Origin of the sequence: Limnobacter parvus (genome assembly GCF_024623725.1) — a bacterium.
Taxonomy (GTDB): domain Bacteria; phylum Pseudomonadota; class Gammaproteobacteria; order Burkholderiales; family Burkholderiaceae_B; genus Limnobacter; species Limnobacter parvus.
In genome coordinates, this window is record NZ_JANKHG010000014.1 from 403700 (window position 1) to 519042 (window position 115343).

Below are 115343 nucleotides of genomic sequence, written 5' to 3' on the forward strand. Positions count from 1 at the left end.
AACACGTACACCAGCGAAGTGTCTTGGAACAAAATGATGGTTTGGGTCAACAACACTGGCAACATATTGCGGAATGCCTGCGGCAACACAATTTTCGCCATGGTCAGTCGATAGTTCAGCCCCAAAGCCTGCGCTGCGGCCACTTGGCCACGAGGAATACTTTGAATACCCGCCCGCATGATTTCACAGAAAAATGCTGCTTCAAACATGATGAAGGTAATGTAGGCCGAACGGTCTGGCCCAATCTGGGGCGGCCTTTCGTAGCCCATCACAGATTGCAAAACAATCGGAACCAGAAAGTAAAACCAGAAAATCACCAGAATCAAGGGGATCGACCGCATCAGGTTCACATAACCAGCTGCAATCATCGCGAGAGGCTTGATGCTCGACAAGCGGGCCAAGGCCAGCAAAGTGCCGAAGAAAATACCGCCCAAACAAGCAACAACCGTCAGTTGAACGGTGTAACCAAGACCCTGCATCAAATAGGGCAAGGAGTCGGCAATTGCACTGAAGTCAAAGTCGTTCATTATTTACCCCCCGAAATATAACCGGGTACTGCGGTGCGTCGCTCAATCAAGGCCATCACCCTGTTCACAGTCATGGCCACAATCACATACAGCACGGTGGCAGCAATGTAAGCCTCAAAAAAGGCAAAGGTGACTTCGCCCATTTCACGGGTGCGGAATGTTAACTCGGTCAAACCGATGGTCAGGGCCACAGAGGTGTTCTTGATCAGGTTCATTGCTTCCGAGGTCATCGGTGGAATGATGATTCGATACGCCATGGGCAGCAGCACAAACCTGTAGGTTTGGGTTTCATTCAAACCCAAGGCATACCCTGCTGCACGCTGACCGCGAGACAAAGACAACACGCCCGACTTCACCTGTTCTGCAACACGTGACGCGGTGAACAATCCCAGACACACCACAGAAGCCAGAAACTGAACAAACGTAGGATCCTGCTCAATCGACCATTCTTTCAATGCGGGGATAAATTCTGGCACAACAAAATACCAGATAAAAAACTGAACAATCAGCGGGATGTTGCGAAACAGTTCCACATACGCATTGCCCAAGAAGGCCAATGGTTTGTTGGATGCAGTGCGCAAGACACCCATTAAAGAACCCACAGTGAAGGCGATTACGCCCGCAACTGCAGCAGTGGCCAGGGTCCACAGCAGGCCGGAAATCAGCATTTCCCACCACACCAAGGTTTCACCTTCCACGATCGGCTGAAAAAACAACAGCCAATTCAGGTCGCTATTCATTTTTGGACACTCCCGAGTCAATATTCTCGGCCAATACAAGGAAAAGGCCGGCTTACGTCAATTAACGCTTCGCCGGCCTGAGACTGACTAAGACGTTTTACTTAACGCCCTTGTCGTTTGGATTCGCAAATGCTTCCTTCAACAGCGGAGACATTGGGAAATTCAGGTTCACGTTCTTGGGAGGAATGTTGCTCATGAACCACTTGGTGTAAAGCTTCTCGGCTTCACCTGACTTGATCATCGCATTCACAGACTCATCCAGCAAAGCTTTGAACTGGGGATCGTCTTTGCGCAGCATGATGCCATAAGGTTCTGTACGCAGAATTTCGGGCAGGAACATGTACTCATCAGGATTTTTGCTTTGCGCGACCAAACCAGCGATCAGAATGTCGTCCATCACAAACGCTTTGGCACGGTCGTTGGCAACCAGCAAGAAACTTTCAGCGTGGTCTTTGCCGTAGATTTCCTTGAAGTTGATGTTCGTGCCTTTTTCGTTCTGCTTGATCAACTGAACAGAGGTAGTGCCTGAAGTTGTCGCGATGGGCTGACCATCCAAATCGGCCAGTGTCTTGATGCCGCTGTCTTTCTTCACGACAACTTTTACGCTGGTGATGAAAGTGCTGTTGGCGAATGAAACCTGTTCCTGACGTGCAACGGAGTTAGTTGTTGAACCACACTCCATATCAATCGTGCCGTTTTGCAACAATGGAATGCGGTTGGCGGAAGTGACTGGCTGTAGCTCAACTTTCAAATTGGGCATTTTCAATTTGGTTTTAACTGATTCCACAATCTTGTTACACATGTCCATGTGGTAACCGATTGGCTTCTGGTTGTTGTCCAGGTATGAAAATGGAACAGATGACTCACGGAAACCAACAACAATTGTCTTGGTGTCGGAGATTTTCTTCAAAGTGCCCGTGAGATCTTGGGCAACTGCGGGCTGTACAGCGGCTACACTGGCCACGGCCAACGCTGCTGCGAATAAATTCCTTTTCATTTTTGCTCCTTGAATGAAAAAATTAAGCACAAATTGTGCGTACACCCTCCGAAACGCTGAACCAAGCGAAGCGGCATTAAAGTTTTATTCTCCGGGGTCGGGTGAGAACCTCGGGCCTGAGAATTTCGTTCAACTGCTGCTCTGACAGTAAGCCTTTTTCGAGAACCAGATCAGAAACTTTTCGACCGGTTTTCAGTGCAGTTTTCGCGATCTCAGATGCTTGATCATAGCCTATGTAAGGGTTGAGTGAGGTGGCCAAACTGGCTGATTCCTCGACCCTTTGACGCAAAAGTGACTCATTTGCGGTAATCCCTAATACGCAATTCTTGGTCAAAGTTTTGCAGGCTGCTGTTAAGTGGTAAATACTTTTGAAAAGGCTCCATGCAATGATGGGTTCAAACGCATTTAATTGTAGTTGGCCGGCTTCGGCGGCCATCGTCACCGTGACATCATTGCCGATCACTTCAAATGCAACCTGGTTGACCACTTCTGGAATAACCGGATTTACCTTGCCCGGCATGATGGATGAACCTGCAGCGCGCGGCGGCAGATTAATTTCATTCAGACCAGCCTGTGGGCCAGAAGACAACAAGCGCAGGTCATTGCACATTTTTGATAATTTCACCGCAACGCGCTTGAGCACGCCGGAAAGCTGAACGAATGAGCCTGTATCCTGAGTGGCCTCGATTAAATCGGCTGCTGTAACCAAGCCCAACTGCGTAATTTCTTCCAGATAATGGCGGGCGCGCGCCGCGTATTCAGGGTCGGTGTTGATACCGGTGCCAATCGCAGTGGCACCGAGGTTAATTTCGGAAATCAGGCTGGTGGCTTCGCGCAAGCGCGCCATGTCCTCGCCGATCATGACTGAGAAAGTTGCGAACTCCTGGCCCAAGGTCATGGGTACAGCGTCTTGCAATTGCGTGCGCCCAATCTTCAGGATTTTCCTGAACTCAAAAGCCTTTTCGCCAAAAGCTTCTTTCAATTCTTCCATGGCCACCAGCAAGCCGGTGATCGCATTGATCAAACCGATTTTCACTGCTGTGGGGTAAACATCGTTGGTGCTTTGCGATGCATTCACATGCTCAATGGGGTGCACCACTTTGTAATCGCCTTTTTTACCACCCAGGATTTCGATGGCGCGATTGGCAATGACTTCATTGGCATTCATGTTCGTGGATGTACCCGCACCGCCTTGAATCACATCAACCACGAATTGATCATGAAGTTTACCCGTGCGGATTTCTTTGCAAGCTTGGGTAATGGCTTTGGCGACATCAAGCGGAATGGTGTCAAGATCGGCATTCGCTTTAGTAGCCGCCCACTTGACCGCAGCCAGGGCATTAATCAATTCGGGGGCATTGTGCAGCGGGAAACCGGTGATTTGGTAGTTGTCTAGCGCGCGGCTGGTATGGACCCCCCAATAAGCCTCGACGGGAATCTTCTTTTCACCCAGAAGGTCTTTTTCCACGCGATGCTCTGAGTGCTGCTTAACCATGCCATCCCCTGACTAATTTTGAATGAAGGCCATGCTAAATCGTTAGTGACTGGCGTTCCAATACTTAATCAGCATTAAACCATGCAAATCGCGCATATCCAAACAAACCCTAATAAGGGTTATCCACACGGGTGAAAGGGGTTCACCCCTCCTTGGATGATTTTAGTCGGGCCAGTAGTGCCAAACCAAATCGACATGATCCTGGGCGGCAGCATGATCACGGCCACGGTGAGCTCGACGGTAAAGGCGAATTTCCATGTCGGTGGAATACGGGCCTGAAATTCGACACAAATTATTTGCCGGCAAAACTGCACTTTCCGGCAACCAGGCCACGCCCAAACCAGCTTCACACATTGACTTCAAGCTTTCGGACATGTCTGTTTCAAACAAAGACTTTTTCAGGAAAAGTGGACCGGACTCAATGGCGAGGTCAGTCATTTTCGACAGATAGGCATGCTTGGAATAGGACAAGTACGGCACAGGTAGCGGCGCTAGCGGATCGAGTGAATAAAGCGCCTGCCCCGATTCATTTAAAGCGCTGTAGGGTGAAAATCGCTCGGTGCCCAGCACACGCACTTCAAATTTTGCCGGGTCAAGTTCGATGGGTTCACGGCTGTGGTGGTAGCACACCAGAAAATCGCTGGCACCGTCGGTGAAGTACAGTACAGCATCGTGTACGTTGCTGGCGGTTAGCTGAAAACTCAGGTCGGGCAAACGATCAGCCAGCTTGGTTTTTAAACTGCTTACCCAATGGGGCGCTTTGCTGCACGCCAGCGTATGCGGCACAACAAGCCGCACGGGTTGGCGGCTCTGCAGGCTGCCGCCCCGAACAATGGTTCGGGCCTGCCGAATTTGTTCAAGCATGGTGAGCGCTTGCTCGTAGAATACCTCGCCTTGAGCGCTCAACCGAGTGGGATAAGACCCGCGGTCGATCAATTCACACCCCAGCCAGCCCTCCAGGGACTGGATTCGACGCGAGAATGCGGGTTGAGTAACACACCTTAGATTGGCGGCTTTGGAGAAGTTTTTCGTTTGCGCCAGGGTGATAAAGTCTTCAAGCCATTTGGTTTCCATCGGTAGACGCGTTCGGTTGACTGTGCTGTTGAATCAGCCACATTCGTGCGTATTCACCATTTTTGTCAAGTAGTGATTCATGGCTGCCGCTTTCAACCACCTCACCATGATTAATCACTAAAATTTGATTCGCATGAACCACTGTGCTTAAACGGTGGGCAATGATCAAGGTGGTTCTATTGCGGGAAAGCATTTGCAGCTCTTGTTGAATGGCCCGCTCTGACCTTGAGTCGAGCGCCGAAGTGGCTTCATCAAAAATCAGAATCGCCGGGTTTTTCAGGATGGTTCGGGCTATTGCCACGCGTTGTTTTTCGCCGCCAGAAAGCTTTAAGCCACGCTCACCCACCTGGGTTTTGTAACCATCGGGCTGGTTCACAATGAACTCGTGAATATGCGCCGCTTTCGCTGCTGATTCGATTTCCGCCTGCGTGGCATCAGGCCGGCCATAGGCAATGTTGTAAGCAATGGTGTCGTTAAACAACACGGTGTCTTGCGGCACAATGCCAATGTTTTTGCGAAGCGAAGTTTGGGCCACGTCGCGAATGTCTTGCCCGTCGATTAATATCGCGCCATCCGTGACTTCATAAAACCGATACAACAACCGCGACAAAGTTGATTTGCCTGCCCCGCTGTGACCCACCACGGCCACGGTGTGCCCTGCAGGCACGCTGAACGACATGTTCTTCAACACCATGCGGCGTTCATCGTAGGCAAAGTTCACGTTGCGAAACTCGATGGCGCCGCCGTCGACCAGCAAAGCGGGCGCATCGGGTTTGTCTTTGACCTCAAGGTCTTCGTCCATCAAACCAAACATGCGTTCAATGTCAGCCAGGCTTTGTTTGATTTCACGGTAAATAACCCCCAAAAAATTCAGAGGAATGTACAGCTGAATCATGAAGGCGTTCACCAACACCAAATCACCCAGGGTCATGGAGCCATCGAGCACCCCGGCTGTGGCACGCCACAGAACCAAGGTGACTGCAATCGCAATGATTGCGCTTTGCCCGGTATTCAGTAGCGTGAGCGACTTTTGCGAACGAATGGCCGCTTCTTGCCAGGCAGCCATGCTTTTGTTGTAACGCTGCGACTCGAAAGTTTCGTTGCCAAAGTACTTTACCGTTTCGTAGTTGATCAGCGAATCGACTGCACGCACATTGGCTTTGGAATCCAGGTCGTTCATGGTGCGGCGAAAGTGCAGTCGCCACTCCGTAATTTTTACAGTGAAGAAGATGTACAAGGTCAGTGCCACCGCCGTGATGGCCGAAAACCAGATGTCGTAATTGATGAACAGGTAACCCACCACCAACACGATTTCGATCAGCGTGGGCAAAATGCTGTACAGGGTGTAGCTGACCAGGCTTGAAATAGAGCGCGAACCGCGCTCTATGTCACGAGTAACCCCACCGGTTTGGCGGTTCAGGTGGAAGCGAAGCGACAAGGCGTGCAAGTAATCAAACACTTGAATGGCAATAGCGCGAACCGCATTTTGGGTAACGCGGGCGAACAGGAATTCACGAAGCTCAGTAAATACAGTGGTCGAAAGCCGCAAGGCACCATAGGCCACCAGCAAGGCGATTGGCATGGAAGCGGCTGCCAGCAGTGCGTTGCTTTGCAACAGCGGCGTAAGATCGTCGATGATTTCCTTGAGCACCAAGGGCACGCCCATATTGGCCACTTTGGCCAACACCAGGCAGGCAATGGCAAACATCACCCGCCATTTGTATTCCCACAAATACGGCAAGAGTTGGGCAATGGTGCCCCAGTCGCTTCGTTTTCGGGGTCTTGGCGGAGCGGATTCCACCGGTACTGTTCTGCGCATGCGATACTTCTCGGTACAAAAAAAGAGGCGATGGGCAATGCTACCACCCGCCTTGTCATACAAGTTGCACACCAAGCAGGAGACAAAAGCAAATGACAAGTATTCAAAATAAAGTGATTGTAATCACGGGTTCATCCGAAGGGATTGGCGCAGCATTGGCCATTAAGCTGGCACCCGGTAACAAATTGGTGCTAGCTGCACGCCGCATTGAAAAACTGCAGGAAGTGGCCAAACAAGTGGAAGCTGCGGGCGGCAAGGCCCATTGCGTAGCCTGCGACGTAATGGACCAAGCGCAATGCGAAAACCTGGTTGAGGAATCGGTAAAAGCCTTCGGTGGCATCGACATGATTGTCAACAACGCTGGCGTTTCAATGCACGCCTGGTTTGAAGACATCACCGACCTGGGCACTTTCGAGCGCCTGTTCCGCGTGAACGTGATGAGCATGGTCTGGATTACCCACAAGGCGCTGCCCCACATCAAAAAAGCAAAAGGATTGATCGTTGGGGTTTCCAGCCTGGCAGGCAAAACCGGTGTGCCTGCACGCACCACCTACTGCACCAGCAAATTCGCGATGAGCGGTTTTATGGAAGCCTTGCGCATTGAACTGATGGGCACGGGTGTGGATGTGTGCGCCATCTTCCCTGGTGTGGTGGATACCGAAATTCGCCGCAACGGATTGAACCCCAACGGGGAGCGGGCTGGTTTTTCCGGACTACGCGAAAAAGGCGCAATGACTGTTGAACAGTGTGTGAATGAAATTGTGGACGCCATGACCGAGCGCAAGCGTGAATGGGTGATGACCGCCAAAGGTCGTTTGGGCTTAAAGCTGAAACCGTTTGTACCGGCTGTGATCGACAAAATGGCCAAAGACGCGCTGGATGACGAACACGGCGGTAAAAAAAGCTGAACGAAGCTTGATCGGAACCTTCATGCTCACTGAAACAACTCAATGAAAATTACTGTTGCAAAGTGAGCATGACCTACGAACGGCTTGAATTCAGGATAGATGCCACAGATGTTGGAATTTTGCGCCGCCTGCGCAGGGTTACGGCCTGGGTGCAGAATGAACAGGAACATCAATTCTGGTGCAGCAACGAATTTCCGCTGGGGCATCATTTCATCAGCTTCGGCAATGTGATGAAACCGGTTGAATGCCACACGCTCTACGCCGAAGGCGTGGCAGCCGCCTACTTTGAACTTCACTTCAATTCCGAGGGTTGGGTACTTGCCAGAAACATTGTTCACCCCGCGTACCGAGGGCAAGGCCTGAGTGCAGCCATCATGCAGTTCAGCCTTGAACAAGCGTTCAAAAGAACACACACAATCAACCTATTTCGGTCTGAAAACAACAAGATTGCGGAAAGGCTGCACCATAAATTCGGGTTTCAAACGGTGACGACATATCCCGATTTGAAATTGCTGAAATGCACCCTAAGCAAAGAAGCATATGTCGGCATGCAAACGCCTCAGGCATTAAACAACACCACAGCCTGAACGATTGCTCCGATCACAAGCAAAGCAACCACGACACCCAGCACGGTGACCGCCTTGCGATTGGCTTCGATTTGCGCGACCAATTGAGCGTTTTGACTGGCCAGTTCTTTGATCACTTCGGCGGACTGAACCACCTGTGTTTGTAAGTCATCAATGCGGGCTTGAGCCTCCTGCAATTGATGCTCGAACTGGCCGAACACATTGCCATCACCAGGCAAAACAACGCCACTTATTTCGTTGCCAGCGCCATCCAACGATTTCTTTTTTGAAACAGAGTTCCACAACTTGACCGCACCGTCAGCCACTTTGGGCGCATTTTTAATCACCTCGCCCCAAGGTACCATTTGCAAGACTGCAACCCAACCTACCGCCATAACGACCTCGCTTTGTGTGTCCGTTGATTTGCCATTATCGCCCTTTTCAAGCCTGAGCATTGGTGGCAGGTATCTAGAATGAAATGCGGACTCTAGAGGGTCAGCGTTACAATCGGGTTTCAAACAATAAAATCCTCACTAATCCATGACCACCACAAAACCTATACTTTTGCCTGTTGACCGCGAACCTGTCATTCGAGTGATCCCCATGCCACGCGACTCCAACGCATCGGGCGACGTGTTTGGCGGCTGGATTATGGCGCAGGTTGACCTGGCGGGTTCGGTACCTGCCACAGCCCATGCGAAAGGCCGGATTGTCACTGTGGCGGTCAACGAATTTGTTTTCAAAGAACCCGTATTTGTGGGCGACCTGTGCAGCTTTTATGCTGAGGTGGTGAAGGTGGGTCGAACTTCCATGCAAATTTATGTGGAAGTGTTTGCCCAACGTCGATTGAAGCCTGATGATGTGGCCAAGGTGACAGAGGCTTATATCACCTATGTGGCCGTGGACGAGAACCGCAATTCCCGCCCGGTCGAACCTTTGAAATAACTGGCTATGCGTTAGAAATGAGTCATGTCTTGTTGATGCATTTCAAACGCAAACTCGACCTCATTCACATGCTGCCAGGAACTTTGCCCTTTGGCCTGCTTGCGAGACAACTCAATTCTGTAGTCGTATCGATCGGGCCGGTAGAGACCTTTCAAGACCTGAACAGGCCTGCCATTTTCATCGTACGCTACGCGGGAAATGGCCAACAATGGTGCACCCACTGGCACGCCCAAGGCATATGCCACTGAAGCATCCGCCAATCGCGCAGAGATGGTTTGGCGGGCCTTGGCCACTTTCACGCCTGCTTCTTCAAGCAACACTAGAATAGGAAATTCACGCAAGCGGCGCCGGCAAATTCTTCCAGACAAGTCTTGAGGAATGAAGCTGGTCAAATGGGCCACGGGCTGACCATCCAACTGACGAATTCTAATGAGTTTTTCAACAATGGCATCGCTTGGCAAATGCAGCAGGGTTGCGATGTCAGGCGGAGGAAGAATACGCTTGGAGGTGATCAACTGCAGATCCGAGGAATCGCCACTGGCTTGAAGGCGCATGGCCGATGCACTCAGTAACTGACTTTGCCCCAACGATGAATTGCGTGATTCGGTGCGCGGTTTTACAAAAGTACCCTTTCCACGGCCACGCGCCACCAGACCCTCTTTGACCAGATCTTGCAAAGCACGGCGCATGGTAACGCGTGACACATTGAACTGTTCGGCCAACACCAGTTCACCGGGAAGGGGCTTGGTGTCGTAATGGCCCTCAATGATGCGTTCACGCAAAATCAGGTAAATTTGATGGTAAAGGGGAACCACCTGATTCGGGTCTAACTTGCTATCACCGAAGTTGGTGTCGTTTTGCGATGTGGAGGAAAACTGACTGTCCATGCCTACTGTCCATTTGCTGCTGAGCTACTTCCCGAATAATACAACACAATGCAACACAATTCATACCGAATAAGAGACGCCAAAATAAAGGGCCACTGAAGCGCTTGCTCCAGTGGCCCAAATTGAATACCAAGCTGCTTTTATTCTTCCTGGAATGCCTCTTCACGTTTTTTGCGAATCGACGGCAGGAAAACCACGATCAGGGCCAATACCGCAATAGCCAACATGGTTGCGCTGATGGGTCTTGTCAAGAACACTGTTGCATCGCCACGTGAAAGCAGCAGCGCCCTACGCAGATACTCTTCCATCATTGGACCAAGAATGAAGCCAAGCAACAAGGGCGCTGGTTCACACTTCAGTTTTGCAAAAATGTAGCCAAGCACGCCGAAACCTGCGAGCAAATAGATATCAAACACTTTGTTGGACAAACTGAAAGCGCCGATACAGCAGAACACCAGGATCGCTGGATACAGGAAATGATAGGGCACGGAGATCATTTTTACCCAGATCCCGATCAATGGCAGATTCAGCACAATCAGGAACAGGTTACCGATCCACATGGACACGATAATGCCCCAGAACAAGGCGGGCTGTTCGGTCATGACAGCTGGGCCAGGTGTAATACCCTGAATAATCATGGCGCCGATCATCAAGGCCATAACCGGATTCGAAGGAATACCCAAGGTAAGCAATGGAATGAACGAGGTTTGCGCACCGGCATTGTTTGCGGACTCGGGTCCGGCAACGCCTTCGATGGCACCCTTGCCAAAAGCGTCAGGTGTCTTTGAGATTTTTTTCTCAATGGAGTAAGACGCAAATGATGCCAGCATGGCACCGCCACCGGGCAAAATACCTAGAACCGAACCCAAGCCTGTGCCCCGAACGATTGGCCAAGCCATTCGCTTGAAATCTTCTTTGGAAGGCATCAAACCCTGCACTTTGGCCACCATGGCAGAGCGCAAGTGTTCTTCTTCAAGATTTTTGATGATTTCGCCCAAACCAAACATACCCATAGCGAGGATCACGAAGTTGATACCCTCGGCCATGTACGGAGTCTCGAATGTGTAACGCTCCAGGCCGGAATTCACATCGGTGCCCGCCATGCCCAGAAGCAAACCCAGCACAATCATCCCGAAGGCCTGAAGAAGTGAACCGCTGGCCAGCACCACGGACGCCACCAAACCCACCACCATTAGCGAAAAGTATTCGGCGGCACCGAACTGCAGTGCGATATCGGCCAAAGGTGGCGCGAACAAAGCCAGCAAGACAGTTGCAAAAGTACCTGCAACGAAAGACCCAATCGCAGCGGTGGCAAGTGCCTTGCCCGCCTTGCCCTGCTTGGCCATTTGATAACCATCCAAGGCGGTTACCACTGACGAAGATTCGCCAGGCAAGTTCACCAAAATCGCCGTAGTTGACCCCCCATATTGCGCACCATAATAAATACCGGACAACATGATGAGCGAAGACACTGGTGGCAAGCCAAAAGTGATGGGCAACAACATCGCGATGGTTGCTGTTGGCCCCAAGCCAGGCAACACACCAATGGCGGTACCTAGAAATACACCAACCAAGCAAAACAGCAGATTATTAATCGTGAATGCTGTTTCAAGCCCGATGGATAAATTAGCAAGAAGTTCCATGTTTACATTCCAAACCAAGACCCAAAGATGGGCAACGGAACACCCAAACCTTTAACAAACAACAGGCTGCAGAAAATTGCAGATCCAAATGCGATACCCAGGGTGAACTTCCAGTTAAAAAATTTGCTGGCTGCCGCGGAAATAATAAATACGAGCATCACAGCGATTGCAAACCCAGCGCCTTCAACCACCAATGCGAACACCACAATCGAAATTGTGACGTACAAAATTTTCGAAAATGCAAATCCCTGCAAAGGCTCGCCATGCACAATGAATGACCGAATCAATGAAACAGCGCCAATAAAAATCAATAAGCTGCTCAATACTTTGGGGAAATAACCGGGACCCATGCTGACGGCGGTACCCATTTCATAATCTGCGGCCATGTACAAAGCTGCTGCACCGATAGTCAGGTACAGCAGCCCGGCCCAAAAGTCTCTTAAATCTTTTGGCATTTTTTATCTCGGTTTTCGATTAATCAGCGTACTGACCAGCTTTGTCGATAATTGGCTTCCAGCGAGCAATTTCGGAATCCAGGTGCTTGCGGTGTGCAGCTGGCGTGGCCAATTCAGCTGAAACAGGTTCTGTACCCAGCTCTGCAAAACGTGCAATCACGGATGGGTCTTTCAACGCCACATTCAGCGCCTTGTTCAAGCGGTCGATGATTGGCTTGGGTGTACCTTTGGGGGCGTACAAACCGTGCCAAACACCGACTTCGAAACCTGGCAGACCAGCCTTGTCCAGAGTTGGCAAGTCTGGCAATGAGCCCACAGGCTTCTTGGTTGTTACAGCGTAGCCCTTGATTTTCCCGCCTTTGATCTGGCTGGTGGTGTTGGTGGTCTGGTCACACATGAAGTCAACTTGTCCACCCAACAGGTCATTCATCGCAGGGCCAGTACCTTTGTAAGGCACAGTGATCAGGTCGATGCCCACTGCTGTCTGGAACAACATGCCACACAGGTGGGATGCTGAACCCACACCGGCATTGGCGTAAGTAACCTTGTCTTTGTTGGCTTTGATGTAGGCCAGGAATTCCTGCATGTTCTTGGCGGGCATGTTGCCACGTGCAACGATGGTCATCGGAACGTCGGTGACCAAACCGATTGTTTCGAAATCGGAAGATGCATTGTAGGACAACTTGCGATACAGGGAAGGCGCTGTAGATTGGCCAATGTGGTGCAAGAAAATGTTGTAACCGTCTGGGGTTGCGCGAGCTGCCTTGGCCGCGGCCAAAGTACCACCTGCACCACCCAGGTTTTCAACAATCACTTGCTGACCGAGTTCTTTGGTCATGGACTGGGCAATCAAACGACCAACTGTGTCGGTGGGGCCACCTGCTGCAAATGGAATCAGCATTGTCACTACTTTGGATGGATAGGCATCATTGGCCTGCGCTGCACCCATTAAGCCCAACAGGGCCACTGCCAAAACGGATTTAATCGATTTCTTCACGGAATTCTCCTTGCGATTGGTATCGGATTGCCTATTGCGAATGCTGTTCTTTTTATTGCATTTTCCACACAAAACTGAGTGGGTGAACGGAGTATCAGCATGAGGCGAATGAGCAGCAATTGTGGTTTTCCATATACGCAGAAACCGCAGCCACGAAGAATCTTTACCGAATTCGCACTAAAAACCGCGAGTTAAAAAACAAGACTCACTCAACTAATTTATATAAAGAAACGATTAATCTACCAAACCTCGAATTCAAGAGATCTTTCTATTTAATTAGTTAATTTATCGATATCAAATAAATAACTATTTCTCAAGAAAAAAAAATCGCTCGACAGAGTATGCGCAACCAGGCTGCAACATGAAATACCTGCAATTAATATTCAATCTGGAGTTTTATTTGTTTGTCGATTGAGTGTCTAACCAATCGGACAACGCCACGGCAACCATTTGATTGATCCCGCCGTCATGATTCATCGCGTGATCACGCAAGCGGTTTACCAACTCTGCAGGCAAGCGATAATTGACCGGCACCAGTTTACTGGCAGGAATTTCAGCTGCGCGTTCGCGTTTGCTTGAAGTGGATTTGGAAGATTGACCAAATCGGTCAGGAAGACTTTCAGACTTTAGCGAGCCGTCAAGTTTTTTGGCCATGTTTTTGGCCATGTCTGTGGATTTGAGCGCCATGGAATTCCTTTGGGAGGGTGCGGTTCGGGAGCGAAGTATAGCGCCAAACAGCGCCCCCGAGTAAACAGACTTAACGTAGGATAATCAAGCCCGTTTAATAAACCGCAGCAGCACCAAAAGCACAATCGCACCGATGGTCGCCACAATAATACTGCCTAATAGGCCACCGCCGCTGGACACGCCCATGGAAGAAAACAGGAAACCTCCAATGAAAGCACCAATTACGCCAACCACCAGGTCACCGATGAGACCGTAGCCACCACCTTTAACCAACATGCCAGCCAACCAGCCAGCAATCAAACCCACAATCAGAAATACCAATAAACTCATACCTTTCTCCTAAGTGGAATGGACTTGCCATTCCGTTGATGCTGATTCGCATTGTTTATCGTCTTCTTTTTCATATTCCGCAACCAGAGCCGAAGCTTCGTCGAAATCTTCTTGCGCAACAAACACATTGGCAAAACCGGTGGGGCAGAGGTCGCCCACTGCACCTTGAAGGAAGTGGCCACCTACGTAGGTTTGAATGTTACAGGCATTCAACATGCCGGCGACGATGTGCGCCTCGATAATATTCCCCGCCTTAAACACAATGTTCATCAGCCCCCCCCCCTTTTTGGCAGACTAGCCGAAAGACTGTGATGCCGACAAGAACTTCTTAACGGCCACTAACCCGACTTGGTGCGATCTTGCATTTCCTGACCTAGTCCATGAAGGTTTATCTTGGACGCATTCACTTTGGGAAACATGTCAGATTCTGACTTCGCAATGTGTTTGCCGATGCTTGTGGACAATTGCTTGACCTGCTCATCAAATAGCAAATCAGTGCCATTCATGGCCTTGAGCTGCTTGAGCAAAAAGCGCAATCGAATGTGTTCAACGATTCCCTGGTTCATGATGCCCACCAACCCCTTGATGTGTGCCTTAACTTCCGGGTAGAAGATTTTTTCTTCCATCTCCATGTGCGTGGACAAGTCAATCGACATTTGATCGATTAACTGTTTCTTCTTTTGGTGTTCAACCATTGAAAGCGCACTGTATATCGCAAGCTGGGTTTCAAAATTGCGGTGGTCTTTGCGCAACATGGTCACAGCATCTTGCGGATTAAAAGAGTCTGAATTTGGCACGGTGTTCTCCCCTTGTAGTTTGAATTCAAAGAATCACCGCATGATTGCCCACTTCGACAAATTTGTTCTGTACGTTTACGCACAGACCCGATAGGCAATCCCCGTGAAGCTTGGAGACTCTAACAAGCCATTATCAGGAAGGTATACCCCGTGAAAAGCAAAACCTACTCAATCAAGAAAGCCACTACGCTGTTGCGAACATCCCTTGTCCTAGCGACTGCCGGATTTGTCACAATTGGCCTGTCCGCCTGCGACAACAACGATGCGATTAGCGACAATCAATCCAGAATGGAGGAACCCATAATCAATTCTCAAAACAACACAGCCAACTCAAACCCCGGCTCCATGCCCAATAACACAAGCAATGCCGCATCCGACACATCATCAGACACCTGGATTACTGCAAAAGTGAAAACCGAATTGCTGGCAGACGACATTAGCAAAGGTTTTGACATTGAAGTAACCACGTTAGACGGAGTCGTTTCACTGGATGGCAAAGTTAAGGATTCAGAATCGATAATGCATGTGCAGCAAATCGCCAGCAGCGTTGAAGGTGTATTGCGGGTAGATTCATCGGGATTGATGTTAGAGGAAGCGAGAGCTTACTAAAAATACAGGGCACAGCAACCTTCCACTTTCGGAAGGTTGCCTGTGTCAGCAGAGGTCAACACATTACCTATTGCGTGACAAACGCCTTGCATTTGACACTGCTTGACGGTGCACTGGCTCGATGCCTGCAGACATAATCTTGTTCACCTCGTTCGACATGGCTGAAATTGCCGATGTAACACAAGGGCTTTTGCCTGCCACAGCGGCAGCAGTGAAGGTGGACACCATAACTTGTGCAAGGGCAAACTGCGACTTGAACATTTGAACCCAAATCGCATTCCACGACTGATAAAAAGCCGTGACTTTTTCGTCGCTCATCTGCTTGAATTCTTTTTGGTCCTGAGCCGACATATTGGGCCCGGCAAAAGCCATTCTTGTGAGTCGTTGCGCGACAACCTGCGGGGTCGCGATCGATAGTTCGAGGGCTTGTTGGGAAAGGCGTTTGCTTGAAGCTGGGTAAGATGATGTTTTCATCTACCCACCTTAGCACAGTTGATTGTGCAGTACAGCATTTCTTTCAAAAGCAACTTGCTTCACTGCCCCCGATGTGATGACACCTTACTTTGGCGAAACCCGAAGCACTTTTCCGTCTGTGTTGTCGGTTAGCAGATAGATTGCACCTTCGGGCCCGGTGCGAATGTCTCGAATACGCTCACCCAGGTCTTTAAAAAGCACTTCTTCCTCGGTGGCCTTGTTGCCATTGAGCACAACTCGACTTACAGAGCGCGCTTTCAATGCGCCAACAAGGAAGCTGCCTTTCCACTTGGGAAACAGGTCACCGTTGTAAACAGTCATGCCAGAAGGCGCAATGGAAGGTACCCAGTAAATGGCGGGCTGTTGTGTGCCCTCATATTCTTTGTAAGGCGATATGGTGGCACCGGAATAATCAATGCCGTAAGTAGCTTTAGGCCAGCCATAATTGGTCCCGGGGGTGACAACGTTCACCTCATCGCCACCGCGCGGACCATGTTCATGCGCCACAAGGCGCTTGTTGGCTTCGTCGTAAACAAGACCTTGTACGTTGCGATGACCATAACTGTAAATCTCTGGTTTTGCGCCCTGCGTGCCCACAAAGGGATTGTCTTTGGGCACCGAACCATCGGCATTGATGCGCACAATCTTGCCAAGGTGATTCGACAGGTTCTGTGCTTCTTCACGGTAGCTGTAACCATCGCCAAGCGTCAAAATCAGCGTGTTATCAGGCAACCAAGCCATGCGACCGCCATAGTGCGCACTGCCTGATTTCGCCATTTGTGAACGGAATATTTCCTTCACATTCTCGAGACCGTTGGCGCCTAACTTTGCGCTGGAGACACAGGCGTGGTTTGCACTGCGCGTACCACAGGCATAGCTTAAAAATATTTGCTGGCTTTGCGCAAAATCAGTTGCGGGCAATACATCGAACAACCCTGCCTGGCCGCTGTACAGAACCTGCGGCACACCGCCAACAGGCTTGGCTTGCAGTTTTCCATCGGCATTCACAATACGCAGGCGACCAGGCTTTTCTGTAATCAGTGCCCGACCATCTGGCAAAAAGGCCATGGACCACGGATTTTCCAAACCGTCGGCAAAGGTTTCAACTTTGTAGGGCTTGTTCGACTGCGCCTGCACATCGGCTGATGGAAGCGCCAAACCGGCAGCAAGCAAGATCGCCATGGCAGGCGCTGCTGCCACTTTGCCAAGCTTGGACAATTTCGCGAATAAAGCGCCTGAAAGCGCAGCACTGGCAACCATCGAGAACATTCCACCGGCAGTGCGGGTGGAGGCAATTAGAATTGGCATTGGTGCAATCATGTCGACCACTTTAAAAGTCACCCACAGGCCCAAGGCAGCGCCAAAGGCACACCAGAAGGTTCGTAGCGAGGCGCCTGTGAATCGGGTTAATAGCAATGCAGCGAGTTGAGATACTAAAAAGCTGCTCCCAAAGATGACCGCATAAACCAGCGAGAAGTTCCCGAGGTCGTGCATCCAGGTGCTTAGACGGGTTTCAAACGGAATGCCGACACCCAGTTTTTGCAGGGCAAGCATATTGATTTGAGACTCAACAAGCGTACCTGCCACCGCGCCGAAAACAAAGGCGATCAGGAAGCAAATTGCCACAGCACTTTTACTCTTGCTTTCAATTTTACGTTCAACCATATACAGCCACCACTTGGTAACCCAGTGAAGCCAACTCGCCACCGGGGGTCCACAGCTTCGCGCTTTGATTCACGTAGCCATCCGCACCGGCCTTGGTTTCCATGTCAATTTGGAACCAGCCGTCGCTGTCGATGTTGGCAGGCAATGGGGGGAGTTCCAGTGACCAGCTGACCGAGCTTGCCATAACCGGTCCTTTGAAATGACTTAAGCAAGGCGTGGGCGGGCCGTCGCTCAACATCACAATTAGCACTTCTGGGCTCAGGTTTTTATCAATGGCTCGAATGTAAATGCCACTTTCCCAGAACGGAGTGCCCATGTAGGGAATACTGCCCAGGGCCCAGCGCATTTCAACGTGCTGCAAGAAGTTGGGGGTAATTTTCGGGATGAACGGCAAGGCCGGAACTTCATTCACAGTTTTGGGCAATGGTTTGTGCTGGGGTGTAAGCACAGGCAAAGCGGTTTCGCGTGGTGCACCAAACACACCCACCACCAAACCGGCCAGCGTTTCATCGCTGTAAATTTCGCACTGCACCTGGCTGACACTTTTGCCCTGCCGCAGCAGGCGGGTGCGGTACACCACATCGCCCGCAGGCACTGGCCCCACAAAGTTGGTTTGTAGCGCACGCAGTGGCATGTCGATGCCCAAGGTGTCGCGCATGGCCACCACCGCCAAAGCAGACAGGAAACCACCAAACATGGTGCGGCCTTGTGTCCAGTCATCGGTGGCATGGAACGTTACCGTGTCGCCACTCAGGCGACGATTGGACAAAATTTCGGAGAGTGCGACAGTCATACTGAACCTATGGGGTGTTACTTGTTGATGCTTATTGATGCGTGTGGGCGCTTGCCGATACTCAAGCTTCGAATTGTTTAAAGTTGGGCGCGCGTTTCTCACCAAAAGCCTTGAATGCTTCTTGAGCGGGCGCCTGTGGAATCATGGCCATGAACAAGTGACCTTCTTCGGCCATTTTCTCTGAGATTGCAGACTTGTTCACCGACTTCATCAAACGCTTGGTGGTCACCAGGCTGGCAAGCGGTAGATCCAGCAGCTTCTTGACCTGTGCCTGCACATGCGCTTCGAGTTGCTCGGGTTCAAGCACGTCAGAAACAATGCCGGTGTCGTAGGCTTTCAACGCAGTGAACAAATCGCCCAGCAGCAACAATTCAGCCGCTTTTTGATAGCCAGCAGAAATAGGCAAAAGCAGGCTGGATGCTGCTTCAGGACAAAGACCCAACTTCACAAAGGGCATGGAAAATTTGGATGTGCTGGCGGCATACACCAAATCGCAATGCAGCAACACGGTGGTGCCTATGCCGATGGCCAAGCCCTGAACCTGCGCCACAACTGGTTTGGGGAACATGGCAATCATGCGCAGAAAACGGAACACAGGTGCATCAAGACTGGTGGGTGGATTGTTTAAAAAATCGCCCAAGTCGTTACCGGCCGAAAAGCAGCCTTCATGGCCTTTCAGTAACACCACTTTCACACCACTGCTGTGCGTGGCATCGCGAAAAGCATCGGCCAGCGCGGTGTACATGGCATTGGTAAATGAGTTTTTGCGTTCTGGCCGGTTGATGGTGATGGTCATCAGCCCGCTGTTGATGTCTGTTTGAATGTCCACTGCCGTGTTCCCTGTTTATTTTATTGTTAGGTGAATCAAAAAAAACGGGTGAAGGTTTGCACCCACACCCGCTTTTGTTCGCGCTGAAATTACACGCGTTCGAAGATGCCTGCTGCACCCATGCCGGTGCCGATACACATGGTCACCATACCGTATTTCAGGTTGTGCCTGCGCAGTGCATGCACCACAGTGGCTGCACGAATGGCACCTGTTGCACCCAGCGGGTGGCCCAGGGCGATTGCGCCGCCCATCGGGTTCACTTTGGCGGGGTCCAGTTCCAGGTCTTTCATCACGGCCAGCGACTGCGCAGCAAAGGCTTCGTTTAGCTCAAACCAGTCGATGTCGCTGGTTTTCAAGCCCGCGGTTTTCAACACGGCAGGAATGGCTTCCTTGGGACCAATGCCCATGATTTCCGGTGGCACACCGCGCACTGCAAAACCGCGCCACTTGGCCAGAGGCGTCAAGTTATAGCGCTTCACTGCTTCTTCAGAAGCCAGAATCAGCGCGCCTGCGCCATCGCTCATCTGTGAGCTGTTACCTGCGGTTACAGAACCTTTGGCCGCAAAAACAGGGCGCAGTTTGGTGAGGCCTTCAATGGATGAATCGGCACGGGGACCTTCGTCCAGCGTCACTTCCTTGTTGCTGGTTTTGATTTCGCCAGTGGACAAATCGGGCGTGGCTTTCACAACTGTGAACGGTGTGATTTCATCGTTGAACTCGCCAGCCTGTTGAGCCGCAATTGCCTTTTTGTGGCTGTTCAGTGCGAACTCGTCTTGCGCATCGCGGCTAATGCCCCACTGCTGGGCCACTTTTTCAGCAGTCATGCCCATGCCGTAGGCAATCCCCAGGTTTTCGTCTTTCTGGAAAATCGCGTTGTTGAAGCTGGGCTTGTTGCCGCTCATGGGCACCATACTCATGCTTTCTGCGCCGGCCGCAATCATCACTTCGGCTTCGCCCATGGCGATTGCATTTGCAGCCATCGACACAGCTGTAATACCCGAGGCGCAGAAGCGGTTGATGGTGACGCCACCCACGGTGTTGGGCAGGCCTGCCAGCAGCACGGCGATACGCGCCATGTTCATGCCCTGCTCGCCTTCGGGGAATGCGCAACCCACGATTGCATCGTTGATTGAAGCAGGGTCCAAATTGGGCACCTGGGCCATGGCGCTGGCAATCGCATGCACCAGCAGGTCATCGGGGCGGGTGTCTTTGAACACGCCACGCGGGGCCTTGCCAATTGGGGTGCGCGTTGCTGCGACAATGTAAACGTCTTTACAAGTTTGAGCCATGTTTGCTCTCCTTTATTAGTTACGAACAGGTTTGCCGGTTTGCAGCATGCCCATGATTCGTTCTTGTGTTTTGGGGTTGTCGAGCAACTTCACGAAGTGCTTGCGTTCCAGATTCAGGAACCACTCTTCATCCACCAAAGAGCCAGTATCAATTTCGCCACCGCACACCACTTCGGCGATTACGCAACCCAAATGGAAGTCATAAGCAGAAATGAAACCACCGTCGCGCATGTTCACCAACTGCGCCTTGATTGTGGCGTAGCCAGATTTTCCAGCAGCGGGCACACCCTTGATTTTGTGGGGTGGGCGATAGCCGCCATCGAACATGGCGCGAGCGCGTGAAATGGCGACATACAGCAGTTCATGGCTGTTGAAGACAATGGTGTCGGATTCCTTGATGAAGCCCAGCTCGCGACATTCCATGGCCGATGTGCCCACCTTGGCGGTAGCAGCGGTCATGAAGCCGTCTTTTAGAAAAGCCAATACATCGGCTGAACCCGCTTTTTGAGCAGCCAGGCCAGCATTGACAGCGATTTCTTTCAAGCCACCGCCGCCAGGAATCAGACCCACGCCCACTTCCACCAAGCCCATATAGCTTTCCAGGGTTGCAACACGCGCAGCACAGTGAATTGCAAATTCACAACCACCACCCAAAGCCAAGCCAGTTACGGCGGCCACGGTGGGAACTTGTGCGTATTTCAATGCAGCTGTGCCTTTCTGGAATTCTGCAACCATGGGTTCGATGGCCTTGCCACCGCCTTGCATGAATGCAGGCAACATGGCTTGCAAATCAGCACCTGCACTGAAAGGCTCATCGGGGCTCCACAGCACCAAGCCTTTGTAGCTTTTCTCGGCCAGGGCAATGGCTTCGTGGGTGCCAGTGATCACATCGGGACCAATCGCATGCATTTTGGTTTTGATGGACAAAACAAGAACGTCATCATGGCCCGGTGCAGTCCAGATTCGAACTGCATCGTTTTCTTTGATGGTGGTGCCACCGTTGTGGCCCGTCACGGTTGTTTCGCCCAATACTTTGGCGCGGAAAATCTGGCGCTGGTACACCGGCAAATCTTTGCGTGGCACGAATGCGTTGGTCGCTGGGCCGAATGCGCCCGCTGTGCTGTACACGCCGCCGTTGTCGGCCACAGGACCTTCAAATACCCAGGCGGGCAGCGGTGCATTGCACAGGGCCTCGCCTGCTTCGATGTCGGCTTTCACCCACTCGGCAACCTGCTTCCAACCTGCGGCTTGCCAGGTTTCAAATGGACCTTCTGTCCAGCCGTAACCCCAGCGCAAACTGAAATCAACTTCACGTGCAGTGTCTGCAATCTCGTTCAAATGGAATGCAATGTAGTGGAATGCGTCACGGAAAATCGCCCACAGGAATTTGGCTTGCGGATGATCGGAAGCGCGCAGCGCGGCCATGCGTTCAGCCACGTTGCGATTCTTCAGAATTTTCAAAACGCCTTCATCGGCTTTGCCTTCGGAGGGCACGTAGCTGCTGGAGTTCGCATCGAACACCATGATCTGCTTGCCTTCTTTCTTGAAAAAGCCACCTTTGGTTTTCTGACCCAAGGCGCCTTTTTCTACCAGTGTTTTCAACACGGCCGGTGTTGCATAGCTGGGTGCAAACGGATCGTTGGGCAAGGTGTTTTGCATGGTTGCAATCACGTGACCCATGGTGTCCAGACCCACCACATCGGCGGTGCGGAATGTGGCTGATTTTGCACGGCCCAGTTTGGAACCGGTCAGCTGGTCAACGATGTCGAATGGAATGCCGTACTTTTGCGCTTCAGCCATGGTGGCCAGCATGCCGGCGACACCCACGCGGTTGGCCACGAAGTTGGGCGTGTCTTTGGCGGTAATAATGCCTTTGCCCAAGGTGGTGGTCAGGAAGGTTTCCAGATTGTCCAAGATGTCCTGGCGTGTGGTCGGCAGCGGAATCAGTTCGCACAGGTGCATGTAGCGCGGTGGATTGAAGAAGTGAACACCACAGAAGCGGCTTTTCAATTCAGATTCAAACCCTTCGCTGAGCTTGGCGATCGACAAGCCTGAAGTGTTGGTCGCAAAAATTGCATTCGCATTGATGTGCGGTGCCACTTTTTTGTACAAGTCGTGTTTCCAGTCCATGCGTTCGGCAATGGCCTCAATCACCAGGTCGCAGCCTTGCAGCAGTTCAAGGTGCTCTTCGTAGTTGGCGGCTTGCACGTATTGTGCAACGTCTTTCGCGCCAAACGGTGCGGGTTTCAGCTTGGTCAGGTTCAGAATGGCTTTGTCGACGATGCCATTCTTGGGGCCTTCTTTGGCGGGCAGATCAAACAGCACCACAGGCACTTTGGCATTGGCACAGTGGGCTGCAATTTGTGCACCCATCACGCCAGCGCCAAGCACGGCGACTTTGCGAACGATGAAATTGGACACGCGTGTCTCCTTCAGGTTAATTGGTTTCAACGCCCGCAGCCGCTGTTGGGCCGCGGGGTACTACAGAACGGATTTCTTAGAACAGGTCTGCTTCCATTTCCATCAAAGTGGCTGAACCCGCGCGTGCCTTGCGAATCAGCATGGCAGTTTCAGGCAGCATTTTCTGGAAGTAGAAGCGGGCTGTGTGCAGCTTGGCGGTGTAGAACTTGTCGCCGCTGGCTTGTTTTTCCAGCGCGATTTTTGCAGCTTTCGCGAAGAAGTAGGCATAGAACAAGTGGCCCACTACACGCAGGTAATCCACGGCAGCAGCGCCCACTTCATCGGGGTTCTGCATGGCCTTGCCACCAATTTCCATAGTCAGCTTGCTGACCTTGTCGCCCAAATCAGCCAAGGGTTCAATGAACTCTTTCATGGCCGGGTTGTTGGCTTCTGCTTCACACAATACACGCACCATTTTGCCGAACTTCATTAACTTGGCACCACCGTCGCCCAGCACTTTGCGACCCAACAGGTCGAGTGACTGAATGGTGTTGGTGCCTTCGTAGATCATGTTAATACGGCTGTCGCGAACGTACTGTTCCATACCCCACTCAGCGATATAACCATGACCACCATACACCTGCATGCAGTGCGAAGTGGCTTCCCAAGCGTTGTCGGTAATGAAAGCCTTAACGATCGGTGTGGCCAGGGCAACCATTTCTGAAGCTTCCTTGCGAACTGCTTCATCGGGGTGGCTCAATTCTTTGTCCAGTTCCAGCGCGGTCCACATGCACAGTGCGCGGCCACCTTCGGCATACGCACGGGTGGTCAGCAACATTTTGCGCACATCGGGGTGAACCAGAATGGAATCAGCAGGTTTGTCTGCTGACTTTGGGCCTGTCAGTGAACGGCCCTGAATTCGGTCTTTGGCGTACACCACTGCGTTTTGATACGCCACCTCTGTCAGACCCAGTGACTGCATGCCCACGCCCAAACGGGCTGCGTTCATCATCACAAACATGGCCGCCAAACCTCGGTGGGGTTGACCAATCAGCCAGCCGCTTGCGCCGTCCAGGTTGATTTGGCAAGTTGCATTGCCGTGAATGCCCATTTTGTGTTCAATTGCACCGCAGAAAATCGGGTTGCGCGCGCCCAGTGAACCATCGGCATTGGGAATGAACTTTGGAACCAGGAACAGGGAAATACCCTTGGTGCCAACGGGTGCGTCGGGCAGGCGGGCCAACACCAGGTGAATGATGTTTTCGGCCATGTCGTGTTCACCACTGCTGATGAAAATTTTCGCGCCGGTAATTTTGTAGCTGCCATCGGCCTGTGGCTCTGCCTTGCTGCGCAACATGCCCAAATCAGTACCGCAATGGGGTTCGGTCAGGCACATGGTGCCGGTCCACTCGCCGCTGGTCAGCTTGGGAAGGTAGAGGTCTTTCTGTTCCTGGCTGCCGTGTTCGTGCAGGCAATCGTAAGCGCCGTGGGTCAGGCCGGGGTACATGGTCCAGGCCTGGTTGGCGCTGTTCATCATTTCGTAAAAAGCCTGATTGACCGTCACTGGTAGGCCTTGGCCACCGTAGTTGGGGTCGCAGCTTAGCGACGCCCAGCCGGCTTCCACAAACTGCTGATAGGCCTCTTTAAAACCTGTGGGTGTTTTCAGGGAATGGTCGGCCTTGTTCAGGGTACAACCTTCCGAATCGCCAATGGCATTGAGCGGCTGAAGCACTTCTGAACAGAACTTGCCACCCTCTTCCATGATTTGGTTCATGGTATCGGCGTCAATTTCATTAAAAGCTGGAATGCTTTTGAAGATGGATTCTGCATTGAACATTTCATGCAACACGAATTGCATGTCGCGGATTGGGGGCGTGTATTGGCTCATTTAAGGTCTCCTGGTACTACTGGCTCAGAATTTCTGATTGGGTTTGCTGGTAATGCTGAATCATGCGTTCGAAGCCTTGGCTGGCTCGCTTCACAGACATGGAGTCGCCCATCAGGCGGCCTTGCTGGTGCGCTGCCAGAATCAGGCCAACCATCTCGAAAACGAGTTGATCCGCATGCGCCTGATTGGCTGGTAAATGATTTTCTTCGATGGCCTGTGCCGTGGCACGGTGCATTTCTTTTTGCCAGTCGCGATGCATTTTCACCAGGACATCGCGAACCGCCCCTGGTCTGTCATCGTATTCTGTCGCGCCTGAAATATAGATGCAACCACTGTCGATTTCCTTGCCGATTCGATCCAGCCAACGCATGAAAATTGCGCGCAAGCGCGGCAAGCCACGAGGCTCTTTCAAACAAGGGAACAACACAGCATTAATAAATTGGGTCTCGTACTCTTGAAGTACGGCAATTTGAAGTTCTTCCCGCGAACCAAAGTGGGCGAACACGCCACTTTTGCTCATGGTCATTTTTTCAGCGATAGAGCCAATGGTTAAACCCTCGAGCCCTTGAGTGGACGCGATTTCTAGCGCCGCCTCTAAAATGGCGGCTCGGGTTTGTTCACCTTTGCGCATATAAAAATAGACCGAACGTTCGTTTTTTTATGAGTGTACGCTATTTCTTCTTGAATATGGGAACAGGCGGGGTTAGAGATTTTCCTCTAGGCGCAAACAGGTACATGGATTCAATAAGAAATTCGTTCCAGCAAAAATCTAATTCAAATAATTTGAACTAGAAATCCAAAAAGTACTGCTCGATTATCGTCGAATTGGCACGCAATATTCACTCATCGACTCGGTGAGTCGCAAACCCAATACGGAGAATTGAAATGACTACAGCACACAATTTGCAAACAAGCAGTAACTTCATTGACAACGCCTTCAACAGTTCTGCCTCCACAATCGCCTTGATCGGACGAGTGCTGCTTGCAGCCATGTTCGTTCTGGCTGGAATAGAAAAGATCAGCGGCTTCGAAGGCACAGCGGGTTACATCGCTTCGGTGGGCCTGCCCTTTTCTGAAGTGCTGACCGTATTAACCATTGCAGTTGAAATTGGCGCTGGCCTTGCTCTGATTGTTGGCTTCCAAGCACGAATTGCTGCGTTGCTGCTGGCGGGCTTTACTTTGGCTGCTTCTGTGCTGTTTCACAATTACTGGGCCATGCCTGCGGAACAAGCCTATGTGCAGCAATTGATGTTCATGAAAAACATCAGCGTGGCGGGTGGTCTGTTGATGATTGTGGCCTTGGGCGGAGGCTCGTTTTCTCTGGGTCGTAAAAATTGAAGATTGCGGGATTGATAACCGGGTTAAAACTCAGTGGTTCATTACCTTGAAATAGTTCACCCTAACGAAGCACGCGCAAGGAACTTCTTTTCATGTTTGGCAGGCGCACGATATTGATGGTGATGTTTGAACAACATCAGGAGATTAAACATGCCGTCAATATCTGCCGCTGCGGCACACTCAGCACACTTCATAGACACCGAAGCACAAACCACGCAGATCACATCAAGTGAAAGTCGGAGCAAAAAAGGGGGGTATTTGAGACGCGCTGTATTTGCCGCTTGCGCGCTTGGCATTGCTGGAGGACTGGCGCAGGCGTTTCGCACCCAAAACACTCAACCGTATTACCCAGCAAACCGGCAGTTGCAAAGCAACAATGATACGGCGACTGCGATACCTGAGCCGCAAGCGGAACCAGGCGCCAACAATACGACACCGATCCCCACGCCTGAACCTACACTTGAGCCATGCCCTAAGGGCACATACAGGGATGACCAAAAGACCAAAAACAGGGACATGAGAAATCTGAAAATAACACTTGCCGCAAGTGGCGGAACAGCGCTAGCGGGCATCATGATTCCATCCTTATTGTGTTGCATACCACTGTATCGAACTACTGGATCTGATAGAAACGCAATCGTTAGTTGTGGGGGGCTTCTGGGCATCTTGGGCGCTCCAGTGTTCTTTTTTACGAGCATCATTACAATGTTCATTGCAAGTGCGAAACCAGACGGACTGTGTCATAGACCGCCGCCTCATTCTGGAGCAGTAGCGGGTTGAGCGTCAGAAAGGAGCAAAGATGAATCCAATTTCAATGCCAAGCAGGCTAAATTCCATCCCTAATGACCTAGAAACGCAGCATTTGACACCCGCACAGTATCAACGAAGTTCCGCAAAAAATACGGCTTTAAAGGTTGGTGCAACCGTGCTGTGTGGTACGGCGCTTGCTGCGGCCATGATAATGGCGCTTAAACACCAACCAGTTCATGACGGTGATTTTCAGCCAATGCGAATGCTGGCTAGTAATGAGACCGACCCGTGTGCTGAATTAAATAAAAATGGTGGTAGGTACACCCCAATAGACAGACCCAAATCACTGCGGGACGCAACGATCGGATTAATCTTCTTTGGAAGCCTTACTGCACCTTGCATACTTGGTGGAATAGTCGGTGAGATACAACGTAGGCTGGGAAATGAAGAAGATGGAGCTATAAGGACTTCGTGCTGTTGTTGCGCGGCATTCCCCATGATTGGATTTGTTGTGGCAATCAACCTATATACGAAGTTTAAGGGCATGACAGATGGGCAATGTTGGGACAGTTCAGATGGGTGGGAAGGTAGCCGCGGATAAAACATGAAGCGCCATCTCTAAGCATAGGTGAGCGCTCAGCGTTTGTACTGAAAACTTCGTTCCTGTTACACGACTGGAAAAACCTGCTCGCCCGTTACGGGCCGCACTTGATACCCACCGGTAAAATCGCCGAAAGAAGGCAGAATAAGTTTGTCAGTTTGCAAGTAAAAACAGGGCAACCTTGCTCTGCTTCTACCCTTTCCGTTTAACACCACAACCGGGTGTTCATGCCCAGCCAGCACAAACGCACCGGGTACGTTTTGCGGGTGATGACACAGCGCAAAACCTCCCACGCTGAAGGGTTCATTCACCATTGAAATATTTAGGCTACCGGGTGGGTCGCCGGCTTTGCTGTCGTGGTTGCCACGAATCAATGTCATTTCAATACTTGCATGTGCTGCGCGCCAATTCTGCAATTTGCCCAGCAAATCCGGATTGTGTGCGGCCTTGGCATGCAGCAAATCGCCAAGAAAAAAAATAGACCTGGGTTGAAAATGGTCGATCGCAGCGGTAAGCCGATCCAGATTGCTTTGCGTTGTGCCTGCAGGCACAGGCACGCCAAGGCTGCGAAACGTGGCTGCTTTGCCCAAGTGAATGTCTGCCACAAACAGTGCTTGGTGCAGCGGGTCGAAAATAACCTTGTGACTGCACAACACCAAACTGCCGCCTGGCGTTTGAATCGAATGAACGGGCGAAGCGCCTGAAAGTAAAACCACAATAAGCTTCAGAAATACAGACAGGCGCCAAGCTTAATACACGGTCAAATTAGCTGCAATCGAATCAACCAAAACTGGGCAACAAGTTGCTGGCGCGAGAACTGGATGAACCATTCAATTCTCTATCAGCGTTGTCGATGTTTGTCACTGCATTCGACACCTTGTCCATGTGATCACGTTTCAAGATGGCCAAATTTGCGCACACCTCACTGGCGCTATCCATCATTGCAACGGTCATGTCAGTTCCGCTCAAATTTAACTGCCGCTGACCTCGAGGCATCGAAAACTGCTCGGTAATACGCAACATGGTGATCATCCGCTGGTCAAGGTCTTCGTCCACCTCACGCCCATCGCGCTCATAGTTACCAAGGTCGTTAATCGCCTGCTGCAAAGATCGACCTGTGTAACTACTTGCGCCCTGCACAGCGAATGCTTGTGCGGAGAGGCCTGAAGCGCGACGCTTTTGCCCCGCGACGAATTCATTTGCAGCATTCAAGGTGTTTTTGGATTCCTGAAATGACATTAATACCGCCGCCATGCCCACTGTGTTGCCAGCCCGATTCACCGTCAATTTGTTACTAAACCATCCCATGCCTGCACCTCTTACTTTTCGTTGAAAACGCTAGGTGACAGGCATGAAAAAGGTGGTTCCACCAACAGGTCGGTTCTGCGTGAAGTTGTTCAACTCTGAAGCCAATTTACTTCAATTGAGCCGGGCAAGTCGGGTAACAAATGAATTGCGCTTGTACACAATGGGCCATTGAGCTCAAAATCTGTAAGGTCAATGCGGGTTACAGCCGCCGACACACCCGACATGTGCTCAATTTTTAACTCACTCAAAGCACCCATAATCTCTGCTGCACTTTCAATCACAGAATCGGCCATGTCACTTTCCCGCATACTCATAATTCGCTGGCCTGGCGGCAGTGCATATTGCTTGATGATCAATTCCAGGGTCACAAGGCGTTGACTAAAATTGTCGTTCACCGAGCGACTGTCTCTTTCGAAATGAGCGAGATCATCGATTGCATGCTGCAAAGATTGACCTGTGGAGTTGCTTGCACTATCAATCGCAGAGAATTGAACCGCAAGTTGCTCTGCCCGATTCTTTTGACCCATCACAAACTTGTTTGCCTCAGTCAGCGTGCACTTGAATTCCTTTAACGAAACCATCACTGCTTTCATTCTTTCCGCGTCAGTAGCGCGATTGGCAGTTGTTCTAGTGTTGAACCAATCCATTGCAGTACCCTCTACTTTTTATTGAAAGCGCTAGGTGGGGTAGTTAAAAACGGTGGTTCCAACAATGCCTTAGGCCTGCGCCGCCTTCTCCAGTTCTGCGACCATTCTGGCTACACGGTCACTAAGTTTTTCAGTGCTCACTGTTTCGCGCAGGCGCTCAATCATCAACGGAAAAGCAAATGGCGTTGGCTTTTTGATTGGCATGAAGGCGAGTGTTTTAGATTGAATCGATTCCAAGGCCTGTTCCATTCGGCTGAGTTCAAGTTCCTGCTCCAAAGCCTCACGTTGCGCTTGGCCCAACAGCAAATTGTGCTGGTCGTGTTTTTTAAACACCTCGAAAAACAAGCCACTGGAAGCCTGCAATTGCTTTGCACTTTTGCCTGCCCCCGGAAAACCTTGAAACACCAAACCTGCAATGCGCGCAATTTCACGAAATCGTCGCTGCGCAAGTTCAGATGCATTCAAACAATCAAGCACATCCTGAAACAACTTTTCTGTGGTGAACAAGGGTGATTTTGAAAGGTCGTTTGCAATCCATTCTTGCCAGTTCACGGGTTCGGCACTGAGCAACTCAAAACCGTAATCATTCATGGCAATTGAAAACGTACCGGGCTTGTGGCGCGATGCACGCCACGCCAGCAAACTTGCCAAGCCAATGTGCACGGTGCGCCCTTCGAACGGGTACACAAACAAGTGATGCCCTTCTTTGCTGTGTAGTTCTTCAATCAACAAATTGGTGGTGTTGGGCAGGGCACTCCATCGCATTTGCAAGGCCAGTAAACTTTCAAGTGCACGCAGTTCGGGCAGTGCTGGTTTTTTGCCTTTCGAAATGGCTTGGTGTGCCAGCTCCAGCATTTGCAGCGAAGCATGCGCAAGCTCGCTGCTCAAGGGCATTTTACCGCCTTGCCATTGCGGCACGGTGGCATTTTTGCGGCTGCCCTTTCGCACGTAGGCTGTCATGTCGCGCACTTTCACCAGTTCCAGCACGCGGCCTGCGAAACTGAAGCAGTCGCCAGGTTTCAGGCGGGCAATGAAGCCCTCTTCAATGGTACCCAAGCGGCCACCTGTCATCCACGCCACATTCATGGCGGCATCGGAAACAATGGTGCCCACAGACATGGCATGTCGTCGCGCAATGTCGCGGCGCGGTACCCGGTAAGTGCCTTCATCGTCGGCGGCTACACGTTGGTAATCGGGGTAAGCGGCCAAACTTTCGCCACCTTTTTCTACAAACGCCAATGCCCAATTGAAATGCGCGCGTGACAAATTTTGATAAGCAAAGGTGGTGCACACTTCTGCAAACAGTTCGTCGGGTTTAAAGCCGGTGCCCATGGCCACAGTAACCAGGTGTTGAACCAGCACATCGAGTGGTGCTTGCGGGCTGAAACGCGATTCAATTTGGCGCTTTTCAGCAGCATGCCTGGCGGCTGCTGCCTCAACCAATTCAAGTGCGTTGGTGGGCACCACGGTAATTCGCGACGGCCTGCCCGGTGCATGGCCCGAGCGCCCTGCGCGTTGAAGCAAACGTGCAACGCCCTTGGGCGAACCAATTTGGATGACGCGTTCTACAGGTAAAAAGTCCACGCCCAAATCCAGAGAAGACGTGCAAACCACAGCCTTCAACAAGCCGGTTTTCAAGCCCTGTTCCACCCAGTCGCGCACAGATTTGTCCAGCGATCCATGGTGCAAGGCCAACGCACCTGCATAGTCCGGGCGCGCTTCAAGCAGGGCTTGATACCAAATTTCAGCCTGCGAGCGGGTGTTGGTGAATATCAGGCTGGAAGCCGACTGATCAATTTCACGCGCAACAAATTCAAGTTGATTCAAACCCAAGTGGCCGCCCCAAGGGAAGCGCTCAAAGGTGTCGGGAATCAGGCTATCGATAATCAGCTGTTTGGGCAATTTGCCTTGCACCAAAGTTGACTTGTTGGCAGCTTTAACCGGGTGCAACAGCACGTCTTTTGCAGCCTGCAAATTACCCAGCGTGGCGCTTAAGCCCCACACCTGCAAACCGGGGTTCATCTGTGCAAGTCTTGCAATCGCCAGCTGCAGTTGTACACCTCGCTTGTTGCCGAGTAACTCGTGCCATTCGTCAACCACCAGTATTTGTAATTTGCTTAAATTGGGCTGACTGCTGGCGCGCGTGAACATCAAAGTAAGGCTTTCAGGCGTGGTAACCAGTGCAAATGGCGGTTTGCGCAATATGGCCGCGCGCGCTGCAGAATCAGTGTCGCCAGTTTGCATGGCCACATCGCAATCGCCAACCAACGCAGTCAGCGACTTTTGCAAGGCCTTGGTGCTGTCTGCTGCCAATGCCCGCATCGGCGTAATCCACGTAATGCGCGTGGCAGCACCACGAGTTTTGGGGCCTTTGGAATAAAGCTGCGCCATGCGCAACAGGGCACCCAACCACACTGCTAGGGTTTTACCTGCACCTGTGGTGGCGTGCAACAAACCACTGTGGCCTTTTTGAAAAGCGCGCCACACCTGCTGCTGGTATTCAAACGGTGCCCAGCCTTGGGTCGCGAACCAGGCTTCGATGTCTGATTGTTTTAATTCAGCCAAGGATGGGCGCGCAATAGTGTAGGTCGCCTCGGTATTTTCAGGTTGGGAAACTGCCGCTTTTTCAAGCTGTTCAGCCTGCTCAGCCTTCTGCGCCGCTTTTTGTTTGCGGCGCAGGGCTTTTAACTGCGTGCCCACATTGGGGCCAGGCGGAATGCCTCGAAATTCAGACATGGGGGTGCTGCATGAAACAATCAGATTTCGATTGTGCCACGAGAAGCCAGGGCAAAATCAGTTACGGTCGTGCCACACCAAACTGCATGGTTTGCACGCTGCGTTCCTGTTGCAGGCAAGCCGACAGCGCCAAGGCCAACACTTGTCGTGTGTCGCGGGGGTCGATCACGCCATCGTCCAGCAACAAACCGCTGGTGTACAAAGCGCTGGTTTGCGATTCAAACGTGTCAACAATCTGTTTTTTCATGTTCTCAAGCATGAATTCTGGCACTTCAATGCCTTTGCGTGCGGCACTGGCCTGCATCACCGTGGCCATGGTGCCAGCAGCCTGCTCAGCACCCATTACTGCGGTTTTGCTATTGGGCCAGGCAAATACAAAACGCGGACCAAATGCGCGACCACACATGCCGTAATTTCCCGCACCAAAACTGGCGCCACACAGCACCGTAATTTGCGGCACGGTGGCGTTGCTCACCGCCTGAATCATTTTCGATCCATGCTTGATAATCCCACCCTGCTCGGCTTCCTTGCCCACCATGTAGCCTGTGGTGTTTTGAAGATAAATTATTGGGGTTTTGGTTTGGCAACAACTTTGGATGAAGTGCGTGGCTTTGGTTGCACCGGCAGTGTCAATTGGCCCCAGGTTACTTATGATGCCAACGCTGACACCCATCAACCTGGCGTAACCACACAGTGTGGCAGAACCATAGCTGGCCTTGAATTCCAGAAAATCTGAATTGTCGACAATACGGGCAATCACTTCACGCATGTCCACGGGTGTTTTAATGTCTGCGGGCATCACACCCATTAATTCTTCTGCCGGGTAGCGGGGGGCTGGTGCGTGGTTGTTCAACGCAGGCAATGTGTTGCGGTTGCTTGAATTCCAGTCGATTTTTGCCATCACTTCGCGCGCCAAAGCAATCGCGTGCCGGTCGTCGTCGGCCAAATAATCCCCCAGCCCTGAAACTGAACAATGCATGTCGGCACCACCCAGTTCTTCGTCGCTGGCAATTTCGCCAGTGGCTGCTTTCAACAAAGGCGGCCCGGCCAGGAAAGCACGAGCGCGTTCACGAACCATAATCACCACATCACTTAAACCGGGAATGTAGGCACCGCCCGCTGTAGATGAACCATGCAGTACATTGATAACCGGCAAACCGGCGGCACTTAGTTTGGCCAGCCTGTAAAAGTTGCCGCCGCCCAAAATGAAATGCTCAACTTTGTATTTCAATAAGTTGGCACCCGCCGATTCACCCAGATTAATAAATGGCAAACGGTTTTCCAAAGCAATGTCTTGTGCGCGCTGCATTTTCTCAATGCCCATGGCTTGCAAGGCACCGGCCTCAATGCCGGAATCGCTGGCCACCACCATGCACAAGGTGTTGGACACATAGCCCAGCCCGGCAATAATTCCCCCGCCCGGTATGCTTTTCTCTGCCTTTTGGCCGTCTTGCATGTATCCGGCCAGGGTGCTGAGCTCCAGAAATGGTGAACCCGCATCCAGAAGCAGGGCCACGCGATCTCGGGGCAACAGTTGCCCCCGCTTTGCGAATGAAGGCGCTGCCTTTGCAGATGCATTTCGGGTTCTTTCTTCAAGTCCGCGAAGCTCGGCCAAGGCTGTGGCCATGGCTTGCGCGTTGGTTTGATAACTGGCTGAGCCTGAAGCCACAGCGGTTTCTAGAATAGGCATGTTATTTTTTTCCTGCGCGTTCGGCGTCGCGGCGTTGTATCACTTCAGGCACACCACCCAGGTGGAAACTATTGAACACCGGGTTTTGCTTGCCCGTACCCACAGGCCAGATTCGGCGCGCATTAGGCGCGGCGCCATCTACGCGAATACAGCTGCCAGAAATGAACGATGCAGCGGGACTGCACAGGAATGCAAGCACCCCTGACACTTCCGCTTCCAAACCCAAACGCTGCAATGGAATTGTTTTGTCCAGCTGCATGATGGTTTGCTTCATCGGCTCGGGATAGGTGTCCATCCCGCTGGATGCAATGAAGCCTGGCGCCACTGCATTCACGCGTACGGGTGCCCATTCCAGCGATGCAGTTTCCGAAAAATTCAACATGCCGGCACGTGCTGCGCCTGAATGACCCATGCCGGGCATGCCGTTCCACATGTCCGCAATAATATTGGTAATCGACATGTCGGTTTTGCCCAGGTTCTTCACCATGTACTGGTTGAACACTTCGCGGGCCATTAAAAAGCCACCTGTTAAATTGTTGCGCACCACGGTTTCCCAACCTTTGGCATTGATTGAACTGAGCGGAGACGGAAACTGCCCACCCGCGTTGTTGATCAAGTGATCAATTTTTCCGTGCTCAGCCAAAATCTCTGCCACAGTGGCGGTCACCTTTTCTTCCTCGCGAATGTCGCAACTGTGGATACTCACCTTCACGCCACAGGTTTGCGCGATTTCCGCCTTCACGGTTTCAAGCTTTTCAATTTTTCGGCCCACCAAGGCCAAATCAGCACCGAGGCTGGCAAGTTCATGCGCTGTGCAGCGCCCAATGCCTGAACCACCACCAGTGACTACAATGGTTTGACCCTGAAACAAGTCGGAGCGAAATACGGATTGGAATGAATTCAAAATTGGGTCCTGTTATTCAAGCGAACGTTTGATTGATGAATTCTCGCGTGCCTGACAAGCGGTGTCAACCGATGAAAGACCAAATTCAAACGAACGTTTGATTATTTTACAAACGCTTTGTTATGATGAACTTTCTGCAAAACAGCCAAACCAGATCAACCATGAACCAGCCAAACAAGAACAACATCAGAATCGGCGGCGCCTGCGGCTTTTGGGGCGACAGCAGCCTAGGCACTGAACAATTGTTGCAAGTGCCTGGCATGCAATACATTACCTACGATTATTTGGCCGAGCTTACCCTGGCCATCATGGCTGGCATGCGAATGAAAAACCCCGAGCATGGCTATGCGCTCGACTTCATTGAGTTGATGAAGAAGGCATTGCCTGTGGCCAAATCCAGGGGCATTAAAATTATTGCGAATGCAGGTGGCTTAAACCCGGCCAGCTGCGCGGCAGCCCTGCAAAAAACCATGGACGAGATGGGACAAACAGTGCGCATTGGCGTGGTTAGCGGCGACGACGCCACGTTGACACTTGGCCAATTGCGCAAAGAGGGTGTTGAACTCAAAGACCAACATTCAAACCTGCCGGCACCCCCTTTCTTTCTGACAGCCAACGCTTACCTTGGGGCGTTTCCGATTGCCGCTGCGCTTGATGCTGGGGCTGACATTGTGATTACTGGCCGCGTGGTAGACAGCGCCATGGTGCTGGGCGCACTGGTGCATGAATACAAATGGCAACCCACCGACCTGGACCAACTGGCCCAGGGCAGCCTGGCTGGCCACATTGTGGAATGCGGTGCGCAGGCCACTGGCGGTTTGTTCACTGATTGGCAAAGCGTCCCCGATTGGGCCAACATCGGTTACCCAGTTATTGATGTGGCCGCCGATGGCAGTTTTGAGTTAAGCAAACCTGAGGGCACTGGTGGCTTGGTCAACAAAGCTGTGGCCACCGAACAACTGCTGTATGAAATTCACGACCCGGCCAACTATGCCCTGCCCGATGTGGTGTGCGACTTCACCACCGTATACATCGAAGAAACTGCGCCCAACCGCGTAAAAATTCACGGCGCCAAAGGCAAAGCACCCAGCGACCAGTACAAAGTGTGTGCAACCTACCCGGAAGGATTCCGCTGCATTGGCATGTTGTCGATTGTAGGCTTTGATGCGCAAGCCAAAGCACAGCGCACCGCTGAGGCCATTCTGGAACGCACCCGCGCCATGTTCAAGCGGCAAGGCTTGAGTGATTACACTCGAACATCGATAGAAATAATTGGCAGTGAGACCGACCTGGGACCGCATGCCAAAGTGCAACTGGGCCATGAAGCCATGATGCGGATTGCCATTACTCATGCCGACAAAAAAGCCGCCTCCATTTTCTCTCGGGAAATTGCGCCAGCGGGCACCAGCTACGCACCGGGTACCAGCGGCAATTTTGGCATGGGCCGGCCCAATGTAACGCCCTTGGTAAAAATGTTCAGTTGCTTCGTGCCCAAGCACCTGCACACCCCGAAGGTGCAAGTGGCTGGCTTGAACCTTGACTATCAAGAGCCAGAACACCCTGTCAGCGCGCCGGAGAACACCGCAACTGCAATTCAAAGTGCAAAGCCCATTTCGATTCCTGCTGAACTGCTGGGCAAGTCGCTAATCGAGATTGCCCATGGCCGAAGTGGCGACAAGGGCGACACCAGCAATGTGGGCATTGTCGCCAGAAAACCGGAATACTGGCCCCTGTTGCAGCATTTGCTGCAACCCGCGAAAGTGAAAAACTTCCTTGCCCATTTGGTGAAGGGCGAAGTTCACACTTTCGAGTTACCTCATGTTCAGGCGTTTAATCTCGTTATGAAAGAAGCGCTCGATGGCGGTGGCATGACGTCGATGCGCAATGACCCATTGGGCAAGGGCATGGCGCAAATACTGCTTAGCATGACAATTAAGGAATAATCTTCACCTGTTTGAAGGGGTACACCTCCATGAGCGGCCCCCCTAGCTAGTTATCTTTTTCCTACACGGTGTCTCCGTTAGTGGAATTGTGAGGCGATTTTCAATTCGCCTACAACACCCAATACACAGGAGAAACACCATGCAAATCAAACAGATCGCAATCGTAGCCGCCATCGCATCCACCTTCGCCGCAATGCCTCTAAGCGTACAAGCTTCCGACATCGCCACACTGAACGGCTGGGGCGCACTGTTCGCAGCAGCGCACTCGGGCCAGCAAGCCACCGCACAAGGTCAGGCCCAGGGTGAAATCAAGGTCAGCCTGTTCCAGCGCCAGCAACCACCTGCAGCACAGCCTGCGCCCGAGGCAACACCAGAACCCATGCCAGTTACAGAACCAGCTCCTACTGCAGAAGCACCTGCGATGGATCAACCTGACGCGGGCGGCCAAGCCGCATCCACAGGTGATGCAGTGGGTGAGTCGGCCGAAGCAGGTAAGGAAAACATGGGGCAAGCCATGACCAGCGCCAACGCCAGCTTAAGCGCCGCTGTGACTGTAAGCGGTGAGCAACTGGGCCAAGTATTGAACACAGTGGATGGTGTTTATCAAACAGCAGGCACGGTGGTTGAAGGCTTGACAGGCGGCGTACTGGGCACTGTACAAAATGTGGCCAATATGACCTCGGGTGGTTCACTGGCTGCAGACATGGCCAGCACCGGTTCATTGAATATTGCAGGCTTGGCCTCAGCGAATGTTGCTGGTAGCCTTGGCGCCACCGCCAGCATGATGAATGCCGGTCAATTAAGCGCGATTACCGCAGTCACTTCAAGTCTGATTCAGAACGTAATTGCTGCACGCCCAGCGTCTTTGACAGGTTTGCTGCGTTAATTGCAAACGTAGAAGTAAAAAGCCCTTGCCGTTACAGCCAAGGGCTTTTTCTATTTCAGCAAACTTTCAAGCATGTTGCGTCAGAAAAAACGCCACCACCTTTTCGGCCAAGGTGTCCAAAGTGTCGCCTTTCTTCGGCTTGTACCAGGTCACCATGAAGTTCATGGCACCCAGAACCATCAAACGGGCAAACTTGGTATCGCCCCCCAGAAAACCAGCCAGGTGCAAACCGTTCACCGCTTCTTGCCAAATCGCGTCGTATTCGTCTTTGGTGGCAATCAACCGGCGCTGGTGCACTTCATCCAGACAGCGCCAGTTGTAGAGCATCACCGGAATAAAGTCGTTGCCGTCTTCCAGAATAATGCCAAGGTGAACCCGAACCAACGCCCGAAACTGCACATCTGCGGCCAGACCCGGCTTCACCACGGCGCGTGTTTTCTCCAAACCTTGGCGCAAACCCTCTTCGACCACCGCCACCAAAATGTCTTGCTTGCTGGCAAAATGGTAAAAGGGGCTACCACACTGCATGCCCACTGCATTGGCAATGGCACGCATGCTGGCACCGTCATAGCCCTTGTCGCGAAACAGTTTGGCGGCTGCGCGCACAATGTCGCCACGCCGACCATCGTCGTGTTTTTGTTCTTTCAATACTCTAGCCACAACCCAGTCCTTTTTTATATTGTCAGGCTTAGCACCATCCATTGATGTGCAATACCCACTTCCTCGTGGGGTTCACCCTCGGGTGCAAAACCATGTCGACTGTAAAATCCAATTGCCTGCTGCTGCGCGCTTAGACGCACCAGTGGCAAGTTTTGTTTTTCCGCCACGGCCAGCAAGGCCAGCAACATGGCGCTACCAATTCCCTGGCTTCTGAATTCAGGGAGCACAGCCATTCGTCCAATTTTCCCTTCGTGCAACAAGCGAGCAGTGCCAACGGGTTTGTCCCGCCACCACGCCAAGGCGTGAACAGAATTCGAGTCGTGTTCATCCCACTCCTCGGACTCATCAATGCCCTGTTCCACAATAAAAACAGAACGGCGAATGGAACTGGCCCACTCGCCGTTAATCAACCAACTGGAACAGTCGATTCGAACCAAGGAATCGATCAGCCCAAGGCGGCAAATTCAGCGTCAACGGCTTCCAGCATTTCCGGTGTTATCAAACCACCGGAAAAATTCGCTACAACAGCCAATGGGAAACCTTTGCCCATACCGATCTGCGGATGCGTGGAAATGCCGGGCATGTGTTTTTCCAGAATTGCTGCGGTTTGTGGGTTGTCCAGCAAATCGCCCAATTTGGATTGTGTAGAGAAAGCCATGTAAATCGTCTCCTAGAATTTTAAATGAATCCACAATTCAAACAAACGCTTGAATTATCGCCTCATTCTAGACCAAGAATTGATCAGCTGTAACGCTTTTTCAACGAAGCAACAGCACCTGTGTACTTCTGATCGATTTCAGCCCGACTGGAAATCGATATTTGCAGATTTCGCACAATGCCGTCTTTGAGGCTATAAAGCCACCCGTGCACGGTCAAAGTCTGCCCACGGTCCCATGCATCCTCAATCAGGGTGCTCTCACACAAGTGTTTCACCTGCTCGATCACATTCAATTCACACAACTGGTCCAGATAACTTTGCTCATGGTCAATGTCGCAAGTCACCAAGCCGTGGCGGCGCGCCAGTTGGTGAATTGGTCGAACCCAAGCATCGGCCAAACCCACACGGTCACCACGCATGGCCATGCGAACACCCGAACAGCCATAGTGACCGCACACAATAATGTGTTTCACTTTCAAAATCTCTACAGCAAACTGGGTGGCCGACTGCCCATTCAAGTCACCATGAAACACCTGATTGGCCACATTGCGATGCACAAACACTTCACCGGGTTGCAAATTTACAATCGTGTTGGCTGGCACGCGGCTGTCTGAACAACCAATCCAGAAATATTCCGGTGATTGCTGATTCTCGAGTCGTTTAAAAAACTCAGGGTCTTTGTCAACTTGGGCTGCGGCCCAGGCGCGATTGGCATCAAGCAGATTGGAAAGATTGTCAGACACGGTGTTGGCCTTTAGAAGTCAAGGCGCCTATGGTATCGCAGCGCAACATGGTGCGCCACTGGAGTGAACCCAGGGAAGCGCTGGCTTCACCCGGGCTTTCCCTGAACTTACCCTGTTTTATTCCACTTGAGACACGTAGCTGATCGACACCACATCATCGGGGCTTGAAGTGCTTTGCCCTTTGGTAAATCCAAACTGCAGTGCTGAAGTGGTGTCAAGTGCATACACTGCTGAAATTGCGCGTTCTTTGCGTTTTTCAGTTCCCGCCAGTAATTCGTCGCGCTGCGAAGTGTTCAAGTTGATGAACAAGGAATTCCCCAGGGGAAAATTCACGCCGACTGTGCTGTAATTGCCGTTCAACAAAGGCAGTGTCGGAGTGTCGCCATAGTACTGGCGACCTAAAACGGCGGTCACACCAAACCCATTGTTAAACCGGTAAGCCAAGTCGGTCTGAATACCATAATCGGTTTTGCCCGTACCAAGTCCTTTGTCTTCATTGCCGGTCGCAATTTTCACCAAACCCGTGGCCGACATCGCGAAACCTTTGCTTTGAATGCTGCCGACAAGGTCTTTGGTGTAGGTGGCTACCATGTCGCCCAAGCCCTGCTCACTTCGGCGCGCATTTCCTCCTGCACCTGCCACTGTCCCGGCCACCAAAGTACCCGGACCTTCTAGTGAAATGTAGGGCACAAAGAGAGAGGCCCGATAACCCTCGCCCAGCAAAGTGGCGCCCAGGGTAAATGAGCGCGCCTTGATTTCTTGTGGCTGACCAAACTTGCCCGACAAACTGTCAAAGCTGTAAGTCATCAACAAGCCGGGAGGTGCTGCGAAAATTGGCGTGCTGGCAATCACCAAGCTGCACGCCAGAACGTTGCGAACAAAAGAATGCCCCATGTACTGTCTCCTTTTTTGAAAACAGTATAGGGGCAAATGCGCTGCTTCTGGAATACTTCAAAAGGTGGTTGGGAAAGTACCTACAAAATAGAGGTATTACATTGCCTTGCTGGAATCGGCAGCCTTGTTCTTGTAACGCTCTTTCATTTTCTCTTTCCACTCAGCGCGAATTACCTTGGCCTTCTCGCGTTGCTCAGGCGTTAGTACCTTGTAGATTTCATGCTGAGTACGCAGCATGCCCACCTTGGCAGCACGTTCCTTGTCCTGCTGCTGAGCAATCAATCGCTCTGCTTTGGCAGCATCGAAGGTGTCTTGTTCAACAAGCGATTTCATTTCATCACGGTGCGCCCTGCGGTCGCCCATGGCGGCCTTCATTTCGGCTTTTTGCTTGCTCATGATTTCTTTCACCTGTGCTTGCTGGGCTTCAGTCAGATCAAGCTTCTTCAAAACGCCCATACCACCATGCTTGTGGTAATGACGCATTTCGGAATGCTGCTTTTTACCACCTTCACTGTGACCACCAGCGTAGGCGCCCAAGGGAATTGCCACTGCCATCGCGGCCACTGCAATCATTTTCTGAACACTTCCACGGGATACATTCATCTGTCTACTCCTTCTTGTGTTGACAACTGCATTGTGCAAAAACGGCTTGTTAACGTGGATGCTGCCTGTGTAAAGATGGGTAAAGCAAATCAAGGTAAATCAGCAAACTCGGCAGCAGCCGAGTAATATTCACACATGACAAAAATTCTTCACATTGACGACGACATTGAGCTTGGCGAAATGCTGTGCCAATACCTGCGCGGCGAAGGCTTTGAAGCCGAGCACTGCGCCAACCCAATTGACGGCCTGAAAAAGCTGGCTGACGAGCCCTATCAACTTGTGGTGCTCGACGTGATGATGCCACAGCAAAGCGGCTTGGAAACTCTGAAAAAAATTCGTTTGAAGTACAACACCCCCGTGCTGATGCTGACGGCACGTGGCGACAACATAGACCGAATTGTGGGGCTTGAACTGGGCGCAGACGACTATGTCCCCAAGCCTTGCCTTCCGCGTGAAATTGTGGCGCGCGTGCGCGCAATTTTACGCCGCGCCAGCGACAACAGTAACGCCCCAAAACAGGCCTTGCAACTCGGCCCGCTGGAAGTACAACCCGCCAAGCGCAAAGTACTTTTGAATGGGCAGGAAATTGAATTGACCAGCGCGGAATTTAATTTGCTGGAAGTACTGGTTGCACAAGCCGGCCAAGTCGTTAGTAAAGCCGTGTTGAGTGAACAAGGACTGGGCCGGCCACTTGAGCGGTTCGACCGCAGCATTGATGTGCACTTGAGCAGCTTGCGCAACAAGCTCGACCTGAACAATGAAAACCTGCCACTGACCCTGCACACCATTCGCGGGCAAGGCTACCAACTCAGCCTGGACTAAGCAGTCATTCACTTGGAAAACATGTTGTGGGTAAACTGTTCTGGAAGTTTTTTTTCGGCTTTTGGCTTTGCCTGATTGCAGCGGCTGTGGCCACAGGCACCGCACTGTATTTGATGCGAGAAAAGCCGGCAAGCAGCGACATTGCTGAAGGCCCGCGCGCGCAGTTCATGCTGGAAACCATCCAAGAAGTGCTGGAAGGCAAAGGCCCCGATTCACTGCGCGAATTGCTTGATAGAAACCGCCAGCGGACTGGCAATGCGGTGCCCGTATTTGCGGTGTCAAGTCAAGGCAAAGAAATTTTGAACCGGGATGTGCCAGAGAATATTCAACAGCGCATCAACGATTTGTTCGCTGGGCTCGAGCAACCCGAACAAGGTATTTTGATGGTGACGGCACTCGATCAATCGCAGTGGATGCTGTTCATTCCTCGAAATCGCCGGGCTCCTGAGACTGCCGCAGACCACACCGATGAAAACAACGCTCCCTCAGAAAGGCGCCGATCGCGCGAAAGCATGGATTCTGCATTGCCCACTATTCCGGGTGCAGGTTTCTTTGCCGCATTCCTGGCCAGCCTTTTGTTCGCGGGCGTGTTGGCCTACACCTTCAGCCGCCCTTTGAACACATTAAAAAACGCGTTTCGGGAAGCTGGCAAAGGCCGCTTGGGCGTACGTATTTCAGGCAAAGGTAAGGCGAACAAAAAACGCAACGATGAAATAGGCGAATTACTCAGCGGCTTTGACCACATGGCAGAGGAAATTGAGACCCGCATTGAACAACAAAAGGTATTGCTGCACGACGTGTCGCATGAACTGCGCTCGCCTTTGGCGCGCCTGAACCTGGCTGTGGGACTGGCTCGGCAGAACCCGGCACAGCTAGACAGCAGTCTGAGCCGAATTGAAACCGAGGCAGAACGGCTCGATAATTTGATTGGGCAACTTTTGAATTTGTCACGACTCGACGCACAACAGAACTCGGGAAGCATTCAAGAATACAATGTGATTGAACTGTTGCTGGCCGTGGTGGAAGACGCGCAGTTTGAAGCCGAGCAACAAGGCAGGCAAGTTGAATTCAATTGCACTGCAAAGCAATGGAAGATACGTTGCGATGCGGAAAGTTTACAGGGTGCATTCGACAACATTATCCGCAATGCCATTAAACACACGCCTGAAAACACAGCTGTTAATGTGAAGTGCAGTATCCGAAACAACACCCTTGTGATTCAGATTGAAGACCAAGGCCCTGGTGTTCCCGCTGAGCTGTTGCCAAAGTTATTCACGCCGTTTTTTAAACATGGCGAACATTCCGGCCACGGCCTGGGGTTGGCCATTGCGAAAAAGTCGGTACAGCGTTCCAACGGAAAATTAACGGCGCAAAATGGCGCGCAAAGCGGGCTTCTTGTTCAAATTGAATTACCCAGATAAAGCCAGTTTTTTGACTATACAGTTGGTGGAACACCAGCAATCCAGCCTTCCACCGGGTCGATCAGTTTGGGCAATCCGAAATTGGAATCAGCCCGCTTGGCCGCCCAGCCTGCCACCAGGCAACACAACACCGCATCCAGGTGATCGGCTTTCACATCATCCAGCAAACGCGCGCGCAAGTAAGGGCGTACCTGAACCTTGATACCGAACAACATGCCCTCTTCCAATGCGCACAACAATTCGGAACGTGCCATACGCCGGTCGGCGGTGTCTTTCTTGGGGTCGTCGCTTTTGTAACTGGCGCGGTTCAACACTTTTCGCGCCAAATAGCCTGGGTATGCTTCCAGCGCCACGCGGGTTTTGTCGCCGCGCTGCATGCCCGGTATATGCACTCCGGTTTTCATCAACAACTGCGCACCCGAGTGCAGCATATACGCCACTGGCGGGTTCACCCACTTCATGGAAGGCGAGGAGCCGGCCGGGCCATCGCAATCGCGGTGTGCAAACTTGTGGCCCGCCGGGCGTGCATCGCACCAAGCCTTAAAAGTAGCGCGAATTTGTTCACGACTTAATGCGCTGTAGTAGTTGATCAGGTTTTCCCAGGCTTTGAAGTCGGTTCGCCCTGCACCCGGCCACTTCAAACCTTCCACCAGTTTGCGCGACAAACCAAACGGCATGTCGATGGCGGCCACAAAACCCAGTTGCTCCAATGGGCCAGCCGCACGCTCAAATTTTCCGAATGCTTGCGGGCCTTCCTTCAACAGGGTTTCGAATTCAGCCAGTGTGGTCAGCGACAACAAATCGTCCACTGCCAGCACCGCGCCTTGCCATTGGCCCACGGCCACTGCAATCGGTTTTTTCTTGCTTGGACTGCTGGAAAAATCAATGCCCAACAGGCGGCTGTTATCGGGATTCAAACTGCATTCTCCGGGGGCAACAAAGCTTCCAGGGCGGCAAGGTGGTCGGCTTCGTGTAAGGGTTTGTCATGGCGAATGCGAAGCATACGTGGAAAGCGCACGGCCACTCCGCATTTGTGCCGGTTTGAACGGGAAATTGCCTCGAACCCCAGTTCGAAAACCAGTACTGGCTTTACGGTGCGAACGGGGCCGAATTTGTCCACGGTGTGTTTGCGAATCACGCGGTCCACTTCCTTGAATTCCTCATCGGTCAAACCTGAATAAGCCTTCGCAAACGGCACAAGGCGCGGCAGGCCACGCGCCACGGTTTGTTCCACTTTCTCGCCGTTGGCAATGGCCTGTGCCACCTCCTGGGCCTGCGCTGCACTGGCGGGCGGGGTTTCCCACACCGCAAAGGTGTAATCGGTGTACAGGCTGGCACGGCGGCCATGCCCACGCTGCGCATACACCAGCACGCAATCCACAGTCATTGGGTCTACTTTCCATTTCCACCACAGCCCATCCGCCTTGGTGCGCCCCACGCCATAGCGTGAATCCAGGTGCTTCAGCATAAAGCCTTCTACACCCCGTGCACGGCTTTCTTCGCGCAGTATTTTCAGTTCATTCCAACTGCCTGCCATCACTCTTTCAGACAACAAAAAACGCGGCATGCCATTCACTTCGCTTTGCCCGGCATTCGCTACATAAAATGCTTCCAGCATGGCGCGGCGTTCGCGTTGCGGGCTATTCACGGTGTTGTTCCCGCCCAGGCGCAACAAGTCATAGGCCAGAAAAACAACTGGCGAATCGGCCATCAATTTTTTGCCAACCACCTTGCGGTTCAGGCGCCCCTGCAAGGCATTGAAACCCGCGGGCGAATCGCCTTGCCACACCAGAATTTCGCCGTCCAGAATGCTGCCTTCCGGCCAATGCGCAAAGGCCGTCTGCAACTCTGGAAACTGCTCGCTCACCAATTCTTCACCGCGCGACCACACCCACACTTGCCCACAGTCTTTCACCACCTGCGCGCGAATACCGTCAAATTTCCACTCCACCAACCAGTCGCTTAAGTGACCTAAAACTTCGGGCTCTTCTTGCAAAGGGTTAGCCAGAAAAAAGGGCAAAGGCTGACCTGTTCGGCCCGATTCCGCGCCACCGTCACTGGCAGAATCAGCAGCAAGCAAGGCATTAAATTGCTCAGCACTGGGCTGGTTGCTGCCATCGGCATAGCCCATCATTCGCGTGGCAATTACCTTGGCATCCAAACCGGAAACTTGCGCCAGTGCACGTGTAACCAGCAACTTTGATACACCCACCCGAAAGCCACCGCCCACCAACTTCACGAATAAAAATCGCTCTGCCGCATTCAGTTCATTCCAGCAAATCTGTACGGCTTGAATTCGTTCTTCGTCTGGCAAACTGCGCAAAGGCAAAATTCGCTGCTGCATCCACCAGGCCAATCCGTGCGTGTTGTTGGTGGTGTTGCTGGCCATGGGCAGCACATGGGCAATGGTTTCAGCCAAGTCACCCACGGCCTGGTAGCTTTCTTCAAACAACCAATCGGGGAGGCCGCTGACTTGCAGCGCCACTTCCCGCAAAGTGCGGGTGGGCACGGTGCGTTTGGGTTTACCACCCGATAAAAAATACACCGCCCATGCTGCGTCTTCCGCAGAGGCATTTTCGAAATAAGCTCGCAAAGCCTGCACTTTGTGCAAGGTTGAAGTGGAGCCGTCCAGCTCGGCAAACAATTCTGCAAACTGCCTCATTCAACAACGTCCGTGCTTGCGGCTTTTTCGTCCGCTTTGCTGTCGGCCTCGCCTTCGCCTTCGCCGCCGTATTCCGTCTCGAACGCACGCGCACTCAAACCCTGTTCTTGCAGCCAGCGCACCATGACCGGCACATAGCCATGGGTCACAATCACCTGCTCTGCACCAGTGGCGCCAATCGCACGCATCAAGCCGGGCCAGTCGGCGTGGTCAGACATCACAAAGCCACGGTCAACATTTCGACGCCTTCGGCCACCACGCAACTGCATCCAGCCCGAAGCAAAAGCATCGGAATACGCATTGCCAAACCGCTTCATCCAGGCGGCACCCTGCGCGGCAGGTGGAGCTATCGCCAGGCAGTTTTTGAAAACGGATTTGTCCAATACTTCACTCACCGTGGCGGTGTCGGGCAACTTCACACCCGCCTCCCTGTAGGCTTTGTTCAGGCCTTCACAGGCGCTGTGGCACACAATCGGGCCAATGCTGGGGTCAACGCCAGCCAGTATTCGCTGCGCTTTCCCAAAGGAATAACCGTACAAAACACTGGCCTTGCCTTCGGCTGCATTGGCTGCCCACCAAGCGTTGATTTCCGCATAAATTTCAGCGTCACTGCGCCAGCGGTAAATCGGCAAGCCAAATGTGGATTCGGTAATGAAGGTGTTGCACCGCACGGGCTCAAAAGCGTCGCAGGTTAAATCGGGGGCCACTTTGTAATCGCCACTGGCCACCCACACCTCGCCTTGGTACTCCAGCCGAATTTGGCAAGACCCCAACACATGCCCTGCCGGGTGCAGTGAAATTTTTACGCCCTTGTGAGTAGTGCTTGCGCCGTAAGGCAAGGTATCCAGGGAAATATTGCCAAGCCGGGTGCGCAACACACCTTCGCCGGGGGCGGCACACAGGTAATGGTTGTGCCCCACGCGGGCGTGGTCTGCATGCGCATGGGTAATGATGGCGCGGTCTACTTTGCGCCAGGGGTCAATGTAAAAATCGCCTTGTGGGCAATACAAACCTTCGGGTCGACTTACCACCAAATCCATGCTGCACAACCTTGTTCAACTCACGCGTCAATTCAAATGCTAGTACCGGCTTCCAAAACCACCCAGAAACACCGCCAACAACATTAATTTATAGCACACCCAACTGTAGACCCTTTCCTTGACAGATCGCTCTGCATGTTCATGTGGCTGAATTTGACGGCTGTCGTTTTCAATGGCGTTTACCAGTTCATCGCGAAGCTGGACCGCAAATTCGCGGTTGTACACAATCACATTGGCCTCACGGGCAAACAGGCTACTCAAGGGGTCCAGGTTGGCAGACCCCACGGTAGCCCACTGTGCATCGACCACGGCCACCTTGGCATGCAGGAAGCTGGGCAAATACTCGTAAATTTCCACCCCCGCATTCAATAAACTTGAATAAAGGCTTTGCGTTGCGTAATGCTGGAAGCGGTATTCAACACGCCCCTGCAACAACAATTGCACCCGAACACCCCGCTTGCGCGCTGTCAGAATTGCCTTATGCAAGGTTCGACCCGGTAAAAAATAGGCATTGCTTAAAATAACGTTGCGCTGTGCTTTGCCCAACGCCTGGACATAAGCCCTTTCTATTCGACGACGCAAGCGAAAATTGTCTCGCACCGCCAACTGCACCTTCACTTTGCCCAACTTTTTCGGCGTGGGTGCGGCACGCTGACGAATCAGTGCTCGCTGAAACTTTTCTACACGCTCCTTCCACCAGCTTGAACTGAACGTGTCGGTGACCCGCCCACCAGGCCCAATTTGCAACCACAACCACTCCATGTTGTGCCACACGTCTTGAACAACAGGGCCTTGTAGTTGAACAGCAAAATCGTAGCGAGGCCCCAGGGTTTGATCCAGCAGTTCTTTGTTCACTGCCATCGCGTTGGCACGCATACCACCTGAAGCCGCCCACGATGGCACCCGTTTTTGTTCAGCGCGCTCGGTGGCCTTCAACAACTCATCGCGCTCGCCGTCGTGATTCATGTCATCAATCAGATTAATGCCGCCCACAAATGCCACTGAATTGTCGACTGCAATAATTTTCCGGTGCATGCGCCGCAAGCGACGCGGGTTCAACGTGAACATAAAATTCTCAGGCCGAAAAACCCGCACCTGCACACCCCGCTCCAGCAAGCTGGGCACCCAAGTGCGCACACCCTCATGTCCACCAAAGCCGTCCAGCACCAACTGAACCTTTACTCCTCGCTCAACCGCATCGCACATGGCATTAAAAAAAGCCTCACCGGCTGCATCATCGGCAAAAATATAGGTTTCTATGCGCACTTCCTGCTGCGCCTGTTCAATTGCATTCAATGCAGCCGGAAACAGTTGCGCGCCACCTTTCAACAACTCAACTGCATTGCCCTCGCGCTCGGGCGAGCTGGCTGGAAGCAGTTTCAGGGCCATATGAATTCCAGGTCGACCACATAGGGGGCATGGTCTGAAAGCTTGGCCCAGGAATGACCGTGCAACACGGTGGCCTCTTGCACCTTAAAACCCCGGGTGAATACACGGTCTAGCCCCAGCATCGGGAAACGGCTGGGAAAACTTCCCACGCGCGTTAGTCGATTGTTCTTGTCCAGTGGCATGACTTCCTGGGCGGTCAAGCCCTGCTCCAGAATCGGCCCCAAGCGGCGTTGCCAGTCGTTGAAGTCGCCTGCCACTACCAAGGGCATATTTTCTGGCACATGGCTGGCCACATGTTCAATCAACTTGTTGGCCTGCCGCACACGGCTGCGGTACAGCAAACCAAAGTGCGCAACCATTGCGTGGATTGGCCCGGCTGGCGTCTTCACGCAACAGTGCAACAAGCCACGTTGTTCAAGCCGGTGATCCGATACATCCTGATTCAGCATCCATTCAATTTCATAGCGCGACAACAGTGCATTGCCATGGTGACCATGCGAATACACCGCATTCATGCCATACGCAGTGAAATACTGCTGGCTGGCATGGCCCAACAGGTCATCAATGGCTGAAGGCTTCTGGGCAAGAAAATCGTGTTGTCCGGCTTCTGGCCAATGCTCGAATTTCCCCGCGTGTTTGTCGTGGCGACCTTGTACTTCCTGCAAAAACACCAAATCGGCATCCATGGCATGAATCTGGTCGCGCAGGGCGTGAATGGTCAGGGAGGGCTTTCGCAGTCCCATCACACCTTTGTGAATGTTGTATGTGGCAATTCGAAGTCGCATTACTTGTAATACCTAGAAAATGGCGCAGTAAATTACCGATCAAACTTCGGTCGTGTCACAGACACTGGGTATTGTTACAGTCTAGGGTTACCCCTACACTCAACACATAAATATTGAAATTAGCATACGCAGTTCAAACCACTAATTCGCAGCAGCTACATACCGTATATGAAAAAAGGGGCCCTTGGTGGCCCCTTTGTATTTTCAGTACTCAGTGGCGTCAAGCCTGTCGTCCAGCGCCAAAATGGCCTGTGCATTGTTGGGTGAAAAACAGCGTGCAGCGGCCTGTTGTGCATCCAGCCAAGCATAGCCAATGTGTTCTTTTTCAGCCAGCTTCGGTACAAAATCCGCCGGTACACACACCATGAACCAATGCTCGGTGTTCTGCGTGACACCTTGCGGGTACCGGTGGCGCCAGTGTTCAAAAATTTCATACTGCAAACTGTGTGGCCATGGCCGAAGCACGCCAGGCTGCAGCAACTCAGCCAAAGTGGCGTCTGCCACAGTGGGGGCCAGCACAGGCATCGCCTTGAATCCGGTTTCTTCATCCAGCTCGCGAACAGCCGCTTGCAAAGGCAGTTCGTCCGGAAAATCAAGGCTGCCAGTCACTGATTGCCAAAACCCGGCTTTGTCAGCCCGCTCGATCAATAAAAAATCCCCGTGGGGGCTGACCATCACAACCAGCACCGACACGGGGATTTTATTACCGCTCAACCTGCCTTACCCCGCAATCTTGGGTTCAGCCTGACGCAAGCGAATGTGCAGTTCGCGCAACTGTTTTTCGTCCACTGGGCTTGGTGCCTGGGTTAGCAGGCATTGTGCACGTTGGGTTTTCGGGAACGCGATTACATCGCGAATGCTTTCCGCGCCGCTCATCATGGTCACAATTCGGTCCAGGCCAAAGGCCAAACCACCATGAGGGGGCGCACCATATTGCAAAGCATCCAGCAGGAAACCAAATTTAGCGGCCGCTTCTTCTTCCGAAATATTCAAGGCACGGAACACCTTGCTTTGTACCTTTTCCTTGTGAATACGCACAGAGCCACCGCCCAGTTCCCAACCATTCAGAACCATGTCATAAGCCTTGGCAATGCACTTGCCAGGGTCGGTGGTCAAGTAATCTTCATGACCATCTTTCGGGCTGGTGAACGGGTGGTGGCAAGCCACCCAACGACCCGCTTCCTCGTCCAGCTCGAACATCGGGAAGTCGATCACCCACAGGGGCTCCCATTTGCCCTGAACCAGGCCCACTTTCTGACCAAATTCGCTGTGGCCAATCTTCAGACGCAAAGCGCCGATTGCATCGTTCACCACTTTGGCTTTGTCGGCACCGAAGAACAGAATGTCACCATCAGCGGCACCGCTGCGCTTAAGCAGCTCGTTCAGGGCGGCATCGTGAATATTCTTCACGATAGGCGACTGCAAGCCATCACGACCCTTGGCCAGCTCATTCACCTTGATCCAGGCCAGGCCCTTGGCACCATAAATGCCCACAAACTTGGTGTAGTTGTCGATTTCCGAACGTGGGATTTCGGCACCACCCGGCACTCGCAGGGCGACAACACGGCCGTTGTCCATGTTAGCCGGGCCTGAAAACACCTTGAAATCAACATCTTTCATGATGTCGGTCAGTTCGGTGAATTCCATCTTCACACGCAGGTCGGGCTTATCGGACCCAAAACGCGCCATGGCCTCACTGTAGGGCATCACCGGGAAAGGGTTCTGCAACTCAGCATCCATGGTCTGCTTGAACACTTTGCGAATCATGTCCTCGAACAAGTCACGAATTTCCTGCTCGCCCAGAAACGAGGTTTCAATGTCGACTTGGGTAAATTCAGGCTGACGATCTGCGCGTAAATCTTCGTCGCGGAAGCACTTGGTAATTTGGTAGTAGCGGTCGTAACCCGCCACCATCAACATTTGCTTGAATAGCTGCGGCGATTGCGGCAAGGCAAAAAACTCGCCTGAATGTACACGCGAAGGCACCAGGTAATCACGTGCGCCTTCAGGCGTACTTTTAGTCAACATCGGCGTTTCAATGTCAACGAAGCCCTGGGCATCCAGATGGTTTCGAATGGCCATGGCCACCTTGTAGCGCAACATCAGGTTTTTCTGCATTTGCGGGCGGCGCAAATCAAGCACACGATGCGTTAAGCGTGTGGTTTCCGACAAATTTTCGTCGTCCAGCTGGAATGGGGGGGTTACTGAGGCATTCAGAATTTCCAGCCCCTTGCACAGCACCTCTACGGCACCGCTTTTTAAGTTGCTGTTTTCCGTGCCCTCCGGGCGGGCACGCACCAAGCCTTCCACGCGAACGCAGAATTCATTGCGCAGGGTTTCCGCAGTGGCAAACACCTCGGCCAAATCAGGATCGCACACCACTTGCACCAAACCCTCGCGATCGCGCAGGTCAATAAAAATTACTCCGCCGTGATCGCGGCGACGTTGCACCCAGCCACACAGGGCTATGGTTTGGCCCATGTAGGCCTGTGACACATTGCCACAATAATCAGTACGCATTTTCATGAATTTAGGTCTTGTTTAATGGGTTGATCCAACGAGTCTGTGGCGGGCAGTACCACCCCCAAAGACACAATGTACTTCAGTGCGTCGTCCACTGACAAACCGGACGGACGCAGCAATTTTTCCGGCACCATGATCACATAACCCGAAGCCGGGCTGGGCGAGGTGGGCACATACACCGACACAATCGGGTCTTGATCCTCAAGATTATCCAACAGAATTTGAGGTGGAGTGCCAGTCACAAAACCCAAAGCCCAAACACCCGGGTGGGGATACGGCACGAGGACTGACCGCGTAAAGGCCTTACCCGAGGAACTTAACAGGGTGTCTGACACCTGTTTCACGCTGTTGTACACAATGTTGAACAGCGGAATTCGGGACAACACCCAATCACCATACTTGAACAGCCAAGCACCAAAGTAATTGGCCGCAAACACACCTGTGCCAAGCAACACTGCCAGGGTCAGGATAATACCCAATCCAGGTATGTGAAATCCAAAAAGTACCCTGGGGTGAATGGCGTCTGGCAACAACGTCAGGGTTTGATCCATTAACCCCACCACCAGGGCCAGTACCCAAAAAGTAATACCCAGCGGTATCCAGATCAACAAACCGGTGAGCAGGTACTTCTTCAACTGTTCCGTATTCAGATTCGGTTTTGGCGGTCGCTTAAGTTGCATCTGTGCTGGGCGCCGGTGTGGTGGGTGCTGCGGCGGTATTGCTCGCTGCACTGGTTGTTGTGTCGGCAGTTGTTTCTTTGGGTTTGCTACCACCAGCCACGCTGTTGCCGCCCCGGAAGTCGGTCACGTACCAACCAGAACCCTTAAGCTGAAAACCAGCAGCGGTGACCTGCTTGGAAAAACTGGCCTGTCCGCAGCTGGGGCATTGAGTCAACGGCGAATCACTGAGCTTTTGCAGCACATCTTTCTCGAAACCACACGCTTCACAGCGATATGCATATATTGGCATTTCTGCTCCACTTGCAAATACAAACGAAAAACCCCCTATTATAAGATGGAAGGCAGAAGAACTCCAACACCCTGAATTTTAAAGACAAAAAAAGAGTGCTTTCCTCCCGAAAAGCACTCTTTTAGAACTACGCCGCCCTCCCCTAGCAAAGGGCGGTTGTGGATCAACAGGCTCTTAAGCGGCCTGGTATCCTGCCTTCTTGTCGCTACCCTGTTCAGTCATGGCCCAGCGGTTGGCCCGCTTGAAGGTACCCAAATCATTGAACCGAACACCATTGGCACGCATCACCTCGTGGGCCTTCTTGGCGGTCATTTGGCGGATGTAGAACGGGTCACGCACTACGAAGTGGTGAATGCCATGAGTAGAGCCGAAATTGAAGCAGAACAGGTGAGGAATGAAAAACCATTTGCTGTTCAACACCTGGCATTGCTGCACGAAGTTACCATCTTCGATATCGCCGAAATAATGCATGTTCGAACTGATAAAGTTGATAGAAAACGAGCGCAGCAGGTTGGGCGCAAAAATCAGCACTGCCACTGTGTTGGCCGTCGCCACCAGTTCAGGTGTCACAAACGCGGGCCACGGAACACTGTAACCCACAGCCCAGGCGGCCGCCTCAATGGCCCAATACGCTACATAGGCGTGAAAACTCACCCAGAAAGCAGAAGCCAAGGGGAAATTACCCGCTGCGCCCTTCATCAACGCCTTCAGACGATACTTTTTCGGAATCTGAAAAATACGCAAAACCACGCTAAGCTCAAGATCAACCATCATCAACAAACGCAGTGGCGTGAAGCGCTCGCCATTGGTGATCGCGCGTTCTTCCAGGTCAGTTTCGGTGCCTGAATGCTTGTGATGGTGCAAATGCAAGTGGCGACGCAACCAAGGGTTGATGGTGCTCGGGCGGGAAATCCAGACCAGCGCCATCATCAGGTTGTGCATGAACTTGTTTTTGCGGAAGTACATGTAGTGGATCAGGTCATGTTCCAGTTCATGCGTGAAGCTCAGGAAAATTGCAATAACAGGAATGGTCACATACCAGGCCAGCACACCCTCAAGGTAGGCCCAGCCCGTCAATGCCGCACCTGCCATCGAGAACAACAAAATCGCCATACCGATGGCGTCTTGGTGCTGCAAAATCGGATATTTGGCGCGAATTCTGTCGCCTTCGGCCAAAATGGCCGTTTTGATTGTTGCGATTCGCTTTTGATCCTGCGCGTTGATATTGTTCTGCTTGATTCGTGAACCACCCTCGGTTTTCACTGGTTGGTTCATCAGCTTTTCACTCAAACTTGTCATTGTCTTGCCTCTTTCGATTTTGGCTTTTCGTGATTGAAGTATGCTTGGTGTTACCAAGTAAAGCTTGTTCTACAACGACAAGCCCATGACCTTCGGCGCCAAAACAAACACACAATGACCAACAAAACGGCAAGTTCGACTTCAAACACCCCCACCGCTCTAGCAAGCTGGATGCGTGGGCTAGCCCGTGAACTTGAATTGCAGGGATGTAATGCACCTGAACTGTTCGCGCAGGCCGGGCTCGACTTCGCCTTACTTGACTCTCCCGAAGCCCGCTACCCCGTACCCCAAACCACATTGTTGTGGCAAAAGGCAGTGCAGGCCACTGGCGATGAAACACTGGGCATCAGGGCCATTCGCCACATCACCCCGGCCACATTTCACGCGGTAGGCCTAAGCGTAATGGCCAGCGAAACCCTTGAACAAGCATTCGGCAGGATGCGACGATTTGCTGAACTGGTGACTGATGCCAGTGAATTCATTCTGCTGACCACGCAATCCGAGTTCACGATCGAACTGAAAATAAAGGAAGGCGCGCAACCCGCCCACCAGTCTACAGATGGCTTTATGTGCCTGCTGGCCAATGCGGGCAAAGGGTTGGGTGACCCAAGCCTGGTTCCCTTGCGGATTGAGCTAAGACGCCCAGCCCCCCAAGCCGACAACCTGGACTTTTTCGAAAAAAGCTTTGCGGCACCTTTGCGGTTTGACTGCAACACGTTTCGGATTGTTTATGAACTGGCCACTGTTCGCACACGCCTGAAGGGTGCCAACCCGCTCATTGCCGAGCACCTTGACCAAGCCAGCCAGGCCGCCATTGAACGATTGAAACCGGCAAGCAGCGTCAGCAGAATGGTGAAAACATGGGTTGCCCAACAGCTGGCGCAAGGTGCCCCCAGCATTGAAGAGGTGGCGGCCTACATGAACATGAGCTCGCGAAACCTGCAAAGAAAGCTGGCTGAGGAAGGGACCAGCCTAGCTGCGATCGTGGACGAAATCAGACAAACCGAGGCGCAACGCCGCCTGAAACAAAGCCAGGACTCGCTGACGGCAATTGCACTGGACTTGGGGTTTTCAGACGCTTCGGCCTTCAGCCGGGCCTGCAAGCGCTGGTTTGGAAAAAGCCCCAGCGATATTCGTGGAGCTTAGAGTTCTGCTGCCGTTTAATTGACAGCGTCGTAATGCGTATAGCTGGTAAACGCACCGCCCTTTTTCACCAATAGCACATCGTATTCCGCGCGCTTCTCGGGAAAATCCGGATGTTCCATACCGGGCGAACCCATGGGCATGGCAGGCACAGCAAGCCCCACTGCGTCAGGCTTCTCGGCTAACAGTTTCTTGATGTCGTCTGCCGGCACATGGCCCTCAACGGCGTAACCATTCACACGGGCACTGTGGCAACTGCCATATTCTTGGGGCATTCCCAGTGCGGCACGAAAGGAATCGGTGTTGTCTACGTCGTTCACCTTCACGGTGAAGCCGTTTTCCTCAAGATGACTGACCCAGGCTGAGCAACAACCACAACTGGGAGTTTTCCAGACCTCGACAAAACTATCAGCTTGCTGGGCAGCGGAGTTGCCCACACCATTCGAATCGCTGCATGCAGCAACCAAGCCGATGGACAATACGGCCAATATGTTGAAAAAACGGTTCTTGCTAAAAAATTTCATGGCATGGTCTCGGGTAATTCGGGGGCAACAGAGTGTATTGACTCAATTCGAGCGATATTGTTGCACACCCTGCGACCTGACCGCGCTACTGGCCCCGCAACATGGCCAACGGTGTTTTTACCACCAGAGCCAAGTCCATTGCGAAAGAGGCTTGATCCACATACAGCTCATCGTATTTTGCGCGGCAGGCGAATGTGGTGTCATGGCGCGCATACACTTGCCACGAACCAGTTAAACCTGGTTTTACGGAAAGGTATTTCACCAAGGCTGCATTTCTGTACAAACCAATTTGCTCACGCGCGAAAGGTCTGGGACCTACAACGCTCATGGTGCCGTTCAACACATTGATGAATTGGGGCAATTCATCCACGCTGCAACGGCGCAGCCACTTACCCACCCAGGTAATACGCGGATCTACCTTAAGCTTCTGGGTTGAATTCCATTCATGTGCAATTTTTGGATCTGTGTTGATCAGGTTTTGGAGCACCGTCTCGGCGTTCACAACCATGGTTCTGAATTTCCAGCACTTGAATGTTTGACCGTTCAGGCCGACACGCCGTTGACTGTAAAACACCGGGCCACCATCAAGGGAAACCAGAAAAATTGCGACAAGCCAGATCGGGGAGATCAGCAGCAACACCATCAATGAGAAGACAATGTCAAAAATCCGCTTGAGCGTGGACCGAAGGTAGGGAACCACCGTTGCAGCAGAAGCATGCACGGAATCGAGGTCGTTGAGTTTCATATTGCAAGCACCAAAGAGTATTCAAAAAAAGCTCACCCCTTGAATAAAGGAGTGGATAGATTTGTGTCCTCGTACCTGCCTTGACGGAACGCATCAACGCGATTTGCTTCTTGTTTTCCTCCGTTTTACCGATCAAAAGATGAGGGGGACAAACTTTATTTCCGTTCTGTCCGCAACCCTAACTCGGGTGGGTCACCCCCTCGAGTGGAATACTGTTTATCTATGGAATATGGAGTGAGGGCCGACCCAAAAATGGCCCTGCCACTCAATTGATTGAGTTTTCCAGAATGCGATGAATTCTGTTGACTGCCGGCCCAAGGTCACTGTCGCGCCCAAGATTCCAGGAACCCTTCACAAAATACCTCGCATGCAAAAAAGCCAGAAAATTGTCTGCTGCCCTGGAGTCAACAACTGAATCCCCAAGCTTGAGCTCGTTCAAGTGGCGTTCGGTCTGGTCAACTGACTTAACCACTCTACATATCTCTTGCCTTGAATAGAAACTTTCACCAAACACAAGGGTGGGTTTGTGAAGTGCAATCGACTGCAAACCCACGGAGGAATTCACCACCATGACGAATGCACATTCATCCAGCAAAGGCTGAACCGGCTCCGATCCAATCCAGCTGACGCCATGCATGGTGGCAGCCATGTCGGCATAGCAAATCCGGTCCATATCGACGGGGTGCAACTTGACCACAATGTCATACCGCGGCCCATACACATTGCGAACGCTTTCATAGCAATGCACCAGAAAATCCTTGGGGTTGTTGAACAGTTTGGAATTCAGCAAAATCTGTGTGTCGTCGTGAACTTGTAGAACCACCAGCGCAAATGGCTTTTTCTTGTTCAATACGCGCAATGTGGACGACAATTCGAGAGGTGTCTGAACCTGCTTTTTAACTTTCTGATCACGTAGCTCGGGATATCGATCATAAAAACCGGGTAGCAGTTTAGCGCTCAGTTTTAGCTTCATACGTTGCACAAAACTTAATGGCACCGTTGTGGTCGGTGCGATTGGCGCGTTCTTCTTTTGCACAACAGCAAGGGGTTGAGCCAATGAAGAACCGTGCAGCCATTCGCGCGCGGGTACGTTCACGATGCTCGCTTCGGCGTTCACTCCTTGGGGATCTATTTGCAAGGTGTTGGGGAAATAACCATTTTCAAGGTACACAGTTTTTAAATCGTATTTCGCTGCCAGAATTTGGCACACTTTGCCCATGCAGTCGTTGCCATTCCATAGAATCATCATGGTGATTTTTCTCTCGATCACCGTTCGTTCCACCAATCGATAAATCGCGTTTACACGCTGACGCCAAACTGGATGTGATCCGCCGTACTTGGCTTTCATGAAACCGTACACCGACTGATATTCTTCGTCAGCATCCAGCACATCAACTCCGTGCGAGGAGTTGCCAGCCAGTCCAATCACCAAACTCTCAACCGGAAGATTGTTCATGGCGAATGCTGCCTCGGCCGGGGTAGCCGCCAAGAAGGTGGGCTGACAGGCTTCTTGGGTTTGCAGCGCCCTTGCAAGTACAATCATGAAAGGGCACAAACCCAGGTAAGTAAGGGGGTATAAAACATTATTCATTTCGGTAACCTTCGAGTGGATGAGTGGTCAATCTGGGCAATCAACCTCCTATTTTCAAAATTCGGATTATTTGAAGTTATGACAAATCTACAGGTATTGGTGGTCGGCGGCGCGGGCTACATCGGGTCACACATGGTGAAGCAACTTGCGTTGGCTGGTTGTCAAGTCACCACGATGGACAATTTGATCAGCGGACACCGGGATGCCGTGCTTCACGGCGATTTCGTGCAAGGTGATTTGGCAGATAAAGTATTTTTGGAACATTTGTTTGCCCAGCAGAAATTTGATGCCGTCATGCACTTTGCATCATTCATTCAAGTGGGTGAATCGGTTGGAAAACCTGCGATGTATTACGAGAATAATGTGACCAATACATTAAACCTGCTGAATGCCATGAATTCGGCCGGTGTCAAAAATTTTATTTTTTCGTCCACCGCTGCAACTTTTGGCGAGCCGCGTTACTCGCCGATTGATGAGCAACACCCCCAGGTTCCCATCAACCCATACGGGCGCAGTAAACTGATTATTGAGCAGATCCTCGGCGATTACGACCGGGCCTATGGCCTTAAATCGGTGTGCCTTCGCTACTTCAATGCCGCTGGAGCAGACCCCGACGGCCAGCTCGGTGAGCGCCATGACCCTGAAACCCACCTGATTCCTTTGATACTTCAAGCCGCATCCGGTCGCAGGCCTTCCATTTCCGTGTTCGGCCGTGACTACAACACACCCGATGGAACATGCATACGCGACTACATTCACATCAGCGACCTGTGTGAAGCACACTGGCTTGCACTGCTTAGCTTAGCCAATGGCGCGGAAAGCCAGCAATACAATTTGGGCAATGGGCAAGGCTTCTCGGTCCAGGAAGTCATTGACTCAGCAATTCGAGTGACCGGACGAAATATTCGGGTTGTGGATGCACCCAGGCGCGAGGGTGACCCGGCACGCCTGGTTGCAGACTCAAGGCTCGCCATGCACAAACTGGGCTGGACTCCACGCTTTGCAGAACTGGATGTCATGGTGTCCCATGCATGGCAATGGGAACAACACCAACCTCGGCAAAGTTAATCCTACCCACTAATAGCTAACCTACCCCTGTCATTTCTCACCAGAGAGATCACGCTGCTACGCTTGCGTCGACTCTCTTTGAGGGTAAAACACTCATAGAGGTCATAAATCCAACCGGAGAGACTTCAATGAACACGTATCAGCCCTCACTCAACTCCCAGTGGAAATCACTGGATGGCGCACGTGCGTTAAGCATATTGTGCGTATTGGCATGCCACCTATTACCGCTTGGCCCGAAAACATATTTTGATTTGAACATCGCGGTGGGCCAATTTGGCATGGCGATTTTCTTTTCACTTTCAGGCTTTTTAATTGCACACAAACTGATCACCGAGCGATCGCTGGTTGAGTTCGCAATCAACCGGGCTTTTCGAATCATGCCGCTGCTGCTGCTGTTGCTGGCCATTACTTTCGCGTGGCGAATGCCAAATACCAGCATGGAATCGTTCAGCACGCATTTCCTGGTAATCGTGAACAATTTTCCTGAACATTACTTCAAGGAAACAGAGCACCTGTGGAGCGTGTGTGTAGAAATTCATTTCTATATCCTGGCAGCCCTGGGTTTTCTGGTTTTTAAAAGATCTGGCCTGAAGTTGCTCGTGATGCTGGGCGTGGTACTCAGTATTTATCGCTTTCAGGAACAAGCGTTGTTCAGCACCACCACATTGTTCAGACTTGACGAACTATTGATTGGCTTAAGCCTGGGCTTGATCTGGCACTCTGATTCACCACTTTCGCAGTACCTCAAGAAAAATCTGGCGATGATCAACCCGCTGTACATGATGATCGGGTTGGCAGTTGCCAGCCTGGCCCCCCCACATCCCTTGCTGTTCATCCTGCGCCCATACATTGCCGCATTGTTCATCGGTTCACTGCTGTTCAACACGCAAGCTTATGCAACTCGAACCCTGGCCAGTTCAATGTGGAGCTGGATTTCCAAACACTCCTATGCACTTTACATCATCCATCCTTTCCTGCTTCTGACCTGGCTTTCATCAGGCGACAAGTTAACCATGTATGCAAAGCGTCCTCTGTTGTTCATCGTTCTGTTTGCCGTGGCCTATGTGTCTACCCGTTATTACGAACAGTTCTTTATTCAGGTAGGGAAACAGTGGATCAAATACCGCAGAACCAGCAAAACAGGCACACCCATCACCGTCCCAACCCCAACCCATTTAGAGCCAGTATTTTATGAGCATCGTACGAAAAACACTGTTCGAACTTGATTTTTCCGCAGTGACACAGCAACAAGCAGTACAAACAATTCTGCAATGGGCTAACGACGATTCTGTCAGCCCAAAGCGGGTTGTCACACCCAATGTCAATTTAACGGTGCTGCAAAAACGCAACCCGGAATTTCGTCGAGTATTGAATGAGTCCAGCTTGTGCCTGGTCGATGGCAAGCCCATCTACTGGGCCTCGCATTTATTCGATGTCGGTTTGCCCGAAGTGGTCACCGGCAGTGACCTGGTACCTGCTTTGTTTGCAGCACATCAAGCAAATGCCTGCGGCGAAAAGCTTCGGGTATTTTTACTGGGTGCCGCCGAGGGAGTTGCAGACAAAGCGGCCCGCAATATCATGGAGAAATACCCCGCCATCTACATCTGTGGGGCATACAGCCCTCCGTTTGGTTTTGAACACGACCCGGTGGAATGTGAAAAAATTTGCCAGCTGATCAAATCGTGTAATACGTGCATCTTGATCATTGGCTTGGGAGCGCCCAAACAGGAATTCTGGGCAGACCGCCACCTCGACAAGACTGGCGCCAAAGTAGCAATTTGTGCAGGCGCCACCATCGACTTTCTGGCTGGAGAAAAATCTCGCGCGCCAGCATGGATGACAAAATCAGGGTTGGAATGGATGTTCAGAATGCTTTCAGAACCCAAGCGGCTTGCAAAGCGCTACCTGAAAGATGGCTTGGCGCTGCCCGGACTTTTTTGGGCAGAGTACTGGCGAAACAGACGTTAAATTGTGGTCGCCCGCATCACGATGCGGGCGGGGTTACCCACCACCGTGCTGCCGTCGGGAACGTCATTGACCACAACGGCCAGCGCTCCTACTTTCACATCGTTGCCAATACGTACAGGGCCAATCACGTGGGCTCCAGAACCAAAGTCAACATTGTTACCCACCACCGGGGCGCCGGTGCCATTGCCTTTGTCGCCCAGCGTCACGCCTTGACGAAGGGTACAGTTGTCTCCCATCACCACCTCGGGATGAACAAATATTCCCCCGAAGTGCCAAATGCGCAAACCCCCGCCAATCTTCGATGCTTTGGGCAAGCCAATTCCAGTCAGGGTTTCAACAGCCCGGTGTAAAAACCAATACCAACGGGTCAGCATTTTTTTCCGGAATCCATCGGGTCGATGATCCACTCGCCGACCAAATCGATAAACCCAGATGGCCCAAAGGGACTGCTCCCGGAGCAAAGCCCTGGAACCACCATCAATACGCTGCAAATCGGCCGACCAATCTTGATCCATACACAACCAAAGTTTAAGAAAACAATTCGCTGACTCTACACGACAAGCCAATTGGTGATGCGCAGTGGGCAAGTTCTGGCGCATCGAATGGCATTCACTTTACTCAAATGCACATCATGCGACATCCAAGTACCTCGCAATGATTACACCTCGCTACCCAGAACGGAGGTACTCAATGGCCTGGTGTTACCTTGTGTTTAATGTTGAACGTTGAACAGATTTCTCATTAAAAATCAGGTATCCAGTGGAAGTTTCAGAGCATCATCGTTTGGCCGGGGGGTCAACGGCGCATCACGCCTGCAAGCGACCGTGGAAATCAACACGCCTGCTCGCGGGTTTTTTTCTTGGTCTGGCAATCAGCCTTGAAGATACGCCGGCACTAGCATTTTCCACCGAGCCCAACAAAGGCATTACTCCGTTTGGCAACTACACCCGAACTTACGACTCCAACCTGCTGAACCAGTCTGGAGAAGGTACTACACCACGATCGGACAACGTGGATCGAGTTGAGGTTGGAACACACATTGACTTTCAAATCAGCCGCCAACGATTCACCGGGCTGTTCTCACTTAGTGACACAAAACATGAACGCTTCACTGAAAGAGACACCGATGGCAATGCACACCGCCTTCGCTGGGATTCCGAAATCGGAAAAACCCTGATCGCCTCCCTTATGGGCAGTTCCGTATCGGACCAAGCCCCCATCCAAACCGGATTTGTAACTGCCAACAAACGAGAACAAGACAATCTGGGTGCTTCATTAACTTGGAATTTTCATCCCAATTACGCGGTCCTTAGTCAATTCGCAAACACCGAAACCCGCTTCATTGGAACGGAAGACACCAATGAAGCAGTGCTTGCAGGCTTGAATCGTGACGACAAGACCAGTTACATCGGCGTGGCCTATAAACCGGGCACTGGCAGTTCAACGGCATTGTTGTTCAAGCAAGCCACCGGTGTTTTTCCAACTCGTCAAATTGTTGCGCCAGGCCAAACCGTGTCGAACAACTTTGAACAATCCGAAACCGAGTTGCTAACCAAGTGGAATTATTCAGAGATCACTGCACTCACCTTGTCACTTTCATCCGTGAATCGTCAGCACGAAGAAATACAAAGCCGCGACTTTGCTGGAACAAACTATCGATTAGAGGTGTTCTATCAACCCACGGTGAAAACCAATTTCAACTTGATCTGGGGAAAACAAATTGTTGGAATCTCTGATGCCAGCAACTCAGATGCTTTGGCACGCCAACTAAGCATCGCCATGAACATGGAACTCAGCAGCAAAGTGATGTTTCAGCTGGCTTATAGCCCACAAGAACTTCAGTTCGATGGAACTGATGGCATTAATACAGCACCTAGAACGGAGAGTTTGAGAGAGGGCCGTGCGGGCCTTGAATTTCAGATTGATCCCAAAGTGACGCTTGGCGCTAACCTTCGAAAACGCAGCCGGGACAGCACGCTAGTCAACACTGATTACTCCGCCCATTCTATGAATATTTTTGTTCGCTATGAACATTAAGCCAACCATTTGTTTTAAAGATTCACCAAAGGACTAATCATGATCAAAGGACTTTTATCGCTACTGGCGTTTCTCAGTGCGCTCACACCTTTGCACGCAAGTGAAGAGAGCAGAGAATACCGATTGGGTGGTGGTGACTTGATCAGTGTCACCGTGTTCCAGAACCCGGACTTCACGGGCGACCGTCGCGTGTCCGAAAACGGTGAGATCACCTTTCCATTGATTGGTGCTGTAGCTGTCGGCAACCTCACTATTCGGGAAGCGGAACAGGTTATCGCTGAACGCTTAAGCGATGGCCAATTTGTGGTTGGGCCCCAAGTGTCCATCGTGCCCATTGAAATGCGCAGCGCACAGATTTCAGTGATTGGGTTCGTGAGCAAACCAGGCCGCTATCCGCTTGACAGCCGTAACACTCGACTAAGCGATGCACTCAGCATGGCGGGCGGGGTGATTCAATCGGCACCCACGGTAAGCCTGAATGGCGGCGACCTTGTTGTTCTGAAAGGCACCAGAAACGGCGAACCCTATTCCAAGACCATTGATCTTCGGGAAATTTTCCTGAAAGGCAACGATGATCTGGATGTGTTGGTGGTGGGCGGCGACACTTTGTACGTGGGCCGCGCCCCACAATATTATGTTTATGGCGAAGTACAACGCCCCGGTGTTTACAAGATTGAAACGGGCATGACAGTGCGGCAAGCACTGGCGCAAGCAGGCGGGCTGACACCGCGCGGATCGCAAAACGGAATCCAGATTTTCCGCAAAGATGCACAGGGCACAGAATCGTTGATCAAACCTGATCTGGATCAGCCCCTACAAGACAACGACACCTTGTTTTTCAAACAAAGCTTTTTCTAATTGAGCCCAGGATCTATTCCATGACATTTAATCAACTGCAATTAATTTTCAGGGCTCACCTGCGAATCACTTTGACCACGCTTTGTGTGATCGTGATTGGTGCGGTTCTGGCGGCGGCGTTGTTGCCGAATGAATTCAAAGCCAATGCCACGCTGGTAGTCGACGTGCGCGCACCCGACACTGTGCTGGGCAATTCCGGCTTGCCTTTTACCTCGCCGGCCTACATGAACACACAGGCTGAACTTGCCGCCTCTGGCCGGGTGATTGAACAGACCATTTCTGCCCTGAAACTGGAAGAAAATGCGGAGTTAAAGGCAAAGTGGGAGGAAGGCGCCAGCGAGACACAAAGCTTCAAAGAATGGCTAGTTGCCTTCGTACAGGGCAATGTGGAGGTGGCGCCCGGGAAAGAAAGCAATACTTTGTATATTGCTGTAACCAGCAACTCCCCTACATTTGCAGCTGAGCTAGCCAACGGACTGGCTCAAGCCTACATCACCACATCCATTGCTATGAATGTGGAGCCAGCCAAGAACTATGCGCAGTTTTTCGAGGAGCAGCAACAGGAAGCCAGAAATGAGTTAATTAAGGCCCAATCTCGCCTGTCCGACTTCCAACGTGAACGTGGCATTGTGATTGCAAGCGACGACCAGATTGATGTCGAGAATGCTCGCTTGAACGAACTTTCAAGTGCGTTAACCGACACGCAAACAAGACGTGCTGATCAAGTCGGGCGTGCTGCAAGCGCAGGTGAACAAGGACTTTTGCAAGATCCCATCAGCAATGTGGTTTTGAACACCTTGCGCTCACAGCTGCAGCAAAAGCAGTCTGAACTGGCTGAGGCCTCGGCGCGAATCGGCATTAATCACCCGGAATTTCGCCGCTTGAAGGCTGAGGTGGATGCCTTGCAAACCAGCGTGAATCAGGAAATCCAGCGAAGCAATGCCACGTTACTGGCAGGTGCACGCGCTTCAGGTTCGCAAGAATTCGCGCTGAAAAGTGCACTGGAAGAACAACGTCAACGAATTCTTGAACTGACCGAAAATCGTGACTCTGCAATGACCCTGCGAAGGGATCTTGATGCAGCAGAAAAGCAGTTCGAACTGGTTTCAGCACGCACCAGCATGTCGGAAATTTCGAGCCGCCAAACCACGGCAAATGCATTTCTAGTGAGTGCTGCAAGCGTACCGACCAAGCCAAACTCCCCTGGATTGACCCTGATTGCGTTAAGCGCAGTGCTGTTCGGTCTGGTGCTGGGACTGGTCATTTCTTGTGCAGTTGAGTTTCTGGATTACAGGGTGCGCTCCACCGACGACCTTGGTCTGCTCGGGCTACCTGCGTTGGCGACGATTTCGTCAAACACGACACATCCAAAACTGAACTTTAATTCACGGTGAATAATTCCATGATAGCCAACAAAAACCCAGCAACCATGCAAGTTGCCAATGTCGAGGAGTTTGCTTCCCGATCAATCGGCCATATTTTGGTGAGCAACGGACGCCTCACGCACGAGGCAGCCGAGGAAATACACCGGATGCAACGCGAGAACGACGTTCTTTTCGGCGAAACGGGAATTGCCATGGGTTTAATCACCCGAGAGGACGTGGAGTTTGCGATTGCTCGCCAATTTGAATATTCAGTGCTTCAAAAAGGTCACAGCGAAATTTCTGAAGATTTGGTGTCGGCGTATGACCCATTTGGCCCCAAATCTGAGGCATTCAGGGAACTGCGAACCCACCTGTTGTTGCGCTGGTTTGAAACCGAAACCAAGGCCAAAACACTTTCCATAGTAAGTGCACAGCGCGGTGAAGGCCGAAGCTATGTTGCTGCAAACCTTGCAATTTCCTTTTCCCAACTGGGACACAAAACCCTGTTGATTGACACTGATTTCAGAAACTCCAAGCTGCATGATTATTTTGGAGTGTCCAATCGTCGCGGTCTTTCTTCCCTGCTTCAAGGCAAGGGAAATTCGAGCTACTTCCTGCCGGTGACAGGTATCCGCAATCTGTCCATCCTGCCAGCAGGGCCCATGCCCCCGAACCCGCAAGAGCTGCTGTCACAAAGTTATTTTCCTGAATTGTTGAATGAACTTTCGAAGCACTTTGATCTTTTGATTATGGACACGCCTGCGGCCATTCTTTACTCCGACGCAACGGCAGTGTCACTGCGCTCAAGTGCGTCCCTGGTTGTAGTCAGACAAGGGCATACCAAAGTGGAGCAACTACGGCGAGTGAACGCCAGCCTGCAAAGTATTGGTGGCAACCTATTGGGCTCGGTGCTGCTGGATTTCTAAGATGACATTGGCAACACCCAAATTGATTGGTTTGACTGCTCTGCTTGGCCTGGGTGCGTTGTTTGGCGTATTCGCCAATATGTTTGGCCAGCATGTCGTGCTGATGCTAGGTACACCCCTGCTGCTACCTCTGGGTTTGCTGTTGTTTGTCAATCCACGCCTGCTCTTTTTGGTGCTGATTGGCACGCGTTGCGTGCTTGATCCGATTCTAGAATCCGCGCGGTTTTCATCCAGCTTTGGACTGGGAGCATTGCTCAACTTGTTGCTGATTGCCTGCGCGGTGATCATCAGCATTCAGGCGAACAAAACGACCGTGCGTCAAAGTGTGCTGCTGTGGATCCTTCCACTGCTGGTTATGGCCTTGGGAATTACTTATTCACCTGAACCTTTGTCTGCATTCAAACGCATGATCGCGTTCGTCAGTTATTTTTCAGTTTTCACGGTGGGCATGATACTGATTGAAGAAAATCAGCTCATCAAGCTGCTTCGGGTCATTGTGTTCTCAGCGGTGTTGCCACTGCTGGTCGGCATGTATCAGTTCGCGACGGGGTCTCTGGCAGTTGAAGGTCGCCTGGCCGCAACTTTTACCCATCCAAACATCTATGCGTTTTATTGCTTGCTTGTGTTGATTGTGCTTGTCTACCTGCAAAGGTTGCAACAAGCTGCTGGAGAAGCCACACCGTCAATCACCGAAAAAATTGTTCAGTGGATTTTGCTTGTCCTGTTGATCGTGTCCATCATTCTTACCCAAACTCGCAGTGCCTGGTTGGCATTGATACTCATCGGTTTGATGTATGGCCTTTTGTTCTCGAGAAAAACCTTAATTTGGCTGTTGCTGGGTTTGTCTCTGGCGGCGCTTAGCCCTGCCGTTCAAGACCGGGTTGTTGATCTTTTTTCTGGCAACGAAGTAATCAACTACAGCAAATTGAATTCTTTCGCCTGGCGCCAGCACATTTGGGAATCTGGCTTGAACTGGATGAGTACATCCCGTTACCTGTTGGGCTACGGCATTGGTGGGTTCATTCATCACTCGCCTGATTTCTTCCCACTTTCAGGCGGCAGCAAATTTGGCGCACACAATGTATTCGTCGAGCGGTTTTTCGATGGGGGCCTGCTGGCATTTGGCGTTTTCTCAGTGTTCTTTCTGGCCCAGATAACAAATGCATTTAAGCTGATCAAGCAAGATCAATTCTCTGCACTGGTTTACTTTGGTTTACTTTTGTCGTACCTCACCCTGAATGCGTCAGACAACGTGGTCGACTACCTTGCCTACAATTGGTATTACTGGGTTGTGGCCGGGGCCTTTTACGCTACTGCAACACGCGTCGTGTCGAGCAAAGCCAGTTCATGAATGGTAAATCGCTTCGTGGCGCCTACCTGCTGGTAGGCGGCAAGGGTTTGTCTGCGGTAATCGGCCTGGGCAGCATGCTTATTTTGGCCCGCCTTCTTGAACCCGAAGATTATGGTTTGGTGGTGCTGGTGGAGGCCGTTGTCACGCTTCTTGCGGCGATCACCGAACTTCAAATGGCCTCGGTGCTTATTCACCTCCCCAGAGTGGATGATGCGCACTTCAGCACAGCCTGGACGCTGAATCTGATCCGCGCATTCATCCTGTGTTTGCTGGTGATATTGATTGCACCCGCGCTTGCTGGTTTCTATGAAGACCCCCGATTACTCGGCATCGCCTATGTGTCCAGTTTGTCGCTTTTCTTAGGCGCCTTGCTGAATCCTAAAATGGCAATCCTGATTCGGGACCTTGATTTCAAGAAAGAATTTTTACTTGGACTGAGCCAAAAAATTGCAGGCTTTGTGGTCACTGTGGTGGCAGCCTATTACTTGCGCAATTATTGGGCCTTGGTGCTGGGCACTCTTGCAACCCAAGTGTGTGGATTGCTTGTGTCCTATTTCTGCTATCCCTTCAAACCTGCCTTTACCCTGAGCAAATGGCGAGAACTCTGGGGCTTCTCAGTGTGGCTTTCGCTGGCCAATTTCATAAAAACCCTGAACTCCAAGCTGGATCAATTTGTGGTTGGAAAAATGTTCAGCACAGGAACGACTGGGGTGTATTCATTGGCCACCCGCTTATCAACGGTGTTGTTCACTGACACCCTGGGTGCTGCTCTGCGTGTGATTTCACCCAGTCTGCGTGCCCACACCAACAACCAGTTGGCCATGAACAAAGCATATTTGAATACGCAAAGCCTGGTCACACTGGTTTTTTTACCTGTTGCCAGTATTACCAGCGCTTTGTCCCTACCATTGATCGACCTGGCGCTGGGGTCGAAGTGGGCGGAAGTCACGGATGTATTTCGCGTGCTGGTGCTTGCCTTGTGCCTGGAAGCAATTGGCGGTGTTGGTTTGTCCGTGGTCATGGCCACACTAAACACCCGCCTCGCCTTCTTTCGCGACCTGCTGTCTATTGCGGGGCGCGCTGCCTTAATGGCGATTGGACTGTATCAAGGAGGCTTTACAGGATTGCTGTTGGGGCGGGCGGCCTCGTCGGTTTTAGACCTGCTGTTGTACTTCGCAATCGCTGGAAAAGTCACTGGCCTGTCCATTCGTGAACAACTTGTTTTGAATTGGCGCACGGCGTTGTCGTGTGTGCTGGTTTACCCGGTTCTTTATGCCCTGCAAACACCACCCTGGTTCGAACTTGGCGAATCCAAACTCATTCAGGCTTTGTGGTTGCTGACCATGATCAGCCTGGGCTTCTTGATGCAAGTCGGCGTACAGGCCTTTTTGTGGCTTGCCAGTGGAAGACCCAACAGCATTGAAGTGGTCTTTCTTTCATACATCCGGCAGAAATTTAGCGCCAAAGGAAAAACATCGCCATGAATACGAACCGAGTTGCTTATTTGGTGAACCAATATCCGAAGGTAAGCCACACTTTTATTCGCCGTGAAATTATCGCGCTTGAATCACTGGGGCTGCATGTCAGCAGATTGTCCGTTCGTGGCTGGGACAATGAGGTGGCCGACCTGGTTGATGAAGCTGAACGGCAAAAAACCAGCTACCTGCTACAACGCGGTGTGCTGGGTTTGTTGAAATCCGGGTTCTCAGTGTTTTTGCAACGTCCCACTTTATTTTTGAAAACCCTTCGTATTGCGTTGGGCATGGGTCTACGGGCTGACCGTGCTTGGCCGTTTCACCTTGTTTATTTGCTGGAAGCCTGCAAAGCGCTTCAATGGCTGGAACAGGAAAAAATTGAACATGTACATGCCCACTTCGGTGCAAATTCTGCAGAAGTGGCGATGTTGATTCACTTGTTGGGAGGACCAACTTACAGTTTCACCGTGCATGGCCCCGAAGAGTTCGACAAGCCTGAATTCATTCGACTCGGTTTGAAAGTAAAAAATTGCGCATTTGTTGTTGCCATTACGTCGTACTGCAGAAGCCAGATTTATCGCTGGATTCAACACGCCGATTGGCAGAAGGTCAAGGTGGTGCGATGTGGCATTGAAGCCGATTTTCATGACAACTTGCCAGACACATTCCCAATCGAGCCACGCCTGGTTTGCGTGGGGCGGCTGTGTGAACAAAAAGGTCAACTTATTCTGTTGGCAGCAGCAGCAAAGCTGAAAGCAAAATCAATCGACTTTCAACTTGTGTTGGCGGGTGACGGAGAAATGCGCCCAGAAATTGAACGCCAAATCGCAAGCCTTGGTTTGACCGGGAATGTACACATCACGGGGTGGATCAGCAGCAGCCAGGTGCGCGAAGAAATTTTGAAATCCCGTGCCATGGTACTGCCCAGTTTCGCGGAAGGACTGCCGGTTGTCATTATGGAAGCCATGGCGTTAAAGCGCCCCGTGATCAGCACTTATATTGCAGGAATTCCTGAACTGGTGGAGTGCGGAAGCAACGGATTCTTGTGCCCGGCTGGCGATGTCGAAGCATTGGCTGTCCACATGGAAACTTGCCTGCGTGCCGATGAATACACCCTGCGACGCCTTGGTGAAAACGCACAGAAAGCCGTACTGGCCCAACACCACATTACGACCGAGGCCAGCAAGCTTGCTGATTTGTTCGCCAATGTGAAGGGCGAACCCAACACGGCATGGAGCGACAATAACCCATGTTGATTCTTAACGGTTTGATTGCTTTTCTCGCAACGTTGCTGGCCATCCCTGTGCTGTGGTTTTGTATTCAAATAGCTGCAGCATGCTGGAGACGCAACTCCAGCCAGCCGCAAGCCACTTCATACATCAATTCGACTGATTCTTTAAGAATCGCTCTGTTGATTCCTGCGCATGATGAATCAGTGAACTTGATTCCCACCCTGCGTTCCGTTCAGCAGCAGGGCATTAAAAACCTGCGCGTGGTCGTGGTTGCAGACAACTGCAGTGATGACACTGCCGAAGTCGCACGCAGCGAAGGCGCCGAAGTGATTGAGCGAACCAATCCCTTGCTACGTGGCAAAGGCTACGCACTTGATTTTGGAGTTCAATACCTTGCCAAAACTCTGCCACAGGTGGTGGTGATTCTTGATGCAGATTGTGTGTTGAGTCCCAAAGTGATTGAACCCTTGAGTTTGCTTGCCTTAACAACCAAACGCCCAGTGCAAGCGCTTTACTTGATGAAAAATACAGGCGATGTGTCTGTGAAATCCAAGATTGCAGAGTTTGCATGGTTGGTGAAAAATCATGTTCGACCATTGGGTTTGCACAACATGGGCTTGCCTTGTCAGCTCACCGGATCCGGCATGGCCTTCCCATGGTCTGCGCTATCAGCAGTGCCATTGGCCACCGGCGAAATTGTGGAGGACATGAAACTGGGAATTGCACTGACCGCGCTGGGTTATCCACCCTTATTTTCCGAGCGCACTTTGGTCATCAGCCAATTTCCCACGAACCAAACCGGTGTGAAATCACAACGCATTCGTTGGGAACACGGTCACTTGGCGATGATATTCAAAGAAGGAATTCCAAAGCTGCGAACTGCTTTCGCAACGCGTGATGTGTCTCTGTTTTTCCTCGCGCTTGACCTGTGCATTCCACCGCTGGCTTTGTTGATTGCGCTTACCGTGATTTGGCAACTGTTGGCTGGCGTTTTTTGGGCTTGGTCAGGCAACTCCCTACCTTTTTTGGCAGGTTCAATTTACCTGATCGGGATAGGCTGCGCAGTGGCGATGGCTTGGCGCAAATTTGGCAGGCATGTTATATCCGGCCGGGAACTTTTAACGGCTCCCGGCTATATTGTTTCCAAACTGTCGGTGTATGTGGGCTTCATATTTCGCCGACAGGTCAAATGGGTTCGTTCAAAACGCGACAATGAACCAAAATGACAAACATCCCTTTTTTCTATCGTGACAAAGTCTTGCTCAGGGGGTTGATGATGCCTTCATCCTTTGCATAAACAAAGGCCCTTACCCTGCTTTCCCCACCATTGTCGGATCGTTTTCGAACCGACAAAACAGCACGGCTCGACTCGCCAGGCCAGGTGAATTCGACAGAATCACCATTGCCGAGCCAATGAGAACTGAACATTGTGCGATTGCCCTTGTTGCCCAAAATCGTCAGTTGAAGTTCGCTGTCTTCAGAAGACTGAAGCTTTAAGTTATAGCGCTGCCCACCCTCCATTTTTGCCCAATTCACACCACTGAAACTTCGATTGTTTCGATGCTGAAATTCGGAACGCGACGAAGCCCCGGTGAGGATCAAAGACTGCGACCAGGTGTCGAATTTTGCGGTACCTTTTCCTGCAGTGGCAACCCAGGGGCCGCGCATGGAAATCATGTTCAGCTTTTCTTCTGGACTGAATTTCCTTCCATACCCGTCAAGCCAACCCTTCACACCCACCACTTGGCGCAATGCCTTTTGCATGCGTTTCAAATCCTGATCGACAGCATGATTCCACTTTGGTTTGTGCAGATTAAAATCTGCCCCATTTTCCACATAGATATAAAAAGGCGTGCCATGGTTTCGATCAACCACATATGCACCATACACCTTCAGTGTTTCTGCCACCTTTCGCAGGTCACGGTCTTCAATCGAAGCAGTGTCGAAATCTTCGGGCAGCATCATCAACGCCCCTTCGGGAATCATGCCGGTGTTGTCCCGCCAAGTTCGGTCTGCCGATGAGGCGGGGAACACATAGCCGGTTCGACTAGACAGTCCGCTGAATGTAAGTGACATGGCCAGCGCATGCCGGTATGTTTTTTGACCATCATTGATTTCGTGTTTGCGGATCAGGCCCGCCATGGGAGGCACAGCAGCAGCACGCGCGCCCTGAAAGTAATGGGAGGGGTCGCCCCAACCACGACCGTCTAGCCGTGTCCAGGCATACATGGAGGCCGTCCAGCGTCCATCTCTGCCTTTTTTCAGATTTAGAAATGAATGAATGACACCATCAACGGGATCAATAATATCGGCATGACCGTCGCTACCTGCAGCAGGCACTGTGCGGGTTGGCCAACGCGGAATGGTAATACTGGTAATGAACTGTTCGCCATCTAGTTCCCAAAGACCGCGTTTGCCCGGCAGCCCAAAAACCTCCACAGGCTTGTCGTATTTGCTGGCCAGGAATGCCGTGCTGGAATAAGGCCCTTCACCCACCAAAGGACTGTAGGTGGAATCTGGAATTTGAAAATATCCGAATTGAACGCCGACTGGCCTGGCGTTCCAATAGGATTTTGCAGAAAAGGGTCGCTCGAAGGTTCCGAAACCAACAGATTGTGAAGAGCTTGTTTTGGGTGGTTCGGCCTGTGTTTTACAAGAGGCCAGTGCTGTGACAAAAAAGATGAGTGCGACAGCAAGGCCTGGCCTTGATGAGGAAAAAGATAACAAATTCAAAAGACGCTCCGTAAACGTTGATAGGCATCTGACTATCAACGTTTGGGCGTCATTAAAGTTTCGAAAATAAACGATCTACTTCCGACCACTCAGATTTATTCAATTACCTCGGTGAGTGTGGTCCGGATTGAAGTTTTTTCGCCCACCCCGCTTACAACCCCAAGAATGGAGACTCCATCCGTTGAGGGCCAATGAAGCCTGAAGGTTTCCCCATCTGCCAGCGGCCTTGTGTGAAATTGCTCTACGCCGCCACCCCAGTACCGAAGGTAGGCGCGGCCGCCGTTGGTGGCATGCACCCGGAATTCGTAGAGTTTACCTTTTTCAGGTTTCGCCCATTTAATACGTGAAATAGATCGACCTGATCCACTTTCAGCTGCATACGCTTTGTCGGTTGGCCCAAATACTGCGCTTTGAGACAAAGAATCGTACACAGGATAAGGAGCACCTTGAATAACAGGCTTCCACGGACCCCGCATGGTGGTTAGATTCAAGGGCGCAAGAGATTGGACAGGTTCGCCGCGATTGTTAACCCAGTCTTTGGCGTAGGTGACCTGACGCAGCGCTTCACGGATGCGATGCAGATCATTGCCCACCGGTGAATTCCACCCACCCTTGTGAAGATTGAAGTTGGTACCATTTTCCACATAGATGTAAAACGGTGTGCCCACATTCCTGTCGATGACGTAAGCCCCGTATGTTTTCAGGGTGTTCACCACTTTTCGCAAGTCAGGGTTGCTTATCTTGGTTGAATCGAAAGTGGGGGGCAACATCAACAAAGCGCCGGTGGGAAAGCGGCCTGAGTTCTCTTTCCACGTCCTGTCACCCGATGTGGCCGGGAATACGTACTGTTCGTACTGTGACATGCCTGTGTAAGTCAGTGACATGGCCAGCGCGTGATAGTACTGGCTCGCGCCATCGTTGATCTCTTTTTTCCGGATCAGCCCCGCCATGGAAGGAACACCCGCCGCGCGGGCACCCTGGAAGTAATGCACACCATCGCCCCAACCCCGACCGTCCAAACGCGACCAAGCATACTGAACCGCCGTCCAGCGTCCGTTGGTTTTGCGCAGTTGCCAGAAGGAATGAATGATGCCGCTTTCCGCATCGACAATGTCGGCGTGACCGTCTGTGCCGCTAGCCGGAACAGTGTCCGCAGGCCAATGGGGTATGGTGATTGAAGGCAGATTGGATTCTGAATCAGGATCCCAGACGCCGTGCGCGCCGGGAGGCGGATACACCGTCATGGATTCATCGCTGGGCTTGGCTTCAAATGCGGTGGTGGAATATTTGCCCGTGCCAATCAATGGGAAATAAGTGGACGTAGGAATGACCGAGCTGCCAAAAATGACTTGACGCGGTCTGATGTTCCAAAGCGAATTTACATCGAACGGACGATCGTAGGTGGCGATGTCTTTGTCTGTGTAAGGGGAAGGCTCCGGAGTGGGCGTGGTGACCAGCGGTGCAGAAGGAGTATATCGGCAGAACCCGCTGAATGAACTGACTTGACAAATTGGCTCGAAACTTGATGTTTGAGACAACACTGGTTGCGTTGCAATGGTGAGGCCCACTAAAACGCCAAAACTAAAAAACAACTTCGTATTTGCTGCTTGTGTCGACATGATAAGGATTCCGTTCAATGCTGATTTGGTTTGAAATCAACCTGCGAATGGACCACGCAGGAAACCCGCCCTTCCAAACCGTTTGTCCGATAGGAAAACGATTGGGGGCATAAGCACTGTAGCGAGCGAACGGAACGGCAAAACATCAAGTAACTGGCGAAAGTTGCCAGACTTCATTCATTAAGCAATCTATTTTGTAAGTATAGTTACGTATCTTCTTTTCAATCACATGAACTAATGATCATATTTAATTCAATGCATTGAATACTTCGAACTCGGTGTTGATGTGTCCGGGCAACACCAAGCGAATCACGTCTTTGCTTTTTAGCGGGCCCACGCCTTCGGGTGTCCCCGTGAAAATCAGGTCGCCTTCCTGCAAAGTAAATACTTCACTCAGATAACGCACGAGATACGGAATTGGAAACAACATTTTTCGAACATCGCCGTGCTGTTTGATTTCTCCATTCAGGTGCATTTGAAATTGAATGTTGTGTGGGTGCTCGAAATTTTCCGAAGGCACAAACTGTGTGACACTGGCTGCACAATCGAACCCCTTGGCGACCGCCCATGGCAAGCCACCCTGCTTGGCTTTGGTTTGCAAATCGCGCGCGGTCAGGTCAAGTCCAAGCGCATAACCTGCGATGTGACCTAGCGCGTCTGCTTCGGCAATATTCTTGCCGGCTTTTCCAATCAACAAAACAAGTTCAGCCTCGTAATGCACATCGGTGGAATGCGCGGGCAAGGTGATGGGGGTGCCAGGGGTGTGCAGCGCCGATGTCGGCTTGATGAACACCACAGGGTCCTCTTCAGGCAGATTGCCCAGTTCCGCAATGTGTGCCGCGTAATTGCGGCCTATGCAAAAAATGTTGCGAACCTGAACTGCTTTGGCTTGTTGGGCCTGCAAAGTGATGTGGGGCATTTCTTGTCCTTTCACAGAAAAAATCCGGGTGAACTTAAAAATACTATTTTTAATGAATACATTTCACGATATTTATACGATTGTATCGGTAAGCGCTACGCTCTACTATCAATGTTCAGATGGTAAAACTCAGAGGAAATCCACACCATGAACCCAGAAGAATTACAGAATTTTTTAGGCAATTCCCCGCTTCCTGGCGCTTCCGGCACCGGCCCATTGTTTGAGCAGCTTGGGGAAAGTCTTCAACCGATCACTGAATTTGACACCATCGAACCGCGTGAAATGCTGTACCACAGCGGCTCTGACAGCATCAATAACTTGTTGGATTCTGTGCCTGCGCAATATCGAAATTTTTCTGACCCCAGCGGTTTTGTAAGCACGCAATTCGCTGAAGACAGCAGCACCAATGTGACAGAAACCAGGGTCTTCGGCAGACTGATCCGCAGCACAGAAACTGAAACCCACACGCGCGATGAAAGCTTGACCGTTGGCAACGACACACCCTTGCAAACAGTGTTTTCACACACGGTGAATGAAAGCACACAAAGCACCACCCTGCCATTGACACCCGCACTGAACAACAGCTCAACCAGCTTTGAAGAAACATTCAGCATCGACAACGATCTGTTGTCAGCCGGCCTGACCCACACAGACACCAGTGCAACGTTGAATGAAAGCCCGTTGCTGGACACGCACAGCACCACATTAAACCTGAATATCGCGGATCAGGCGGAAATTTCCTTGGGCCTGAGTGATTTGAGCTTGGGTGGAGAAAGGGTATTGGAAGCAATTACACTGACCTATCCTGGGCTAGAAGGTGAACCGAGCAGCTTGGTTCTGCCCGTGTCGACCAACCTGCTAGTGCCGCTGGCACTTGGCACAGCCGAAGGTTTTGCAAACAACCCAGACCCCACTGCGCTGCTGGACCTTGTGACCGGAATTGCTGATTTGCCAGTGCCCATCGGTTCATTGACTGGCGGATCAGGAATTTCTGAAGGCCTGCCTTCACTGGAGACTTTGGGCTAGATACAATTGTGGCTATTGCCCCGCCTGCACGTGGCGGGGTGATTCCGGTCTGATTTCCTTCTTTGCCGCTTTTCCTAAAAAAAGTACCCGGCACCAGTCGAATTTTTCAAGTATTTTTTCGAGCATGATTGGGCCAAGCACCCCAGCCACCAATGAAAGTACAAAAATAACTTCTGTTGGCAAAGACCCGACCTTGTTTAATACGATCCGGGAAAATGCAGTGAAAAATACGTGAAACAGATAAATTGAATACGAGAACACACCCATGCGGGCCAGGATGGTTGACTTCACACCCAAGGCAAGCAGAGTGACGCACGCACCCACTCCAATCAGCAGCGTTGGCAAGGTTCGTTGCCCATACATCGGCAATATGCCCAAACCCAATAAAACAAATACGCCAGCAAGTAAAAACAATGCGACCAAGGCGAGGTATTTTTTTGGATTTTCCATCAAGCCATAACGCTGAATACCCATGCCCGCCAGAAAAAACGGCGTGAGATAAACAAAGCCGGCAAACGAAAAGTACGGCCAGTAAATTGGCAGGGTATAAAACACCATGGAACACGCAACAACGAGGGACCAGGTTTTGCGACCATTCAACAGGTTTTTCTTTTCCAGAAACGCAATCAGGACAAAGACCAAAAACAAGGACTCGATGAACCAGTAATGCGCCACTGGAATGATGTGCAACAGGTACCAGTTTTCAACAGTGGCTTCGCTACCTGGCGTGAAGTGTTGGAGCAGTACGAAAATGGTTCCCACAGTGATCATGGGTATTAACAGGCGCCGCGCTTTTTTTGTCAGAAAATCTGCAGTGTCACTTCGGCAAGGTCGATACGCATAAACAATACCCGACAAAAATGTGAACAGAGGCATTCGCACATAGGCCAGCAAGTCATTCAGATTGCGGTAAAGCCCGTCGGCGATCTTTAAGCCGTTGCTTGGATCTGACCCGATCACATGGTAAGCAACGAGCAAAATACACGCCAATCCCCGCAAGGTATCAATTTTAAGTTGCCTGTCGTTCAACATTGGGGCGTCATTGCATCCATGGGATTTAACGCTTAATCATGGCAAGAAACATTCATTCCACCAAATAATTGATCTGGCCACTACCTGATGAGAGAAGCTTGAAAACGGGAAGGGTTAAAACTCGAGGCAGAAGTCAATTAAAAACCCCATGGAGTATTGAACTCGATGGGGTTTGGGTTGAGAGAACCTGGATTTTGTTTTATCTCAATCAGAAGGGAATGTCATCGTCCAGATCGGCCACACTTTGTGGAGCTGAACGCTGCTGTGCAGGCGCTGAAGAACGCATACTGCTGCCACCGCCTGAACCACCACCTGAGCTGCGGCTGGGTGGCTGCGACTGGTCAAAGTCTTCGGCATTGCCCATGGATGAGCCACCGCCACCACCTTCCCGGCTGCCCAACAACTGCATTTGGTCTGCAATAATTTCAGTGGTGTATTTGTCCACGCCCGACTGGTCTTGCCACTTGCGTGTTTTCAAACGGCCTTCGATGTACACTGAGCGGCCCTTCTTGCAGTATTCGCCTGCAATTTCAGCCAAGCGACCGTAAATAACCACGCGGTGCCACTCAGTTTCTTCGCGCTTTTCGCCGGTGTTTTTGTCTTTCCAATTGCTTGAAGTGGCCAATGCCAAATTCACTACTGCGCCACCATCGGGCAGATAACGAACATCGGGGTCTTTGCCCAAATTACCAACCAGAATTACCTTGTTTACTGAGGCCATGGAATGAAATGCTCCTTGAAATCTTGAAATAAGTTCTTGAGATGATTCTTGAAATGATTCAAGTGGGGCTGGTTGAATTGTCAGCCAGACTGTCGACAGGTGAAGCTGTTGCTGTGCGTGCAGGCAAGGCCTTGATGCCGAAGGCTAGAAAAAACCACAACACCACCAACAACAACACAGCTTCAAACATGCCCTGCGCGCCCAGGTGGCGGAACGCCAAACCACCCAAGGCACCACCTGCAAAAAGTCCAAGTGCTTGAAAGGTATTATATACACCCAAAGCCAAACCCCTGTGACTGAGGGGTGCCACTCGTGATACCCACGAGGGAAGAGTAGCCTCGAGCAAATTGAAGCCCACAAAATACGCCAACAGCAAAGCTACCACCACCCCACCTTGCTCGGCGAACAAAACCAAACCCAGCAGCACCGCGCCCATCAAGCCGATTGCGCCCAATTTCACCTGCTTGGTTTTGGCTTTTTTTTCTGACCACACCATCAGCGGCACCATCAGCACGAAAGAACCCAGCACCACGGGCAAGTAAACTTTCCAGTGTTCTTCAAGGGCCAAATCAAGCCCGGTCAGCAACAAACTGGGCACCACCACGAACAAAGACATCTGGGTAAGGTGCAAAGTGAAAATACCCAAGTTCAAACGGAGCAAGTCGGGCTGGGCCAGCACTTTCCAGCCATCGGCAAAACTGCCTTTCAGCTTGGCCTCTTGGTCGACCAAGTTGGGTGTGGGCAGCAGCCAAATAACCACCGCAATGCCCAGAATGCTGAGCACCCCTGTAATGCCAAACAAGCCACTCAAGCCGAAAAACTTGTACAGCACCGGCGCAAACACCAGCGAAAGCGCAAAAGTAATACCAATGGACGCGCCAATCATGGCCATGCCTTTGGAGCGCACTTCATCCCGGGTTACATCGGCCAGCAAAGCTGACAGAGCCGCTGAAATGGCACCAGCGCCCTGAAGCGCGCGGGCCCACACCAATTGCTCAACAGTTTCGGCCACATAGCCCAGCCAGCAACCCGCAGCGAACAACAACAAGCCGCCAATAATGATGGGCTTTCTGCCAATTTTGTCGGAAGCCCAACCCAATGGAATTTGCATGCAGGCCTGTGCCAAACCGTAGATGCCCATGGCAAGGCCCACCAGGCTTAAATTGTCGCCACCGGGCATGCCGGCGGCATGCAAGGAAAACACAGGGAGGATCATGAACATGCCAAACATGCGCAACGCATAGATGCTGGCCAGCCACCCGGCGGCCTTGCGCTCGGCGGGCAACATTTTGAAAGCATCGGGGGCGTCGTTACGGCTCACGGAGTTACGGCTCACGGTGTTACAGCTCATGTGGTATGGAAAATCAAGGGCTTGAACGCCCTCTCGCGGATGTCTTGATCCACGAAACCGTCTATAGTATCAGGTTGGCCGCTGATTCCATTTGCTGTACCGCATGAACTCCATTCGCATTCGTGGCGCTAGAACCCACAACCTGAAAAACATCTCGCTAGACCTGCCCCGCGATTCGCTCGTGGTGCTGACAGGGCTTTCCGGGTCGGGCAAATCAAGCCTGGCTTTTGACACCTTGTATGCTGAGGGGCAAAGGCGCTACGTCGAAAGTTTGTCGGCCTATGCCCGGCAGTTTTTGCAGTTGATGGAAAAGCCCGATGTGGATTTGATCGAAGGGCTTTCCCCGGCCATTTCGATTGAGCAAAAAGCCACCAGCCACAACCCGCGTTCAACCGTAGGCACCGTCACCGAAATCCACGATTACCTGCGCCTGTTGTTTGCGCGTGCCGGCACACCACGCTGCCCCGAACACGACATGGAGCTCAGCGTACAAACTGTTTCAGAAATGGTGGACACCGTGCTGGGCTGGCCTGAAGAGGCTCGCATCATGATTCTGGCACCGGTACTGAACCAACGCAAAGGCGAGCATGTGGATTTGCTGAACGACCTGCGTGCACAAGGATTTGTGCGGGTGCGCTTGAAAAAAGGGCCGCACGACGGACCCGAAATTCTGGAACTGGACCGCCTGCCCCCCCTGGACAAGCACCACAAGCACAATCTGGATGTGGTGGTAGACCGCCTGAAAGTGCGCGTGGACGCACGCCAGCGTTTGGCGGAAAGTTTCGAGACCGCATTGCGGTTAAGTGATGGCAAAGCGATTGCCGTGAATTTGGACACGGAAACTGAAACCGTGTTTTCCAGCAAATTTGCATGCCCGGTGTGTGACTACAGCCTGACTGAACTTGAACCGCGTTTGTTCTCGTTCAACAACCCGGCCGGCGCCTGCCCCGTGTGCGACGGTTTGGGTCATGAGCAGTTTTTTGACCCGCTGCGTGTGGTGGCCCACCCCGATGTGTCGCTGGCTGCCGGTGCAATCAGCGGCTGGGACCGCCGCAACGCCCTGTATTACCAAATGATACAAAGCCTGGCCGCGCATTACGGGTTCGACCCGGAATCAGCCTGGAATGAACTGCCTGAAGACGTACAAAAAGTGGTGCTGTATGGTTCAGGAAGTGAACAAATTACATTTACGTATTTGAGCGAGCGCAGCAAGCCGGTTGCCAAAACCCATGCCTTTGAAGGCATATTGCCCAACCTGACACGCCGCCACCGCGACACCGATTCAAATGCAGTACGCGATGAACTGGGCAAGCTGATGGCTGTACGCAGTTGCCAAGCCTGCCAGGGTTCGCGCTTGAAAACAGGTGCGCGCCACGTATTCATTGGTGAACACGATTACCGCAAAGCACTGCACCAGGTCACCGAGCTTCCAATTCACAAAGCCCTGAGCTATTTTGAAAGCATGGAAATGCACGGCGCAAAAGGCCAGATTGCCGACAAGATTGTGGTGGAAATCAAGGCGCGTTTGCAGTTTCTGAATGATGTGGGTTTGAACTATTTAACCTTGAACCGAAGTGCTGACACCTTAAGCGGTGGTGAAAGCCAGCGCATTCGACTGGCCAGCCAAATAGGTTCGGGGCTAACCGGTGTGATGTACGTGCTGGACGAACCATCGATTGGCTTGCACCAGCGTGATAACGACAGGCTGATTCAAACACTGTTGCGCCTGAAAAACCTGGGCAACACAGTGCTGGTGGTTGAACACGATGAAGACGCCATTCGCTGCGCCGATTATGTTGTCGACATGGGCCCCGGCGCGGGTGAACATGGCGGCCAAATTGTGGCCCAAGGCACACCGGCTGAAATTTTGGCAAGCCCGGAATCGTTGACCGGCCAATACCTGAATGGCAAGCGAAAAATTGAACGACTAAGCCCGCTGCGTAAACCCGACCCGGCACGCATGCTGACCATACACAATGCCACCGGCAACAACCTGAAAAATGTCAGTGCCAGTATTCCAGTGGGTTTGTTCGTGTGCGTTACAGGTGTTTCCGGTTCAGGCAAATCAACACTGATCAACGACACCTTGTTGGCTGAAGCAGCACACCAGTTAAACCGTGCGCACAAGGAAGGCGCGCCGCACAGCCACATCAGCGGACTTGAACACTTCGACAAAGTAATCGCTGTAGACCAAAGCCCGATCGGCCGCACACCGCGCAGCAACCCGGCCACCTACACTGGCTTGTTCACACCCATACGTGAATTGTTTGCTGGTGTACCCGCTTCGCGTGAGCGTGGTTATGACGTTGGACGTTTTTCATTCAATGTGAAGGGCGGTCGTTGCGAAGCCTGCCAGGGCGACGGCGTGGTGAAAGTGGAAATGCACTTTCTGCCCGACCTGTATGTGCCTTGCGATGTGTGCCACGGCAAACGCTACAACCGCGAAACGCTTGAGATTTTGTACCGCGGAAAAAACGTTGCCGAGATTCTGGAACTGACCGTGGAGCAGGCGCTGGAAGTATTTTCTGCCGTACCCAACATTGCACGCAAGCTGCAAACTTTGGTGGATGTGGGCTTGGGTTACATTCGCTTGGGGCAATCGGCTACAACACTTTCAGGCGGTGAAGCCCAGCGCGTAAAGCTGTCGCTTGAACTCTCAAAACGCGACACAGGCAAAACACTATACATTCTTGACGAACCCACAACCGGCCTGCACTTTCACGACATCGCCATGCTGCTGAAAGTATTGAACCCACTGGTGGAACAAGGCAACACAGTGCTGGTGATTGAGCACAATCTGGATGTAATCAAATGTGCGGACTGGGTGCTGGACATGGGCCCGGAAGGTGGAGACAACGGCGGCATGCTGATTGCAGAGGGCACGCCCATGCAAATTGCGAAAAACAAAAAAAGCCACACAGGGCACTTCCTTGCGCGCTTTTACAACGACGACTCAGAAACCACCAAACCGGGCAAGACGGTACCGATACAGGCCTAAAAAACTGGTCGTGTACAATAGGGGGCTCTTTTTAGCAGTGGGAGCAACATGAACGAACAACTTGAAACCCTATTCAAATACATTGAACCTGCAAAGCTTTTAGACCTTGGTCTACAGGCAGCAAAATTTCTGTTGGTGATTGTAGTTGCACTTGTCGTACTGCGACTGGTGAAGACAGCGATTGACCGTGTAGGCAAGCGCATGCAAAGTCGCAGCGAAACGCTGGACGATCAAAAACGCGTAGAAACATTAACCCGCGTTTTGAAATACGTGGCCAACATCGTAGTACTTCTGATGGGCGCTTTGATTGCACTGGGCACCATTGGTATTTCAATTGCGCCCGTGCTGGCCGCTGCGGGTGTAGTCGGTTTGGCTGTGGGTTTCGGTGCACAAAGCTTGGTCAAGGATTACTTTACGGGCATTGTGCTGCTGATCGAAAACCAGATTCGCGCTGGCGACTTCATTGAAGTGGGTGGAAAATCGGGCACGGTTGAAAATATCACCCTGCGTTACGTGCGCATGCGTGATGCACACGGCAATGTGCACTTTGTGCCCAACGGTCAAATTGATTCAGTCACCAACTCAACAATGGACTTCGCGTACGCGGTAGTCGATATCGGCATTGCTTACAAGGAAGACGTGGACGCAGCAATTCAGGTTATGCAAAAGGTAGGCGCTGAGTTGGCAGAAGATGAAACTTGGGGACCAAAAATTACCGAATCCATGTCGACTTTTGGTGTTCAGGAATTGGCAGATTCAGCGGTGATAGTGCGGGTTCGGTTCAAAACACTGCCCGGTGAGCAATGGGGCATTCGCCGTGAGTACAACAAACGAATCAAAGCTGCGTTCGACAATGTCGGCATCGAAATACCATTCCCACACGTCACCATGTGCCCCAGTGGCGGAACAAGCGATGTGGCGTTGCCAATCAGCAATTCGTGAATTATTTCATGTCAATTTTTTGAAACTTCCTGACCTGCACGGGTACCTAACTTTTTAACCAAAATTTGCAGGTCAGGAAAAAATGCCGATCAATACAGGCAACGTTGGTTCAGCTCAACTCAGTAACCCAACAAAATTCTCCAATTGGTCATTGCCCGCAACCGAGTCTGAATTGGTAGCCACAGCTGGCTCGCTGGCCGTAGACCTAATAGTTAGTTCAGAAGAACCAGGACCTCTGCCTCCACTTGGTAAACTAAGCCACAGCGCCTGCTGCTACGACCACCTGAAGTTTTTGAAGGCCAAACTGAACACGCTCAGCACCATGCATCGAATTGGCATGTGCCATGGTTCAGTCGATTCGGAGCATTTTTTTACACCCAAAAAAAATGAAAGCGCCTGCCAGTGGCGACATGCAGAAACCACCGCATTTTATCAAGACGATGAGTTTTACGACAAATACCTCAACGACATTCTTGCGGCCAGTGCGGGACATGTACCAGACGCACATGTAGAAGCCGTGCTGGAACAATCACCTGTGCGGCAGCTGCTCGAAGAATTGACACAAACGCTGAGTTCGCCTTGGGTCGACTGCCATTTAAACCTGGCTGGGCATGTTGATCAAGTGATTACCCATGCACTTACCCAACTTGAAATCGAGCAACGCCAGTTTGGTGAAAACCAGGAAGGCAGAGGCAATTCATGGATCAAAAACCTTCAGCACACATCCACCAAAGAAGGTTGCATTTACTCACACCCAACAGATCCGTTTTATCCGCACATTAAAGAATGGCGTATTGCAAACAAGGATCAAGGAAGAATCAATGAATTGACAAACGAATTGAACACCGACTTCGAAACTAAAAAAGAAAATACCGCCATGCCCCGAGTTATTGCTTGGGTGCAATTTGAAGAGAGTGAGCAACAAGTCATTCGCGCAGCGTACGGCGCTGCAACCTGAAAACCAATCAGCAACACCTCAATTAGAAGCAACACCCCATATGATCAAGCAGCCTATTTCCAACTGCGATACGAACGCGCCAGTAATTACCGATCAACCGCAAATCAACCAATCCGGCAGCACCTCAGTTTCAAGCACGGCAGCAAACCTTGCGAAATCACTGAACGAGGCAAGCTCTGAATTCGACAGTTCCAACACGCAAGTAACGCCTCAACTTAACAATGTTGAAAGTTGTTTGAACGCAATGATTGCCGTGTTTCATGCACTTTCGAACAGCCACGAAATCAACCTTTATCATGGCAACCCAAGCGTGGAAAACTTTGTGTTTCAAGACACGGGTGCTGCGGCTTCGGGGGCGCGTTCACTTAAGGCTTCCTTTCTCAATTCTTTGAGCGTACCTGAAGCAAAAGTAAACACGCTACGTGCCCACGACGATGTAAAAATTGCCTTGCGTGAATTCGGCGGCCCACTTCTGGTTGCTGCCGAAGTAAATGGGCACCGCAAACTGAATATTTTCAAAATGCATTTGGAGTCAGTGGTTAATTTTGCAGACCAAGACGAGCCCAACACCATGGAAAGTGCAGCAACCATGCTGGAGCACCTAAGTGCATTGGAGCAATTGGTATTGCTAAGCGCAAGAGATTATTCCGTTCTTTCTATTCAACCGTGGGGACCATTGAAAGCAAAAGAAGTACGCCGGGTATTTCCAACCGCGTATGGTGAAACAGATCGACCACCGCTGAAAAAACCCCGGCCTTAGAAGCATTGACTAGGCTATCCAATCACCTACGAGATGCCTGAATAAAAAAAGGGGTGGGGCAACAACATTGACCCACCCCTTTTTCCACCAAGTTACTGCGATTTAACGCGGCAATACTGTGGTGCCCATCAAGAACTCGTCTACTTCACGGGCGGCCTGACGGCCTTCGCGAATGGCCCACACCACCAAGGATTGACCACGGCGCATGTCGCCTGCAGCGTACACCTTTTCCACATTGGTGCGGTAGCAGCCCTCACCGTCGGTGGTGGCTTTGGCGTTGCCGCGATTGTCTTTTTCGACACCGAACGCATCCAGAATACTTTTCGCAGGGTTTGTGAAACCCATGGCAAACAACACCAAGTCAGCCTCGACCATGAATTCCGAACCTGCAATTTCCTGCATCTTCATTTGGCCGGTGGCTTCGTCTTTTACCCATTCAACTTTGGCGCACTTGGCTGCTTTTACATTGCCTTTGCCATCGTCAATGAATTCTTTGGTGGTGACCGCCCAGTCGCGTGCCACGCCTTCTTCATGTGAAGAGGAAGTGCGCATTTTCATGGGCCAGTAAGGCCACACCAAAGGCTTGTTTTCTTCTTCGGGTGGCTGGGGCATCAATTCAATTTGCGTAACCTGTTTGGCACCATGGCGGTTGGATGTACCCACGCAGTCGGAGCCCGTGTCGCCACCGCCAATGACCAACACACTTTTCTTCGTGGCCATGATTTGGTCTTTCAACTTGTCGCCGGCGTTCACGCGGTTTTGCAGTGGCAAAAATTCCATTGCAAAATGAACACCCTTAAGTTGGCGGCCAGGAATTGGCAGGTCGCGCGGTACTTCTGAACCACCAGTCAAAATAACAGCGTCAAATTGAGCAGTCAGTTCTTTCGGGGTAATGGTTTCGCGGGCCAGATTGGTAATGCCACCCTCGACCAACTTTTCACCCACAAACACGCCAGTTTTGAAGGTGACGCCTTCTGCTTGCATTTGTTCAACACGGCGGTCGATGTGATGCTTTTCCATTTTGAAGTCAGGAATGCCATAGCGGAGCAATCCACCCACGCGGTCGTTTTTCTCAAACACAGTCACGTCGTGGCCTACGCGCGCCAACTGCTGCGCAGCGGCCATACCTGCGGGGCCTGAGCCCACCACAGCCACTTTCTTGCCGGTTTTCTGTACGGGTGCTTGTGGCACCACCCAGTTGTTTTCCCAGCCCTTGTCGATGATCGCGTGCTCAATGCTCTTGATGCCGACGGGCTCTTCATGAATACCCAAGGTGCATGCAGCCTCGCAAGGGGCGGGGCAAATGCGGCCTGTGAATTCCGGGAAGTTGTTAGTGCTGTGCAGGGTGTGCAGCGCCGCCTTCCAGTCTTGTTGGTAAACAAGATCGTTGAAGTCGGGAATGATGTTATTCACCGGGCAACCGTTGTTACAAAACGGAATGCCGCAGTCCATACAACGCGCGCCCTGAATTTTGGCCTCGTCGTCGTTCAACGTAATCGTGAATTCTTTGTAGTGTTTGACACGTTTTTCAGGCGCCTCGCTGGCTTCCTTCAAACGCTCAAATTCCATAAATCCTGTGACCTTGCCCATTTTTCAAATCCTCATTAACAGGTGGTTCTTAAGCGGCGACTGCAGGTTTGGCCTGCGCTGCCACATACAGTTCTTTCAAGGCGCGACGGTATTCGGTTGGGAATACTTTCACGAACTTCTTGCGCTCGGTGCCCCAGTTTTCCAGAATTTCCTTGGCACGTTCGCTGCCGGTGTAACGGGCGTGGCGCTCGACCAAACTCTTCAGGATTACTTCGTCGGGCTGGCGGTCTGCACCACGTGCCGGGCTGTGCCAAATTTCACGGTTGCCCAGTGCTTCCTGTTCGGTTGCAGGGACCACGTCTTCCAGCTCAACTTGCGCCATGTTGCAACGTTTTGCGAACAAACCATCGATGTCGTACACATAAGCCATGCCACCGCTCATGCCGGCTGCAAAGTTGCGGCCGGTTTCACCCAACACCACCACGGTACCGCCAGTCATGTATTCGCAACCGTGGTCGCCAGTGCCTTCAATCACGGCTGCCGCACCTGAATTGCGCACAGCGAAACGTTCGCCTGCCACACCGCTCAGGAATGCTTCACCGGCAATGGCACCGTACAGCACGGTGTTGCCCACAATCATGTTTTCTTCAGACAAACCGCGGAAGTCGTTGGTTGGGCGCACGATGATTCGACCGCCACTCAAGCCCTTGCCCACGTAATCGTTGCCCTCGCCCACCAAGTCAGCGGTTACACCATGCGCCAGGAATGCGCCGAATGATTGACCGGCTGTGCCAGTGAACTGAATGTGAATGGTGTCGTCTGGCAAGCCAGCGTGGCCATATTTTTTGGCCACTTCGCCAGACAACATGGCACCCGCCGTGCGGTTCACGTTCTTGATCGGGGTAATGAAGGAAACACGTTCGCCTTTGTCCAAAGCCGATTTGGCCAACTGGATCAATTTCTGGTCCAGCGCCTTGTCCAGGCCGTGGTCTTGGCTGCCAGTGTGCAACAGCGGCTCTGTGGTGCCTTCAGGTACCCACAACAAGCGGCTGAAGTCCAGGCCCTTGGCTTTCCAGTGGGTAATGCCTTTGCGCATGTCCAGCAGGTTCGCGCGGCCAATCAGGTCGTCGAATTTGCGGATGCCCAACTGCGCCATGATTTCGCGCACTTCGTTGGCCACGAAGAAGAAGTAATTCACTACATGCTCAGGCTTGCCGGTGAACTTCTTGCGAAGTTCCGGGTTTTGTGTGGCAACGCCTACGGGGCAGGTGTTCAAGTGGCACTTGCGCATCATGATGCAGCCTTCAACCACCAGTGGGGCAGTCGCAAAGCCGAATTCATCAGCGCCCAACATGGCACCAATCACCACGTCGCGGCCGGTTTTCATTTGGCCATCGACCTGCACGCGAATACGTCCACGCAAACCGTTCAATACCAAGGTTTGCTGTGTTTCAGCCAAACCCAGTTCCCAGTTGGTACCCGCATGCTTGATGGATGAAACAGGCGATGCGCCTGTACCACCATCTTGACCAGCGATGACCAGGTGGTCGGCCTTGGCCTTCGAAACACCCGCAGCAATGGTACCCACGCCCACTTCAGACACCAGCTTCACGGAAATGGAAGCCTGTGCATTCACGTTTTTCAGGTCGTGAATAAGCTGGGCCAAATCTTCAATGGAATAAATGTCGTGGTGCGGGGGCGGGGAAATCAAGCCCACGCCAGGCACGGAATAGCGCAGCTTGCCGATGTAATCGGACACCTTGCCACCGGGCAACTGACCGCCCTCACCAGGCTTGGCACCTTGCGCCATCTTGATCTGGATTTGATCTGCGGATGTCAGGTATTCGGCGGTTACGCCGAAACGACCGGAAGCCACCTGTTTGATGCGTGAGCGCAGAGAATCGCCTTTCTTCAAGGGGAAGTCGGCAACCACCACATCGCCCAATTCGCTTTTCAGCGAGGCACCTTCGCCAATGGGGCCTGTGCCTGGACCAAATTTATCAAGGCCCGCGCGCAGTTCGGTGCTGTAGCGCTTTTCGTCTTCACCACCTTCACCGGTGTTGCTTTTGCCGCCAATTCGGTTCATGGCCACAGCCAGGGTTGCGTGGGCTTCAGTCGAAATGGAACCCAGTGACATGGCACCTGTTGCAAAGCGCTTCACGATTTCTTCGACGGCTTCCACTTCTTCAATTGGAATGGCTTTTGAAGGGTCAATCTTGAATTCGAACAGACCACGCAAGGTCATGTGGCGCTTGCTTTGATCGTTGATGATCTGCGCATATTCCTTGTAGGTGTTGTAGGTGCCTGAACGTGTGGCGTGTTGCAATTTTGCAATTGCATCGGGGGTCCACATGTGTTCCTCGCCGCGAGTGCGCCAGGCGTATTCGCCACCTGCATCCAAGGCGCCAGCCAACACAGGGTCGGGGCTGAATGCGGACTGGTGAACTCGAATGGCTTCCTCGGCCACTTCAAACACGCCAATGCCTTCTACCTTGGTGGGTGTGCCGGCAAAGTACGCATCAATGAAGGCCTGGTTCAAACCAACGGCTTCAAAAATTTGCGCGCCTGTGTAGCTCATGTAAGTGGAAATGCCCATCTTGGACATCACTTTCATCAAGCCCTTGCCCACCGCCTTAATGTAGTTGTACACCGCTTTTTCAGGGCTTAAATCGCCGGGCAAACCTTTGCTCATTTCAGCAATGGTTTCCATGGCCAGGTAGGGGTGCACGGCTTCTGCACCGTAACCCGCCAGCAAGGCAAAATGGTGGGTTTCACGGGCTGAACCGGTTTCAACCACCAAGCCAGTCGAGGTACGCAGACCCACTTTCACCAGGTGCTGGTGAATGGCAGACACTGCCAGCAACGCTGGAATGGCCACGTTGTCGCGGCTCATCATGCGGTCGGTGATGATCAGCACGTTCACGCCCTGCTTCACCGCATCGCGGGCCTCAGCACACAGTGATGCAATGCGTGCTTCAATGCCTTCCTTACCCCAAGCGACGGGATAGCAAATGTTCAGTTCATGGCTGGTGAACTTGCCGCCAGTGAAGGCTTCAATGTTGCGGATCTTCGCCATGTCTTTTGATGTGAGCACAGGCTGTGACACTTCGAGGCGCATGGGCGGGTTGATGTTGTTCAGATCAAGCAGGTTGGGCTTGGGGCCGATGAAGCTGTTCAGGCTCATCACCAGGTTTTCACGAATCGGATCGATTGGTGGGTTGGTCACCTGTGCGAACAACTGCTTGAAGTAGTTGTACAGCGGCTTAAGCTTGTTGGACATCACGGCCAATGGGCTGTCGTTGCCCATAGAGCCGGTGGCTTCCTCGCCGTTTTGCAGCATGGGGGCCATCAGGAATTTCAGGTCTTCCTGCGTGTAACCAAAGGCCTGCTGGCGATCCAGCAAGGTTTCAAGCGGCTCGATGGGTTCGGGTTTGCCTTCCACTTCGTCCAGCTTCACGCGAATGGTGTCGATCCACTGCTTGTAGGGCTTGCCGGCGCTAAGCTGGTTCTTCAACTCGTCGTCGTTGATAATGCGGCCCGCTTCCATGTCGATCAGGAACATTTTGCCGGGCTGTAAGCGCCACTTTTTCACAATCTTGCTTTCAGGAATCGGCAAGGTGCCTGATTCCGAAGCCATCACCACCAAATCATCTTCAGTCACGATGTAACGCGCGGGGCGCAGGCCGTTGCGGTCAAGCGTAGCGCCAATCTGTTTGCCATCAGTAAACGCCATGGCGGCAGGGCCGTCCCAGGGTTCCATCATGGCGGCGTGGTATTCATAGAAGGCGCGGCGGTTGTCATCCATCAATGTGTGCTGTTCCCAGGCTTCGGGCACCATCATCATCATGGCTTGCGCAATTGGGTAGCCCGCCATCACCAACAGTTCCAGGCAGTTGTCGAAACAGGCTGTATCTGACTGACCTTCGAAAATCAGTGGGTACAGCTTTTGCAGGTCGTCGCCCAACACGGCACTTTTCATCACGCCTTCACGTGCGCGCATCCAGTTGAAGTTGCCCTTCACGGTGTTGATTTCGCCGTTGTGCGCCAACATGCGGTACGGGTGAGCCAACGGCCATTCAGGGAATGTGTTGGTGGAAAAACGCTGGTGAACCAGAGCCAATGCCGACACACAGCGTGGGTCTTTCAAATCAAGGTAGTACTCGCCAACCTGGTTGGCCAGCAACAAGCCCTTGTACACAATGGTACGGGCGCTCATGGAGGGGCTGAAGTATTCAGTGCCGTGCGCCAGGTTCAGGTTCTTGATGGCGTGCACGGCGCGTTTGCGGATTACATACAGTTTGCGTTCCAGCGCGTCGGTCACCATGATGTCGCGGCCACGGCCCACGAACACTTGGCGAATCACGGGTTCTTTCAAGCGCACGGTGGGGCTCATTGGCATGTCGGCATTCACCGGCACATCACGCCAGCCCAGCAACACTTGGCCCTCAGCTTTCACAGCGCGCTCAATTTCCTGTTCGCAGGCGATGCGGGAAGCAGTCTCTTTCGGCAAAAACAACATGCCCACGCCGTATTCGCCAGCGGGCGGCAGTGTTATGCCCTGCTTGGCCATTTCTTCACGGAAAAAGGCGTCGGGAATTTGAATCAGTATGCCCGCACCGTCGCCCATCAGTGGGTCGGCACCCACGGCACCACGGTGGTCCAGATTTTCAAGAATTTTCAGGCCGCTTGCAATGATGTCATGCGTTCGCTTGCCTTTGATGTGCGCCACAAAACCAACGCCACAGGCGTCGTGTTCGTTGCTGGCGGAGTACATGCCTTTTTCTTCGGCAATCTTTCTGATGTCTTGTTGCATGGAGAAGCCCCTGATTTCGGTACGTTGGACACTTTACTGCACCGCCGCAAGATTCTCAAGGAAAATAAAAGGGGTCTGACCCTATTTATAAAACCCCACCAAAAACTAGGGTCATAAAATAGGGACATACAAAAATTTGCCGCACTTGTTTAGTGCTTTTGCGCTGCTTTCGCGGGCCGCCCACGTGGCCGTGGACGCACCGGCCGATTCGCAAGGTCCTGAATTTGCGTGCAAAAAGCATCGTCACTCCACAGCCAGCCTTTTTGCAGGCACTCTGAAATGTCTGCACAGTCCCTTTCACTCAAACCAGGTTCACTAAACTGCCGGTAGCGGCTTTGGCGCTCGAAGGGGGTGTTGCCGAGTTGCCAGTAGATAGGCAAATCAAGCAACCATGCCTCATTCACCACACCGGCATGGGCAGCAAAACTGCTCCAGGGGTAGGTGGCCAGGTCAGGGGCGCCAGTGGCACGGGCAGCCAGCTGCTCGACAAAAAGGCAGGCTTTCAGGCTGCGCAAGCCGGGTTGAATCACTGTGGATTTAAAACGCGGTTCCCACAGTGCGCTTGAGTTGATCTGCTGTATCTGCCGTACTGCATGTGAAAAATGCCGGTTCAGGTTTTGCACAAAGCGCCCCACTTTTGCCGCATCGGGTGCTGTAATCATCAGCAAAGCGCCCGTGGGCACCAGGCAATAGGCATGCAGGGCAACGCCCTCTTCATTGGCGCTTTCAGGCAACTGGGCATGAAACAGGGAAAAAGCGTCTCGGGTTTTGAACACCTCTTGCCCTGCAATACCTTGCAATTCCAGCACCATGGGGCATTCAGGAATAAATAAGCGGGCTTGGCGGGCCATGCAAGATCGCCTTAAAACTGCAAGCCGGGCACGGTCAGGCGTTGGTGCTCTTTCATGGCGTAACGGTCGGTCATGCCTGCGATGTAATCGGCAATGGCGCGAGGTATGTTCATTTCAGAGCGGCGGTAAAACTGCGGGGGAAGCAGTCGGGGATCTTCCATAAAAATATGAAACAATTCTTGCACCACACGGCGTGCCTTCAGGGTGGCACGCAACACCTGGTAGTGCTGGTACAGTTCTTTGCGCAAAAACACCTTCAGCTCGTGGTTCAGCTCGGCCATTTCTGCGCTAAAACCGATTAGTTTGTCAGCCAACTGCACATCCGCCACGCTGGTGGGCCTGATTTGCTGAATGCGGCGGTCTGACTCATGCAGTAAATCCTGCACCAAGGCGTTAATAATGCCGCGCACAATTTCATGAATCAAGCGGCGACCATCAATGTTGGGATCCCGGGTTTTAACACGGTCCAAATGCATTTTAAACAGCGGTACCTCGGCAGTTTGTTCCAGCGTAATCAAGCCGGAACGCAGACCATCGTCAATGTCGTGGTTGTTGTAAGCAATTTCGTCGGCCAGGTTGGTAACCTGTGCTTCAAGCACAGGGCGTCGATTGCTTAAAAAGCGGTCCGCCACCTCGCCCAGCTTCTCAGCATTGGGCCGAGAGCAGTGTTTCAAAATACTTTCACGGGTTTCAAAACACAAATTCAAGCCATTGAAACTGGCGTATTTTTCTTCTAGTTCATCCACCACCCGCAGGCTTTGCAAGTTGTGCTCAAAACCACCGTGGGGCGCCATACATTCATTCAATGCGTCTTGCCCGGCGTGCCCAAAGGGTGTGTGGCCCAAGTCGTGGGCCAGTGCAACAGCTTCGGTGAGTTCTTCATTCAAACCCAAATTGCGGGAAATACTGCGCGCAATTTGTGCCACTTCCAGACTGTGGGTAAGGCGGGTGCGATACAAATCCCCCTCGGTGTTCACAAACACCTGGGTTTTGTATTCCAGTCGACGAAATGCCGCACTGTGGATAATTCGATCGCGATCACGTTCAAATTCGGTGCGGCCTTCCGGGCTTTTTTCAGGGTGCAGCCGGCCACGCGTGTTGGCAGAACTGACAGCATAAGGGGCCAAACTGAGTTCGAAGTTGCGCACGGTTAGTCCCCTGCCCCCAATTCTTGTAAGGTTTGCCTTACCAGTGTGTCATCGGCGGGCGAGGTTGAAGCTCCGCCCAAACCGTTCAGTAACACGTATTTAATCGAACCTGAATCGGCTTTTTTATCATGCGCCATCAGCTCCATGAACCTGTCCACGCCCATCCGCGGCGGCAAGGCCGGCAGGCGAGCGTCAATCACGACTTTTGTCAGGCGTGCAGATTCTGCTGCCGTCAGGCGACCCATGCGGCGGCACAAGTCGGCCGCAATCACCATGCCGCAACCCACCGCCTCGCCGTGGTACCACTGACCATAACCCATGCCCGCTTCAATCGCGTGGCCAAAAGTATGGCCAAAATTCAGAATGGCACGTATGCCGCCTTCACGCTCGTCCTTGCTCACCACATCCGCCTTGATCTCGCATGAACGCTTCACCACCTGCGCCAACAGCCCGGGATCGCGATTCAGCAAGCTGGGCATATTGGCTTCAACCATGTCCAGATACGCGGAGTCGGCAATCGCTCCATGCTTGATGATTTCCGCCAATCCGCAGCTCAATTCGCGATCAGGCAGGGTGTTCAACGTTGAAATATCGGTGACCACCATTTGCGGCTGGTAAAACGCGCCAATCATGTTTTTGCCCAGCGGGTGGTTAATCCCGGTTTTACCACCCACGGAACTGTCGACCTGGCTAAGCAAGGTAGTGGGCACTTGGATGAAGGGAATACCGCGCATAAACGCCGAGGCAGCAAAGCCACCCATGTCGCCAATTACCCCACCACCCAGTGCCACCAATACGGTTTTACGGTCGCAGTGGTGTTGCAGCAGGGCATCGAACACCAATTGAAGTGTTGGCCAGTCCTTGAATTCTTCACCATCAGGCAAAATAACAGTGTGTACAACCTTGGCCCCCGCTTGGATCAAACTGCCTTTCAACTGCGCGGCATACAGCGGCCCCACCGTGGTGTTGGTACAAATCATGACCACCATGCCAGCCACATGGGGCAGAAAAAGCTCGGCTTGCCCCAACAGGCCCGCACCAATATGAATTGGGTAGCTGCGATCGCCTAAATCAACTTCAAGGGTGTATCGACTCATTCTGTTCCAGTGGCCTTCTGTTCAGTGGGGGGTATTTTCTGGCCCAATTCTAAAGCAAGACTGATTTTATTCACGATTTGGTACACAGGTTGGCGCCCGGTTTCAACCACCACGTCGGCACATTCCTTGTACAAAGGCAGGCGGTTGGCAAGCAGCTCTTCAATCTTTTTACGGGGGTTTGGGCCTTGAAGCAGGGGTCTGTTTTTATCAAGCCGCGTGCGCTGATAAAGTTCTGTAGCAGATGCGCTAAGGTACACCACCGAGCCAATTTGCTTCAGCAGGGCGCGGTTTTCTTCAGCGAGTACAATTCCGCCGCCGGTGGCAATCACCTGGCGCTCTTTGCCAACGAAGCTGGCCAGTGCCGTCGACTCGCGTCGACGAAAACCGGCCTCGCCTTCGATTTCGAAAATAACAGGAATGCTGACACCCGTTTGATGCTCGATCAGGTGATCGGTGTCAGTGAATTCCCAGGACAGATGCTTGGCCAAGGCCTTGCCGACTGTGCTTTTGCCGGCTCCCATCATGCCCACCAGCACAATGCATTGATTGGACACTTCGTTAAATCTTCGTGAACGATCAAATCATTGTACGGTAAAGCTTGTGTTATTGGTCTGCGAGCACAACCGGCGTTAGAAAGATTAGCAGTTCTGCCCGTCGCTTGGTGTCGGTTTTGCCCTTGAATAAAGCCCCAAGCCCGGGAATGTCGCCCAGAAATGGCACCTTTTCATTCAATACATTGTCGTCTTCTTCAAAAATACCGCCCAACACAACCGTGCCGCCGTCGGCCACCAGAACTTTGGTTTTCACCCGGCGGGTGTCAATTGCAGGGCCGTTGGCCGTGGTAATCCCGATAGAGTCTTTGGCGATGTCTACATCCAGCAGCACAGTGCCATCCGGGGCAATTTGTGGCGTCACGGCCAGTTTTAAATTGGCTTCTTTGAATTCAGTTGCGGTTGCACCGCTGCTGGTGGCGATTTGATAAGGGATTTCTGTACCCTGCTCAATCAAGGCAGGCTCTTTGTTTGAGGTAATAACCCGCGGATTCGATACAGTGCGAATTTTGTTGTCGGTTTCAAGGGCACGCAACTGCAAATTGATTAGCCGCGTGGAACTGGCGTTGAACAAGGTGTAGGCCAAAGTGGTGGATGCCAACGGACCGGTGTCAACAAAACCTTTGCTGCCAAACTGGTCGCCAACTTCAGTAAACGCATCGGCCCTTGCCGAAGCCGATTGAATGCGCACACCCAAATCTTTCGACACAGAGGTATCGGCCAGCACCACCCTTGCTTCAATCATGACCTGTTTCACCGGCTTGTCCAGGCCCGTGATAATCATGTTGATGCGCTCCAGCCGCGTGGGTGTATCCTGCACAAAAATTTGGCTGGTGCGCTCGTCTGAAATCAGGGTTCCACGGTCCGAAAGCAGCTTGGAATCTTCCGACTTAATCAAGGTGACCAAATCTGCAGTTTTTTGGTAGCTGACTTGAAAGACTTGCGAAACCAAGGGCTCCATGTCGTCTTGTGCACGTCGATTGGCGGTTTGAAACTGATCGTTGCTTACATCAGCTGGCGTGGAAACCAACAACACATTGCCAGACTGACTTGACACCAACCCCTTTGAGCGCATGACAATGTCCAGCGCCTGGTCCCAGGGCACATCTTTCAAAAACACGGTGACCGTGCCTTGCACAGAATCACTTAACACCAGGTTCATTTTTGTGAAATCCGCGAATACTTGCATGACGGTGCGAATGTCTGCATCTTTAAAATCAAGGGTAATCGGCCGCCCGTTGTAGCGGGCCACTGCACTTTGATTTTTTGCAGCCGGGGTAATACTTACGCTGTTGGTTTTTGGTGCTGCCAACTGTATCGGTGTCACTTCCACTTCGACCACTGAACCGCTTTGCCTAAGCAAGTGTGTGGCTTTGTTCAAATTCATTTGAACCACCAAAGCTTGGTCACCCGGGAACAATTCTACTTGCGCTATGGGTGCCCCGGCCGCAGTTTGCAATTGCTTCACCACATCAGGCTGAATTCGCGCGTTGGCAAATCGAATTCGCAGCCGTTCATTCGTTAAAACAGCATCTGCCAGAATATCGCTTCGATCAAACACCATCCGCAGTACTTGCCTGCCGTTTTGCTCGGTTACGCGCCAGTCGTTCAGCACTGCGCCATCTTGCATCACTGCAGGCTTTCCCAGCACCTCTGCCACCGTTTTTTTCAACATGCTTCCTTGTGGCAAAACAGCAGCTTGTGTATTGCCAGGCACAAATGGCTTGGGCCCGGAGAAAACGATTTGAATGGACTGCTCGGATTGCGTCGCCTGCACCTCATAGCTTTGCGCCAATTCGAACACCAAACGACTTTTGCCACCTGCAGCAATCAGTTGTGAGCGCTTGATTCGACTGTCATTTGCAAACTCGACTGGCAAGGTTTTGTTGCTCAGCTCACTTGAAAAATCGAGCACTTGGCGCGCCGGGTTGGCCATTCTAAACAAACCGAGTTTTTGATTCATGGGCTGATCAAGCTGCAAGGTCAGTACTGTTTGATCATCCAGCTCCTGAAGTTTGGCATCCACAATCGACAAAGCTTGAGCATTGCCCATGAATGCCACCACCAGGATCGTGACCAACACGAAACTGAAGCGCGCCCGATTGTGTTTATTCACCATTTGCATTTTCATCAAAGTCCCCCAGGCGTTACGCCAGGCATCAGTTTCAGTTCAAGCGGCTTGCCTCTTGCGCGTCCATCCACAGGCAACAACACTACATTTCCAGCACCCAGAGAATTCACGCGATAGGCGTTCAGCACATAACTGCCGACTCCCACCACGTAATCACGCTGGCCGTCATTCAAAATGGCCACACGTTGACCAGATGACTCGATTATTCCCGTAAGCCGCATGGACCCGACAGCTCGACCCAAGTCGTCTATACGTGCTTGTTCGCTGACCAACAAATTGCTGCTCCACTCGAACAACCGACCAGTGATCGCGGGCAAAGATTCTGTGTTGCTTGCCAAAGTCAGCTCATCATCGCCAGGCGCTTTGGCTTCAGACACTCTCACAGACGAATTTCTGCCTTGATTTAATCGTTGCTCCAGCGCCATAAGCGACTCGGCGTGCCCTATGTCGGGGTTCTCCAGAGCAGGCAACAGTGGTACCAACAACATCGAAAACAGATATTCAATCATTGCGACTTTCCTCTTCAGGGACTGGTGAAGCCGTGCCGACTTGATTCGTAGGCAGTTGCGCATATGCGTTCAGTTCGCCCACCATTTGCCAGTCCCCGGACTCTGGCTGCACCTGCATTTCGAACTCCTTCAAACTGACCTGTCTGCTCAGGCTGGCGATGTGATTCGGCAAACGGGAAATGGCATCGCCCTGCCCGCGAACGCTGACCTTGACAGGCACTATGCGCATCACTTCTTTGTTGATAGAGGGCTGGGGCGTGAACTCGGACAATTTCAGTTGCTTGTCCAAAATCATTTCATTGATTCGCCCCAAAAGTGAGGCAAGCTCTCGGTCAGAAGGCAATGCCATCTTCAGCACAGGCAACTGGGCTTCAAGGGCTGCCAGCTCCGCTTCAATGGCAGTAGCCTCCAATAGCAGAATAGATTGTGACTCCAGCCGACTTAATGACTGCTGAATGTCAGTCTCGAGTTGCTGATTCATGCCCAGGCTGCTGCTCCAGAACAAAAAGAAGCTGAGAATTCCCAACAGGAACCAGGTGAACAAAATTAATGCGATGCGCATCGGCGCACCCAACAAGGGCAACTCTTCCCGCAAAGAGTCAAGGCTGAGTTCATCTAGACGCATTCTGCCCTCCGCGCAACATAGCCTTGATCTCGAATTGATGCACTTCCTGGCCTGCTGGGCTGTTGGCTGTGGGGCTTGCAGGCGGACCGGAACTGGTTGCAGGCTGTGCCCCAACCAGCGTCACCAAATCCACCGACTGAAACAGGGCATTGCCTGACTCCATTTGATCCACCCAGGCAGCCAGTTCAGACACAGAACTTGTAAACCCACCAATGAACATCGCGTCCATTTTTGTGGACAAACGAGTCAAAGAAACGCCACGTGGTACGGTTTTATCCAGGAACGACAACCATTGACTGGCCAACAACGATTCCTTTTCCACCGCTTCCAAAGCCCCAACCTGTCGGCCAAGTTCTGCCACACGGTCTTTTTTACGTTGAACCTCAGCAGCCTGCGTTGCCATCTCGGCTTCCATGGCAGACAAATTACTGAGAAAGTTTTCTTTGTTGGCGACCCTTTGTGAAAACTCGCTGCCTACGGCGTAGCAAATAAACAGGCCGACCAGCAAACCTGCAGACAATTCGGCGATCACACGCCGCCTTCGTTTGCTTTCCCGGTGATTGCGGTACGGGTACAGGTTAAAAAGAATTACTCGCATGGCATGGCCTCCAGCGCACCGAAAGGCACCACGTCATCGTGCCAATGCGTGGCCAATTCACGGCGTGGTGTAATATCCAGCAAACGCGGTGAAAGAATTTGACTTCGCTTGGCGGTTGATTCGCAGCCTTTGGCATACATCAGCTCGCCACCCAGTATCAGTCGAACTGAAGCCACTTCTTCGGGCGCGCCGTCGCGAGTCCAGGTCGACACCAAGCGCTCAAGCGCAGAGATGGCCTGCACCACAGAAAACCCGTCTTCACTGTGCTCCCAACTTTCGTTGAACAACACGCCTTGCGAGAACACGGCCAAACGCACACGGTGTCGAGACAATTCGCCATGCAACAAAAACTGTATGTCCGCAGCCCGCAGTGTTTCCGAGGCCATTTGCAAATAGCCATTCATGGCAGCCACGGAATCCAGCGTTATGCCCAAACAACCCAGGTTGAATTGTTGGCAGGCCTCCAAAATTTCATCCACCTGTCGCTGGTCAATACCGGCCACTGCAAGGTTCACACTACCGTCCGACAACTCGGCCTTCACTTGCCAGTCAAATGCAGCCTCTCGCTCCGACTCACCTGCAGCCGCCTCCATCAGTTCTTGGATCTGATATCGAATCAAGTTTTCACGCTCGTTTTTTTCAACACTGATTTCACCAAGGTAAGCGTGTTTGGATGGCACCGACATCACCACAAACTGAGGCCGCACTGTATGGGTTGAAAGTTGCCCCAAAGCCCCGGCAATCGCTTGTTTGAGGGACTCGCCCGACACAAAAGCATCATCTGATGCAGTGACCCCCAATGCCCCACCACCAGACCCAAGGATGGACCTGAATGACAAGCAACCCCGACTATCAATTTCGCCATACACCCAGCGATAGCGCCGCGCGCTGAATGAGAACGACAGCGCATGAGCAGAGCCTCTGGACAAACCCGCCAACCATGTTCGAATTGATTTCATGAATACACCCTGTGCAAGGTAGACCTTCAGGGTAGAGAATTCAGGCTGAGCGGCTAACCCTCATTGGAGGGGTATAACCACTAGGGGGAGTTCCCTGATTTCATCAGTAGAGTCAACGATCTGAAATTACCGCGCGTTGGCAGCTACAATGTGGTCAATTCCACCCAACCAACACCGAACTGTGAATTCAAACAAATTGCGCTCAAACCAACGCTCCAAAGGTTTTATTGCCACCGCGCTTATCCTCCTGATTGGCTTGGTCATTTCGGGCGCATTGCTGGTGGGTGTGGCCTTGGCATTGATTTTTCCAAAACTGCCCGACCTGGACACCCTGACCGATTACAGACCCAAAGTGCCTTTGCGCGTGATGACCACTGACGGCGTGTTGATTGGTGAGTTCGGCGAGGAACGACGACGCCCCGTTGAAATTACCGAAGTACCCCTGATCATGCAGCAGGCCATCCTGGCTGCAGAGGATGACCGGTTTTACGAGCATGGCGGCATTGACTTCATGGGCGTAGCGCGTGCCATGATTACCAACGTCACGTCGGGTGGGCGAACGCAAGGCGCAAGCACCATCACGATGCAGGTTGCCCGCAATTTTTTCCTGACACGCGACAAAACCTGGACACGCAAACTGTATGAAGTGCTGCTGGCCTACAAAATTGAAGACAGCTTGAGCAAAGACGAAATTTTTGAGTTGTACATCAACCAGATTTATCTCGGTCAGCGCGCCTATGGCTTCCAGTCTGCATCACAAGTGTATTTCGCCAAACCCCTTCGCGACATCAACGCCGCCGAAGCGGCCATGCTGGCAGGTTTGCCAAAGGCACCGTCTGCCTACAATCCGATTGTGAACCCCAGCCGCGCACGCGTTCGTCAGGAATATGTGCTGCGCCGCATGAACGAACTTGATTACATCGACGACACTCAATTCGAAGAGGCCCTGAAAACCGAATTGGTCTACCGCAACCGCAAGGCCAATGGTGACGACATTGAGGCCACAACGGGCCTCACAATCAATGCCGACTATGCGGCTGAAATGGCCCGCCAGGCTGTGATGGAAATGTACGGAGAGGAAGCCTACACATCGGGCATCACAGTGACCACCACCTTGATAGCCAAGGAACAACGTGCCGCCCAGCGCGCCCTTCGAAACACGGTGATGGATTATGAATTACGCCAGTTTTTTCGTGGCCCCGAGGGTTACATTGAACTGCCGAACGATCCCAAGGAAGCTGAAGAAGTGATCGGTGACAACATCAGCGACTACACCGACTACGGCTTTTTACAAAGCGCAGTGGTACTTTCAGCCAGCCCCAAAGAAGTGGTTTTGTCTCAAGGTGCAGGCGAACCCTTGGTGCTGACGGGTGCCAGCCTGAAACCTGCGGAAAGCTGGCTTAATGAACGCGCCCCCGCCAACAAACGCCTGAAACGGGGCGCAGTGGTCCGCGTGTTGAAGCGCAAAGACCAACCCACCATGCTGACCCAGTTGCCTGAAGTGGAAGCCGCATTTATTGCGATCAACCCCAGGGATGGCGCTATTCGCGCTTTGTCGGGTGGGTTTGAATTTTCGCGCAACAAATTCAACCACGTTACACAGGCGACTCGCCAACCAGGTTCGGCCTTCAAACCTTTCGTGTATTCGGCAGCGCTGGAAAAAGGGATCACCGCAACCACACTGGTGGCAGACGAACCCATTTTTGTGCCCGCCGACACCCCGGGTGGAAAAGACTGGAGTCCAAAAAACTACGATGGCAAATACGATGGCCCCATGGTACTTAAAGAAGGCCTTGCCAAATCAAAAAACATGGTTTCAATCCGAGTGTTGCAAGAAATTACGCCGCAATATGGCCAGCGCTGGGCGACACAATTTGGATTTCCGGCAGCGAATGTACCGCCCTACCTAACCATGGCGTTGGGTGCAGTCACCACCAACCCATTACAGATGGCCAGCGCCTTCGCCGTATTTGCCAATTCCGGTTACCGCGTAAAGCCCTACTTGATTGAAAAAATCACCGATGGAAGCGGACGCATCGTGGCCCGGGCACGCCCTGCAGTGGCCGGCGAAGAAGCCAACCGGGTGATCGATTCACGCAACGCCTTTGTAACCACACGCCTGCTTCGCGAAGTGGTCGATCGCGGCACAGCCACTCGCGCCAAAGTGTTGAACCGTGGTGACATTGTCGGCAAAACAGGCACCACCAATGACAGTCACGACGCTTGGTTTGCTGGCTACAACAGCGACATTTCGGCTGTGGCCTGGGTGGGTTACGACCAACCCCGCAACTTGGGTGCCCGTGAAACCGGGGGTGGACTGGCCCTGCCGATCTGGATCGATTACATGCGCATTGCCTTGGCTGATCTGCCAGAGAAGCCACAGGTCGTTCCACCGGGTATTGAATATATTGATGGCAACTATTTCTATTCGGAATACACACCGGGCAACGGCATTTCGCGAATTGATGTGAGCGGCGGCGGAGATGACATTCCCAGCCTGTTTAACTTTTTGAAAGGCTTGGGCGGCATGATGGACAACAATTCCAACAAACGCTACGAGGGACCAACCAGCTCCGGAGACGGTACAACTCACCTGGAACCAGAGCGTCCTCGTGAACAACCTCGCGATGAAATTGAGCGTTTGTTTGGAAATTAAGCAAGGTTAAAATTCGTTCACATGGCGGGGCAGGTTTGACCAATCTGCTCACTTAACAACGCCACAAAGTGGGCCTTAAAGGGAGTTTTGCTGCGCGTGTCACGCCATTGCCCGTCCACATACTGATAATGAAAACCGCCTGATTTTGCAGCCAGCCACAATTCGTGGTTGGCCACCTGGCTGTTCAAAATCATCTTGCCTTTGTCTTCAAAATCAAGGGTTAATACATTGCCTGAGCGCATTGAATCTGCATCCAGGTCGAGCGTGTCGACCAAGGATTCAATATACTCTTCTACTTGAACCAAGGTGGAATCCACCACCGCCTGGAATTCTGTGTCTGTCATGAAAAACTCACCTTTAAGAACATTGGCCATTGTCACCTTGTTTGCGCTGGGCCTGAACGCCTGCGGCCAACGCGGCCCGCTTTATTTGCCCGAACCGCCACCGCCCATTGCAAAACCGGCGGGCTACGACAAACCTGAACAACAGCAAAACCGCTAAACCCAACATTTCCCGGCAGATTTTACCGTGCAAAACAATTCAGTGAACCCCAGCGACCTTAACCCACACCTGCAATTCGATGCTGCAACGGGCGAGCTTCTATTCGAACAAGCTGAACTCACCGGTTTGGCGCAGGAGTTTGGCACGCCCTTGTATGTTTATTCGGCCAGCTCCATCAAACAGGCCTATCGCGATTACGCCAATGCCTGCCAGGGCTTGGCGCATGTCACCATTTGTTATGCGGTCAAAGCCAACTCAAATATTCACATTCTGAAAACACTGGCGCAAGAAGGAGCCGGGTTCGATATTGTGTCTGCCGGTGAACTGGCCCGTGTTATTGCCGCAGGCGGTGACCCCAAAAAGGCGGTGTTCGCCGGAGTAGGCAAATCGGCCCAGGAAATTGAATATGCATTGGGGCAAGGCGTGGGTTGCTTCAATGTGGAGTCGGAAGCAGAAATGGCACGTGTGGCGCAAGTGGCCGAGAAATTACAACGCATCGCCAATGTGTCACTGCGCGTGAACCCCGATGTGGATGCCAAAACACACCCCTACATTTCTACAGGGTTAAAAGAGAATAAGTTTGGCGTGTCAATGAACGCAGCCCCGCGCGTGTACCAGTTTGCGCACGCACACCCATGGCTGAATGTGCACGGAATTGATTGCCACATCGGTTCGCAACTGACCGACGCAAGCCCCTACTTCGATGCGCTCGACCGCGTGCTGGCGCTGCTCGACCAGCTAGCCCTGGAAGGCATTGAAATCAATCACCTTGACCTGGGTGGCGGCATTGGCATTCGCTACCTGGATGAAACACCACCCACCCCGGCTGAAGTACTGCCCAAATTGATCGCCAAGGTGAAAGATTGGGCAAGTGCCAAGGGCCGCGGCATGCCCAGTTTGTCGTTCGAACCAGGTCGGTCTATCGTTGGCAATGCCGGTGTGTTGCTCACTCAGGTTGAATTTCTGAAAGAAAATGAAGGCAAACATTTCGCCATCGTAGACGCAGCCATGAACGACCTGATGCGCCCTGCCATGTACAAGGCCTTTCACGCCGTGGTGGCTTTACAGAAGAACCCCCATTCCAAGCCGCAAGAATACGACGTGGTGGGCCCCGTTTGCGAATCTGGCGACTGGCTGGCCAAAAACCGGGTGCTTTCTATCGAGCAGGGCGATTACCTGGCCATTTTGTCGGCGGGTGCGTACGGGCAAACCATGGCCTCGAACTACAACAGCCGCGGCCGCGCTGCTGAAGTGCTGGTAGAAAACGGCAAAGCCACACTGATTCGCAGGCGCGAAACCATTGAAGACCAGCTACGGCCTGAACTGGATGTGTAAAGGCCTAATTTGAATGGTGAGCGCTGTTGATAAGCTGCGCATCGTTGGAATTGCTTGTTTCGCACTTCAAGAAAACCGCCCCCGTTTGAATTCATTCGCAGCGTTCGGCCAAGGGCCGCCATCGAGACTCGGCCATCTTTTTTGCCGAGCTCGGTGAGCAAGAATCAATTCAAAAAGGGATCAAGCGGTTTTCAGTGCGGAACTGGCAATCCACGATGAGGTGGCAAAACCAATCAGCTCAAAATCTGGTAATACTTACAACTCTCCGTAAGAATGCAAGCCGGACAAGAACATATTCACACCCAAGAAAGCAAAGCCGGTCACCAGCAAGCCCACCAACGCCCAATAAGACGCCACCACACCGCGCAAACCCTTCACCAAACGCATGTGCAACCACGCCGCATAGTTCAGCCACACCACCAGAGCCCAAGTCTCCTTGGGGTCCCACTGCCAATAGGCTCCCCACGCTTCGGCGGCCCACAGCGCACCCAAAATGGTAGCAACTGTGAAGAACGCGAAACCCACGGCAATCGACTTGTACATCACATCATCAAGCACCTCAAGCGGGGGCAATGCATCGGCAATCCGTTTGCGAGCCAACAAGATGGCACCCACCACCGCACAACCAATACCCAGGTACAGGGCCCAGTACAGCGACACTTCACCGGTGCGGAACACCAAAGGCTCCAGAAACATCAACACACCCAAAACCCCAGTCGGAATCAATGCCTTGATACTCGGCGCATGCGCATACACCTTCAGCAAGTAGGCAAATGCAACCATGGCAGCAATCGAAAAGGTGCCGTAACCAATGAAGTTGGCAGGCACGTGAATTTTCATCCACCAGCTTTGCAAGGCGGGCACCAGGGGCTGAATGGCATAGGCTTGTCGCTCAATGCCGTACCACGCCAGGAAGCCCACTGCCGCAACCACCACCAACATCACGAAAGCGCCGAGTTGCCGGGTTTTGTACACCTGTTCGTAATAAAGGTAATAAATGGCCGTAACCAGAGCAAACAGTACAAAAACCTCATACAAGTTCGACACCGGGATGTGACCGACATCCGGGCCAATCAAATAACTTTCATACCAGCGAATAAACAGGCCAGCAAAACCCATCAACACAGCGCCCCAGGTCAGGGCTGTACCCACAAAGCTGGATGTGGGTGAACGCCCCACCAATCCAATCCAGTACGACACAGTGGCCACGACAAACATCACACCCATCCACAAAATCGCAGACTGGCTTGAAAGCAGGTACTTCAAGAAAAACTTTTGCTCTGCCGCAGCCAGATCACCGCCATAACTGGCGATGGCCAACAGGCTAAGACCCGCCACACTTATGATCAACCATTTCAAGGAGCCCCACCGGTACGCCATGTAAGCCGTCACCGGGACACAACTCCACAAAATACTGATTTCATAAATGTCCATGAAACTGTGATATTGCATGGATGCGTATCCGGCGGCAGCCAACAGCAATGCCGCAAACGCGAAGTCAGTCCAGTGAAAAGACTTAGAAAACCAACCCGCCTTTTTGGTTGGAAGGCTCGGCTTTTCCCCGCTTGGCGTTCGATTCACCCAGGTTGAACTCATACTGCATCTCCTGCCGGGGCGGCTTTCGTGGACGCCCTACTGTTTAATTCATCAACAAACTGCTCGTATTCTTTTTCAAAATCCATGGTTTTGCGGGTGGTCGACATGCCCATCATCACCTTCGAACCACTTTCTGAATCGGTTACCCAGAAAAATGCACGGCGCTCGCGAATATAGAACATCGAAAATACCCCGATACACAAAAACAAACAACCCAAGTACACAATCCACTGCCCCGGCGCCTTCGCCAGCTGAAATACACTGGCCTTTACCTCATCAAACTGGTCAAGCTGGAACATCACGGGTGCGCCATACAACGACAAGTCTGAAAGGGCAATTTGCGCATCTTGCACAAACTGGCCATGCACATCGTCGGGCACGGCCGGCGCCAAACTGGCCGTGGTGCGCGAAAGTTGGTACACCTCCCACATCGCACCTTGCAACAAGCGAATAATCACATCGCTGGCCTTTTCTCGCTCGCCGTCAGGCACTGTGTTTTCAATGAATTGTGCGATCGCAGGCAAACCGGCAAGCTCACCCCCGACACCTGCGAACTTTTCCAGAGCGCGCTGGGCACTGTCGGCCACGCTGGTCACCAGTTGAGCTGAATCCGGGCGGTCGCCAAATGCCTGTTGTGCAAATCGCTGCGAAGCCACCCGGCGAATTTCACCATCTTGCAACGACGCGCGGAAGCGCATAAAACCGTCCAACTGCCCATTCTCATCCACCGGAATTCGCAGGTATTTAAAGCTGTCCATGGGGGTGTCTCGCACGCCCGCCAGATAATAACGACCGCCATCCAAATTAATTGGCAGCATGTAGTTGTGAAATTCACGAGCTTGTCCAGCCTGGTCGCGCAACTTGTAGGTAATACTGGGGCCGATGTTGGTGAATTTGGTTTTTGCATCTTCCTTCACACCGGGGCCCAACACGCTGGCCAAATTCGTTTCGAACGGCGACAAAGTATCCGCGTTGCCCAAAGCCAAATCATCCACACTCACCTGGTCTGAATTCTCAACCGGCAAGGCCTCTACGTTGATCGACTTGAACGCCGTGAACTCAATTTTCATTTCCTGATTCATGTCGCCCTGCAATTGGCTTAAATCCCGGCCACCGCCCACCACACCATCCAGGTCAAAGCGGTAGTCACGCGCGCCGTTCAGCGGAATGCCTTTGAGCTGAACCTTCGTACCACCATCGTCGAAACTGGATTGGAACACAGTGACGCCTTTGTAAATCAGGGGCTTGTTCACTTCAATGGTCGCATCAAAGCGTTCCTGTGTTTCGGGGTCAAACACCTGAACGTCGCTGGCAAACAACTTGGGCATGCCCGTGCTGTAAAAGTCGATCCGGAATTCTTTCAGCGTCAACTCGAACGGCAAGTCTTGAATCAGCAAACCATCGTCGGTATTCAAAACAGCCACTCGGCTGGTCTCACCCTCTGGCAGCAGCAAGTTGGCTCGGTAACTGGGGTTGGCACTTCCTAGGCGTGCTTTCTCGGGAATGCCTTCGGTAATTTCAGCGCCGGTTACTGGGGTTTTACCCGTGGCCCACACCGCCACTTGCAAAGGTACTCCGCTGTCTAACAAACCACCGACACAAATTACAATGATGGACAAATGCGCTGCAATGTAACCAAACCGGTTTGCACTACCTGCTTTGGCGGCCACCATCGTGCCATTGGACCGAACCGACAATTTCACCTTGAAACCCTTGTGTTCCAACCACTCGGTAATAATGCCAGGCAAGGCATCAGGCTTTTCATTGAACTGGCCTTCCCATCGGTGCGCAAAGGCCTTTAGGCTGTTCTCGCGTATATTCTCGCGATACACCCGCATTTCTTTGATCATTTTTGGCGTATTTCGGTACACACACAGCGAGGTCGACACCACCAAAAACGCCATCACCGCTATGAACCACGGTGCGTTATAAATACGGAACAGTCCCATGGGTTCAAAAAAAGAAGCCCAAAACGGTCCAAATTGGTTTACATAGTTGACCCAAGGATCAGACTGCCCAACCACCGTACCAATCGCCGATGCGATACATATTAGGGTTAGCAAGCTGATCGCAAAGCGCATCGAGCCCAACAATTCCAACAAACTGACCCACGCTGACTGCCCACCTATTTTTCGCGGGTGCATGTTGTTTGCTACGTCTCCTGAACTACTCACGCGTTTGTCCCCGTTATTTCCCGGTTGTTTAATCCCTGCACTGCCCTGAACTTTTTATCGTCATCGAAAAAAAAGGGGCTATTGACTAGCCCCTTTTTGACCAGACTTTGCGTCAAATGTTCAACGCAAACCTGCGATGTAATCGGAAACAGCTTTCATTTCCTTGTCAGACATTTTGGCTGCAATCACGCTCATCTGTTCGCTGTTATTGCGAACACCATCCCGAAACGCCACCAACTGGCCTTCGGTGTATTCTGCATGCTGGCCACCCAAGCGAGGGTATTGGGCTGGAATGCCTGCACCATTGGGGCTGTGACAGCCTGCACAAGCTGGAATCTTCTTGTCAGCAATGCCGCCACGGTAGATCTTTTCTCCCAAAGCCAAGGTGTCTTTGTTGGTGGCTGAGCCCAGGGTTTGTTTTTGCGCTTCCAGATAAGCCGACACGTTTTTCATGTCTTCATCTGACAAGGCTGCAGCGAAGCCCGCCATAATCGCGTTGTCGCGCAGGGGTTTTTCGCCATCTTTGCCCGGCTTGAAATTCACCAGTTGCTTGTACAGGTATTCGGCGTGCTGACCAGCAATTTTTGGATAAATCGGTGCGGATGCATTGCCATCTGCTCCATGGCAGGCCAAACACTGCTGCATGATTTCTTTGCCCTTGGCCAGATCGGGTTTAAACACCTCTGCAGCGGGGCCGGCAGCGTAGACCACTGATGTTGAAAACATCAAAGCGGCAAACAGTGAACTCAGTTTTAGCGTGGTCAGCTTGTTCAACATGGTCAAACCCATCAAAAAGTGCATCGATCAATAATGTGGCGATGTAAAAACCTGGCTTGGCTGCTTTTTTCGAGCGATCTCCGGCCCCAGTCTGGCGTTATTACCTGGGCTTCGGAAGGCGTGCGGCCGCATCAAAGTTTTCACAAACCCTAGATTATAACCACTCAAGCGCCTGTCTTGCATCTAAAATGTGCGCATGACAATCAATTTCCACAACACGCATTTCGAGATCTCTGCATCTCGCATGGTCGAATGCCCGGGCGCCAGCGTCCCCGAGATCGTATTTGCCGGGCGCTCCAACGCTGGCAAGTCCACGGCCATCAACACACTGTGCAAACAGCGGCAACTGGCCTACGCCAGTAAAATGCCCGGCCGTACCCAGCTTCTCAACTTTTTCCATGTCATTGAACAAGCCGAGCCAATTGCTCGCCTGGTCGATTTGCCCGGATACGGCTTTGCCCAGCTGGCTCAAACCAGCCAAAGCGTTTGGGACAAAGAACTGGGTAGCTACCTGGCGGACCGGCCCAGCCTGGTGGGCACCGTGCTGATTGTGGACTGCCGCCGCGGTCTGCTTGAACTGGATTACGCACTCATCAAATGGGTTGGGCACCGTCAACTGCCGGTGCATATCCTGCTGTCCAAGGCCGACAAATTCAACCGGCAAGAACAAGTGCTGGCCTTGCGCGCCACGCAAAAAGCACTCGATCCTTTCCGGGTCAACGGCCATGAAATCACGGTTCAGCTTTGGTCTGCCTTGAAAAAAATCGGCATGATTGAACTGGAAACCCAACTGTCGAACTGGGTTCGCCCACCTCAAGCAACACCTGAAACCGAGCCGCCAACACCATGACCCAACACCTGTACCATCGCCCCCGCCGCCTGCGTCGAACCGACGCCCTGCGCCGTCTGGTCAGTGAACACACACTGACAGCCGCCGACTTTATTTACCCGGTGTTCCTGGTGCCTGGCACCAACAAGCGCGAGGTGGTGGCATCCATGCCCGGTGTTGAACGCTTGTCACTTGACTTGCTGTTTGCCAAAGCCGAGCAATGCCTTGAGTTGGGCGTGCCAGTCATGGCCCTGTTCCCGGTGATTGAAACCGAGAAGAAAACACCAGACGGCCTCGAGGCCACCAACCCGGAAGGCTTGGTTCCTTACGCCGTGCGTGAACTGAAAAAACGTTTTCCCGAACTCATGCTGCTGACAGATGTGGCACTTGACCCCTTCACCAGCCACGGCCAGGACGGCTTGATCGATGAAAACGGTTATGTATTGAATGATGAAACCGTTGAAGTGTTGCAAATGCAGGCGCTGGTACAAGCACAGGCAGGTGTTGACATCGTGGCACCCAGCGACATGATGGATGGCCGCATTGGCGCCATTCGCGAAACCCTGGAAGGCAATCGCTGCATCCACACCAGCATCATGGCCTACTCGGCCAAATACGCCTCGGCCTTCTACGGCCCCTTCCGCGACGCGGTGGGGTCCAGTGGCAACCTGGGCAAAAGCAACAAAAAAGTCTATCAAATGAACCCAGCCAACGGCAATGAAGCACTGCTGGAAGTGGGCATGGACCTGGATGAAGGCGCCGACATGGTCATGGTGAAACCTGGCATGCCTTACCTAGACATTTTATGGCGCGTTAAAGAAAAGTTTGCCCGGCCCACTTTTGTTTATCAGGTCAGTGGCGAATACGCCATGATCAAAGCCGCAGCCCAGAACGGTTGGCTCGATGAAAACGCTGTGGTGCTTGAATCGCTGCTGGCCTTCAAACGCGCTGGTGCAGACGGCATACTCACCTACTTTGCGCTCGACGCAGCCAAACTGCTGAAACAAGGGTAAACAGCATGGGAATCTGGACGCATCTGGGTCAACATGACATTCAAAGGCTGGACGATGCACCAACCCAACTGCCCGAACAAGGCTTTTTGTGGCTAGATACGCTACTGGATGACGACCTGGTGTGGATTCCCACGGTGGAGGCCCTGCTGGGTTTTAAACTCGACGAACTTCATCTCGAGGATTTGGCCAACACCTTTCACCCCAGCCACTTCGACATTGGCGATGGCTACAACATTCTGATTATTCGTTCACTGTCCAGCAAACCCCTGTTCGATGATAGCAATCGGCTCAGCATCAAAACCCGCCCGGTTTTCTTTGTCATCGCCCCCAAGCTTTTGGTCACATTCCGCCCCAAAGACAGCCGTACCTTCGCCATGGCCCGCAAGTTTCTGGAGCTGGCCAACACCCGCAATCTGGACGAAATTGAACACTTTTTGAAGTTCAAGCGCGCCCCAGCCGACCCCAATGAACTGATGATTCAACTGGTCAGCAACCTGGTTGATCGTTTTCTGGAAACCCGCATTGAAATTTCAGAACAACTGGACCGCTGGCAGCGCGATTTATTAAATCCGCGCAAACGTTTTCAGGACTGGAATGCCTTGCTGGCTGCGCGCAATGAAATGAACCGGCTTGAATCAGTTGCCCAAGACCAGCGCGATGCGCTGACCGATTGGCAAGACGATCAGGAACGGGAAGGCAAAATGGCGGCATCCCTTCAGGTCAATGCCCGCGACGCTCTGGAGCACCTTGAACGCGTAGTCAGCCTGACGCGGCGGCTAGGCGCAAACACAGAAACTGCGGTGCAGCTTCATTTCTCAGCCACAGCGCACAAAACCAATGAAATCGTGACGGTGCTCACCATGTTGACCGCCTTGTTTATGCCACTGACCTTAATCAGCGGTATTTTCGGCATGAATTTCGGGAACATGCCCTTGCTGGAAAATCCAAACGGGTTTTGGATCAGCTTGGGGCTCATGGGCCTGTCCAGTGCCATTTCAGTCGCCTTGATTGTCTGGATCAAAGGCCGTCACACCTTGGGCAAGCCCTAAGCGGGCAAACTTTCAAGCCTAAAGTGCCAGATTGGGCCTGATTTGAGTCAGTGTTTGGTCAAACCGTTTGGCGTTTTGAAAACCGATTACATTGTGAATTGACTCGGTTTGCCCAGCCGGGAAAAACAGAATTGCTGGCGGCCCAAACAAACTAAATCGCTTCAACAACGTTTGGTCTGCGTCTGTGTTGTCAGTCACATCCACTTGCACCAAACGAATGCCTTTCAACTTTTCTTTCACTGACGTATCGGTCAGCGTGAACAGCTCGAATTCTTTGCAGGTTACACACCAGTCTGCGTAAAAATCCAGCATCACTGGCTGCTGACTCGCCGCGATCAGGTCCATTACATTTTCACTGGCCACCTTTTCGAACTCTGGTTTGCCCATGTTTGACCCAGCATTGGCGATTGCGGCCGAACCGCCGCCTGCGCCCAAACCCCCCAATCCACCCAAGGGTTGCAACAAGCTAGATGAACCTGAAAACAAACCCATCAGGTAAATCAGCGCCAACAAGGAAAACAACAGACCAAATGTTTTGCTCAGCACCTTTCCACGCGAACCCATGGTGGCCATGTTGCTGGCGCCGTGAAACAACGCAGCCGCTGTCATGCAAGCCAACAAAGCCCACATTGCCATAACCAGCCACACAGGCGTCACTGGCGTAATGGTCCACACGGCCACTGCCAGCAACACAAAGCCAAACGCGGCCGACACCCAGCTCATCCACGCGCCAGCCTTCGGCAACGCGGCACCCGCACCTGCGGCAAACAGCACCAAAGGCAAGCCCATGCCCAAAGCCAGCAAGAACAACGCTGCCCCGCCCAGCACTGCATCACCAGTCTGCCCTATGTACAGCAAAGCACCTGCAAGTGGTGGCGCCACGCATGGCCCCAGCAGCAAGGCCGACAGCACACCCATCACCAACACTGGAATAAACTGGCCACCCTTCAAACGACCCGTTTTTTCCTGCAGCCAGGCCTGAAAGCTTCCCGGCAATTGAAGTGAATACCCCATTAACAAAGCCACGCCCAACAATGCCAGCACGCCACCAAACGCCCACAACACCGGGGGTTGCTGCATGGCCATGACCAAGCTTTGCCCAGTCAAGCCTGCAAGTACGCCCAACAAGGCATAGGTCAAAGCCATGCCAAGCACATACACCAGGGCCAGCGCCATGGGCTTGGCCTTGGGTTTGCCGCTTGCGGCAGTGCCGGTTTGCTGGCCCACCACCAAGCTGCTGACAATCGGCAGCATGGGCAGCGTGCAAGGTGTGAAAGCCAACAACAAGCCCAAACCAAAAAACACCGGCAGCACGACCATCCACGATTGTGCTGCCAAGCGACTTGCCAAATCGCCCGCCTCATTGGCGGGCAAAGCTGTGGCCGAATTGTTGCTTAAAGCACTGCCGGGTACATCCCTTGAAACCGAACCCTCTGGCTTGTTGCTGAAAAACGAGCCCATTCCACCACCCAGCACACTGCCCAGCAAGCCACCTTCCTTGAAAGCCACCGACGTGCTCATGGGTGGGTAACACAAACCCGCATCTGCACAACCTTGCGACACCATCACAGCACTTGCATTGGCCGCAGCTCGGTCTCCCAGGCTGTACCGAATTTGAAACGTCATTTCCCCGCGCAACGCCTCAACTTCCTGATTCAGGAATTCATCAAATTTGCGATCGCCGCGTGGCAATTCAACAAATTCAAACACAGGCAAACCCATCGGGTTTTCAAGCGCAAAACGTTCCCTGTACAGGTAGTACTGTGGTGCAACAGTAGCGCGTACATCAATCAGGCAATTTTCTACACAGGCAGGGTCTTGCACGGTGGTTTTAAACTGAAACGCTTCATCGGGTGGCAAAAAGTCGTTGGCGCTTGCCTGTTGAATACCCACCACAAACACAGAAAACAAAATCATGCACTGCGCAAGCCAAGAGTAGCTGAGGCCCGCCTGTACATTTCCGCGTTCATTTTTAAAACTATTTATCATCAATTAGCCTTTGCGCTTGAACCGGCGTTCAGTCAAATAAATCGCCAAGCCGATACCCACAATTCCGTAGACTGTCATTTGCGCCAAAAGTGCCGCTGTATTGCTGAAGTCGCGTGCGTAAATGCCTCGCAAGGCATCGACCACCACTGAAAGCGGCATGTAATCTGCCACAATACGCAACCAATCCGGCAATTGTTCTCGCGGGAAAAATGCGCCGGACAAAAACGTCATGGGTGTCACCACCAGGGTGAAATAAAACATGAAAAAGTCGTAGCTCGGCGCCCGGGCATTGATACACAACCCAAAGCCAGCAAACATCAAACATGCCAAAACCAGCACCAACCAAGACAGCACCCAGAACTGCAAATCGCCAATACCCAACAGAGCAATGATCAGTAACATGGCCCCTGTGCTGATCAGCCCTTTGCTGGCGGCCCAAGTGCATTCGCCCAACACCACCTCGCGCAAGCGCACAGGCGTGTTCATGATCACCTGCCAGGTTTTTTGGGTGTGCATGCGCGAGAAAGCAGAATAAAGCGCCTCAAAGGTAGGCGCATTCATCGCGCTGATGCAAACCGCGCCCACAGCCAAATAATTCAGATATGGCATGCCACCTACATTTGGCAACATGGAACCCAGGCCCAACCCAAACGCCATCAAGGCCATCACTGGGTCCACCACATTGCCCAACAAGGAGGGAAATGCAAGCTTGCGCCACACCATAAAATTGCGGCGCCACACTTGAAACACAGAATGGACATTAATCATCGCGCAAGGCCCTGCCTGTCAGGCTGAAAAATACATCTTCCAGATTTCCCGGACGATAAATATAGTCCACATCGGCATGTGTTGAATCTTTCAGCTTGGTCAACATGCTGTCAGCACGTTCATTTCTGAAATAGTAGGTTTCACCACGTTGTTCTACAGGTTCTGAATGTTCGCCTTCATTGGCAGTCAAACTCGCCACACACTGCTCTGCACCAGTTCCCCACAACTCTAAAATCGCATGCCCCACCACATCCCGAATCAAAGCCAAGGGTTTGTCACAAACCACAATGTTGCCATGGTCCAGTACAGCCACACGGTCTGCCAAACGTTGCGCCTCGTCCATGTAGTGGGTAGTTAAAAACATCGCCATACCCTGCCGCTTCAACTCCACCAGGCGATCCCAAATCACATGCTTGGC

106 protein-coding genes (2 of these 106 running past the window's edge) are annotated in these 115343 nt (G+C 52.1%); 33 read left to right on the forward strand and 73 right to left on the reverse strand.

What is annotated here, in order from left to right:
• The 6 genes from NSP04_RS04260 to NSP04_RS04285 form a co-directional block, all read right to left on the reverse strand.
• Window positions 1-527 carry the 5' portion of an amino acid ABC transporter permease gene (locus NSP04_RS04260; RefSeq protein WP_257511083.1) on the reverse strand. 160 nt of this gene lie to the left of the window's left edge, so 527 of the gene's 687 nt are visible here — the first part of the coding sequence; it begins with the start codon at window positions 525-527; its stop codon lies beyond the left edge, outside the window.
• Entirely contained in the window at window positions 527-1267 is a 741-nt protein-coding gene (locus NSP04_RS04265; RefSeq protein ID WP_257511084.1) for an amino acid ABC transporter permease, read from the reverse strand. Before NSP04_RS04265 ends, NSP04_RS04260 begins: the two co-directional genes overlap by 1 nt.
• A gap of 97 nt (window positions 1268-1364) precedes the next feature.
• Window positions 1365-2264, reverse strand: a complete 900-nt coding sequence (locus NSP04_RS04270; RefSeq protein ID WP_257511085.1) for a transporter substrate-binding domain-containing protein — start codon at window positions 2262-2264, stop codon at window positions 1365-1367.
• Between the two features lie 76 nt (window positions 2265-2340).
• Window positions 2341-3759 carry an aspartate ammonia-lyase gene (gene aspA, locus NSP04_RS04275; protein ID WP_257511086.1) on the reverse strand — a complete coding sequence of 473 codons (1419 nt, stop codon included), beginning with the start codon at window positions 3757-3759 and terminating at the stop codon, window positions 2341-2343.
• A gap of 162 nt (window positions 3760-3921) precedes the next feature.
• Window positions 3922-4833 (reverse strand): LysR family transcriptional regulator, encoded by a 912-nt coding sequence (locus tag NSP04_RS04280; RefSeq protein ID WP_257511087.1) that lies wholly within the window; start codon window positions 4831-4833, stop codon window positions 3922-3924.
• A complete protein-coding gene (locus NSP04_RS04285) occupies window positions 4814-6652 on the reverse strand; it encodes an ABCB family ABC transporter ATP-binding protein/permease (protein ID WP_257511088.1) in 1839 nt (612 codons plus the stop codon). Before NSP04_RS04285 ends, NSP04_RS04280 begins: the two co-directional genes overlap by 20 nt.
• A gap of 92 nt (window positions 6653-6744) precedes the next feature.
• Between NSP04_RS04285 and NSP04_RS04290 the strand changes: the two genes are divergently transcribed.
• Both NSP04_RS04290 and NSP04_RS04295 read left to right on the forward strand, forming a co-directional pair.
• Window positions 6745-7560: an SDR family oxidoreductase gene (locus NSP04_RS04290; protein ID WP_257511089.1), complete on the forward strand. Its 816-nt coding sequence runs from the start codon at window positions 6745-6747 to the stop codon at window positions 7558-7560.
• Between the two features lie 68 nt (window positions 7561-7628).
• Window positions 7629-8147, forward strand: a complete 519-nt coding sequence (locus tag NSP04_RS04295) for a GNAT family N-acetyltransferase (protein ID WP_257511090.1) — start codon at window positions 7629-7631, stop codon at window positions 8145-8147.
• Here the strand turns inward: NSP04_RS04295 and NSP04_RS04300 are convergent.
• Window positions 8120-8521, reverse strand: a complete 402-nt coding sequence (locus NSP04_RS04300; RefSeq protein WP_257511091.1) for a hypothetical protein — start codon at window positions 8519-8521, stop codon at window positions 8120-8122. The genes NSP04_RS04295 and NSP04_RS04300 overlap by 28 nt on opposite strands.
• Window positions 8522-8666: 145 nt before the next feature.
• Here NSP04_RS04300 and NSP04_RS04305 point away from each other — a divergent pair, with 145 nt between their 5' ends.
• Window positions 8667-9071 carry an acyl-CoA thioesterase gene (locus tag NSP04_RS04305; protein ID WP_257511092.1) on the forward strand — a complete coding sequence of 135 codons (405 nt, stop codon included), beginning with the start codon at window positions 8667-8669 and terminating at the stop codon, window positions 9069-9071.
• Window positions 9072-9082: 11 nt separating this feature from the next.
• Here NSP04_RS04305 and NSP04_RS04310 read toward each other — a convergent pair whose 3' ends face one another.
• From NSP04_RS04310 to NSP04_RS04345, 8 genes are all read right to left on the reverse strand, one after another.
• Window positions 9083-9958: a GntR family transcriptional regulator gene (locus NSP04_RS04310; RefSeq protein WP_257511093.1), complete on the reverse strand. Its 876-nt coding sequence runs from the start codon at window positions 9956-9958 to the stop codon at window positions 9083-9085.
• Between the two features lie 140 nt (window positions 9959-10098).
• Complete coding sequence (locus tag NSP04_RS04315) at window positions 10099-11601, reverse strand: tripartite tricarboxylate transporter permease (protein WP_257511094.1); 1503 nt, start codon at window positions 11599-11601, stop codon at window positions 10099-10101.
• A 2-nt stretch (window positions 11602-11603) separates the two neighbouring features.
• Complete coding sequence (locus NSP04_RS04320; protein ID WP_257511095.1) at window positions 11604-12056, reverse strand: tripartite tricarboxylate transporter TctB family protein; 453 nt, start codon at window positions 12054-12056, stop codon at window positions 11604-11606.
• Window positions 12057-12075: 19 nt separating this feature from the next.
• Window positions 12076-13005, reverse strand: a complete 930-nt coding sequence (locus NSP04_RS04325) for a tripartite tricarboxylate transporter substrate binding protein BugD (RefSeq protein WP_257511222.1) — start codon at window positions 13003-13005, stop codon at window positions 12076-12078.
• Window positions 13006-13449: 444 nt separating this feature from the next.
• Complete coding sequence (locus NSP04_RS04330; RefSeq protein ID WP_257511096.1) at window positions 13450-13740, reverse strand: hypothetical protein; 291 nt, start codon at window positions 13738-13740, stop codon at window positions 13450-13452.
• Between the two features lie 84 nt (window positions 13741-13824).
• Window positions 13825-14070, reverse strand: coding sequence for a GlsB/YeaQ/YmgE family stress response membrane protein (locus NSP04_RS04335; RefSeq protein WP_257511097.1), 246 nt, complete (start codon window positions 14068-14070; stop codon window positions 13825-13827).
• A gap of 9 nt (window positions 14071-14079) precedes the next feature.
• Window positions 14080-14340 (reverse strand): putative signal transducing protein, encoded by a 261-nt coding sequence (locus tag NSP04_RS04340; RefSeq protein WP_257511098.1) that lies wholly within the window; start codon window positions 14338-14340, stop codon window positions 14080-14082.
• Between the two features lie 68 nt (window positions 14341-14408).
• Entirely contained in the window at window positions 14409-14867 is a 459-nt protein-coding gene (locus tag NSP04_RS04345; protein WP_257511099.1) for a hemerythrin domain-containing protein, read from the reverse strand.
• A gap of 150 nt (window positions 14868-15017) precedes the next feature.
• On the opposite strand from NSP04_RS04345, the gene NSP04_RS15020 reads away from it, so the two are divergent.
• Entirely contained in the window at window positions 15018-15476 is a 459-nt protein-coding gene (locus tag NSP04_RS15020; RefSeq protein ID WP_257511100.1) for a BON domain-containing protein, read from the forward strand.
• A 63-nt stretch (window positions 15477-15539) separates the two neighbouring features.
• Here the strand turns inward: NSP04_RS15020 and NSP04_RS04355 are convergent, their stop codons facing one another.
• From NSP04_RS04355 to NSP04_RS04390, 8 genes are all read right to left on the reverse strand, one after another.
• A complete protein-coding gene (locus NSP04_RS04355; RefSeq protein ID WP_257511101.1) occupies window positions 15540-15950 on the reverse strand; it encodes a polyhydroxyalkanoate granule-associated phasin in 411 nt (136 codons plus the stop codon).
• 84 nt (window positions 15951-16034) lie between these two features.
• Complete coding sequence (locus tag NSP04_RS04360; protein WP_257511102.1) at window positions 16035-17615, reverse strand: PQQ-dependent sugar dehydrogenase; 1581 nt, start codon at window positions 17613-17615, stop codon at window positions 16035-16037.
• Window positions 17608-18408: an acyl-CoA thioesterase gene (locus tag NSP04_RS04365; protein ID WP_257511103.1), complete on the reverse strand. Its 801-nt coding sequence runs from the start codon at window positions 18406-18408 to the stop codon at window positions 17608-17610. Before NSP04_RS04365 ends, NSP04_RS04360 begins: the two co-directional genes overlap by 8 nt.
• Before the next feature lie 61 nt (window positions 18409-18469).
• Window positions 18470-19237, reverse strand: coding sequence for an enoyl-CoA hydratase (locus NSP04_RS04370; RefSeq protein ID WP_257511104.1), 768 nt, complete (start codon window positions 19235-19237; stop codon window positions 18470-18472).
• Window positions 19238-19326: 89 nt separating this feature from the next.
• A complete protein-coding gene (locus NSP04_RS04375) occupies window positions 19327-20526 on the reverse strand; it encodes an acetyl-CoA C-acyltransferase (RefSeq protein ID WP_257511105.1) in 1200 nt (399 codons plus the stop codon).
• A gap of 15 nt (window positions 20527-20541) precedes the next feature.
• Entirely contained in the window at window positions 20542-22947 is a 2406-nt protein-coding gene (locus NSP04_RS04380) for a 3-hydroxyacyl-CoA dehydrogenase/enoyl-CoA hydratase family protein (RefSeq protein WP_257511106.1), read from the reverse strand.
• 76 nt (window positions 22948-23023) lie between these two features.
• On the reverse strand, window positions 23024-24814 hold the full coding sequence (locus NSP04_RS04385; protein WP_257511107.1) for an acyl-CoA dehydrogenase C-terminal domain-containing protein: 1791 nt from the start codon (window positions 24812-24814) through the stop codon (window positions 23024-23026).
• 16 nt (window positions 24815-24830) lie between these two features.
• Window positions 24831-25445 (reverse strand): TetR/AcrR family transcriptional regulator, encoded by a 615-nt coding sequence (locus tag NSP04_RS04390; RefSeq protein ID WP_257511108.1) that lies wholly within the window; start codon window positions 25443-25445, stop codon window positions 24831-24833.
• A gap of 254 nt (window positions 25446-25699) precedes the next feature.
• Between NSP04_RS04390 and NSP04_RS04395 the strand changes: the two genes are divergently transcribed.
• The gene (locus NSP04_RS04395) at window positions 25700-26152 is read left to right on the forward strand and encodes a DoxX family protein (RefSeq protein WP_257511109.1); all 453 of its coding nucleotides are present in this window, start codon (window positions 25700-25702) and stop codon (window positions 26150-26152) included.
• Between the two features lie 799 nt (window positions 26153-26951).
• Window positions 26952-27503, forward strand: a complete 552-nt coding sequence (locus NSP04_RS04400) for a hypothetical protein (RefSeq protein ID WP_257511110.1) — start codon at window positions 26952-26954, stop codon at window positions 27501-27503.
• A gap of 65 nt (window positions 27504-27568) precedes the next feature.
• Here the strand turns inward: NSP04_RS04400 and pdeM are convergent, their stop codons facing one another.
• The 6 genes from pdeM to NSP04_RS04430 all read right to left on the reverse strand — a co-directional run bounded on the left by pdeM (window position 27569) and on the right by NSP04_RS04430 (window position 34788).
• Window positions 27569-28219, reverse strand: coding sequence for a ligase-associated DNA damage response endonuclease PdeM (gene pdeM / locus NSP04_RS04405; RefSeq protein WP_257511111.1), 651 nt, complete (start codon window positions 28217-28219; stop codon window positions 27569-27571).
• Window positions 28220-28283: 64 nt separating this feature from the next.
• Window positions 28284-28811 (reverse strand): hypothetical protein, encoded by a 528-nt coding sequence (locus NSP04_RS04410; protein WP_257511112.1) that lies wholly within the window; start codon window positions 28809-28811, stop codon window positions 28284-28286.
• An 89-nt stretch (window positions 28812-28900) separates the two neighbouring features.
• Window positions 28901-29458: a hypothetical protein gene (locus NSP04_RS04415; RefSeq protein WP_257511113.1), complete on the reverse strand. Its 558-nt coding sequence runs from the start codon at window positions 29456-29458 to the stop codon at window positions 28901-28903.
• Between the two features lie 69 nt (window positions 29459-29527).
• The gene (locus NSP04_RS04420) at window positions 29528-32194 is read right to left on the reverse strand and encodes a ligase-associated DNA damage response DEXH box helicase (protein ID WP_257511114.1); all 2667 of its coding nucleotides are present in this window, start codon (window positions 32192-32194) and stop codon (window positions 29528-29530) included.
• 61 nt (window positions 32195-32255) lie between these two features.
• Complete coding sequence (locus NSP04_RS04425; protein WP_257511115.1) at window positions 32256-33884, reverse strand: acyl-CoA carboxylase subunit beta; 1629 nt, start codon at window positions 33882-33884, stop codon at window positions 32256-32258.
• Between the two features lies 1 nt (window position 33885).
• Entirely contained in the window at window positions 33886-34788 is a 903-nt protein-coding gene (locus tag NSP04_RS04430; protein WP_257511116.1) for an SDR family oxidoreductase, read from the reverse strand.
• 161 nt (window positions 34789-34949) lie between these two features.
• Here NSP04_RS04430 and NSP04_RS04435 point away from each other — a divergent pair, with 161 nt between their 5' ends.
• Both NSP04_RS04435 and NSP04_RS04440 read left to right on the forward strand, forming a co-directional pair.
• A complete protein-coding gene (locus tag NSP04_RS04435; protein WP_257511117.1) occupies window positions 34950-36731 on the forward strand; it encodes an acyclic terpene utilization AtuA family protein in 1782 nt (593 codons plus the stop codon).
• 139 nt (window positions 36732-36870) lie between these two features.
• Entirely contained in the window at window positions 36871-37617 is a 747-nt protein-coding gene (locus tag NSP04_RS04440; RefSeq protein WP_257511118.1) for a hypothetical protein, read from the forward strand.
• Window positions 37618-37683: 66 nt separating this feature from the next.
• Here the strand turns inward: NSP04_RS04440 and NSP04_RS04445 are convergent, their stop codons facing one another.
• From NSP04_RS04445 to NSP04_RS04470, 6 genes are all read right to left on the reverse strand, one after another.
• Window positions 37684-38277, reverse strand: a complete 594-nt coding sequence (locus NSP04_RS04445; RefSeq protein WP_257511119.1) for a TetR/AcrR family transcriptional regulator — start codon at window positions 38275-38277, stop codon at window positions 37684-37686.
• A gap of 14 nt (window positions 38278-38291) precedes the next feature.
• Complete coding sequence (locus NSP04_RS04450; protein WP_257511120.1) at window positions 38292-38714, reverse strand: GNAT family N-acetyltransferase; 423 nt, start codon at window positions 38712-38714, stop codon at window positions 38292-38294.
• 8 nt (window positions 38715-38722) lie between these two features.
• Window positions 38723-38935 (reverse strand): hypothetical protein, encoded by a 213-nt coding sequence (locus NSP04_RS04455; protein ID WP_257511121.1) that lies wholly within the window; start codon window positions 38933-38935, stop codon window positions 38723-38725.
• 83 nt (window positions 38936-39018) lie between these two features.
• Entirely contained in the window at window positions 39019-39678 is a 660-nt protein-coding gene (gene can, locus NSP04_RS04460) for a carbonate dehydratase (RefSeq protein ID WP_257511122.1), read from the reverse strand.
• A gap of 117 nt (window positions 39679-39795) precedes the next feature.
• On the reverse strand, window positions 39796-40572 hold the full coding sequence (locus NSP04_RS04465; RefSeq protein WP_257511123.1) for a hypothetical protein: 777 nt from the start codon (window positions 40570-40572) through the stop codon (window positions 39796-39798).
• A gap of 96 nt (window positions 40573-40668) precedes the next feature.
• Entirely contained in the window at window positions 40669-41175 is a 507-nt protein-coding gene (locus tag NSP04_RS04470; protein ID WP_257511124.1) for a Spy/CpxP family protein refolding chaperone, read from the reverse strand.
• A gap of 135 nt (window positions 41176-41310) precedes the next feature.
• Here NSP04_RS04470 and NSP04_RS04475 point away from each other — a divergent pair, with 135 nt between their 5' ends.
• Together NSP04_RS04475 and NSP04_RS04480 are read left to right on the forward strand one after the other, a co-directional pair.
• Window positions 41311-41997: a response regulator transcription factor gene (locus tag NSP04_RS04475; RefSeq protein WP_257511125.1), complete on the forward strand. Its 687-nt coding sequence runs from the start codon at window positions 41311-41313 to the stop codon at window positions 41995-41997.
• Between the two features lie 26 nt (window positions 41998-42023).
• Window positions 42024-43418, forward strand: coding sequence for a HAMP domain-containing sensor histidine kinase (locus NSP04_RS04480; protein WP_257511126.1), 1395 nt, complete (start codon window positions 42024-42026; stop codon window positions 43416-43418).
• A 14-nt stretch (window positions 43419-43432) separates the two neighbouring features.
• Here the strand turns inward: NSP04_RS04480 and NSP04_RS04485 are convergent, their stop codons facing one another.
• The 10 genes from NSP04_RS04485 to NSP04_RS04530 form a co-directional block, all read right to left on the reverse strand.
• Window positions 43433-44335: a DUF429 domain-containing protein gene (locus NSP04_RS04485; protein ID WP_257511127.1), complete on the reverse strand. Its 903-nt coding sequence runs from the start codon at window positions 44333-44335 to the stop codon at window positions 43433-43435.
• Window positions 44332-46080 carry a cisplatin damage response ATP-dependent DNA ligase gene (locus tag NSP04_RS04490; RefSeq protein WP_257511128.1) on the reverse strand — a complete coding sequence of 583 codons (1749 nt, stop codon included), beginning with the start codon at window positions 46078-46080 and terminating at the stop codon, window positions 44332-44334. The genes NSP04_RS04485 and NSP04_RS04490 overlap by 4 nt, the downstream gene beginning before the upstream one ends.
• On the reverse strand, window positions 46077-47120 hold the full coding sequence (locus tag NSP04_RS04495; RefSeq protein ID WP_257511129.1) for a ligase-associated DNA damage response exonuclease: 1044 nt from the start codon (window positions 47118-47120) through the stop codon (window positions 46077-46079). The genes NSP04_RS04490 and NSP04_RS04495 overlap by 4 nt, the downstream gene beginning before the upstream one ends.
• 39 nt (window positions 47121-47159) lie before the next feature.
• A complete protein-coding gene (locus NSP04_RS04500; protein WP_257511130.1) occupies window positions 47160-48509 on the reverse strand; it encodes a phospholipase D-like domain-containing protein in 1350 nt (449 codons plus the stop codon).
• Window positions 48500-49294 carry an endonuclease/exonuclease/phosphatase family protein gene (locus tag NSP04_RS04505; RefSeq protein WP_257511131.1) on the reverse strand — a complete coding sequence of 265 codons (795 nt, stop codon included), beginning with the start codon at window positions 49292-49294 and terminating at the stop codon, window positions 48500-48502. Before NSP04_RS04505 ends, NSP04_RS04500 begins: the two co-directional genes overlap by 10 nt.
• Before the next feature lie 204 nt (window positions 49295-49498).
• Window positions 49499-50008, reverse strand: a complete 510-nt coding sequence (gene nudB / locus NSP04_RS04510; RefSeq protein ID WP_257511132.1) for a dihydroneopterin triphosphate diphosphatase — start codon at window positions 50006-50008, stop codon at window positions 49499-49501.
• A 6-nt stretch (window positions 50009-50014) separates the two neighbouring features.
• On the reverse strand, window positions 50015-51820 hold the full coding sequence (aspS, locus tag NSP04_RS04515) for an aspartate--tRNA ligase (protein WP_257511133.1): 1806 nt from the start codon (window positions 51818-51820) through the stop codon (window positions 50015-50017).
• Window positions 51817-52497: a DUF502 domain-containing protein gene (locus tag NSP04_RS04520; protein WP_257511134.1), complete on the reverse strand. Its 681-nt coding sequence runs from the start codon at window positions 52495-52497 to the stop codon at window positions 51817-51819. The genes aspS and NSP04_RS04520 overlap by 4 nt, the downstream gene beginning before the upstream one ends.
• Window positions 52487-52786 carry an FmdB family zinc ribbon protein gene (locus NSP04_RS04525; protein WP_257511135.1) on the reverse strand — a complete coding sequence of 100 codons (300 nt, stop codon included), beginning with the start codon at window positions 52784-52786 and terminating at the stop codon, window positions 52487-52489. The genes NSP04_RS04520 and NSP04_RS04525 overlap by 11 nt, the downstream gene beginning before the upstream one ends.
• A 174-nt stretch (window positions 52787-52960) precedes the next feature.
• The gene (locus NSP04_RS04530; protein WP_257511136.1) at window positions 52961-54085 is read right to left on the reverse strand and encodes a fatty acid desaturase; all 1125 of its coding nucleotides are present in this window, start codon (window positions 54083-54085) and stop codon (window positions 52961-52963) included.
• Window positions 54086-54199: 114 nt separating this feature from the next.
• Between NSP04_RS04530 and NSP04_RS04535 the strand changes: the two genes are divergently transcribed.
• Window positions 54200-55231, forward strand: coding sequence for an AraC family transcriptional regulator (locus tag NSP04_RS04535; protein WP_257511137.1), 1032 nt, complete (start codon window positions 54200-54202; stop codon window positions 55229-55231).
• 14 nt (window positions 55232-55245) lie between these two features.
• On the opposite strand, the gene NSP04_RS04540 is transcribed toward NSP04_RS04535, so the two are convergent.
• The 3 genes from NSP04_RS04540 to NSP04_RS04550 form a co-directional block, all read right to left on the reverse strand.
• Window positions 55246-55752 (reverse strand): DUF411 domain-containing protein, encoded by a 507-nt coding sequence (locus NSP04_RS04540; protein WP_257511138.1) that lies wholly within the window; start codon window positions 55750-55752, stop codon window positions 55246-55248.
• Between the two features lie 85 nt (window positions 55753-55837).
• Window positions 55838-56497, reverse strand: a complete 660-nt coding sequence (locus NSP04_RS04545; RefSeq protein ID WP_257511139.1) for a sugar transferase — start codon at window positions 56495-56497, stop codon at window positions 55838-55840.
• 265 nt (window positions 56498-56762) lie between these two features.
• Window positions 56763-58088 (reverse strand): capsular polysaccharide export protein, LipB/KpsS family, encoded by a 1326-nt coding sequence (locus tag NSP04_RS04550; protein WP_257511140.1) that lies wholly within the window; start codon window positions 58086-58088, stop codon window positions 56763-56765.
• Between the two features lie 78 nt (window positions 58089-58166).
• Between NSP04_RS04550 and galE the strand changes: the two genes are divergently transcribed.
• The 3 genes from galE (at window position 58167) to NSP04_RS04565 (ending at window position 61124) form a co-directional block, all read left to right on the forward strand.
• Window positions 58167-59156, forward strand: coding sequence for a UDP-glucose 4-epimerase GalE (gene galE / locus NSP04_RS04555; protein ID WP_257511141.1), 990 nt, complete (start codon window positions 58167-58169; stop codon window positions 59154-59156).
• A gap of 128 nt (window positions 59157-59284) precedes the next feature.
• Window positions 59285-60382, forward strand: coding sequence for an acyltransferase family protein (locus NSP04_RS04560; RefSeq protein WP_257511142.1), 1098 nt, complete (start codon window positions 59285-59287; stop codon window positions 60380-60382).
• Complete coding sequence (locus NSP04_RS04565; protein WP_257511143.1) at window positions 60348-61124, forward strand: WecB/TagA/CpsF family glycosyltransferase; 777 nt, start codon at window positions 60348-60350, stop codon at window positions 61122-61124. Before NSP04_RS04560 ends, NSP04_RS04565 begins: the two co-directional genes overlap by 35 nt.
• Here the strand turns inward: NSP04_RS04565 and NSP04_RS04570 are convergent.
• On the reverse strand, window positions 61121-61639 hold the full coding sequence (locus tag NSP04_RS04570; protein WP_306815228.1) for a serine O-acetyltransferase: 519 nt from the start codon (window positions 61637-61639) through the stop codon (window positions 61121-61123). The two genes, NSP04_RS04565 and NSP04_RS04570, sit on opposite strands and share 4 nt — an antisense overlap.
• A gap of 244 nt (window positions 61640-61883) precedes the next feature.
• Here NSP04_RS04570 and NSP04_RS04575 point away from each other — a divergent pair, with 244 nt between their 5' ends.
• The 8 genes from NSP04_RS04575 to NSP04_RS04610 are packed head-to-tail and all read left to right on the forward strand — an operon-like array spanning window position 61884 to window position 71593.
• On the forward strand, window positions 61884-63161 hold the full coding sequence (locus NSP04_RS04575) for an outer membrane beta-barrel protein (RefSeq protein ID WP_257511144.1): 1278 nt from the start codon (window positions 61884-61886) through the stop codon (window positions 63159-63161).
• 39 nt (window positions 63162-63200) lie between these two features.
• The gene (epsE, locus tag NSP04_RS04580; RefSeq protein ID WP_257511145.1) at window positions 63201-64019 is read left to right on the forward strand and encodes a polysaccharide export protein EpsE; all 819 of its coding nucleotides are present in this window, start codon (window positions 63201-63203) and stop codon (window positions 64017-64019) included.
• Window positions 64020-64039: 20 nt separating this feature from the next.
• Window positions 64040-65413 carry a hypothetical protein gene (locus NSP04_RS04585; RefSeq protein WP_257511146.1) on the forward strand — a complete coding sequence of 458 codons (1374 nt, stop codon included), beginning with the start codon at window positions 64040-64042 and terminating at the stop codon, window positions 65411-65413.
• An 8-nt stretch (window positions 65414-65421) separates the two neighbouring features.
• Window positions 65422-66309, forward strand: a complete 888-nt coding sequence (locus tag NSP04_RS04590) for a polysaccharide biosynthesis tyrosine autokinase (RefSeq protein ID WP_257511147.1) — start codon at window positions 65422-65424, stop codon at window positions 66307-66309.
• Between the two features lies 1 nt (window position 66310).
• Window positions 66311-67660 (forward strand): O-antigen ligase family protein, encoded by a 1350-nt coding sequence (locus NSP04_RS04595; protein ID WP_257511148.1) that lies wholly within the window; start codon window positions 66311-66313, stop codon window positions 67658-67660.
• A complete protein-coding gene (locus tag NSP04_RS04600) occupies window positions 67657-69144 on the forward strand; it encodes a lipopolysaccharide biosynthesis protein (RefSeq protein ID WP_257511149.1) in 1488 nt (495 codons plus the stop codon). Before NSP04_RS04595 ends, NSP04_RS04600 begins: the two co-directional genes overlap by 4 nt.
• Window positions 69141-70391 (forward strand): glycosyltransferase family 4 protein, encoded by a 1251-nt coding sequence (locus tag NSP04_RS04605; protein ID WP_257511150.1) that lies wholly within the window; start codon window positions 69141-69143, stop codon window positions 70389-70391. The genes NSP04_RS04600 and NSP04_RS04605 overlap by 4 nt, the downstream gene beginning before the upstream one ends.
• Window positions 70385-71593, forward strand: a complete 1209-nt coding sequence (locus NSP04_RS04610) for a glycosyltransferase family 2 protein (protein WP_257511151.1) — start codon at window positions 70385-70387, stop codon at window positions 71591-71593. Before NSP04_RS04605 ends, NSP04_RS04610 begins: the two co-directional genes overlap by 7 nt.
• Window positions 71594-71609: 16 nt before the next feature.
• On the opposite strand, the gene NSP04_RS04615 is transcribed toward NSP04_RS04610, so the two are convergent.
• The 3 genes from NSP04_RS04615 to NSP04_RS04625 form a co-directional block, all read right to left on the reverse strand.
• Complete coding sequence (locus NSP04_RS04615; RefSeq protein ID WP_257511152.1) at window positions 71610-72863, reverse strand: alkaline phosphatase family protein; 1254 nt, start codon at window positions 72861-72863, stop codon at window positions 71610-71612.
• A 332-nt stretch (window positions 72864-73195) separates the two neighbouring features.
• On the reverse strand, window positions 73196-74719 hold the full coding sequence (locus tag NSP04_RS04620; protein WP_257511153.1) for an Atrophin-1 multi-domain protein: 1524 nt from the start codon (window positions 74717-74719) through the stop codon (window positions 73196-73198).
• Between the two features lie 247 nt (window positions 74720-74966).
• Window positions 74967-75638 (reverse strand): fumarylacetoacetate hydrolase family protein, encoded by a 672-nt coding sequence (locus NSP04_RS04625; RefSeq protein WP_257511154.1) that lies wholly within the window; start codon window positions 75636-75638, stop codon window positions 74967-74969.
• Window positions 75639-75785: 147 nt separating this feature from the next.
• Between NSP04_RS04625 and NSP04_RS04630 the strand changes: the two genes are divergently transcribed.
• The gene (locus tag NSP04_RS04630; protein ID WP_257511155.1) at window positions 75786-76664 is read left to right on the forward strand and encodes a hypothetical protein; all 879 of its coding nucleotides are present in this window, start codon (window positions 75786-75788) and stop codon (window positions 76662-76664) included.
• Window positions 76665-76676: 12 nt separating this feature from the next.
• Here NSP04_RS04630 and NSP04_RS04635 read toward each other — a convergent pair whose 3' ends face one another.
• From NSP04_RS04635 to NSP04_RS04645, 3 genes are all read right to left on the reverse strand, one after another.
• Window positions 76677-77696 (reverse strand): acyltransferase family protein, encoded by a 1020-nt coding sequence (locus tag NSP04_RS04635; RefSeq protein WP_257511156.1) that lies wholly within the window; start codon window positions 77694-77696, stop codon window positions 76677-76679.
• 208 nt (window positions 77697-77904) lie between these two features.
• The gene (gene ssb, locus NSP04_RS04640) at window positions 77905-78417 is read right to left on the reverse strand and encodes a single-stranded DNA-binding protein (RefSeq protein ID WP_257511157.1); all 513 of its coding nucleotides are present in this window, start codon (window positions 78415-78417) and stop codon (window positions 77905-77907) included.
• Window positions 78418-78475: 58 nt separating this feature from the next.
• On the reverse strand, window positions 78476-79705 hold the full coding sequence (locus NSP04_RS04645) for an MFS transporter (RefSeq protein ID WP_257511224.1): 1230 nt from the start codon (window positions 79703-79705) through the stop codon (window positions 78476-78478).
• Between the two features lie 166 nt (window positions 79706-79871).
• Between NSP04_RS04645 and uvrA the strand changes: the two genes are divergently transcribed.
• The 4 genes from uvrA to NSP04_RS04665 all read left to right on the forward strand — a co-directional run bounded on the left by uvrA (window position 79872) and on the right by NSP04_RS04665 (window position 85426).
• Window positions 79872-82766, forward strand: coding sequence for an excinuclease ABC subunit UvrA (uvrA, locus tag NSP04_RS04650; RefSeq protein WP_257511158.1), 2895 nt, complete (start codon window positions 79872-79874; stop codon window positions 82764-82766).
• Window positions 82767-82814: 48 nt separating this feature from the next.
• Window positions 82815-83708, forward strand: a complete 894-nt coding sequence (locus NSP04_RS04655) for a mechanosensitive ion channel family protein (RefSeq protein ID WP_257511159.1) — start codon at window positions 82815-82817, stop codon at window positions 83706-83708.
• A gap of 82 nt (window positions 83709-83790) precedes the next feature.
• Entirely contained in the window at window positions 83791-84666 is an 876-nt protein-coding gene (locus tag NSP04_RS04660) for a hypothetical protein (protein ID WP_257511160.1), read from the forward strand.
• A 40-nt stretch (window positions 84667-84706) separates the two neighbouring features.
• Window positions 84707-85426, forward strand: a complete 720-nt coding sequence (locus tag NSP04_RS04665) for a hypothetical protein (RefSeq protein ID WP_257511161.1) — start codon at window positions 84707-84709, stop codon at window positions 85424-85426.
• Between the two features lie 102 nt (window positions 85427-85528).
• Here NSP04_RS04665 and NSP04_RS04670 read toward each other — a convergent pair whose 3' ends face one another.
• The 11 genes from NSP04_RS04670 to NSP04_RS04720 form a co-directional block, all read right to left on the reverse strand.
• On the reverse strand, window positions 85529-87016 hold the full coding sequence (locus NSP04_RS04670; RefSeq protein ID WP_257511162.1) for a glutamate synthase subunit beta: 1488 nt from the start codon (window positions 87014-87016) through the stop codon (window positions 85529-85531).
• Between the two features lie 28 nt (window positions 87017-87044).
• The gene (locus tag NSP04_RS04675) at window positions 87045-91769 is read right to left on the reverse strand and encodes a glutamate synthase-related protein (protein ID WP_257511163.1); all 4725 of its coding nucleotides are present in this window, start codon (window positions 91767-91769) and stop codon (window positions 87045-87047) included.
• Window positions 91770-91918: 149 nt separating this feature from the next.
• Window positions 91919-92620 carry a hypothetical protein gene (locus NSP04_RS04680; protein WP_257511164.1) on the reverse strand — a complete coding sequence of 234 codons (702 nt, stop codon included), beginning with the start codon at window positions 92618-92620 and terminating at the stop codon, window positions 91919-91921.
• Between the two features lie 11 nt (window positions 92621-92631).
• The gene (locus NSP04_RS04685; protein WP_371824994.1) at window positions 92632-93789 is read right to left on the reverse strand and encodes a deoxyguanosinetriphosphate triphosphohydrolase; all 1158 of its coding nucleotides are present in this window, start codon (window positions 93787-93789) and stop codon (window positions 92632-92634) included.
• Window positions 93771-94865: a 3-dehydroquinate synthase gene (gene aroB, locus NSP04_RS04690; RefSeq protein WP_257511166.1), complete on the reverse strand. Its 1095-nt coding sequence runs from the start codon at window positions 94863-94865 to the stop codon at window positions 93771-93773. The genes NSP04_RS04685 and aroB overlap by 19 nt, the downstream gene beginning before the upstream one ends.
• Complete coding sequence (locus tag NSP04_RS04695; RefSeq protein ID WP_257511167.1) at window positions 94862-95419, reverse strand: shikimate kinase; 558 nt, start codon at window positions 95417-95419, stop codon at window positions 94862-94864. Before NSP04_RS04695 ends, aroB begins: the two co-directional genes overlap by 4 nt.
• Window positions 95420-95468: 49 nt before the next feature.
• Complete coding sequence (locus NSP04_RS04700; protein ID WP_257511168.1) at window positions 95469-97547, reverse strand: type IV pilus secretin PilQ; 2079 nt, start codon at window positions 97545-97547, stop codon at window positions 95469-95471.
• Window positions 97547-98056, reverse strand: coding sequence for a hypothetical protein (locus NSP04_RS04705; protein WP_257511169.1), 510 nt, complete (start codon window positions 98054-98056; stop codon window positions 97547-97549). Before NSP04_RS04705 ends, NSP04_RS04700 begins: the two co-directional genes overlap by 1 nt.
• Window positions 98049-98681, reverse strand: a complete 633-nt coding sequence (locus NSP04_RS04710; RefSeq protein WP_257511170.1) for a type IV pilus inner membrane component PilO — start codon at window positions 98679-98681, stop codon at window positions 98049-98051. The genes NSP04_RS04705 and NSP04_RS04710 overlap by 8 nt, the downstream gene beginning before the upstream one ends.
• Entirely contained in the window at window positions 98668-99279 is a 612-nt protein-coding gene (locus NSP04_RS04715; protein ID WP_257511171.1) for a PilN domain-containing protein, read from the reverse strand. Before NSP04_RS04715 ends, NSP04_RS04710 begins: the two co-directional genes overlap by 14 nt.
• Window positions 99270-100238, reverse strand: a complete 969-nt coding sequence (locus tag NSP04_RS04720) for a hypothetical protein (protein ID WP_257511172.1) — start codon at window positions 100236-100238, stop codon at window positions 99270-99272. Before NSP04_RS04720 ends, NSP04_RS04715 begins: the two co-directional genes overlap by 10 nt.
• A 148-nt stretch (window positions 100239-100386) precedes the next feature.
• Between NSP04_RS04720 and NSP04_RS04725 the strand changes: the two genes are divergently transcribed.
• Entirely contained in the window at window positions 100387-102894 is a 2508-nt protein-coding gene (locus NSP04_RS04725) for a penicillin-binding protein 1A (RefSeq protein WP_257511173.1), read from the forward strand.
• A gap of 17 nt (window positions 102895-102911) precedes the next feature.
• On the opposite strand, the gene cyaY is transcribed toward NSP04_RS04725, so the two are convergent.
• On the reverse strand, window positions 102912-103238 hold the full coding sequence (gene cyaY, locus NSP04_RS04730) for an iron donor protein CyaY (RefSeq protein ID WP_257511174.1): 327 nt from the start codon (window positions 103236-103238) through the stop codon (window positions 102912-102914).
• On the opposite strand from cyaY, the gene lptM reads away from it, so the two are divergent.
• Both lptM and lysA read left to right on the forward strand, forming a co-directional pair.
• Window positions 103237-103395, forward strand: a complete 159-nt coding sequence (gene lptM / locus NSP04_RS04735) for an LPS translocon maturation chaperone LptM (RefSeq protein WP_257511175.1) — start codon at window positions 103237-103239, stop codon at window positions 103393-103395. The two genes, cyaY and lptM, sit on opposite strands and share 2 nt — an antisense overlap.
• Before the next feature lie 27 nt (window positions 103396-103422).
• A complete protein-coding gene (lysA, locus tag NSP04_RS04740) occupies window positions 103423-104730 on the forward strand; it encodes a diaminopimelate decarboxylase (protein ID WP_257511176.1) in 1308 nt (435 codons plus the stop codon).
• A gap of 255 nt (window positions 104731-104985) precedes the next feature.
• Here the strand turns inward: lysA and ccsB are convergent, their stop codons facing one another.
• The 3 genes from ccsB to NSP04_RS04755 all read right to left on the reverse strand — a co-directional run bounded on the left by ccsB (window position 104986) and on the right by NSP04_RS04755 (window position 109289).
• Window positions 104986-106326 carry a c-type cytochrome biogenesis protein CcsB gene (gene ccsB, locus NSP04_RS04745; protein ID WP_257511177.1) on the reverse strand — a complete coding sequence of 447 codons (1341 nt, stop codon included), beginning with the start codon at window positions 106324-106326 and terminating at the stop codon, window positions 104986-104988.
• Window positions 106323-108500 carry a cytochrome c biogenesis protein ResB gene (locus tag NSP04_RS04750; protein ID WP_257511178.1) on the reverse strand — a complete coding sequence of 726 codons (2178 nt, stop codon included), beginning with the start codon at window positions 108498-108500 and terminating at the stop codon, window positions 106323-106325. The genes ccsB and NSP04_RS04750 overlap by 4 nt, the downstream gene beginning before the upstream one ends.
• Window positions 108501-108620: 120 nt before the next feature.
• Entirely contained in the window at window positions 108621-109289 is a 669-nt protein-coding gene (locus NSP04_RS04755; protein ID WP_371824992.1) for a c-type cytochrome, read from the reverse strand.
• A gap of 184 nt (window positions 109290-109473) precedes the next feature.
• Here NSP04_RS04755 and yihA point away from each other — a divergent pair, with 184 nt between their 5' ends.
• Genes yihA through NSP04_RS04770 form a run of 3 tightly spaced genes read left to right on the forward strand, consistent with a single transcriptional unit; the run spans window position 109474 to window position 112168 of the window.
• Complete coding sequence (gene yihA, locus NSP04_RS04760; RefSeq protein WP_257511179.1) at window positions 109474-110127, forward strand: ribosome biogenesis GTP-binding protein YihA/YsxC; 654 nt, start codon at window positions 109474-109476, stop codon at window positions 110125-110127.
• Entirely contained in the window at window positions 110124-111119 is a 996-nt protein-coding gene (hemB, locus tag NSP04_RS04765; protein WP_257511180.1) for a porphobilinogen synthase, read from the forward strand. The genes yihA and hemB overlap by 4 nt, the downstream gene beginning before the upstream one ends.
• 5 nt (window positions 111120-111124) lie before the next feature.
• Window positions 111125-112168 (forward strand): magnesium transporter CorA family protein, encoded by a 1044-nt coding sequence (locus NSP04_RS04770; protein ID WP_257511181.1) that lies wholly within the window; start codon window positions 111125-111127, stop codon window positions 112166-112168.
• 18 nt (window positions 112169-112186) lie between these two features.
• Here the strand turns inward: NSP04_RS04770 and dsbD are convergent, their stop codons facing one another.
• The 3 genes in view from dsbD to NSP04_RS04785 are tightly spaced (at most 3 nt apart) and all read right to left on the reverse strand, a layout consistent with a single transcriptional unit that may run on beyond the window.
• Entirely contained in the window at window positions 112187-114157 is a 1971-nt protein-coding gene (gene dsbD, locus NSP04_RS04775; protein WP_257511182.1) for a protein-disulfide reductase DsbD, read from the reverse strand.
• Window positions 114158-114160: 3 nt separating this feature from the next.
• Window positions 114161-114925 (reverse strand): ABC transporter permease, encoded by a 765-nt coding sequence (locus NSP04_RS04780; RefSeq protein ID WP_257511183.1) that lies wholly within the window; start codon window positions 114923-114925, stop codon window positions 114161-114163.
• Window positions 114918-115343 carry the final stretch of an ATP-binding cassette domain-containing protein gene (locus NSP04_RS04785; RefSeq protein ID WP_257511184.1) on the reverse strand. The gene runs 513 nt beyond the window's last position, so only the last 426 of its 939 coding nucleotides appear in the window; its start codon lies beyond the right edge, outside the window; it ends in the stop codon at window positions 114918-114920. The genes NSP04_RS04780 and NSP04_RS04785 overlap by 8 nt, the downstream gene beginning before the upstream one ends.

Bases quoted from the DNA above. Each gene is read 5' to 3' on its own strand.
- NSP04_RS04280 (WP_257511087.1), bottom strand. From the start codon at position 4,833: ATGGAAACCAAATGGCTTGAAGACTTTATCACCCTGGCGCAAACGAAA.
- NSP04_RS04360 (WP_257511102.1), bottom strand. From the start codon at position 17,615: ATGGTTGAACGTAAAATTGAAAGCAAGAGTAAAAGTGCTGTGGCAATT.
- NSP04_RS04355 (WP_257511101.1), bottom strand. From the start codon at position 15,950: ATGAAAACATCATCTTACCCAGCTTCAAGCAAACGCCTTTCCCAACAA.
- aspS (WP_257511133.1), bottom strand. From the start codon at position 51,820: ATGAAAATGCGTACTGATTATTGTGGCAATGTGTCACAGGCCTACATG.
- NSP04_RS04595 (WP_257511148.1), top strand. From the start codon at position 66,311: ATGACATTGGCAACACCCAAATTGATTGGTTTGACTGCTCTGCTTGGC.
- NSP04_RS04715 (WP_257511171.1), bottom strand. From the start codon at position 99,279: ATGCGAGTAATTCTTTTTAACCTGTACCCGTACCGCAATCACCGGGAA.
- ssb (WP_257511157.1), bottom strand. From the start codon at position 78,417: ATGGCCTCAGTAAACAAGGTAATTCTGGTTGGTAATTTGGGCAAAGAC.
- NSP04_RS04675 (WP_257511163.1), bottom strand. From the start codon at position 91,769: ATGCAACAAGACATCAGAAAGATTGCCGAAGAAAAAGGCATGTACTCC.
- NSP04_RS04505 (WP_257511131.1), bottom strand. From the start codon at position 49,294: ATGCGACTTCGAATTGCCACATACAACATTCACAAAGGTGTGATGGGA.
- NSP04_RS04375 (WP_257511105.1), bottom strand. From the start codon at position 20,526: ATGGCTCAAACTTGTAAAGACGTTTACATTGTCGCAGCAACGCGCACC.
- NSP04_RS04410 (WP_257511112.1), bottom strand. From the start codon at position 28,811: ATGGGATGGTTTAGTAACAAATTGACGGTGAATCGGGCTGGCAACACA.
- NSP04_RS04525 (WP_257511135.1), bottom strand. From the start codon at position 52,786: ATGCCAATATATGCATATCGCTGTGAAGCGTGTGGTTTCGAGAAAGAT.
- aroB (WP_257511166.1), bottom strand. From the start codon at position 94,865: ATGAGTCGATACACCCTTGAAGTTGATTTAGGCGATCGCAGCTACCCA.
- NSP04_RS04680 (WP_257511164.1), bottom strand. From the start codon at position 92,620: ATGGCCCGCCAAGCCCGCTTATTTATTCCTGAATGCCCCATGGTGCTG.
- NSP04_RS04440 (WP_257511118.1), top strand. From the start codon at position 36,871: ATGCAAATCAAACAGATCGCAATCGTAGCCGCCATCGCATCCACCTTC.
- NSP04_RS04395 (WP_257511109.1), top strand. From the start codon at position 25,700: ATGACTACAGCACACAATTTGCAAACAAGCAGTAACTTCATTGACAAC.
- NSP04_RS04560 (WP_257511142.1), top strand. From the start codon at position 59,285: ATGAACACGTATCAGCCCTCACTCAACTCCCAGTGGAAATCACTGGAT.
- NSP04_RS04425 (WP_257511115.1), bottom strand. From the start codon at position 33,884: ATGCCTATTCTAGAAACCGCTGTGGCTTCAGGCTCAGCCAGTTATCAA.
- uvrA (WP_257511158.1), top strand. From the start codon at position 79,872: ATGAACTCCATTCGCATTCGTGGCGCTAGAACCCACAACCTGAAAAAC.
- NSP04_RS04290 (WP_257511089.1), top strand. From the start codon at position 6,745: ATGACAAGTATTCAAAATAAAGTGATTGTAATCACGGGTTCATCCGAA.
- NSP04_RS04300 (WP_257511091.1), bottom strand. From the start codon at position 8,521: ATGGCGGTAGGTTGGGTTGCAGTCTTGCAAATGGTACCTTGGGGCGAG.
- epsE (WP_257511145.1), top strand. From the start codon at position 63,201: ATGATCAAAGGACTTTTATCGCTACTGGCGTTTCTCAGTGCGCTCACA.
- NSP04_RS04710 (WP_257511170.1), bottom strand. From the start codon at position 98,681: ATGCGTCTAGATGAACTCAGCCTTGACTCTTTGCGGGAAGAGTTGCCC.
- NSP04_RS04600 (WP_257511149.1), top strand. From the start codon at position 67,657: ATGAATGGTAAATCGCTTCGTGGCGCCTACCTGCTGGTAGGCGGCAAG.
- NSP04_RS04325 (WP_257511222.1), bottom strand. From the start codon at position 13,005: ATGGGTGCAGCGCAGGCCAATGATGCCTATCCATCCAAAGTAGTGACA.
- NSP04_RS04495 (WP_257511129.1), bottom strand. From the start codon at position 47,120: ATGGATTTGGTGGTAAGTCGACCCGAAGGTTTGTATTGCCCACAAGGC.
- NSP04_RS04435 (WP_257511117.1), top strand. From the start codon at position 34,950: ATGAACCAGCCAAACAAGAACAACATCAGAATCGGCGGCGCCTGCGGC.
- NSP04_RS04545 (WP_257511139.1), bottom strand. From the start codon at position 56,497: ATGAAACTCAACGACCTCGATTCCGTGCATGCTTCTGCTGCAACGGTG.
- ccsB (WP_257511177.1), bottom strand. From the start codon at position 106,326: ATGAGTTCAACCTGGGTGAATCGAACGCCAAGCGGGGAAAAGCCGAGC.
- NSP04_RS04610 (WP_257511151.1), top strand. From the start codon at position 70,385: ATGTTGATTCTTAACGGTTTGATTGCTTTTCTCGCAACGTTGCTGGCC.
- NSP04_RS04340 (WP_257511098.1), bottom strand. From the start codon at position 14,340: ATGAACATTGTGTTTAAGGCGGGGAATATTATCGAGGCGCACATCGTC.
- NSP04_RS04635 (WP_257511156.1), bottom strand. From the start codon at position 77,696: ATGTTGAACGACAGGCAACTTAAAATTGATACCTTGCGGGGATTGGCG.
- NSP04_RS04490 (WP_257511128.1), bottom strand. From the start codon at position 46,080: ATGAGGCAGTTTGCAGAATTGTTTGCCGAGCTGGACGGCTCCACTTCA.
- NSP04_RS04755 (WP_371824992.1), bottom strand. From the start codon at position 109,289: ATGGGTTTGACCATGTTGAACAAGCTGACCACGCTAAAACTGAGTTCA.
- NSP04_RS04500 (WP_257511130.1), bottom strand. From the start codon at position 48,509: ATGGCCCTGAAACTGCTTCCAGCCAGCTCGCCCGAGCGCGAGGGCAAT.
- NSP04_RS04655 (WP_257511159.1), top strand. From the start codon at position 82,815: ATGAACGAACAACTTGAAACCCTATTCAAATACATTGAACCTGCAAAG.
- NSP04_RS04535 (WP_257511137.1), top strand. From the start codon at position 54,200: ATGACCAACAAAACGGCAAGTTCGACTTCAAACACCCCCACCGCTCTA.
- NSP04_RS04605 (WP_257511150.1), top strand. From the start codon at position 69,141: ATGAATACGAACCGAGTTGCTTATTTGGTGAACCAATATCCGAAGGTA.
- NSP04_RS04400 (WP_257511110.1), top strand. From the start codon at position 26,952: ATGAATCCAATTTCAATGCCAAGCAGGCTAAATTCCATCCCTAATGAC.
- NSP04_RS04585 (WP_257511146.1), top strand. From the start codon at position 64,040: ATGACATTTAATCAACTGCAATTAATTTTCAGGGCTCACCTGCGAATC.
- NSP04_RS04390 (WP_257511108.1), bottom strand. From the start codon at position 25,445: ATGCGCAAAGGTGAACAAACCCGAGCCGCCATTTTAGAGGCGGCGCTA.
- NSP04_RS04565 (WP_257511143.1), top strand. From the start codon at position 60,348: ATGAGCATCGTACGAAAAACACTGTTCGAACTTGATTTTTCCGCAGTG.
- NSP04_RS04520 (WP_257511134.1), bottom strand. From the start codon at position 52,497: ATGCAACTTAAGCGACCGCCAAAACCGAATCTGAATACGGAACAGTTG.
- NSP04_RS04470 (WP_257511124.1), bottom strand. From the start codon at position 41,175: ATGAATGTATCCCGTGGAAGTGTTCAGAAAATGATTGCAGTGGCCGCG.
- NSP04_RS04330 (WP_257511096.1), bottom strand. From the start codon at position 13,740: ATGGCGCTCAAATCCACAGACATGGCCAAAAACATGGCCAAAAAACTT.
- NSP04_RS04335 (WP_257511097.1), bottom strand. From the start codon at position 14,070: ATGAGTTTATTGGTATTTCTGATTGTGGGTTTGATTGCTGGCTGGTTG.
- NSP04_RS04315 (WP_257511094.1), bottom strand. From the start codon at position 11,601: ATGGAACTTCTTGCTAATTTATCCATCGGGCTTGAAACAGCATTCACG.
- NSP04_RS04670 (WP_257511162.1), bottom strand. From the start codon at position 87,016: ATGGGCAAGGTCACAGGATTTATGGAATTTGAGCGTTTGAAGGAAGCC.
- yihA (WP_257511179.1), top strand. From the start codon at position 109,474: ATGACAATCAATTTCCACAACACGCATTTCGAGATCTCTGCATCTCGC.
- dsbD (WP_257511182.1), bottom strand. From the start codon at position 114,157: ATGATAAATAGTTTTAAAAATGAACGCGGAAATGTACAGGCGGGCCTC.
- NSP04_RS04265 (WP_257511084.1), bottom strand. From the start codon at position 1,267: ATGAATAGCGACCTGAATTGGCTGTTGTTTTTTCAGCCGATCGTGGAA.
- NSP04_RS04590 (WP_257511147.1), top strand. From the start codon at position 65,422: ATGATAGCCAACAAAAACCCAGCAACCATGCAAGTTGCCAATGTCGAG.
- hemB (WP_257511180.1), top strand. From the start codon at position 110,124: ATGACCCAACACCTGTACCATCGCCCCCGCCGCCTGCGTCGAACCGAC.
- NSP04_RS04620 (WP_257511153.1), bottom strand. From the start codon at position 74,719: ATGTCGACACAAGCAGCAAATACGAAGTTGTTTTTTAGTTTTGGCGTT.
- NSP04_RS04310 (WP_257511093.1), bottom strand. From the start codon at position 9,958: ATGGACAGTCAGTTTTCCTCCACATCGCAAAACGACACCAACTTCGGT.
- NSP04_RS04660 (WP_257511160.1), top strand. From the start codon at position 83,791: ATGCCGATCAATACAGGCAACGTTGGTTCAGCTCAACTCAGTAACCCA.
- NSP04_RS04420 (WP_257511114.1), bottom strand. From the start codon at position 32,194: ATGTCTGAATTTCGAGGCATTCCGCCTGGCCCCAATGTGGGCACGCAG.
- aspA (WP_257511086.1), bottom strand. From the start codon at position 3,759: ATGGTTAAGCAGCACTCAGAGCATCGCGTGGAAAAAGACCTTCTGGGT.
- NSP04_RS04295 (WP_257511090.1), top strand. From the start codon at position 7,629: ATGACCTACGAACGGCTTGAATTCAGGATAGATGCCACAGATGTTGGA.
- NSP04_RS04455 (WP_257511121.1), bottom strand. From the start codon at position 38,935: ATGGCTTTCTCTACACAATCCAAATTGGGCGATTTGCTGGACAACCCA.
- NSP04_RS04530 (WP_257511136.1), bottom strand. From the start codon at position 54,085: ATGACAAGTTTGAGTGAAAAGCTGATGAACCAACCAGTGAAAACCGAG.
- NSP04_RS04320 (WP_257511095.1), bottom strand. From the start codon at position 12,056: ATGCCAAAAGATTTAAGAGACTTTTGGGCCGGGCTGCTGTACCTGACT.
- NSP04_RS04625 (WP_257511154.1), bottom strand. From the start codon at position 75,638: ATGCCCCACATCACTTTGCAGGCCCAACAAGCCAAAGCAGTTCAGGTT.
- NSP04_RS04665 (WP_257511161.1), top strand. From the start codon at position 84,707: ATGATCAAGCAGCCTATTTCCAACTGCGATACGAACGCGCCAGTAATT.
- NSP04_RS04645 (WP_257511224.1), bottom strand. From the start codon at position 79,705: ATGTTGCCCGCCGAGCGCAAGGCCGCCGGGTGGCTGGCCAGCATCTAT.
- NSP04_RS04725 (WP_257511173.1), top strand. From the start codon at position 100,387: ATGTGGTCAATTCCACCCAACCAACACCGAACTGTGAATTCAAACAAA.
- lptM (WP_257511175.1), top strand. From the start codon at position 103,237: ATGAAAAACTCACCTTTAAGAACATTGGCCATTGTCACCTTGTTTGCG.
- NSP04_RS04700 (WP_257511168.1), bottom strand. From the start codon at position 97,547: ATGAAAATGCAAATGGTGAATAAACACAATCGGGCGCGCTTCAGTTTC.
- NSP04_RS04570 (WP_306815228.1), bottom strand. From the start codon at position 61,639: ATGGATCAAGATTGGTCGGCCGATTTGCAGCGTATTGATGGTGGTTCC.
- NSP04_RS04630 (WP_257511155.1), top strand. From the start codon at position 75,786: ATGAACCCAGAAGAATTACAGAATTTTTTAGGCAATTCCCCGCTTCCT.
- NSP04_RS04285 (WP_257511088.1), bottom strand. From the start codon at position 6,652: ATGCGCAGAACAGTACCGGTGGAATCCGCTCCGCCAAGACCCCGAAAA.
- NSP04_RS04780 (WP_257511183.1), bottom strand. From the start codon at position 114,925: ATGATTAATGTCCATTCTGTGTTTCAAGTGTGGCGCCGCAATTTTATG.
- NSP04_RS04270 (WP_257511085.1), bottom strand. From the start codon at position 2,264: ATGAAAAGGAATTTATTCGCAGCAGCGTTGGCCGTGGCCAGTGTAGCC.
- NSP04_RS04475 (WP_257511125.1), top strand. From the start codon at position 41,311: ATGACAAAAATTCTTCACATTGACGACGACATTGAGCTTGGCGAAATG.
- NSP04_RS04705 (WP_257511169.1), bottom strand. From the start codon at position 98,056: ATGATTGAATATCTGTTTTCGATGTTGTTGGTACCACTGTTGCCTGCT.
- NSP04_RS04465 (WP_257511123.1), bottom strand. From the start codon at position 40,572: ATGGGGCATTCTTTTGTTCGCAACGTTCTGGCGTGCAGCTTGGTGATT.
- galE (WP_257511141.1), top strand. From the start codon at position 58,167: ATGACAAATCTACAGGTATTGGTGGTCGGCGGCGCGGGCTACATCGGG.
- NSP04_RS04720 (WP_257511172.1), bottom strand. From the start codon at position 100,238: ATGAAATCAATTCGAACATGGTTGGCGGGTTTGTCCAGAGGCTCTGCT.
- NSP04_RS04305 (WP_257511092.1), top strand. From the start codon at position 8,667: ATGACCACCACAAAACCTATACTTTTGCCTGTTGACCGCGAACCTGTC.
- NSP04_RS04415 (WP_257511113.1), bottom strand. From the start codon at position 29,458: ATGGATTGGTTCAACACTAGAACAACTGCCAATCGCGCTACTGACGCG.
- cyaY (WP_257511174.1), bottom strand. From the start codon at position 103,238: ATGACAGACACAGAATTCCAGGCGGTGGTGGATTCCACCTTGGTTCAA.
- NSP04_RS04365 (WP_257511103.1), bottom strand. From the start codon at position 18,408: ATGACTGTCGCACTCTCCGAAATTTTGTCCAATCGTCGCCTGAGTGGC.
- NSP04_RS04770 (WP_257511181.1), top strand. From the start codon at position 111,125: ATGGGAATCTGGACGCATCTGGGTCAACATGACATTCAAAGGCTGGAC.
- NSP04_RS04385 (WP_257511107.1), bottom strand. From the start codon at position 24,814: ATGAGCCAATACACGCCCCCAATCCGCGACATGCAATTCGTGTTGCAT.
- NSP04_RS04550 (WP_257511140.1), bottom strand. From the start codon at position 58,088: ATGAATAATGTTTTATACCCCCTTACTTACCTGGGTTTGTGCCCTTTC.
- NSP04_RS04540 (WP_257511138.1), bottom strand. From the start codon at position 55,752: ATGAAATTTTTTAGCAAGAACCGTTTTTTCAACATATTGGCCGTATTG.